Source organism: Lentzea sp. NPDC051838 (genome assembly GCF_040681245.1).
Lineage (GTDB): Bacteria > Actinomycetota > Actinomycetes > Mycobacteriales > Pseudonocardiaceae > Lentzea.
Map to the genome: position 1 here is coordinate 57672 of NZ_JBFAYI010000003.1, position 112442 is coordinate 170113.

Sequence of the window (112442 nt, forward strand, 5' to 3'; positions counted from 1 at the left end):
CTGGCGGGCCGAGGTCACCGCGACGGAGCTGAGCGACCTGCTGCGCGAGTACGAGGTGGACGTGCTGTTCAACCCCGGTGGGCCGGCGTCGATCAGGCTGATCGGCGGCGTCTTCACCGAGAACGTGCGGGTGTGACCGCGGCGATCGACCGAGTCGGGGGCGGGAGTTCCCGAACCGGCCGATCACCGGGTGTCACGTGCCGGGTGAGCTCACCACGGCGGTGGCGGCGGATTCTCGTTCACGCCGAACCTCCACACGTTGTTTGGAATTGCTCTCACGTTAGCCGGGAGTTGTTGCGGCCCAACGCAATTCGGCCGTGTCAAGGTGCGATGGTGCAAACGCGGTGCACTATTCGCTCGCGATGACGCCCTCGGGCACCATGTGCGCCATCCACCGCAGCGATCCCGCCTGGTCGGCGAGCTCACCGACTCGCCGGAAGAGCGCCTCGCACGCCGTGTACCACTCGCGACCGGGTTTCTCGGTGGCGATCAACGCGTCCAGGTCGGGCCGAAGCGCGCTGAGCTCGGCGGTCAGTTCCTGCCGAAGTCCTTGCAGCAGCTCACGTTGCGTCGTCTCGGCCCGCGCGTGCTCACCCGCGCCCAACAGCAAGCTGATCAGCTCGATCAGTTCGAACGCCATCAGGTCGCGCAGGCTGATCGAGAGGCCGGGATCGTCGGTCTTGGAGAGGATCGCGATCCTGTCCTCCTTGTACTTGATCGCGGTCTGGTGCTCGCCGAGCTTGGCGTGGGCGAACGCGAGCACGTCCAGCACGTCGATCAGATCCGACTTGCGGCCGAGCTCCTCGTTGCGCAGACGCGCGATCTGGCCCGCCTCGACCGCCTCCTCGACTCGGCCCGCCTGCCACAGGATCCGGGCGGCGGGAGTGAGCAACGCGGCCTCGAGATCGAACCGGTCCGCGGCGCGCAGCAGTGCCCGCGCCTGTTCCAACCGGGTGAAAGCGGCGTCGTACTGGCCGACGTCCGGGCGGTAGTCGATCAGCATGCCGATGGCCTGGCGGTGCACGTAGGCCTGTGCCACGAGGTCTCCGGCGGCGGTGAACGCGGCGAGTGCCTGGTCCAGATGCCGTTCGGCGGCCGCGTCGTCGCCGCGGAACCTGGCCGCGAACGAGAGCGCCCGGTGCGCGTACCCCGCGCCGCGCTGGTCGCCCACCTGAACAGCGGCTCGCAGCGCGATCTCGTTGCACGTGGCGAGGTCCTCGATGCGGCTGGTCCAGCCGAGATAGCGGCGCACGTACCACGCCAGGCACCAGGTGTACGGCTCGAACCCGTCGGCTGCCCGTCGGATCAACGCGAAGACCGCCGGGAACTCGACCGCGTACATCGCCCGTGCGGAGTGGTCGTCGAACTCCGGCGCCGGCTGTACTCCGTCGGCGATGTCGAGCGGTGGCGGCTGGTCTTCGTTGTTGGGGTCCATCGCGGCCTGCGCGGCGCGGGTGAGGACGACGTAGTGGTCGAGCAGCCGGCGCTGAGCCGCGGGGATCTCGGGTTGCTCCAGCAGTTCACCCGCGTAGTCGCGCAACAGGTCGTGCCAGCTGTACCGGCCGCGCTGCGGGGTGACCAGGCACGCCTCGGTCAGCTCGCGCATCGCGGCAAGCGTTTGCCGCAACGGCAAACCGGTGAGGCTGGCCGCGGCCTCGGGCGTGAACTCCGGCTCGGGCATCAGCGCGAGCAGCCGGAACATCCGCGCGGCGGGCGGCGTCAGCGCGCGGTAGGACCACGACAGCAACGAACGCAGGTCCGCCGACGGATCCGCGACTTCCAAGGTGTCCAGGCGGCTCTGATGGACCAGGTCGTGCGCGGTCTCGGCGAGCGTGCGTCGCTGGTCACCGGCGATCCGGGCGCACACCACCGCGAGCGCCAGCGGCAGCCGGGCACAGGCGGCCGCGATCTCCCGCACGGCCTCGGGTTCGGCGGCGACGCGGTCCCGGCCGAGCCGCAGGGCCATGAGGTCGGCGGACTCCTGGTCGTCGAGCAGGCCCAACCGGACCGTGTGAGCGCCGGTGGCGACGACGACGCCGGTCAGTTCGAGCCGACTCGTGACGAGCGTGAGGCTGTCCGTGCCGCCGGGCAGCAGTGGGAGCACCTGGGTGTCGCCGCGCGCGTTGTCGAGCACGACGAGCATCCGACGTCCGGCGAGCGTGCTGCGATAGCGAGCGGCCAGCGCGTCCAGGCCCGTCGGCTGCTCCGCGACGGGAACGCCGAGCGCGTCGAGCAGTTCGCTCAGCACCTCTTCCGGAGGCCTCGCCACGCCTCCCGCCTCGAAGCCGCGGAGGTTCACGTACAGTTGACCGTCCGGATAGGACGGTGCGGCCGCGGTTGCCCAGTGCACCGCGAAAGTCGTCTTTCCCACGCCCGCGGTTCCGTGCACCACCACTACGTTCGGCGCGGGTTCGGTGCCCAGCCGGGTCGTGAGGTCGTCGAGCTCGGTCTGCCTGCCGCTGAACACGGGCAGTGCGGCGGGCAGCTGCGCCGGGCGGACCGCGGTGGGAGTGGGAGACGGGAGCAATGCGGCGTCGGCGCGCAGGATCTGCTGGTGCAGCTCGCGCAGCGCGGGCCCGGGGTCGACACCGAGCTCGTCGCGCAACGTGGCGCGGATCAGTTCGAACGTGGTGAGCGCCTCGGCGGGGCGCCCGGATCTGTAGAGCGCCAGCATCAGCAGCTCGTGGACGTGTTCGCGCAACGGTTCCGCTTCCGCGAGCGTCGCCAGCCGTTCGACGAGATCCGCCCTGTCACCCAGCTCGAACTCCAGCTCCAGCTCGGCGAGCGACTCCGCGGTCTGGAAACCGAGGTGCCGCAGCCGTTGCCGCTCCGCCGCCGCCCACTCGCCGGGCAGCCCGGCCAGCGCCTCGTCGGTCCATTCGCCGATCGCCTCGCGCAGCAACCGGCCTGCCTGCTGAGCGTCGCCGACGGACCGGGCCTGACCTGCGGCGTTGCGGGCAGCGGTGAACCTGTCGAGGTCGAGCTAGCCCTCCTCGACGCGCAGCTGGTAGCCGTTGCCGACCGAGCGCAACGGCCCGTCGTCGTCTCCGAGCACCCGGCGCAACCGATGTACGTAGGTCCGCACCGTGCCGCGCGCCGACGGCGGTTCCTCGTCCGCCCACAGCGCCGAGATGATCTCCGACGCCTGCACCACCCGGCTCCGCGCGAGCACCAGCACGGCCAGCGTGAGTCGCTGCTGCGGCGAACCGAGGTTCAGCTCCTCGCCGTCCCGCCACGCCCGCACCGGCCCGAGCACCGCGAACTCCAGGCCCGGCGCACCCGACGCCTGTCGTTCACCCGGCCCGGACAGCAGGAAGGCGACCATGCGCGCAGCCTACGCGCGCCAGGACGCCGTCAGCTGGATTCAGCCTTCCTGCGGCGAACGATCACGAACGCGGTCACGCCGGCGCCGAGCAGCACGAGACACGCCAGCAACGTCCACAGTGGAGACACGCCGGTCTGAGCGGGCGGCACCTCCAGGCCGACGAGCACGGAGTCCACCTCGGTCGCGCTCGGGACCGACGAGCTCGTCGCCGAAGAGGTCGTCGTGGTGGTAGTGGGTACTGGAGGAACAGCAGTGGTCTTCGGGGCGACAGGTTTGACCGGCGGAGTGGTGGCCGTAGCGCACCGGGCCACTTTGACGTTCCGGACGAACGACCAGCCGTGTGCGCCGGAAGGGTCGTCCGACGCCCTCACCATGATCGTGAACGCGTGGTCGGCCGAGCCGTCGAAGTCGCGCTTGAACCGGTACTCGTTGCCGAACGTGGTTCCGGCGACCGTGGCACCGTCCGCGCTGACGAGGATCGAGTTCTCGCCCGCGTAGTTCGTGATCTGGACGGAAAGCGCTGTCCGTCCGGCGGCGCAGGTCCCGGTGATGCTCGACGAGTGCGCGAACGCGGTGCCAGGAGTGCCGACGACGCTCAGCGCGACCAGTCCGGCCACGGCTGCCCACCTGGTCTTCATGGCGGCGAACCTATCGCTCCGCGGGACCCGAGCCGTCCACATTGGAGCCGCAGTGTTCCGCAAGTGCACAACTTGCTGCCCTTGCGCTACACAGTTCGCCCCGAACCGCTGACCGGAGCAGGTGAACCGGTCCAGGCTGATGTGCGACTCAGCGGCTCGATTCGCTGCGTCATGGGGGAAGTTCCAGGAGGGCGCGGGATGATGGCCGCAGGTACCGGCGAGGACGTGGTCTCGGCGGCGCGACGGGTGCTGCAGGTGGAACGCGCGTTTCTCACGCAGGCGGTCGGGTTCATGCTCGACCGGGGGATCAGGCAGTTCCTGGACCTCGGCTGCGGGAAGCCGGGTGTGGGCAGCCCGCACGACATGGGCAGGCTCACCGGGCCCGCGGTCAGGGTGGTCCACGTCGACCACGACCCCGAGGTGATCGAACGGGCGCGCCTCGTCACCGCGGGCACCGAACACCGCTACCTGTTGTGCCGCAGCGTGACCGACGTCGCCGACCTGATCGGCACCAGCCAGGCCGCCGGCATGCTCGACCCGCGCCGTCCCATCGGCGTCGTGGCGGTCGGGCTGCTGCACCTCGTCCCCGGCGCGGACGACCTGCTGACCCGCTACAGCGCGGTGCTGGCGCCCGACAGCGTCTTCGCGGCCTCGCACCTGACCCGGTCGTTCGGTGCGGCCGAGCTCATCGGCGACCCGGTGCATCCACGGCGGCCGGAGGAGTTCGCCGCGATGTTCGACGGTCTGGCCCTCGTGAAACCGGGGATCGTGGCGTTGCCGCACGAGTGGGGAACGCCCGCGCGGCCCATCGAGGGCGCACCCGTGGTCGCGGGAATCGCCGTCAAGCAGTGACCCCTCAGATGGCGCCGACGCGCATCGCGTAGGAGACGGCGTGCGCGCGGTTGTGCAGGTTCAGGCGCACCAGCATGTCCTGGAGGATCTTCTTGATCGTCCGCTCCGAGTAGCTCAGCTTGGTGGCCACCTCGGCGGTCTCGTCGCCCTGCGCGATGTACCGCAGCACCTCGACCTCACGGGTGGTGAGCCCGCCGGGCGCGAGGTCCTGGGACGCGAGCAGGTCCTGCTGCACGAACCGGATCTCGTCGAGCAGCCAGCGGGTGAGCTGCGCGGGCAGCATCGCCTGACCGTGGTGGCACGCGTAGATGGCACGGGAGACGCGGCGCGGCGTGGCGTCGTGGTGGGTGAGCACGCAGACGACGCCCGCCCGGAACACGCGGGGCAGGTGGCGGCGCTGCAACGGCCCGCTGACGAGCACGATCCGCTGTTCGGGGTTCGTGGCCTGCTCGGACGCCTCGACGAGGGCGTCGACAAACACGTCGTCGACGGCACCCGCGATGGCGAGCACGACGTCGCAGCCGGGCCGTTCCTGCTCGCCGAGGATCCTCAGGTCCGGTGACGCCTGGAGCGCGTGCAGCAGCGGGCCCGCCGTGTCCGGAGCGTCGGCGAGCCAACCGAGGGAGATCTGGCCCTCGGTCGCGCCCGGCCTGGCCTCGACGATCTTGGGAATGGTCATGGTGCCTCCGGTCTGGTCGCGGGCAGTACAACAGCGCTCTGTCAACGTCCTGTCGACATGGCATCGACAGAGGCCCGTTTCCGTCTCAGTTCGCGGGGGATGCGCTACGCTTCGTTTAAGTGGATCGTCTATCCGTTTGGGGGCTCGGGTGATCTGGACAGCGGAGCAGATCCCGGATCAGGCAGGCCGGACCGCGGTCGTGACCGGCGCGGGCAGCGGACTCGGCCTGGTCGTCGCGGGTGAGCTCGCCCGGCACGGCGCCAGGGTGATCATGGCGGTGCGGGACGTCGAACGGGGCGAGGCCGCGCGGGCCGGGCTCGAAGGCGACCTGGTGGTGCGCAGGTTGGACCTGCTCGACCTCGATTCGGTGCGGGCCTTCGCGGACGGCGTGGACACCGTCGACCTGCTGGTCAACAACGCCGGGGTGGCGGGTCAGCCGGAAGTGCTGTCGCCGCAGGGGTACGAGGGGCATTTCGCGACCAACCACCTGGGGCACTTCGCTCTCACCAGCCTGCTGCTGGACCGGTTGACCGGCGCTGACCCTCGGGTGGTGACGGTGTCGTCGTACATGTACCGGTACGGCCAGTTCGGCACCACGAGGGCGCGGTACTCGCACACGCGCGCTTATTCGGACTCCAAGCTGGCCAACGTTCTCTTCGCGCTGGAGTTGCAGCGCCGTCTCGAGGTGACGGGTTCGCCGGTGCGCAGTTTTCTGGCTCATCCCGGGATGGCGCGCACCGGGATGCAGGGCAAGAACAGCTCCCGGTTGCAGGCGGTGCTGGGCACCGCGGTCACCCGGCTCGTCGGGCTGCCGGCGAGTCTCGGCGCGTTGCCGCTGCTCTACGCGGCCACAGCACCGGATGCGCCGCCCGCGACGATGATCGGGCCTGGTCGCCGGGGTGCTCCGGTCGTCGAGCGGTTGCGTTCGGTGGCGGCTGACAGGGAAGCCGCCGACTCGTTGTGGGCGTTGTCCGAACGCTTTCTAAGCCAGGCGGGCGCGCAGTGAGGCCATCAGCTCGGCCCGTCCGCCCACCGCCAGCTTCTGCCTGATCTTCGCCACGTGCTGTTCGACCGTCTTCGGCGAGATGTAGAGGCGGGCGCCGATCTCCTTGTGGGTCAGGCCTTCCAGCAGCAGCTCGCCGACCGCGCGTTCCCGCTTCGACAGTCCGTCGGTCGGACCGCTCTCCTCGGTGCCGATGCGGGCTCGCAGGGCGCGGCCCGTGCTCAGCAGTTCGCGGGCTTCCGCGGGGTTGCTCATGCGGGCGGCCGCGGCGCCGCACAACGCCATCGCGTCCCACGGGTGGCCCGCGGTCGCCAGGCGGTCGGCGGTCGCCGTCACCGCTACGGGATCCACGTTGCCGCTGAGGATATCGGCCCACATGCGGGCCGCGGAGGCTCGTGGTTCGACGGTCAGTTCGACCACCAACACTGTCTTCTCACCGGCGACCACGGCCCGTTGGACGCGCCACCAGTTGTCCGTCTCCGTGCACCACTTGGCGTTGACGCGCGTGACCGCGGCGGTCATCGCGTCGACGATCGTGTCGCGTTCGAACGCGCTGCCCGCACCGGCGGACAGCTCGCCCCACGCGTCGAGCAGCAGCGGTTCGAGGTCCACGCCCGCCACCACGGGTGCGACTCGGCGCCAGGTCGCGCGCAACGACTCCTCGTCGCCGGTTCGGCGGGCCAGGCCGATCGTGACGGCGGCGGCCAGCAGGGCGTCGCGGCGCAGCACCGGGGTGGTGCAGGCGGCGATCTCGGTGCGGGCGGCGGCGAGGCGGCCCGCGCGCAGGTGCAGCCACGCGGTGAGCAGGTGGCGGCGCGGGGTCGGGTGGTCCGCGAAGATCTCCAGGAGTTCGACGGCCGTGGAGTCGTGCCCGCCCGCGATGAGTGCCGTCACGGCGAGGTCGCCCCACTGCTCGGCGGCCATCGGGTCGGCGGGCACGGTCGCGGCGGACAGTCCGGCCAGCTTGCGGACGGCCGGGCCGACCTCGCCGCGCACCGCCTGCAGTGCCGCGTCCACGCCGTCGAGGAGCACGGTCAGGCCTCGTGGTGCGGCCCCGGACAGCTTGGAGCGCGCGCCCGCGAGGTCTTCGGTGGCCGTGGCCAGGTCGCCGGCGAGGCAGGCGGCCAGCGCGGCACGGGCGGCCGCGGCGACCGCGGGTGCACCGGTCAAGGACGTCGCGATGACGCGCCAACGTGCGGCGGCGTCGAACAGGGCTCCGTCGGCGGCCGCGGCGGCTGCGGCGACTCCGGCGGCCAGGCAGTCCTGGTCGGTGCCCTCGGTGAGAATCCGGTCCGCGGTCGCGATCGCCGACGCGGTGTCACCCTCGCGCCACGCCAGTTCCGCTGAAAGCGCGGTCATCTTCGCCTCCCCGCGAAGAAGGCGTTCGACGCGGGCAGGAACATCAGCACGCCCGCACCGACCACCACTGCACCCACCACCAGCGGCATTTGAGATACCAATGCGCCGGTGACTCCCAGCACCACCAACAAGATCCGCGCCCAGTTGCGGCCCGCGCGGAACGGCAGCAGCACTCCGAGCTGGGCCAGTGCCACGAGCACCGCAGGTCCGAGCAGGACGCCCAGACCGGCCAGCACGATCTTGTCCTGAGTGGACTGATCGACACCGCGCTTCGCGACCTCTGTGGTCAGTTCGGCGCGCACATCACTGAACGCTATGGCGGTCACGACCAGTTCGACGACGACTACGAGCAGCCATAGGTAAACCGACACGGTGGTCAGCTTCGGCCGTGTCACCTGAACCAGTTGGAACTTCGACTGGCTGGGTCTGGGAGGCAACGCGGTCACGGGGCACCCGCCTTCGTACTCGCCTTGGTGCTCACCGAGGGAACGGGAACGCTGACCGACTTGCTCACGCTCGGTGCCGAGCTCGACGGCCATGTCGTCGTGGTCGTGGTGCGCTTCGTCGGCGGGGGAGGAGGCGGCGGTGCAACCGTTTTCTGCGTCTGCACAGGGGCTTCCGTGGTCGTGGTCACCGCGACTGTCGTCTCCGTTGTGGTCGGTGCGGTCGTCGTGGTGGTCGTGTTGTCCGTGGTGGCGTTGCCCGCGAAGTAAGTGTTCATCGCGAGGCCACCGCCGACCGCCGCCGCGAGCACCGCGGCCGTGATGTAAGGCGTGAGCTTCTTTCGCTTTTGCGCCAACACAGGCGCGGGAGGCTTCGGCGGTCGCGACCACATCACGGTCGCCACCTCCGGCGCGGGTTCGCGCACACGGGCGGACAAAGCGGCACCGACTGCCACCATTCCCTCGAACGCCGGAGTCACCGAACGGCCCAGCAACGCGGAAACTTCCTGCGTCACCAATGGAATCCGGGCCGAACCACCGACCAGCAACACGGCCGCGAGCTCGTTGGAACCCACCCCGGCGTTCTGCAAAGCTCGCACCAGGGCGGCCGTCGTCTCGGCCAGAGCGGGCCGGATCATCTCCTCGAACTCGGCACGGGTCAGCCGCACCTCGCGCACGGAGATCCCCGGCACGGCAACGGGAATCCGCACCTCGGTGTCCGACGAGAGCTGTTCCTTGGCCTGCGTGCAGGCGCGCCGGAGATCGGCAACCGCTGCCAGCACAACGGGATTCTCCGCGTCGAGCGAGTCCCACTCCAACGACTCGGTCACGTGCGCGAAGACCACCTCGTCGAAGTCCAGCCCACCGACCTCGGCCTCCTCGGGCCGGCCGGCGAGCGTCCACGAGTCGGCGAGCTTGCGCACCACCGCGGCCTCGAAACCGCCCCCGCCGAGGTCGTAGACGGCGACGACGGAACCCGGTTGCAGCCGGGCCCGCTCGTCGTACGCCACGGCCGCGGCCTGCGGTGCGGGCACGAACAGCACGTCCGGAAGTCCTGCTCGCCGCAGGGATTCCATGCGATGTGGACCCCACGAGGCGGGATGTGCGACGGCCACGCGGCCGTCGTAAGGCGCGAGCAGCTGTGTGACGAAACGCGCTGTGAGCACGTCGGCACTCAGCGAGACTCCGCCCAGTCGCAAGGGCGTCGGGTCACCCACGCGACGAAGGAACCGGCGGGCAACCCGGCTCGGATCGGCGGACGCGCGGCGCTCCGCCTCCTCCCCGATGACCAAAGTGCCATCAGGATTCGCGAACACCACGGTGGGCGTCACCGTCTCGAGCCGCGGTACCTCGCGGCACGTGGCTGTTGCTGTGCGGGTGGATCCGAGATCCAGCCCGATCTGGTAGTGCATCGGACACCCCCTGTAGCGGCGGACTAGGTGGGACGTCAGTACACGTGCGTCTCATATGGAGTGGTTCACTCTTTGCGAAATACAGGGGTGAATCCCCTATTACTTCGGCGATCCCTGTGTGCACGGTTCGTCACCAACCGGGAGTTGCCTTGATGGCAGGACGTCTAAGTCTCCCTAACGTTGTTGGCAGCCGGTCGAAAAGTCGTCCGGCGGACCAGACACCTAGGAGCCCGTCATGAGCAACCCCATCGACCTCAACGCCTTCCTCGCCGACCTGACCGCCGACCTGGACGCGGACGGTGACCAGGCGAACGAGCAGCAGCTGCAGACGGCCCAGGTCGCGCCGCAGTCGTCCGACCAGACGGCGAAGCAGGACCAGGACACCACCACCGCCACGAACACCGAGGGTGGCGACGGCGGCAACGGTGGCATCGCGGTGGCCGGCGACGGTGGCAGCGCGGACGGCGGCAACGGCCTCGGCATCGGTGGCGCCGGCGGCGACATCGACCAGGACGGCCTCGTCAACGTCAACTTCGGCAGCACCTCGGGCGGCAGCGGTGTCGGCCTCGGCGGCAACGGCGGCAACGCGGGCGACGGCGGCAACGCCAACGCCGGTGGTGGCGACGGTGGCGACGCGCGGTCCGACGTGGACGTCGACGCCGACCAGGACGCCGACCTCGACTCGACCCAGCTGTCCGAGCAGGACGCCGACCTGACCGCGGACTCCGACCAGGACCAGGACTTCGACCTCGACGTCGACACGCAGATCGACAACGTCATCGAGGACCTCGACCTGCCCATCTGACGCCGGACCGGCCCCGCCGCCTCGGGGCCGGTCTCCTCGGTGAGGAGACACCACCATGCTGGAAAAGCTCATCGACTTCCTGATGAACATGATGAAGGACCCGAAGGCCCAGCAGGCGTTCGACGAGAACCCGCAGAAGGAACTGTCGAAGGCCGGCCTGTCCGGGGCGACGGAAGCCGACGTCCGGGACGCGAAGATGATCATGGCCGACCGGTCCGCGCAGGTTCGGGAGGTGCACCACACCGAGGTCGTGCACGACCGTCCGGTCCAGCACATCGACCAGACGTTCAACATCGACGACCGCGATGTCACGATCATCGACGACTCGTTCAACTCGGACGACGACACCGAGGTCAACTCCGTCGCCATCCAGGACAACGACACCGAGACCAACGTCGTGCAGGTGAAGGACTCGTTCAACGAGACCGACATCGACGTCGACAAGGTGGACGGGCCCGACAAGCCCGTCGCCGAGGACGGGCCCGCGGTGAAGACCGCTGTCGAGCCGGAGCTGGAGACCGCGGTCGAGCCCGACCTGGAGTTCGCCGCCGAGCCCGAGCCGGAGCCCGTCCTGCTGGACGAGCCGGTCGACGAGCCCGAGCTCGATCCCGTCGACACGGTCGCAGGGTGAGCCCGGTGGCGACCACACCGCAGCAGGCAGTCGAGCTCGCACTGGCCGCCATCAAGCGCTACGAGCGTCCTGACCTGGAGCAACGCCTGCACCAGGCCAAGGCACGGCTCGCCGACGACCAGGTCCGCCTGCTGGTCGTCGGCGAGTTCAAGCAGGGCAAGAGCATGCTGGTCAACGGCCTCGTCGGGGCACCGGTCTGCCCGGTGTCCGACGACGTCGCCACCGCCGTTCCCACGGTCGTGAGGCACGCCGAGGCGCCGGTGGTGACCGTGGTGCGGGCAGAGGGCCGCACCGAGGTGCCGCTGGAGGACCTGCCGAAGTTCGCGTCGGAGGAAGGCAACCCGGGCAACCGCGAACGCGTCCAACACGTCGAGGTCGGCCTGCCGCGGCCGTTGCTGGCCGATGGGCTGGTGCTCGTCGACACGCCCGGTGTCGGCGGCCTCAGCTCCGTCCACGGCGCCGCGACGATGGCCGCGCTGCCGTCGGCCGACGCGGTGCTGCTGGTCTCCGACTGCTCGCAGGAGTACACGGCGCCGGAGATCGAGTTTTTGAAGCAGGCCATGGCGGTGTGCCCGAACGTGGCCTGCGTGCTCACCAAGACCGACCTGTACCCGGAGTGGCGGTCGATCGCCGAGCGCGACCGGCAGCACCTGGTGGACGCGGGCATCAAGGCCGAGGTGTTCACCGTGTCGTCGACGTTGCGGTGGCACGCCCTGCAGACCGGCGACCAGGAGGTCAACACCGAGTCCGGCTACCCGCCGCTCGTGACCTACCTGCGCAAGAAGGTCGTGGCCCAGGCTGATCTGCTGGCCCGGCGGTCGACGCTGCACGACGTGCTGACCGTGATCAAGCAGATCGTGGACAGCCTGCGCGCGGAGCAGACCGCGCAGGAGAACCCCGAATCGGTGCAGCAGCTGATTCGCGAGCTGACCGAGGCCGAACAACGCGCGGCGGGCCTGAAGGAGCGGTCCGCACGCTGGCAGCAGACGTTGAGCGACGGCGTGGCCGACCTCAACGCCGACGTCGACTACGACCTGCGCGACAGGATGCGCGAGATCGTCCGCGAGGCCGAGGACGCGTTGCTGGCAGGGGATCCGCAGAAGATCTGGGACCAGTTCTCGGTGTGGGCGCAGCAGGCCGTGACGTCCGCGGTGTCGGCGAACTCGGTCTGGGCCACCCAACGGGCGCGCTGGCTCGCCAAGAAGGTCGCCGAGCACTTCGACTCGGACCGCGAGCAGATGCTGCCGGCGTTGCGCGTGGGTACCTCCGACCCGATGCGGTCGGTGCCAGAACTCTCGGTGCGCGAGTCGGACAAGTTCGGCATCGGCAGCCGGCTGCTCACCGGTCTGCGGGGCGGTTACGGCGGCCTGCTGATGTTCGGCCTGATCGGCTCGGTGATCGGCCTGACCTTGATCAACCCGATCTCGGTCGGCGCGGCGTTGCTGCTGGGCGGCAAGGGAATCGTGGACGAACGCAAGCGGCTCACCACGAAACGCCAGAACGACTGCAAGGTGGCGCTGCGCAAGTACGTGGACGACGTGTCGTTCCACGCGGGCAAGGACTCCCGCGACATGCTGCGCGGCCTGCAACGCGATCTGCGCGACCACTTCACGACCCTGGCCGAGCAGCTGAAGCGTTCGTTGCAGGAGTCGATCCAGGCGGCGCAGAAGTCCGTGAAGGCCTCGCAGGGTGACCGCGACGCGCGGCTCGCCGAGATCAAGACCGAGCTGGCGGCGCTGGAACGCGTGGTGAAGGAGGTGCGGGCATGATCACCGACGAGGTGCGGCGGGTGCTGCTGACCGCCATCGACCTGTACCCGCAGGCCTCCGAAGTGTTGCGGCGTCAGCTGATCCGGCTCGACGAACCGTTGCGCGTGGCGATCGCGGGCAAGGTCAAGGCGGGCAAGTCGACGTTGCTCAACGCGCTGGTCGGCGAGGAGATCGCGCCGACCGACGCGGGGGAGTGCACGAAGGTCGTCACCTGGTACCGCGACGGGCCGACGCCGCGCATCGTCCAGTTCCCCCAAGGAAAATCCCTGCCGGTGGTGCGCCGCGACGGGGCGTTGGAGATCGCTCTGGACGGTCCCGCCGACCGGCTGGTGGTCGACTGGCCGTCGCAGTCACTGCGGTCGACGACGTTGATCGACACACCGGGCATCGCGTCGCTCACGACCGCGAACTCCTTGCGCACAACCCACTTCCTGTCGCCGGAGGACTCCCCGAGCGAGGCGGACGCGGTCATCTACCTGATGCGGCACCTGCACTCGACCGACGCGAACTTCCTGGAGTCGTTCCGCGACCAGGGCGTCGCGCGGGCGACGGCGATCAACACGGTCGCGGTGATCTCGCGCGCGGACGAGATCGGCGGCGGCCGGGTGGACGCGATGATCTCGGCACGGGGCATCGCGGCGCGCTACCGCTCGGACGCCTCGCTGCGCGGCCTGTGCCAGAACGTCGTCGCGGTCGCCGGCTTGCTGGCCTTCTCCGGGCGTTCGTTGCGGCAGAACGACTTCACGGCCTTGTCCGCGCTGGCCGCCTTGTCCCGTGAGGAGCTGGATTCCTTGCTGCTGTCCGCCGACCGGTTCGCGGACGGGTCGGTGGAACGGCGCGGGTTGCTCACCCGGTTCGGCGTGTTCGGCATCCGCCTGGCGGTGACGTTGATCAGGCAGGGAGTGAACGAACCCTCCGCGCTGGCCTCGGAACTGGTGGCGCGCAGCGGTTTGCTCGAACTGCAGAAGGTGCTGCACACCCAGTTCAGCGAACGCCGCCACCTGCTGAAGGCCCGTTCGGCGTTGCTGGCACTGGACGGCGTGCTGCGCTCGGTCGGCGACTCGCGGCTGACCGGCGCGGTCGAGCGAATCCTGGCGGGCACGCACGAGTTCGCCGAGCTGCGGTTGCTGAGCGCGTTGCGGTCGGGCGCGGTGAAGGTGCCCGACGCGGAGCTGGCCTCCCGTCTGCTGGGCGACGAGGGCGCGCATCCGTTGGCACGCCTGGGTCTGCCCCGGGGCGCCGGTCCTCAAGAGGTGGGCCAGGCCGCGTTCGCCGCGCTGCAACGGTGGCAGCGGCACGCGGAGAACCCGATGCTGACTCGCCGTTCCGCTGACGCCTGCCGGGTTCTGGTGCGCACGTGCGAGGGTTTGCTGCCCCGTCGCTAGCGGCTCCAAGGCTTCACCCGGTCGTGGGGAACTGTCCCAAAGCAGCACGAGCAGAACTCAGATGTGCTGAACTGATCTCATGGGCCCGGTTCGCCTCGTCGCACTCCTCACCGCCTGCACTGTCCTCACCGCCTGCACCGCACCGCCGGAGCCGCCGCTGAGCTCACCCGCGCCGAAGCTGGACCCGCAAGCGATTGCCTACGACAACCTCGACTTCAACCTGTCGCGGAAGTCGGTCTTCGACAGCACCTGCGAGACGCTGCCGTCCAACCTGCAGTCGTTGCTGGGGGCGAAGGAGCAGCCGAGGACGGGGATGGGCGGGCGCTGCATCGCCGAGATGGAGTGGGGTGACCTGTCGATCTCGCTGCTCGGTCCTGGCGCGGGCAGGAAGTCGAACGCCCGGCACTTCGTGGACGTGTGGAACGGCGATCGCGGGGCCGGGAACTACTTCCAGCGGTCGATCGTGCTGGACCGATACTACGCGACGACGGTGATCAGCGGTGAGGTGAACGAGCACTGCACCGTCACCGTGGACACCGGGTCCGAGCTGCCGTTCGAGGTCGAGGCGTCGATGGACTTCAACGAGAGCATCAAGCTCAAGGACCTGGACGTCGACCAGCCGCTCGACCGGGCGTTCAAGGAGTTCTGCCCGGCGGCGACGCAGGCGGTGGAGAAGCTGTTGCCGCTGATCGACGAGAACGGCGGCAGCCGCGCCCGTTAGCCCGCGTCGCGGCGCTGCAGGCGGAACAACGAGATTCCGAGCAGCGCGAACCAGATGACCAGCGAGCAGATCGTCTGCGCCCAGCCGATGCCCAGGCCCGCCAGGTGCCAGGCGGCTTCGAGCGGGTAGATCAGGCCGAACACCTCCGGCAGCGCCATCCGCGCGATCATCAGGATCGGCACCACGATGAAGAACACCGTCAGCGACCCGCCCGTGTTCGGCACCAGCAGCGAGATGATCAACGCGGTGAGCAGCACCAGTGCGGTGGCGAGCATGGTCACGCCGAGCACCCAGCCCGGTCGCATGCCCAGCAGGTAGTTGTGGTTCAGGCCGGTCGCGGTGCTCTTGATCAGCACCGGGAACAGGATGAACGTGACCAGCGTGCACACCAGCCACACGCCGGCGAGAACCGTGCCCTGCGCCAGGAAGTAGCGCATGCGGGAGGGCTGCACCAGCAACGTCGGCTGCACGCTCTTGTACTGCCACTCGCCCGCGACGAGCTTGATCACCGTCGCGAAGACCAGCAGCAGTCCGATTTGGACGACGATCAGCAGCGGCCCGATCTGCTTGCCCGCGCTCGCGAGGTTCGTCTGCGTCAAAGTGAACAGCAGCATCATGCCGACCAGGAAGATCGGCGCGAACGCCAGCACCAGCTTGTCCGAGCGCGTGCCGACGAGCTTGCGCGCCTCGACCGCGACCAGCCGCCAGAACGGGGACCGGCCCGCCGCGCGCTGGACCGGGGGAGCGAACACCTGCGTCATGCCCTTGCTCCTGACGTGAGGCGGAAGAACAGGTCCTCCAGGCTCATCTGTTCTTCGCGCAGACCCAGCAACGGCACACCTGCGGCGAACGTGACGTCCGAGACCCGCTCGACCGGCGCGTGCGCGGCGATGAAACCGTCCGGCGCGGGCTGAATGGCGATGCCACCGCGTTGCAGGGACTCGGCGAGCCGCTGCATGTCCTTGGCGCGCACCAGCGAACGGGAGGACGTCGTCAGGGTGGCCAGCGGACCGTCGGCGACGATGCGGCCGCTGCCGATCACGAGCACCCGGTCGGCGGTCTGGTCCACTTCGGACAGCACGTGGCTGGACAGCAGCACTGTGCCGCCCCTCGAAGCGTGGCCCCGCAACAGGGTGCGCACCGCACGGATGCCCTCGGGGTCGAGGCCGTTGATGGGCTCGTCGAGCACGAGCAGCGGCGGGTTGGTCAGCAGGGCGTGCGCGATGCCGAGGCGCTGGCGCATGCCGAGGCTGTACTTGCCGATCTTGCGCGTGGCCGCGTCGGCCAGGCCCAGCATCTCCAGCACCTCGTCCGCCCGGCGGCCCGGCACACCGGCCAGCGTGGCGGCCATGCGCAGGTGGCCGCGCCCGCTCCGGCCAGGATGGACAGCCGCCGCGTCGAGCAGCACACCGGCCACGTGGGACGGGTTCGGCCACGCCGTGAACGGGCGGCCCGCGACCATCGCCTGGCCGTGGTCGGGCCTGGTCAGACCGGTGATCATCCGCAACGTCGTCGACTTGCCCGCGCCGTTCGGGCCGAGGAAGGCCGTCACGGTTCCCGGTTGGAGCTCGAACCCCACCTGATCGACGACCCGGCGTCCCTCGTACGCCTTCGTCAGCCCCCACGCTGTCAGCACGCACTCACCGTAGCGGCCGTGACTGTCCGTCGCGGGCCGAATCGGCCAGGTACACCCGCAATGGTGGTGTCACACGGGTCGTGGAGCCGCGAGGTGTGGGCCGCGCACGTGGTGCGGACCAGTTACCCGCTCCTAGCCTCGTCGGTGTCCTGCCTGCAATGACGGAGGCGAGCGCATGCTGAGGAAAGCGTTGCTGGGACTCGCGATGGCCACCGGTGTGGCCGCGACCTCCCTGTCGATCTCGACGGCCGCGGTCCCGGCGCCCCAGCCGGGAAGCCTTGCCCGGTACGACATCACCGGCACGTACGTCAGCGGGGTGTCGTCCGGCGGCTATCTGGCCAACCAGCTCCACGTCGCGTACTCGAGCGTGTTCCAGGGCGCGGGCATCTTCTCCGCCGGTGCCTACGACTGCGCCCAGAACAACGTGAACACCGCCCTGCTCGCCTGCATGGACACCGTCCAACCGCGCAAGACGCCCGCTCAGCTGGAGGAGCTGACCCGCGGCCGGGCAACCCAGGGCACAGTTGACCCGCCGCAGAACCTGTCGGGTGATCCGGTGTGGCTGTTCCACGGCACGAACGACCAGACGGTTGACGCCGCGGTGAACGACGACCTCGCCACCTACTACCGCGACTTCGGCGCCCGCGTGGTCTACAACAGTTCGAGTGCGGCCGGGCACGCCTGGGTCAGCCCGATCGGCCCGAACAGCTGCTCGTCCACGTCGTCGCCGTACATCAACAACTGCGGGACCGCCGATCCGGTGAAGGAGATGCTCGGCCACCTGTTCGGTCAGGTGAACGCGGCCGCCTCGACGTTGTCCGGCAAGCTCGTCCAGTTCGACCAGAACTCCTACGTGCCCGGCGGCAACGCGGCGGCGGTCAGCATGGGCCGGGAGGGGTTCGCGTACGTGCCAAAAGCGTGCGAGACCGGCCCGTGCAAGCTCATGGTGACGTTGCACGGCTGCTACCAGTACTTCGGTCTCATCGGCAACGCGTTGATGGACAAGGCTTATCTCAACGAGTACGCCGACACGAACAACTTCATCGTGCTGTACCCGCAGGCCACCACGATGACCGGGAACCCGCGCGGCTGCTGGGACTGGTGGGGCTACCAGTCCGCCCAGTACTCGCTCAAGACGGGCCCGCAGATGACGGCTGTCGTGAACATGGTCAAGGCGTTGAGCAGCGGTCAACCGACCACGCCCCCAACGACGACCCCACCAGCTCCTGAGTGCGTGACCGCGAGCAACTACGCGCACACCACAGCGGGCCGCGCGTACGTCCTCTACGGACAGACCTACGCGCTGGGCTCCAACCAGCTGCTCGGCCTGTGGAACACGTTCACCAGCAGCAGCATCCGCCAGACCTCACCGAACTACTGGGTGAAGTGCTAGTCGCGCCGAGACCTGACAGACCCCCACGCGACGAGGTTCACGAACAGCGCGCCGAGGGCCACGACGCCCAGGATGATGCCCCAGACCAGGAGGGCCTCGTCGTTGTCGGCCAGCGCGGCTTCGGCCACGCGACCGTTCTCCAGGTCGTAGCGGACCGTCACGTGCTCACCGGGCTCGCGCGCCGGGCCGTTCTCGGACAGCGTCGCGGTCTGCTTCGTGCCGTCCGGGAGTCCGAACTCGACTTTGACCGACACGCTCTTGCCCGACTTGAGCCGCTCCTGCACCACACCCTCGGTGCTCGCCCAGGACCGCTGCTCCACGGAGGACTGGATGACCACCACCAGGCCGATGATCGCGCCCACCAGCACGATCGCGGCCATCGTCCGGCCGAGCCCCGACTTCTTCTTCGCCACCACGCCCTCCTTCGGTGATCACATCGCTGCATCGGCCGCAAATGTGACAAGCCGGGGACTGGACTCGCGGCCGGGGCCCCGGCCAGGCTGTGTCGATGTTCAACGGCAAGCACGTGATCATCACCGGCGGGTCCAGCGGCATCGGGCTGGAGACCGCACGTCTCCTGGCGGCTCGCGGAGCACGACTGTCGTTGCTGGCCAGGGGCAGGTACCGGCTGGAGACCGCGGCGGAGGAGCTGCGCGCCACCGGGGCCCAGGTCGACTTCCGGGCGGTCGACGTGACGGACGTCGTGGGGCTCGGGAAGGCGCTGGCCGAGCTGGGACCGTGCGACGTGCTGGTCAGCTGCGCGGGGGTGGCCCGGCCTGGTCGGTTCCTGGAGCTGCCGGACGAGACGTTCCGGGAGATGATCGAGGTCGACTACTTCGGCACGCTCAACGTCGTGCGGGCGGTGGTGCCGGGGATGGTGGCGCGCCGTGCGGGCAGCGTGGTGGCGGTGTCGTCGGCGACGGCGCTGCTCGGGATCTACGGGTACAGCGCGTACGGGCCGGCGAAGTTCGCGGTGCGCGGGCTGATGGAGTCGTTGCGGGCGGAGCTGCGGCCGCACGGGGTCCACGTGGGCGTGGTGTTTCCGCCGGACGTGGACACGCCTCAGCTGGCCGAGGAGAACCGCTGGAAGCCCGCCGAGACGTTCGCCATCAGCGGGACGGTCAAGCCGCTGCCGCCCGCGGTGGTGGCCCAGGCGATCGTGACGGGCATCGAGAAGCGGCGGTTCCTCATCTGCCCTGACCTGAGCATGAAGCTGCTGGCGCGGTTCGGTTCGCTGCTGGCGCCGCTGCTGAACCGCTACTTCGACGGCAAGATCGCCCGGAGCCGGTCCGCGGCTGCCTGAGCGTCGGCGACCACGCGGTCGGTGTCGCCCACGAGCCTGCCGTCCTTCTTCAGCGCCACGCCGTTGACGAACACCCACCGCACGTTCACCGGCTGCGTGTTGAAGACGAGCTGGCTGACCCAGTCGACCTTGGGCGCGAAGTTGAGCGCCTGAGCGTCGACGACCTGCAGATCCGCCTTCTTGCCGGGGGTCAGCGAGCCGATCTCCTTCTCCAGCCCCAACGCCTCCGCGCCGCCGAGCGTCGCCATCCGCAGCACGTCCGCGGGCGTCGGGTAGCGGGACGGGTCCGTGGACTGCGCGCGTTGCAAGCCCACTGCGGCGCGCATGTTGTTGAACATGTCGGACGTGTCGTTCGTGCCGCCGTCGAGACCGAGGCCGACCTTCAGGTTGCGCGCCTTCATGCTCGGCACCGGCGCGATGCCGGAAGCCAGACGCATGTTGGAAAGCGGGTTGTGCGCGATGCGAACGTCGTGTGCCGCCAACTCGTCCAGCTCCGCGTCCGTCGCGTGCACCACGTGGTTCGCGAGCAGTCCGGGCTTGAGTGCGCCCGCGCGGCGCAGCACGCCCATCTGGTCGGTCGCGGGGTCCGCTTTGGACTCCAGCAGGTGCACGTTCAACGGCACACCCAGCTCGTCGGCGAGCTTCTGCGACGCCTCGACGCCCGCCACGTTCCAGCTCGCCGGGTGCGTGCCGATCTGCAGGTGCGCCAACGGGGTGCGGTCGATCACGTCCTTCTTGATCCGCCGGACCTCCGGGGCGATCCACGAGTCGGTGCCCGCCATGAACGCGAACACGAACCGCTGCTTCGAGTCCGTCAGCGCCTTGAGGTTGCCGCGCGCGAAGTCCGCGTTGAAGGCGTGGGACCAGTCCGTCACGGTCGTCACGCCGGTGGAGATGGCGTCCAGAGTGGACAGTCGTGCGCCCGCGTAGGCGTCGGCGCCGCTCACCGACGAGCCCTGCAACGGCAGCACGCAGCCGCCGAGCCAGCCGTTGAGCTCCTTGTCCGTCGCGCAACCGCGGATCAGCGACTGCCACAGGTGCGTGTGCAGGTCGACGAAGCCCGGCAGGACGATCTTGCCGCGCCCGTCGACCACTCCCGCGCCCCGTGCGGACAGCCCGCGGCCGACCGCGGCGATGTGATCGCCGTCGATCAGCACGTCGGCGTCCTCCAGCGTGCCCAGCGCCGGGTCCATCGTGAGCACCATGGAGGCGTTGCGGATCAGCGTCTTCCCGCCCGCCGAACCAGCTTCCTGCCTGATGGGGCTCACCAGGAACGCCACCCCGAGGACCAGTGCCAGCGTCAGCGCGAACAGTCGTTTCTCCACGCGCGGACGGTATCGGCAACCGCGCGTGGAGCTCCAGCTTCGTTCCGTTCTCAGACGTAGCCGGGGAACGGCTGCGCGCCCATCAGAACCGCTCCCGCGCCGTCGTAGACGCCCTCCGTCAGCAGGGCGTGGTGCGGCACTACCGAGGCGTCCCGCAGGTGCCGCTGCAGGGGATGGCCGTTGCTGATCGCCGTGATGTCCGCGAGGCCGTAGGCGGTGCGCACGACGTCGAAGCCGACCGCGGCCGCGTGCGCGGCGGCCAGCCGGATGGCGCTGCGGTCGTGGGGTGTCGCCGGGGTGCCGGACGAGTACACCTCCTCGGTGACCTCGTAGAAGTAGGCGCGCGCCGAGCGCAGTGCGGCTTCGGCCTTGCCGACCGCGATGCGGGCGTAGGGCCGGTCGGCGAGCCGGGACACGCCGGTGAGGCCGCTGCGGTCCGCGCCGACGTGGATCACGTGGTCGAGCGCGGCCCTGGCGATTCCCAGGTTGACCGCCGCGAGCGCCTGGGCCGCGTAGGGGACGGCGGGGTAGCGGAAGACCGGCTCGTCCACGTTCGGGCGGCCGCCGCGTTCGAAGGTCCACTCCTCGGGCACGACGACACCGTCCACCCGCAGGTCGTGGCTTCCGGTGCCCTCCATGCCGAGGACGTCCCAGTTGTCGACGATCTCGGCGTCCCCGGTGGGCAGCACGGCCAGCCGCGGCCTGCCGCCGTCGCCGGGATCGATGCCGACGGCGAGGACGTCCGCGCTGGTGCAGCCGCTGGCGTAGCGCCACTGGCCGGTGACCTTGAAGCCGCCCGGTACGCGTTCGGCCGGCTGCACCGGGAAGAGCGCGCCCGCGAACACGACGTCGGGACCGGCCGAGTACAGCTTCGCCTGGATCTCCAGCGGCAGCGCGGTCAGGTAGATCTTGGCGACCTCGATGCTCGCCATCCAGCCGGCGGACCCGTCCACCTCGGCGAACCGCTCGACCATGCGCAGGAAGTCTTTTGGCGGCAACGCGTCGCCGCCGAACATCGCCGGTGTCGCGGCGCGGTAGACCCCGGCTTTCCGGAACGCCTCCATCACGTCGCGCGGCATGTCGCGCAGCGCGGTGAACTCGGCGCGCCGGTCCGCGACGAGGGTGAGTGCGTCGTCGAGCGTCATGCGGGAACTCCTTCGATGATGGTGGCGGCGGGAGACACGGGAATCACGCTGGAGACGGTGAAACCCGCCTCGTTCAGCAATGCCTCGTACTCGGGCAGGGTGCGTTCTTTGCCGTGCAGCAGACTCATCATCAGGATGTCGATGGTCTTGCCGGGGTGCGGTTCGTTGCCTGGAGGGATGACGCCGTTGATCACCAGGATCCGGCCGTGTGCGGGAATCGCCTTGCGGCAGGCGGCGAGCAGGCGCAGGCAGTCGGTGTCCGGCCAGCTCGCGAAGACGTGCTTGAGGACGTAGACATCGCCTTTCTCCGGCACCGACTCGAAGAAGTCGCCGCTCTCCACCCGCCAGCGTCCGGCGAGGTCCGGTTCGTCGAGGACGTGGTGGTCGACGACGCCGGGCAGGTCGAACAGGACACCGGTGAGGTGCTCGTGCTTGCGCAGAACCGTGCGCAGCAGCCCGCCTCGGCCGCCGCCGACGTCGACGATCGTGGCGCCGGCGGGGAACTCGTAGGTGCTGGTGACGTCGTTGCTGACCAGTTGGGAGAACGCCGCCATGCCCTCGTTGAACGCGGAGCCGGTCACCTCGGGGTGCTGGTAGAACGGCGCCCCGAAGATCTGCTCGAACGCGGGCAGTCCGGAGTGGACTGTGTCGTGGAGGTGTGCGGCCGGGTCTCGGAAGATCTGCTCGCCGAGGACGAGGATGAAGTCCCGCAACGACTTCGGTGAGTCCGCGCGCAGCGGTTCGGCCAGCTCGGTCAGGTGGAACTGTCCTTCCTGCTCGCGGAAAACACCGCGTGTGGCCAGGAAGCGCAGCAACCGGTACAGGTGCGGACTGCTTGCCCCGGTGGTAGCGGCGAGTTCGTCGGCTGTGCGGGGACCGTCGTGGAGATGGTCGGCGATCTTGAGGCGGGCGGCCGTGTTCAACGCCGAGGAGTACAGGTAGCCGAGCGCGTGTTCCACCAGCAGGTTCATGGTCGTTCCTCCGGGACGAGCACGAGGGCGGAGTTCTCCATGGGCAGGGCGACGGTGTCCTTGATCGCGAACCCGGACCGGGCGGCGAGGTCGACGTAGGTGCGGTACTCGCGCTGGGTGCCGCCGTTGACGACGAACAGGTGCAGATCCCACAACGGCGCGAGCAGATCCGGCCCGTCGTGCACGACCCGTTCGATGATCAGCAGACGTGCTTCGGGCGGCATGGCGCGGCGGACGTTGTGCAGCAGCCGCACGCAGTCGTCGTCGGACCAGTCACCGAGAACCCTGGACAGCACATAGGTGTCGGCTTCGGGCAGCGTGCCGGTGAACATGTCGAGCGCGACCAGGTCGACCCTTTCGGTTCCTATCGTCGCGGCGAAGTGCTCGCGCGCCACCGGAAGCATGTGCTCCAGGTCGACGTACGTGCCTCGGGCGTGCGGGGTTGCTCGGAGAACGGTGGACAGCAACTGTCCGCTACCACCGCCGATGTCGACCACTCTCGCACCGAAGTCGATCAGGTCCGGTACGGCGTCGAAGAAGAAGCTGCTGGCGCGCAAGCCCTTCTGGAATCGGGTTGCCGCGTCGGGTGTGTGCTTCAGGTGATCCGTCAGGGTGGCTTTGAAGGCGAGTTCGAAACCGGGGATGCCGGTGCGGAACGACTCGGCCGCGTGGCCCCAGGCTTGGTGGAACTCCTCGCCGTAGAGCAGGCACGTGTCGCGCAACGACCCCGGCCGGTCCTGGAGCTGCTCGCCGAGCGCGGTGACGGTGTACCCGTCGGTGTCATCGCCTTCGAACAGGCCGAGCAGTGCCAGCACACGCAACAGCCTGCGGAGCGTTGAAGCGTCGACCCCGGTCGGTGTGGCGAGCTCGGTGCTGGTTCGATGTCCGGCCGCGACGAGATCCGGCAGTTGCAGTACGGCCGCGGTGTGCACGACCTGGGCTCGCCACGCCGCCGTGACGAGGTCGAGCGCCGCACGGGAAGCGTCCATGGTCACTCCTGCTCCGCGGGGATGAAGTCGCGCTTGATGCGCGGGGTCTCGATGCCGAGCGCGCGCATGTGCTCGAGCGGGTTCGTGTACTCCCTGCTGTGTGCGATGAGCCCGTCGACGACGGTGAACCCGTGCACGAAGTGGTTGCGGTAGTGGCCTTCCGGGTAGTCCGGGAACCGGATCGTGCCCTCGCCGTCGCACTCCACCCAGATGGTGCCGGGCGTCTCGTGGATCTCGATGTCGTACCACCGCCAGTCAGGCAGCACCTGCAGCGAGAGTTCGTTGTGGCGCTTCAGGTTCTCCCGGCCTTTGACCATGATTGGCCTGCCGATGTCGGTGTTGACCAGCGAAGCCGTGCCGTCCTCGGTGTAGAGCAGGTAGCGGCGGAGACGTGCCTCGGGTTCGGTGCGCAGGTACTGCTCGACCGCGTGCCTGTTGCGGTTCATGGTTGCAGCCTCCTGAAGTGCCAGCCGGTGTCGTCGCGGTCGTAGCGGAGTCGTTCGTGCAGCCGGTCGGTGCCGTTCGCCCAGAACTCGATCACTGCTGGGTGTAGCGCGTAGCCGACGTAGTTCTCGGGGCGCGGTAGTGGTTCGGTGCCGAGCTTGCGGGCTTTGTGGCGCAGGGCTTCGATGTCCGGCAACGGGTGGCTTTGCCGGGACGCCGTGGTCATGGCGTGGGTGAACGGTGGCCTTTTCGCCCACATCGCGTCGGCCTCGGCGTCGGGCAGCCGGTGGGTGGGGCCGGCGACGGTGATCTGCTGGCTGGTTTCGCGCCAGTACAGAACCCCGGACGCCCACGGGTTCGCCGTGAGCTCGCGGCCCTTTTGACTGTCGTGGTGGGTGGCGAACACCAGGCCGGACTCGGTGATCCGGCTCAGCACGACGATCCGGGACGAGGTGCGTCCGCGTGCGTCGGCAGTGGCGAGGGCGAGGGCTTTCGGCTCGCGCACGCCGTTGGCTTCGGCGGTGGCCAGCCAGGAGGTGAGGAGGTCGAACGGATCGGCGGGAGGACCGAGGTACTCGGGGAAGGAGACTGAGATGTCGCCGGTCAACGACTCGGACCTAGACATGGAGAACTCCCTCGGCCACGACCACTGCGTGCCCGCCGACTTCCACTGACACGACCTGCTCGGCTTCGAGTCCGATCCTGGCCCGCATCAACGCGTGCCGTCCGATCTCCACCCCCTGCTCGATGTCCACCCACACCCCGTGCGGCGCCCCAGCATGCCGAGCCACGTGGATCGCGATCGGCCCCGCCGCCGACCCGGTAGCGGCGTCCTCCACCACCCCGTAGGCAGGCGAGAACATCCTGTTGCGCCAACGCGTCCCCGCCCCCGCGATGCAGTTGACCGCCAGATCCTCGAACCGAGCGAGTGCCCGATGATCCGGATCCACTTTGGACAAGGCGTCCAAGCTCTCCAGCCCGACCAGCACGTGCCGAGGCCCGTTGTGGTAGATCTCCACGGGAAACGGCGGCTCGGGCACTCCGAGCGCGTCGAGCAGCGCGCCAGTCCGCGAGAACGGCTGCCAGGTCGGCACGGGCTGGCGCATCGTGGCGTACCCGGCGTCCACCGAGAACGGGATGACGCCCATCGCGGTCTCCAGCCGCAACGAGCCGTGTCCGAGCACGACCGCGGTGCCGAGCAACGGATGCCCGGCGAACGGCAGCTCGTTGACCGGCGTGAAGATCCGCACGTGAAAGTCACCGCCCTGCTTGGGGCGCAACACGAACGTGGTCTCGGAGAGGTTCATCTCACGCGCGATGCGTTGCATCTGGCCAGAATCGAGATCGTCGGCGTCGAGGAACACCGCGACCGGATTGCCGTGCAAGGGTTGGGAGGCGAACGCGTCCGCCACGACGTAGTGGTGCACCAGAAACCTCCCTAGGCGGCGACGGCGGCGGGACAGCCCAGCAGCCTCAAAAGCGCGGCGCCGGCCAGCCGGGGGCCGTCGACCGTCAGCACGGACTCGGGGTGGAACTGCACGGAGGCGAAACGGGATCCGCGCAGCGCGTGCACCTCGCCGGTGTCCGGGTCACGGCTGACCTCGACCCGGCCGACACCGTCCACTGTGTACTCATCAAGCGGGGACACCGCGGCGAAGGAGTTGTAGAAACCGACCTGGGCGGGCGTGCCGAAGAGGTCGATCTTGGCCTGCACACCCTGGTTCGGCCGGCCGCGGCGGCGCAGGTCGAGCCCGAGCCGCAGGCAGAGCACCTGGTGGCTCAGGCACACCGCGAGGAACGGCCGCGACTCGGCGAGGAACCGCGCGATCCGGTCGTGCAGGAAGCGGATCCGGGGGTGCGCGAGATCGCTGGGGTCACCGGGACCAGGGCCGAGCACCACCACGTCGTAACCGGTGTCGTCGGGATCCGAAACGTGACCGCGCACCGTCACTCGCAGACCGAGCGACCTCAGCTGATGGCCGATCATGGCGGTGAAGTCGTCCTCGACGTCGATCACCAGCACCTCCCGGCCCTCCAGCCCCGCCAGCGGATCGGCACGCGCAGAAGTGTCGGCGAGCCAGAAGTCCGCGATGGTGTCGTTGCGGCGGGCCAGCGCTGACCGGACGCCCGGATGAGCGCCGAGCCGGACGTCCGATTCCAGCGCCCCCACCAGCGCGGACGCTTTGGCGCGGGTCTCGGCGGCCTCCGCGGCGGGGTCGGAGTGCCGCACGATCGTGGCGCCGACGTCGATGCGCACGCGGCCGGACGGGGAGATGTCCGCCGTGCGGATGACGATCGCCGAGTCCAGCGTCGTCCCGCCTGAGCCGATCAACGCCACCGCGCCGCTGTAGTAGCCGCGGCCGACGGGCTCGTGGTCGCGGATGGCGCGGCAGGCGCTCTCCAGCGGGCTGCCGGTCACCGTGGGCGCGAACATCGTCTCGCGCAGGATCTCCCGCACGTCCCGGGAGCTGCGGCCCTCGATGAGGTACTCGGTGTGCGCGACTCGCGCCATCTCCTTGAGCCGCGGGCCGATCACGCGTCCGCCGTGCTCGCAGACGCGGGCCATCATCTTCAGTTCCTCGTCGAGGACCATGTAGAGCTCGTCGGTCTCCTTGCGGTCCTCCAGGAACTCCAGCACCCCGCGCAGGGTCGGGCCGCCCGGCGGGTAGCGGTAGGTGCCGCTGATCGGGTTCATCACGACCGTGCCGTCCCGAAGGCTGACATGCCGTTCCGGTGACGCGCCGACGAGCGTCCGTGAGCCGGTGTGCACCAGGAACGTCCAGTAGGCGCCCTTCTCCGCGGTGAGCAGCCGGCGGAACAACGTGGGCGCGCTGCCGGGGCCGTAGTCGCCGATGTCCGCGGTGAAAGACCGCTTCAGCACGAAGTTCGCGCCGTCGCCGGTACCGATGTTCTGCTCGATCACGCGACGCACGACAGCCGCGTACGCCTCGTCGTCCAGGTCGAACCGCCCGCCCGAGATCGGCGTCGGCACGTCCGGGATCAACGCGAGCGCTTCGGTGAGCGACAACCTGGAAGTGTTCTCGACGGTGAGCGCGACGAGCGGGGTTCCGTCGTCGTGGCAGGCGAACCCGCGTTCCGCGAGCTGCCGGTACGGGACGAGGACCAGCACGTCACCCTGAACGGGCAGATCGCCGAGCGAGGAGTGTTCGGTCACCGGGCCGGTCAGCACCTCGACGACGTCCGGGTTCGTCTCCGGCCGGTACAGCAACGCGAACGGGCCCGCGTCGAACAACGTCATGTGAACAGCTCCTTCGCTGTGGTGACCACCGCGCACCGGCCGGCCGCGTACTCGAGCGCCATCAGGTGGTGGCCCTCGGTGAAGTCGGCGGTCGCGTCGGCGACGAAGAACGGCTGGATGTCGTTGCTGTAGGCGTCGATCGCCGTCGCCAGCACACCGACGTGCGCGTAGACGCCGCACAGCACCAGCTGGTCGCGCCCGGCCGCGCGGCACCGGTCGAGCAGGTCGGTCCGCACGAACGCGCTGTACCGCCACTTCGTGAGCAGCCAGTCGCCGTCGGCAGGCGCGAGCTCGGGCACGATCTCGCGGTCCTGCGGGGTGGCGCGCATGCCGGGACCCCAGATGTCCTTGAGCAGACCGCGTTGCTCGTCGGTCATGCTGCCGGGCTGCGCGGTGTAGGCGACCTGCACTCCCAGTTCCCGGCACTCGCGCAACAACGTGGTGGCGGCCGCGACCAGTTCGTCCCGCATCGGCTGGGGCAAAGGCGCGAGGAAGAACCGTTGCATGTCGTGCACCAGCAGCACGGCGCGTGCCGGATCCGCGGTCCACTGTGGAATCGACGACGGCAGGTCTGCGCTGGAAGGCAGGGGATAGCCGACGATCGGAGGGATGCCGGGCATGGAGGCTCCTAGGTGGGAATGCCTTCGCGGCGGATCTCGGGCACGGGCACGCCGAGCGCGCGCAGCTGCTGGAACGGGTTCATGAACTCGCGCTGGCGCACGATCATGCCGTCGGAGAGCTCGAACGAGTGCAGGAAGTGGTTCTCGTAGAACCCTTCCGGGTAGCCGGGAAAGAGGATCTTGCCGTGGCCGTCGCACTCCGCCCAGAAGTAGTTCGGGTCCTGCGTCTCGAAGATCCGGACGTCGTACCACTCCCAGTCGGGGAAGCACTCCAGCGACCACTTGGCGTGCTCGCCCAGGCGGTCGCGGCCGACCGTCTCGATCGGCTCCAGCCGGTCGCTCGTCCACAGGCCGCCGCGGCCGTGCTCGACGAACAGCTCGTGCCTGCGCAGCCGGTCCTGGCCCTTGGTGCGCAGGTACTTCTCGACGGTGGCCCGGTTGCGGGCGCGCAGGTCCTTGTCGTCAGAGAACATGTGCGGCCATCACCTCTCGCAGCGCTGTCACGACGGTGTCCACATCGGACTCGGTCAGTGCCTGGTGGATAGGCAGGTTGAGCGTGCACTCGGCGGCTTGTTCGGCCTTGGGCAGCGACACGTCCGAGCCATAGGCCTTGACCTGGTGCAACGGCGTGTACCGGTAGGTCGTGTAGATGCTGCGCGCGTACAGCTCCTTGGCCACCTGGTCGCGGAGGCCCACCGGCAGCTGGATCCAGTAGAAGTAGTACGAGTTCTCGTGCCCCGGCGGTGGCGGCGGCGGGGTCACGACGCCGGGAACGTCGGCCAGCAGCGCGTTGTAGCGTTCGGTGACGAGCTTGCGGTGCGCCACGAACGACGGTAGCTTGCCCAGCTGCACGTGGCCGACGGCCGCGTGCACGTCGTTCATGATCGTGCGCCGGCCGAACGAGCCGACCTCGATGTCCCACCAGCGGTTCGCGTGCCGTTCGGCCTGGGAGGAGTTGCTCTCCTGCTCCAGCCCGAAGAACGAGATCCTGCGGGCGCGTTCGATCAGTGCGGGGTCGCGGGCGTAGATCATGCCGCCGTCCACCGCCACGACCATCTTGGCGTAGTCGAAGCTCCACGCGCCGATGTCGCCGAACGTCCCGCAGGCCTGACCGTCCACACGGGAGGCGACGGAGTTCGCGCTGTCCTCGATGAGGTAGATGCCCCTGGCGCGGCAGAACTCGGCGATCTCCCGCACTTCACCGGGAAGTCCGCCGAAGTGCAGCACCATCACGGCTTTGGTGCGCGGGGTGAGGGCCGCCTTGACGTCGTCCAGCGTCGGGTTCTGCGTGCGCGGGTCGACGTCGCAGAACACCGGGCGGGCGCCGTGGGCCGCGATGGCGTTGGCCTGGGCCACGAAGCTCAGCGTGGGGAGCACGACGTCGTCGCCCGGCCCGATGCCGAGCAGTTGCATCGACAGGAACAACGCCTCGGTGCACGAGTTGAGCGTGGCGACGTTCTCGCTGCCGACGCCGATGTGCTCGGCGAACGCGGCCTCGAACGCGTCCACCCGCGCGCCCTTGCCGATCCAGTTGCTCGCGAAGACTTCCTGCACGGCGGCGAGTTCCTCGAAACCCAGCGACGGTTGCGACACGTTGATCATGCGGTCAGCCCTTCGAGCCGGGACACCATGGACGCGGGACTGGGCATGGCGGCGATCTCCGCCTTCACCTCGTCCGCGGCCGCGCGCATCGACGGGTCGAACAGCACCGTGCGGATCATGTCGGCGGTCACTTCTTCGGGAGCGCCGGCCTCCACGCCCAGGCCGCGCTTGATGATCTGCTCGGAGACCTGCCACGAGTCCGCGCTAATGGGCATCGTGAGGTGCGTGACGCCCGTGCTGAGCCCGGTCAGCGAGGTACCGCCGCCGACGTGGTGGATCATCGAGCTGCAGGTCTGCAGCAGCGCGTGCAACGGCACCCAGCCCGCCGCCCGGACGTTGCCCGGCAGCGCGCCGAACCCGGAGATGTCCGCGTCTCCGGTGGCGAGCACGAACTCCGCGTCCACCTGAGCGGCCGCGTCGATGACGTTTCGGAAGGCGCCCAGATCCATGAAACCGGGAGTGGTGGTGCCGAGCGTGACCGCGACCCGTGGCCGGGCTGGCGGTTCGAGCAGCCAGTCGGGCAGGACGCTGGATCCGCTGTACGGCACCAGCCGCATCGACCAGCCGTCGAAGTCCTGCTGTCGCATACTGGGCGGCCGGGTGTCGAGCAGTACTGATTTCGAAGGCGCGCCAACGACTCCGTGCCGGTCGTACGCCTCGTCGAGGTGCTGGCGCATGCCGTCGCGGATCTCCCGGTAGCCGCAGACGCTGAGAATCTGCTCGACCGCGGGCACGCCGAACATGCTCGCGACTAATGGGCCGGCGGGCTGCAGTTCGTCGTACAGGACGAGATCAGGACGCCAGTTCCGCGCCACCGCGACGGTCCGGTCGATCGTCACCTCGCCGAGTCGGGCCAGCAGCTCGCCGCCCATCTCGACTTCCTTCGCGTACTCGTCGCGGCTGATCTCGAACCCGAGCCCGTACTTGGCCAGCACCGTCTGGATGATCTCCATCGGGTTCACGCCGGGAGCGGGGTCGAACGCGGACAGCCCGGCCTTCGCGACCAGCTCCGGTTGCGGGGTGGCCCAGAGCACCTCGTGGCCGGCGGCGCGCAGGGCGTGCGCGATCGAGACCAGCGGGAAGATGTGCCCGACCAGTCCGACCGTGGTGACCAGTACTCGCATGTCTACAGTCCCTTCAGGACTTCGCGAACCGCGCTGATGACCTTGTCCTGCAGGCCTTCCGGCAGCGACGCGTACATGGGCAGTGAGAAGATCTCGTGCGCCAGCCGTTCGGTGACGGGCAGCGATCCCGGTTCGTAGCCGAGGTGGGCGAAGCCGGTCATCGTGTGCACCGGCCAGCGGTAGCTGACGTTCAGCTCGATGTCGTACGCCTTCAGGCGTTCCAGGATCTCGTCGCGTTCCGGGTGGCGGGCGACGTAGAGGTAGTGGACGTGGTCGTTGCCCTCGGCGAGTTCCGGCAGCACCAGCCCGGTGTCGCCGAGCCCGTCCCGGTACCGCTGGGCGACGGCGCGGCGGGCGGCGAGGTAGCCGTCGAACCGCTTGAGCTTGGTGCGCAGGATCTCCGCGTGCACCTCGTCGAGCCTGCTGTTGTGGCCGGGCGTCTGGACGACGTAGTACTGCTTCTCCATGCCGTAGTAGCGCAGCCGGCGCAGGTTCGTGGCGACCTGGTCGTCGTTGGTGAGCACCGCGCCACCGTCGCCGTACGCGCCGAAGACCTTGGTGGGGTAGAAGGAGAACGCGGCCGCGTCCCCGGTCGTCCCGGCGAGCACCCCGTTGTGCCGTGCGCCATGTGCCTGCGCGCAGTCTTCGAGGATCTTGAGTCCGTGTTCGTCGGCTATGCGCCGCAACGGTTCCAAGTCGACGCACTGGCCGTACAGGTGCACGGGCAGCAGACATTTGGTCTGCGCGGTGACCTTCTCCGCCACCTGGCTCGTGTCCATCAGGTAGGTCGCGGGGTCGATGTCGACGAACACCGGGGTGGCGCCGACCTGGTCGATCGCGATCACCGTGGGAGCCGCGGTGTTCGACACCGTGATCACCTCGTCGCCCGGCCCGACTCCCAGGGCGCGCAGGGCGAGCACGAGCGCGTTCGTTCCGTTGTCGCAGCTGACGCAGTGCTCGATACCGTGGTAGTCCGCGTACTCCCGTTCGAAGGCGTGCACCCGTTCGCCCATGATGAGCGTGCCGGACCGGAACACGCGGTCGACCGCCGCGAGGATGTCGTCGCGCTCGTTCTCGTACTCTGCCAGGTAGTCCCACACTCGAGTGGTCATCAGCGTCCTTCGGATGGCTGGAAGATGAGGCACGCCAACAGGTTTCGCGCCTCGACGTTGACGTGGTTGCCGTAGCGGGCGATCTCGGCGAGCTGGGGCAGGGTCATCCAGGTGAAGTCGGGGCCGGCGTCGTCGAGGAGCTCGCCCGAATCCACGACGACGTAACGGTTCTCGGCGTGGTAGAACCGGCCGCCCTCCTCGGAGTGCACGGTGTCGAAGAGAATCCGTTCCCTCGGCGCGGCCAGCACGTGCTCGACGAACGCGGGCGGCTCGCTGTGGTTGCCGAGCGCACATTGGACGGTCGGCCCGATCTCGACGATGTCGTGCGTGCCGGCCTGCGTCAGCGCGCGCATCAGCACCTGGAGCTGCCCGTCGACCCGGCGGGTCAGCAACGCCACCAGCCCGCGGTGCCTGGGCGCGAGCAACGGCTGCGACCAGCCGGTGACCTCCCGGTTGCCGGCCACGACGTCGACGCCGATCACCGAGAAGAACCTGTCGTCCTCGTGCCGGATGCTCTCCGGCGACCAGACCCACTTCTTGACCGCGTTGAGCGGGATGCGCCTGCGGTCGAGCCGGTAGCGCGACTTGGCCTCGGTGAACCAGCTCAGCAGGCTCGCGGTGTCGTTGTGCGTGCCCGCGCTGGTACCCGGCAGCGGGTAGCCCGCGAGCACGGTCCGCGAGTCCATGTTGACGAGGTTGTCGACGGCGAACAGCTCGGACAGCTGCTCGCGGCTCAGCCAGCAGAAGTCGTCGAGCACCTCGACGTCGTCCACCTCGATGATCATGTTCCGGTTGCGCTTGTGCAGGAACCACGCGCCCTGCTCGGACTGCAGGACGTCGGACAGGATCCGCCCCCGCCGCGGGGCCAGGAAATGCTTCAGATAGGGCACCGCCTTGCCCTGGTGAACTCGGCTGTAGTTGCTCTTCGTGGCCTGCACGGTGGGGGAGAGCTGGACGACGCCGACATTTCCCGGCTCCGCCTTCGCCTGCATGAGGAAGTAGGGAACCCCGCGCACGCGCTTCACCAGAATTCCGAGTATTCCCGCTTCCGGCTGGTCGATGATCGGTTGCGACCATTCCTCGGCAATGGCGTGGTCGGTGCTGACCTCAAGCCCTTCCACGGAGAAGAACCGGCCGCTGTGGTGGCGGATCGTGCCGGTCTCCCGGTCCGCTGACCAGCCGTTGAGCCGATCGAGCGGCACCTGGGTGACGTGGAAAGGATGAGCCTGTTTCCGGAAACTCCACCAATCGTGGAACTCCGCGATGTGTTGGAACACCGCACCTCCCGGGGACGAGGATTCGGAGTTTGTCACGCGACTCGCGGAGAAATCCATCATTTAGGTTCGTCTCGGTTGGATGTAAACGTTTCATCGTCTCAGCACGTAGACGAAAGCACACCTCAATGCCCGATGGATTCGTTGACGGTAATGCCGGCGGTAGTGAAAAGGTGGTGGAGACACCGTTCCGGGACCGATCTGCGACGACGGTCTCACCTCAGTGGTCAAATGACCCCGCGAAGTGCGGCCGGCAGCGGTAGCCTCGCCCCCACCCAAGGGACCGACGAGGTAGGGGCGCGATGCCGAGCGTTGAGGAAAACCACGACCGCTGGGCCAACTACGACTGGGCCGACAAGGGCGACGAGTGGTCCGTCGGGTTCGGCGGCACCGAAGCCATGTGGGCCTGGTTCCTGCAACCGAGAATCAGCCCGTTCCTGCCGTCGGAGCACACGCTGGAGATCGCGCCGGGCTTCGGCCGCGCGACGCAGTTCCTGGTGCCGTCCAGCAAGAAGCTCACGCTGGTCGACCTCACCCAGCCGTGCATCGACGCGTGCAAGGAACGGTTCAAGGACTTCGACCACATCGACTACCACGTCAACGACGGCAAGTCGCTCGACATGATCGAGGACGGCTCGATCGACTTCGTGTTCAGCTGGGACTCGCTGGTCCACGCCGAACACGACGTGCTGCAGTCGTACCTGGCGCAGCTCGGTCGCAAGCTCCGGCCGGGCGGCACCGGCGTGTTCCACCACTCCAACATCGACTCCTACCGCGACCCCAAGACCGGCGAGCTCACCGTCGGCAACGAGCACTGGCGCGCCCCGACCATGTCCGCGGCCAAGTTCCGCCAGTACGCGGAGGCGGGCGGCCTGAGGATCGTGGCCCAGGAGCTCATCCCGTGGGGCGGCACCGACTTCTCCGACTGCCTCTCGGTGTTCCGCCGCGACGTGCGCCGGCCGCTGCTCAAGCGCCCCAAGCTGGTGCGGAACTCCCGTTTCTTCGACCAGATCCAGCAGCGCCTGGCCGGTGAGGTCCGCGAGATCACCGAGGTCTACCGGAGCAGCTGAGAGGCAGTCAGTAATCTCCACGCCAGAGCTCACCTATGAGAGGGTTCAGGCGATGCCTGGCGTGTTCGTCAACTACCGCACCGGAGACGGTGAATGGGCTGCTGCCCTGGTCAAGCGGGAGTTGAGCGCGCGCTTCGGGGCTGACCAGGTCTTCTACGCGAGCCAGTCGATCAGGCTGGGCGAGGACTTCTCCCGCGAGATCCTCAGCGGCCTGCGCCGGTGCGAGGTGCTGCTGGCGCTCATCGGCCCCCGCTGGTCCGGCGCCGTGGACCGCGAGGGCGTCCGCAGGCTCGAGAAGACCGACGACTGGGTGCGCCGCGAGATCACCGAGGCCTTCCAATGCGGCCTGCGCGTGATCCCGGTGCTGATGGACGGCATCTCACCGCTCACCGAGGACGACCTGCCGGACGCCCTGAAGCGTCTCGCCCGCTGCCAGTACCTGCGCATTCACCACCGCAGCGACGACCTGGACCTGCCCAGGCTGGTCGACGAACTCGTCGAGCTGGTGCCGGAGCTGGTGGCCCCGCGTCCCGCTCCGGCACCGCGCTCGGACCGCCCGGCGGAAGGCGAGCTGCGCAGCCCGGTCACCGAGTTCCGCCAGGCCCTGGCCGAGCCGGTGGGCCAGACCGTGACCGACCGCGTCACGTCCGCCGCCTCGTCCGTCCTCGACCTGCTGACCGAGTCGCGCTACCCGACCACCGGCCGCCTCGACGACCACGAACTGCCCTCCGAGCTGGAAAAACGGCTCACCGGCTACGAACACGACCTGGCTCCGTTGCTGCGCCTGGTCGCCATCGGAGTTCGTTCGGGCGACCGCCGCCACGACGACCTGTGGGTCACCCTGGTCGAACGTTTCCTGCGTCCCGTGCCTCGTGACCGCAGCGCCCAGGACGTGTGGGTCAACGCGGCGCTGTACCCGGCGTTGCTGCTGGTCTACGTCATCGGCGTGGCAGCCGTCGCGTCCGGCCGCGAAGACCTGGTCCACCGCCTGCTCTGCCGCACCACGGACGGCCGCGTCGTGGCGTTGCGCGCCCTGGCCCTGCGAGGAGTGGTCGACCCGCGCCACGCCGCGGCCCTCCCGTCGTGGGACGGCATGCCCCCGCACCAGGCCCTGAGCGTGCAACTGCGGCAGGTGCTGAGCCGCGTCTTCTTCAACGTCGTCGACGGCAGCGGGTTCGAGTGGGCGTTCGCGGACTACGAGTTCCTGCGCAGCCTGCTGGAGCTGCACGACGGCGCCTTCTCGTCGCTCGGCGAGTTCGCGGTGCGCCTCGACCAGGCCGGTGACGTGATCTACGAACGCAACCTCGCCCGCCTCAACGTCGACTCGCCGTTGTTGCGCGCGGGCGCGTTCGACGGCGAGCCGGACAAGGTGAGCACGGCCTGGCGCGAGCTGCGTCAGGCCACCCATGCCCGCTACTCCTGATCGTCAACCGGCATCGTCCACCACGGCCAGGCTGTAGCCCGGGCCGGCGGCGACGGTCGTCACGCTTCGGTCGTACTCGGCCGGTAGGGACGTTTCGCCCGCGAGGTCGGCACCCCAGCCGAGCACGGAGCCGTCCGCCTTCAGGGCCAGGACGTGGTGGGAGCTGAGGTCGATCGAGACAACGCCGTTTCGCGCCGCGGGCGGCATCGGTCGCTCGGATTCCCAGATCATCCCCCACTCGATGATGGAACCGTCCGCCTTCACCGCCAGGGAACGGTCGTCGCCCGCGGCGATGGCGACCACGCCGCTCTTGGCCGCGTCCGGTACCTCCAGGTTCGTCCAGGAGCTGTAGCCCCAGTTGATAACGGAGCCGTCCGACTTCAACGCCAGGGCGTGGTTGATGCCGGCGGCGATCGCGATGACACCGCTCGTGGCGGCGTCGGGAACGGTCGTCGTGCCCGCCAGGTCGTCGCCCCAGGCGACGACCCTGCCGTCCGATCTCAAGGCCAGGCTGAACAGACTTCCGCCCGCGATCGCGACGACGTCGTGCTTGGCCGCTTCGGGAACGATCTGCAGATCATCGAGTTGGGCACCCCAGGTGATGACGGAACCGTCCGACTTCAGAGCCAGACTGTGGGCACCACCAGCGGCGATGGCGACCACTCCGCTGAGCGCGTTCGACGGCACCGTTGCCCGCCCGTCGTCTGGGGCGCCCCAGGAGACAACCCGGCCGTCGGACCTCAGCGCCACGCAGTGCTGGGCGGTGGCATCGATCGCGACGACCCCGCTCGAGGCCTCCTCGGGGACATCGTCCAGGTTGAACTCGTCGGCGTCGCCCCAGATCTTGACTGCGCCCCGCGAGACGGTGAGCTGCGTGGAGGAGTGCGCTGTCTGGCCGTTGCCCGCGGTGGTGGTGAGCGAGACGGTGTAGGTGCCAGGGGTGGTGAACGCGTGGACGAACCCGGGGGTCTGCGCGGTGACGGCGGCGATCGGGTTCCCCGGTGCGGTGATGCTCCAGGCCCACTTCTCCGCGCTGCCAGTGGTGTCGGCGGTGAAGCGCACCTGCTGCCCGATCACCGGCTTGGCGGGCCGGACGTTCAGCGCCGCGATCCGTGGCGGAGCCTGCGCCGGGTCCACGGTGACCGCGGTCTCGGCACGCACCTGCTTTCCGCCGGAGAGGGAAGCGGTGGCACGAACGGTGAAGACCCCCGGCTCCCGCCAGCTGTGGCGGACCGTGGTGCCGGTGGCCTCAGATCCGTCGCCGAACGACCACCGCGCGGTGGTGTCACCGGGCGACTGGAGTTTCATCGTCAGTTCGAACACGTCCCCGACCACGCCGTGGTTGCCCGGTTTGACGACGATGGACGCCGCGGGAACCGGGGCCGGAGGGTTCGGCTGGAAGGGCAGGTCGTTCGGTGTGGGGAGGCCGAGGCCGGGTTTGTGCTGCCCGGTCTTCGCCACCTGGTCGGTCTTCGTGGATCGGTCCGGCACGGGTGCGGTGCCGTCCTCGGCCCGCGTGTGCTTGGTGATCGTCCTGGTGTCACCGGACAGGTCCAGGACCCCGGCCGCGTTGCCGCGGGGGTCGTTGAAGAAGACGATGCCGTCGCGGGTGATCAGCTCGAACCGGGTCGGCTTGTCGAACAGTTGCCGCTGGGCGACCACACGCGAGGTCGCGAGGTCGACGATCGTGACCTGACCGGTGGAGTAGTCGGGCACGACGGCGTGGTTGTCGACCTCGACCGGTGTCCCGAGCGCTGCGCCGGCGGAACCGACCAGCACGGGCGCGGTGCACCCGGAGTCGAACGCGCACGAGCTCAGCTCGCCCTGGCTGGTCGCGATGAGCACTCTCGCCTGATCTGCCGATCCTCCGACCGCGACCGCGTCGCCGGGCAGGTCGAGCCGCACCGATCGCGCGACGTTGCCGGTTTCGGGGTTGAGCAGTTCGGCCGTGCCGGTTTCGGCGTCCACCAGCGCGGGCTTGCCGTCGGTGACCGCCAGCCGGACGCCCTTGCCCGCGGTGCCGCGCTTACCTCGTTCACCGTTGTTCAACCACACCAGGTCGCCGGTGGCGTCGTCGACCGCCCACACCGTGCCGCGGCCGTCCACCACGACGTTCTCCGGCTTGAACGCGTCCGCCAGCCGCTCCGGCTCGTGCCGCGTGGTCAGCGAGGTGGGGTCGACGGACGCGACTTGTCCGTTGTGGACATCTGCTACGTACAACGCGTCCTGGCCGGGCAGCACGATCAGGCCCTCACTCGCCGGAAGAACGTTCACCGGTGGGGAGACCCGCTCAGTAGCGCTGTCGACGTTGCTCAGCTCTCCGGTCTCCAGGTTGAGCACGACGGCCGTGTTGCCCCGCTGAACGACGCTCAGCCCCCTGTTCGCCGCGGAGACCTTGACGTGTGCCCTCACCTCGGCGGAGGCGCCGTCCACAAGGGTGGCCTCGCCGGTCTGGCTCGACGCGAGCCACACCGTGCCGGTCCGCATCTGCACTTGAGCGGCCTCGTAGCCAGGGCCCGTCACCAGAACGGCCGCGGCGAGCGCGCCAACGCAGGCGAGGGCGGTCAGAAGTCGTTTGCGTGTCAGGAATCTCATTCCGTCACCACAATGCTGTAGTTGATGCCGGCGGCAATCGCCAGTACGCCGGTGCTGTAGATGCGCGGCACCGTGATCTCGTCGAAGTGGTTGTTGCCTCCGAAGCCGAACGCGGTGCCGTCCTCCTTCAGCACCAGGGCGTGGTCCATGGTGTAGGCCATCGCGACGACGCCGTGCTTCGCCTCATCTGGAATCGGCGGCACGATGATGGACGAACCCCATCCGACGATCGAGCCGTCGTTCTTCAGCGCCAGGCAGTACACGCTCCCCGCTGCGAGAGCACGCACGCCACTGGTCGCCTCCGGTGGGATGTCCGCCTGACGACCGTTGATCCTGCCCCACGTGACGATGGAACCGTCGGCCTTCAACGCCTGACTCATGTAGCGTCCAGCGGTGATCGCCACCACGCCGCTGCGTGCGTTGGGAGGCACGTCCGCCTTGTCCTCGCCAGGCCTGCCGCCCCAGCCGATCACGGTGCCGTCCGACTTCAACGCCAGGCTGTGCCAGTTCCCGGCAGCGATCGCGACGACATCGTGAAGAGCTGCTTCCGGTACCTTCGCCTGCTCGTACGTGTTGTCGCCCCAGGCGATCACGGAGCCGTTGGCCTTCAGCGCGAGACTGTGGTCCCCCATGGCGGCGATCGCGATGACATCGCTGGACACGTCCGTTGGAGGCTGCCAGTACTTGCGGAAAGAGTCCGAACCCCAGCCGATCACCGAGCCGTTCGCCATCAACGCCAGCACGTGACGGTTCGCCGCCTGGACCGCGACGACGCCGCCCCAGGCCGTCTGCGGGATCTCCAGTCGCTTGTGCTGTGGGTTGCCCCACGCCCTTGGCCAGCCGCGACCCACCTTGAGCTGGCGGGATGACTGCACGGTGTGTGCGCCCGTGGTGATGGTGAGCGAGACGGTGTAGGTGCCCGCGCTGGGGAACCTGTGGTCGAACTCGGCTGCCTGCGAGGTCGCCTCGGGCGTGGGCTCGCCGGGTTTGGTGACCGTCCACTCCCACCTGTCGGGCTTGCGGGTGGTCTCGGCGTTGAAGTGCACGGACTCGCCCATCACCGGTTTCGGCCGCCGGAAGGTCAGCGCGGTGATGCTCGGCGGCGCCTCGGGCGGGTCCACGGTCACCGTCGTCGTCGTCTCGATTCGGGCTCCCGTGTCGAACGTGACGGCCGCACGGACGGTGTAGACGCCCTGCTGCTGCCAGCTGTGCCGCACAGAGGTGCCGGAAGCCTCGATGCCGTCGCCGAACGCCCACTGAGCGGTGGCCTTGCCTGCAGTGGCGAGCATCAGCTCGAACTCGGCACCGACCACACCGCGATGGCCCGGCTTGACCACGATGGACGCCACGGGGTTCGGCGTGGTGTTCACCGAGGCGGACGGGTCGGTGTCGCCAGGCAGGCTCAGTCCGATCGCGGGCTTGGCGGGGTCGGTCTTCGTCGCCTGGTCGGCTCGCGCGGGCTGGTCGGGTGTCGGAGGGATCTTGTCCGGGACCTGGTCCTCGGTGTACTTGGTGATCGTCCGGACGTCTCCCGACAGGTCCAGCACTCCGGCGGTGCTGCCGGACGGGTCGTTGAAGAACACGATGCCGTCTTGGGAGATCAGCTCGAATCGGGTCGGCGCGTCGAACAGCTGCCGCTGGGCCAGCACCCGTGAGCCGGCGAGGTCGACGATCGTCGCCTGCCCGGTGGTGTGGTCGGGCACCACCGCGTGGTTGCCGACCTCGACCGGAGCGCCCAGGTCCGCGTCAGCCGAGCTGATCTTGACCGGCGTCGCGCAGCCGGTGTCGAACGCGCAGGTGACCAGCTCGCCGTCGGCCGCGATCAGCAGCCGGGACCGGTCGGCCGAGCCGCTGACGGCCACCCTGCCGCTCGCACGTGGCTCGAGCCGGACGGACCTCGCGACGTTGCCGGTCGCAGGGTTCAGCAGTTCGGCGGTGCCGTGTTCGACGTCCACGAGCGCGGGCTTGCCATCGGTGATCGTCAGTCGACCGTTCTTCGCCGCGATGGCGCGGGCCCGGCGTTCGCCGTTGGTCAGCCAGACCAGCTCGCCAGAGGCGTCGTCCACCGTCCACAACGTGCTGCGGGCGTCCACGACGACGTTGTACGGCCGGATCTCCTCCGCGAGCTTCTCCGGCTCGCCCCGCGTGGTCATCGTGGCAGGGTCGAACTCGGCGACAAGTCCACTGTGGACGTCGATCGCGTACAGGGCGCCCGGCGCGGACAGCACGGCAAGGCCGTCGCTCGCGGGAAGAACGGCGGTCGGCGGGGAGGCCCGTTCCGTGGCGCTGTCGACGCGGCTCAGCCCGCCGGTCTTCGTGTTCAGGACGTAGGCGGAACCGTCCTGCCGGGCCACGGACAGCGCGGCGCCCGCCTCCGCGATTGGCACGTGGGCCTTGACCTCGGCAGCGGAGCCGTCGACCAGCGTCACCTCTCCAGCCCGGCCCGACGCGAGCCAGGCCGTGCCGGAGTGCATCCGCACCTGCGAGGTCTCGTACCCCGGCCCGACCACCAGAACGGCCGCGGCGACGGCAGCGGCAGAAGCGAGCGCGGCCGCGGCTCGGTGGTGCCTTCGCTTCACCGGTACCGCCCCGTTTCCAGGCTCTCGCCGGCCTGCCGCCGCTGACGCGCGACGCTCCACGTCGTCCACAGTGGACGCGGGTCGAACGCCGCGAGCAGTCGTGCCGCGGACACCCGTCCTGGGTAGAGTCCGGACTTCAGCTGTGCCACCAGTTCCCAGGCCCGAACGGACGCGGCTCGGTCGAGATGCCCAGGTGCGTAGATCGCCGTGGTCGCCAGCTCCGCGGTCTCCTCGACCGGGTTCGCCACCTCACCGAGGACCGCCCGCACGTGCTCGGCAACCTCGAGGAACGTGAGTGAGACCGATGGCGAGATACCGCGTTCTGCGAGTCGGTCCAGCTGTTCGTGCCACGCTCCGAGCACCTGCGCCGCATGGTCGGCTGCGTGGCGCCGGCGCCTGCGGCGATGAACCTTGAAGAGCACCACGAACCCAGTCGCGAATGCTCCGAGCAGAGCGGCGGCAGGCGCGAGCACCACGTTGCCGTTCAGAACGTTGTCCCAGCTGAAACCCTGTTCATCAGCCGCGTCGGCGGGCTGCGACGCGGCCGGAGGGGCTGCCTGCGGAGCGGCGGTCGGCGGCGCGGGTTGCGGCGGAACCACGAGAGGTGCCTCCGGCGGCGGGTTCCGCTTGCTCGTGTCGTCGGGGTTGGTGGGGTCGAACACGACCCAGCCGTAGCCCGAGAAGTGCACCTCGGACCACGCGTGGGCGTCTGCGGTGGTGACCTGGAACACGCCGCCCTGGTAGTGGCGCAGGCGATACCCGACCGCGACCCTGGCCGGGAGTCCCCACATCCTGGCGATCACGGTGAACGCCGCGGCGTTCTGCTCCGAGTATCCGTTCGTCGCGTCCTCAGCCGACAGGAGACGGGCGATGGTGGCGTAGGAGTGCCCCGGCGGCCGGTTGAGCTGGTAGCTCTTGGCGCGCAGGAAGGTTTCGAGCTGGACGAGCCGATCGAAGTGAGCGCCGTCGAACCACTTGCTGGCGTTGTCGAGCGCTTCCGGCACGCCGCCCGGAAGCGGCGGCAGGTTGTTCTCCAACGGGGTGGCCCACGACAGTCCCTTGTCCCGGACTCCGACCTCACCTGTCACGTCGTAGCTGAGTCCTCGCGAGGTGGGGCCGTTGCTCACCACCACGCCTGAGTCCGGGTTGAAGCCGAAGCGGCCTCGGCTCTCGCCCGTCGCCGCCAGCTTGGACGGCCAGCCGACGACCGGCAGGTACGGGCCGGTGAGCTCCTTCAGCTCGATGTGAGCGGACACCGGTTTGCTGTGCTGCAGCTCCGGGTCGGTGGTGAGGCTGCCGCCGGCCACGCGGTAGGTGTCGGAGGAGGTCCACGTGGTGCCGTCGAACGTGTCGAGGGCGGCAGTGCGCACGCGGTCGATTCGGGTCGATTCGGAGTCCGTGCGCACCGTGAAGAGAGTGCGGGGTGGCGACTCGTTGAGCTGCTTCTTCAGCTGTGACAACGGGGTGAGAGTGTCGGTGCGGACGATCGGCGGCGCGAGGACGTCACGCGGGTCGAAACGGTGCTCGCCGGAGGCAAGGGATGAGAACTGGCCGCCTGCCACGCCGAACAACGCGCTGGCGGCGACCACAGAGCCGACGACGACGAGTGCTGCGACAGGGCTGGTGGACTGCCGTTCGACGCGAACCGTGCCGCGGGTGTGGCCGCGGTGGGTGCGGAGAGCGATCAGGACCAGAGCGGAGACCAGGAAGACGATAGTGGCTACCTGGTGGCTGCCTGCCTGGTTGCCCGCGACGAAGAGGGCGAACACGAAGCCTGCCAACGGAGGCAGGAGGGGCGCTAGTGCGCTTCGCGTGAGCAGTACGAGGAGGACCGACGAGAACGCCGCCGCCCAGACCACCAGGGCAGGTGCGGCCAGCAGTTCGCCCCACGTGTCGGCCGGTGCGGTGACGGTGAGCAGACGGTTCCAGCTGCCGCGCACGCCGCCGAGGACTGCTGAGGCCACGCCGTCGAACACGCCGTAGACCATGACTGTGGCCAGCCCCAGGACACCGAGCGCGAGGGTCGTCCACACGCGACGGTGGCCCAGGGCGGCCGAGAGTCCGCCTGCCACCAACGCCAGTGCTAGCACCGGGAGGTAGCCGGTGGTGAAGAACCGGTGGTAGACCAGGGGGCCCGCCGCGCAGGCCATCAGCGTCAGGACCACCTCGGCCAGTGCGCCGCCTGGCACGAGCTTCCGCCAGTTCATCGCAGCACCAGCCGGTTCCAGCGCGTGGCGAACTGCTCGCTGCTCGGCGCGGCTACCGCGAGCACGCCGCGCGGGCGCGCCGGCAGGGTGAAGTCCGCTGAGACCAGCTGGGCGAGGTTGACGGAGAGGAACCTGGAGCGCAACGACATCAGCAGCTGGGCGGCTTCGGCGTCCACGCGGCCGGTGACGATGGTCAGCGCCACGCCCTGGCTGTCCGACACCACGTCCCGCACGAGGTCGGTCAACCCGACGAGCCCGCGATCGGAACGCTCCACAGTGGACAGGAACTCGAGGGCGGTGCCGCTGGACTCTCGTTCCACGCCGGCGGTGGTGCGCAGCTGGAGGGGCAGGCTGGAGCGTTCGGCCGCGACGCAGAACGACGCGGCGACGCGGACCGCCTCCTCGAAGAACTGCGTGGTGGGATAAGGGGTGGAGCCGGTGTCCAGCACGATCAGCTGGCGCGGCTCGTCGGGCACCACCACGTGGCGGGTCATCACCGTGCCGGTCCGGGCCGTGGCGCCCCAGTGGATGCGGCGCCAGTCGTCTCCCGGCGCGTACTCCCGCAGGCTGTGGAACGCGACGCCGCCGAGTGGGGCGCTGCTGGTCGTCTGGCCTTCCGCGTCCTGGGGGCCGCCGGCGGTGATCGACGCCAGCAGGTGCACGCGCGGGTAGACGTGGACGACGAGCTCGCCGCCGGACGCGCGGCCGCGGTGCAGCAGCCGCAACGGGTCGGAGTGGCCCAGCTCGACGGGAGGGATCAGGTACCGGCCTCGGCGCGCGACCGGCAGCGGGTAGCTGACGGTGCACCTGTGGCCGGCGGTCAGCGCGGGCACCGTGACGGTGGTGCGGTCGCCGCCGACCGTTTCGGTGACCATCAGCGGGGGACTGTCGCGCTTGCCCACGTTCGTCACGGTCAGCGTGGCCTGGGCGGCGCTGCCCTCGAACACGCGCCGGGGCCGGACTTCGCGCACGACCGTCAGCTTGGGGGAGACGACGAGCCACGCGGCCGCCAGCAGGAGGGCGCCGGCGGCGGCGAGGCCGAGCGTCACGAGCTCCGGGTAGTCCGCCCACACGCCCAGCGCCACCAGACCCGTGGCGGCGGCGGTCATCCCGGCCCCGGATCTGGTCAGCACACCACTCACCGGCCTGCCGGGACGGGCGCGGCGGCCAGCACCTCGGACAGCACGGCTTCGGGGGTTCGCTGCTGGATCCGGGCTTCCGGGGTCAGCAGCAGGCGGTGGTTGAGCACCGGGATGGCCACGGCCTTCACGTCGTCGGCCGTCACGAACGGACGACCGGCGGCCAGCGCGTAGGCCTGCGAGGCGGTGATCAGGGCGATGCCGCCGCGCGGGCTCACCCCGAGCTCGACGTCCGGGTGGACGCGGGTGGCGCGCACGAGCCGTGCGACGTACTCGCGCAGGTTGTCGGCCACGCCCTGTTCGCGGACCGCGCGGATCATCAGCCTGAGGTCGTCGAGCTCCATCACGGACTTCAGCTCGTCCGGACGGCGGCGGGTGACGCCGTAGGACAGGATGCTGACCTCGTCGGCCAGGTCCTCGGGGTAGCCGATGCTGATCCGCATCATGAACCTGTCGAGCTGCGCCTCGGGCAGGGCGTAGGTGCCCTGGTGCTCGACCGGGTTCTGGGTCGCGATGCACAGGAACGGGTACGGCACGGCGATCGGATGGCCGTCGACGGTCACCTGCCCCTCGGCCATGACTTCCAGAAGCGCCGACTGGGTTTTGGGCGAGGCTCGGTTGATCTCGTCGCCCAGCAGGATGTTCGTGAAGACCGGGCCCTGGCGGAACTCGAAGCGCGAGCGGCCCTGGTCGTACACCTGCACGCCGGTCACGTCGGACGGCAGCAGGTCGGGGGTGAACTGGATGCGCTTGACCTCGGCGCCCGCGACGGAGCGGGCGATGGCCTTGGCGAGCGAGGTCTTGGCGACGCCCGGCACGTCCTCGATCAGCAGGTGACCCTCGGCGAGCAGGCAGACCAGCGCGAGCCTGACCACCTCGGGCTTGCCCCGGATGAAGTCCTCGACGTTCGCGGCCAGCGCCTCGAACCTGCGCTGGAAGATCGCGGCATCGGACACTTCAGTTCCCCCAGAAACTCGACAAAACTAGTGGATCGGACTGCGCAACGCCGCGTTGAGCCGCGGGTACACGTCGCGCACCGACGGATGTTCGCGCTCGCGGCCGAGCAGCCGGGCGAGGCGCTTCAGGTCCTGCCGGACGGTAGCCGAGTCGACGAGCTCCGCGGCGTCGAGGACCTTCGAAGCCAGCGCGCCGGCGTGGTCGATGTCGCCTGCGGCGGCGTAGGCGAGGGCTCGGCGGGCGCCGAAACGGGCGTGCGTGCGGTGGGCGTTGTCCGGCACCAGCGACAGCTGGCGGTCCATCACGTCGGCTGCCTCGCGGGAACGGCCCAGGTCGTGCAGGCACCAGGCCGTGACCAGCTGGTTCAGGTCGGCGCCGCTGACCGAGGCCGAGCCGATCGTCATGCCGCTCGCGGTGTCGGCCTTGTCGAGCAACGCCGCGGCGCGGTCGAGAGCGCGGTGGCAGGCGTCGTAGTCGCAGGCCAGGGCGTGTCCCTGGGCTTCGCGCAACGCGGCGAGGCCCTGCACGCGCGGGGACGTGCCGGGCGCGGCCTGCGCCTGCTGGGCCAGGTCGATCGTGCCCACGGCGTCGTCGCGGTACAGGGTGATCAGTGCCTGCCTGATCAGCGAGTACGTGGCCAGCTCGGTGTCGCCGGCGGCGGCGCCCATCTCGACGGCGTTGCGGGTCCACCACATCGCGGCCCTGTCGTCGCCCGCCTCCTGGGCCATCCACCCGGCGTACTCGCTGTAGCGCGCGGCGAGGCCCAGCAGCTGCTCGCGCACGGGCGTCGGCGCGCCGTTGGCCATGCCCCGCAACGTGTGGGTGTGCACCGTCACCATCGGCAGCACCACCGACGGGCTCGTGGTCTGTCCCAGCTGCCTGACCTGCGCGAACAACGACCGGAACGCCGTCAGCGTCCCGTCGTGCGCCGCGGCCGCCGAAGCGCTGCGCGGCGTTCCCAGCGTCAGTCCCAGCAACGAGGCCGCGCCTGCCGCGATCGCCTCACGCCGGGGCATCGGGACCATCCAGCTCGATCCGTCCGGAGCCATGCTCATCACCCACACTTCGCCGTCGGCCTCGACAGCTGCCGGCGGGCTCGCGGGAGCGGGCTGGTCCACGAGGGAGGCCAGACGTCCACCGGCTCCAAGAACCGCGTCACAGCGCCGGGCCAGATCAACACCTGGTTGCTTCATGCCAGTTTCGATCTTGCCCAGATAGCCCTTGCTGTAGTGGACCTGCTGCGCCAGCGACGACAGCGACAAGCCCGCCGCCGTCCTCAGACGCCGCAACTCCACACCAAAGACATCCGACTGTTCAGCCATGAGGCCCCCAGACCGCGAATAGACCATCGCAGACTAACGAACCCCCACGTCGGAGGCACAGACCCGACCCTTCGGCAAGGCTGACCCCTGGCTGCACGAACACGAGTCTGATCGGCCGTCCTGCCGATTCCCAGGCGTCTCCCGTCGCCTGCACGAGCGGGAGACGGGAGACCCCTGCCTTTCCGCCTCGTGTGGAGTGATGCTTGGTGCACGGCAGCGACGGGTGACATCGCGGCCGGCCTGGGGGGTGGCGGCAGGGCTGGGCTGGGGGCCAGGTCCTGCCGCCACAGCAAAACGTGTGAGGGGGAGGGAACATGAACAGGGACTGGACGGGCGCGCCCTCCTGAAAGATTCAGGGCTGGAACGCGCACTGCAGCGCGTTGAGCAGCCAGCCGTGGCGGGTGGCGAAGCGGCGCTCTTCCTCGGTCATCCTGGATCTGGCGCTGTTGAGCGACCACGATCCCAAGCGGGAGAACTTCAGCCACTCGCGGACGTGCCCGCCGAGCTCGCTGTCCTGGGCGACCACCACGGGTTCGCCCCGACGAGCGGCCGCCAGTGCTTCGGCCAGGCCCGGAGTGTCGCTGAGGCCCAGTTCCGCGGCGATCGACACAGCCTCGCCGAGAGGGTCGCTCTCGGTCCGGTACGGCCGGGGGCGGGCGAACCAGCTGTCGAAGTGCATGCTCGGCAACGGCTCGGTGAGCTGCTCGAGGTCCGGCAGCACGCCGGTGAGCAGGAACGCGAGCCGCAGCGCCCTGGCGATGGGGTGGTCGATCTGAGCGTTCTCGTCCTCGTCGTCGAACGGGTAGAAGCCCGCTCGGCGCAGCAGCGGCAGCATGCGTTCGGGATCGGCGACGCTGGGCGCGTACGGGTAGCTGGGGTCGAGGGACGTGACGATCCTGCCGTCCACGGCGTGCGTGAAGCTCGGCGACGCGTAGTCGTGCCGCGTCACGGACACCGCCTCGGTGCGCCGTGACAGCGCGTCGGCCAGGTGTCCCACCTCCCAGCTGTTGGGCTGGAGCAGGACGGTCCACTCGCCGAGCCCCAGCACCGAGGCGACCGACGGATAGCCGTGGTCGAAGTCGAACAGGTCGACGATGTCCTCCGGCGTGCGCTCGGCGAGCGTGTCCGGGTGTCCGCCGATCCGCCGCAGCGCGTCGAGCGGCTCGACGCCCCGCACGAACGCGATCGAGAAGATGTCGTTCAGGAACGGGTCGGTGTGCAGCGAGTCGGCCCAGGACAGATCAATCCGCATGTGTTCCCCCAGATGCGAGTCTGGGGGACGACACTACTGCTGCGGGGCCAGAACGACGTCGAACCGGACGCGCGTCGATCCGTCCGGCTGGTCCTCGAACTTCTTGACGAGCGACTCCTTCACGCCGAACACCGAGTCGCCGATCTCCAGCTGCGGGTCGCCCTCGACGAAGATGTGCGTGACGAGCGTGCGGAACCCCGCCGCGGACACCATGAAGTGCAGGTGCGCGGCACGCATGGGGGAGCGGTTCGAGGCCTTGAGCAGCGCGCCCACCGGGCCGTCGTCCGGGATCGGGTACGGCGTCGGCTTCACGCCCCGGAACGAGAAGCTGCCGTCGGGCTCGGAGAACAGGTGACCCCGGCCGGTGACGCGGTCGTCGCCGTACTGCACGTCGTAGAAGCCGTCCTCGTCGGCTTCCCAGACCTCGATCCTGGCGCCGGGAACGGGGTTTCCGTCGGTGTCGCGCACCGATCCCTCGACCAGGCACGGGGTTCCGGACGCGTTGATGTCACCGCCGTTGCCCACCAACGGCGACTCCTCCACGAAGAACGGGCCGAACACCGTGGCCTCGGTGGCGTTCCCGTACGCCTCGTTGTTCACCGCGATCGTCTGCATCGAGGCGCCCAGCACGTCGGACAGCAGGATGAACTCCTGCCGCTTGTCGTCGGTGATGTGCCCGGTCGCGGTGAGGAACTCGACGGCCTTCGTCCACTCGTCCTCGGTCAGCCGCACCTCGCGGATGAACGCGTGCAGGTGCCGGGTGAGCGCCTGCAGCAGCTCACGAGTGCGCGGGTCCGGGGTGTTGGCGAACGAGGCGACGACCTCGTCGGTGAGGCGCTGTTCGATGTCCTGCTGGGTGGTCATGCTCGGCTCCACTCAAGCTGGCCCGCCGAGGCAGCGGCGAGCAGTGCGGTGAGGTCGTCCTCGGTGACGGGACGCGGGTTCGACGGAGGTGCGGACGGCATGATCAGCTTGGCCGCTTCTACGACGTCGGGCACGCCGTGCAGCACGTGCGAGGCGCCGATCTCGCCGTAGAGGGTGATCAGGTCGCCTCCCAACGCCTCGGCGATCCTCGTACCGGCTTCAGGAGCCGCGGGAGTGTTGAACGCCAGCACGTACGGCAGGATCGCGGTGTGCGTCTGGGCGTGCGGGAGGTTGTACGCGCCGCCCAGGACGTGGCAGATCTTGTGGTGCAGCCCGGATCCGGCGGAGGCGAACGCCACGGCGGACAGGTAGGCGCCGTACAGGGTCTGCTCGCGGCCCTCCACGCTGCCGATCCGGCGCAACCCACCGCGCAACGCCCGAATGCCTTCCACCGCAAGCGCTTGGTTGATCGGGTCGGCACGCGGAGCCCACATCGAGTCGACGCAGTGGGCCAAAGCGTTGCAACCAGAGGCGATCGCGAGCTCGTCGGGCAGCGACGCGGTGAGGGCGGCGTCGTAGATGACGGTCGTGGGCAGTACGCGGTCGTCGCTGCCGGTCGTCTTGCGCGAAGCCTCGGTCAGACCCCAGACGTTGGTCGCCTCCGAGCCTGCGTACGTGGTGGGCACAGCGATGATCGGCAATCCGGTGGTCAGCGCGATCGCCTTGGCCAGCCCGGTCGTCGACCCGCCGCCGACGCTCACCAGCAGGTCGACGTCCTCGGCCTGCTTCCGGGCGCGTTCGGCGATCTCGACCGGCACGTGCGGCGCGACGTCGGTCCAGCGCACCGCCACCTCGATCTCCGACGCGACGTCCGGCGCGGTCTCTTCGGCGATCAGCATGACCCGTTGCGCACCAAGGCGTTCGACTTCGTCAGCGAGGTGAGAAGCGGCCTGGCCGGTGCCGAACCGCACCCGCTGGCCGAGCGTGACGTGCTCCCAGCTCATGCGCTCTCCCTGCTCAGAACGGCGGTCAGCACGGACATCAGCTCGCCCTCGGGATCGGCCGGCAGCGCGGTGCTCCGCCAGGCGACGTGCTTGTCCGGTCGCACCAGCACGGCGCCGTCTTCGTCCACACCGGACAGTCGCGACCAGTCGAAGTACAGGTCGGTCACCTCACGCCCAGGCCCGATCACGACGGTCCGCACCGGCACGCCGAGGCGGTCGGCTGCCTTCTGCGCGGCGTCGGTCCACGCGTCGCCGTTGACACCGGTCAGCAGCGTGAACTGCCCGTACGGCACCAGATCGTGGGTGGAGAGCTTGCGCTTGCTGTCGCCCACCCACACATGCGGCAAACGGACCCCGGGAAACGTCGAAGGCTCGTAGTACAGCTCCGGATCGCGGGCAGGCTCAGGAGGTGTCGTGCCATCAGGGACGACAGCCGTCGACGAGTACGACTGACCCATCTCCACGCCGTGAGCGTTGAACTCGTAGTTCTTCAGCTCCATGGCCTCCCGCACAGCGGCCCGCTTGGCAGCACCGGCCACACCGATGTCCTTGCGCTCCTCGATCTGTGCGTGCATCTGCTCCGCGGACTCGGCCGCGTCGAGCCCGAGCGCCTCGAACAACGCCCCGAACTCACGGGCGGACTTGTTGGCCCGCAACACGATCTGCTTCGCCACGGGAGCACGTTCAGCGGTGTAGGTGTCGAGCAACGACGAGCCGGCCTGCCCGTTCAGCACCAAGGCGAGCTTCCACGCCAGGTTGTACGAGTCCTGGATCGACGTGTTGGAGCCGAGTCCGTTCGACGGCGGATGCTTGTGCACGGCGTCCCCGGCGCAGAACACCCGGCCGCGCTGCAACGTAGTCGCGTACTGCTCGTTGTTGCCCCACAACGAGATCCCGGTGATCTCCGCGTCCAAAGCCGGGTCGCCGACGAGGTTGCGCACGATCTGCAGCGCGTCGTCCTCGGTCACCTCGGGCACGCCCTGTGCGAGGTCGAAGCCCCACACGATGAGCCACTCGTTCCACGGCCGGACCATCCGCACGAGCCCCGCGCCGATGCCGCCGACGTTCGCGCCGGGCTGGATCACCCAGTACAGCACCGAAGGCCGGTGCCGGCAGAGTTCGGTGAGGTCGGCCTTGAACGTGATGTTCATGGACCCGGCGACGTCCATCTGCCCTTCATACGGCAGATCCAGGTCGGCGGCCACCGCGGACCGGGCGCCGTCCGCCCCGATCAGGTACTTCGCCCGGATCGTGTACTCCGAGCCCGTCAGCCGGTTCAGCACGCGCACGGTCACGCCGTCCGCATCCTGCGTGTGCCCCAGGTACTCGGTGCTGAACTGGGTCTGCGTGCCGCGCGCGGTCGCGTTGCGGACGAGGATCGGCTCCAGGTACGTCTGCGGGATGTCGCAGTTGTGCGACGGCGACGCGAGCTCGTGGTCGGCGTGCCGCGCCGGGTGGTTGCCCCAGGTGAGGATGCGGCCGATCTCCTCGCCGGTGATCGAGGTGCAGAACACCGTGTCGCCGATCAGGTGGTGCGGGGTGGCGTCGGCGAGCACCTGGTCCTCGATGCCGACGTCGCGGAAGATCTCCATCGTGCGCTGGTTGGTGATGTGCGCACGCGGCGTGTTGGCCGTCCACCGGTACTTGGTGATCATGATGTTCGGGACGCCCAGGGTGGACAGGAACAGCGCGGCAGAAGCCCCTGCCGGACCGGATCCCACGATCAGCACGTCGGTCTCGACCGCGGTGTGCGTCGGTGGGGCGGTGTCGGCGAGGCCGTCGTGGAAGGTCACCATGCAGAGAACGGTGACGTGTCAACCAGGGCCGTGAAGGCTCAGCTCGCAGTTGTGGCGGAAACAGGCAAAAACTCGCGGCGGCCTTCCCTGGGAGTCACCCCGAACCGGGCCTTGTAGGTGCGCGAGAAGTGCGCCTGCGACACGAACCCGTTCCGCGCCGCCACCTCTGCCAGCGAGATCGGCTGGGCCAGCATCGCCCGTGCCGCGTCCAGCCGGGTGTTCAACACAGCCTGCGGCACGCTCTGCCCGGACTTCGAGAACAGCCGGGAGAGGTGCCGCTCGGAGTACCCGATGGCGGCCGCGATCCGGCCCGCCGACAGGTCCTGGTCGGCCAGATGCGCGACGATGAACGCCCGCGCGGCAGCGAGATCCGCAGCGGCCGAGCACCCTCCGCCCAGCAACGTGCCGAGCAGATCCGTCGCCACGGTCTCCAGCCCGTCCCAGTCAGCCGGTCCGCCGCGCAACGCGCCGGTCAGCGCCGTCACCAACGCCCGTGCGTGCGCGTCGTTCTGGAAGCTGAACACGTGCGGCTTCACGGACCCGGGCCGGATCTCGCGCAGCAACGACCGCGGTGCTTTCACCACCAGCTCGGTGAGGCCGCGCGGGAACGTCCGCCGGAACCGCTGGTCCCCGTCCACCACGAGTCCCTGGCCGGGCACGATCAACGAGGTGCCGCCCCGGTGCGAGAACTGGTTCTCCCCGGACAGCGCGAAGTAGACGACCACGCCGTCGGCCGGGTGCTCGGCGATCTGCCGGACGTCCCGGTCGACGGCGTGCGGTGTGCCGGTCACCCGCGCCACCTGCAGGCGGGGCAGCGTCAGGTTGATCTCGGTGCCGTCGAACGAGTCGCCGAACGGCTGCACGTCGAGGCCCACCAGGGCACGGGCGTTGTGCTCCTCCCACCCGGCGAGCCTGCGCGAGCCCGGGAGGTCGTGCGTGCGAAACCTGGTCAGGCCGTGCACGGTCGCCATCCCACCAAGATAACCCCAGCTCACACACGGGCGATGAACTTGATCTCGATGAGCTGCTCGGGCAGCGCCAGGCCGGGTGTGCCGACGAGAGTGCTCGCGACCTGCGGATCCGGCCGTCCGTACGCCTCCTTGCGCACCGGGCCCGCCGCCGCGAACGCAGCCGGGATGTCGAGCACGTACAGGACCTCCTCGACGACGTTGTCCAGCGTTGCGCCGAACCGTGAGAGCAGTTCGGCCGCGTTGACGTACGTCTGCCGCATCTGGGCTTCCATGGCGGAGAAGTCCGTGACGCGACCGTCCACGACAGGAGCCGGGGCCACGAAGTCGGCGCCGTCGTGCGACAGCTGGCCGGAGAGGTAGATCGTGTCGCCGTGCTTGACGGCCTGCTGGTAGCCGTAGATCTCTTCCCACGGCACACCGAAGTTCTGGGTTTCCATGACACCGAGCGTCGCGAACCCGGCGTCGTGGCTCCACCGCCAGCGGTGCCGCATACCGCAAGGATCGTGACAACCGGCGTACTGTCCGAGAGGTGCTGACCGTCGCGATCCTGGCGTTGCCGAACGTGATCCCGCTCGACCTCAGCATCCCGGCGCACGTGCTCGGCGCGCAGGACGGCTACGACGTGAGCGTCTGCACCGAGGACCTCACGGGACTGACGAAAGCGGACATCGTCGTCGTGCCCGGCTACGACCAGCCGGAGATCCCGCCTGATGACCGCTACCTCGAAGCAATCCAGGAGGCTGCCGACCGAGGGGCGCGAATGGTGGCCATTTGTACAGGCACCTTTGCCCTCGCGGCCACAGGTCTGCTGGACGGCCGCGACGCCACCACGCACTGGAAGTACCTGGACAGCCTCAAAACACTGCACCCGCGCGTGAAAGTGCTGGAGAACCGGCTGTTCGTCGAGGACGGCAAGGTGCTCACGTCCGCGGGAGCCGGCGCGGGCATCGACGCGTGCCTGCACCTGATCCGCACGGATTTCGGCGTGGTGGCAGCACACGAGGCCGGCAAGGACGTCGTCGCCTCACCGGCGCGGGACGGCGCGCAGCCGCAGTACGTCGACGTGCTGAGCCCGGTGCGGGCGGACCTGTCGCCGATCCGCGAGTGGGTCATGGCGCACCTCGGCGACGCGATCACGGTGGACGAGCTGGCCGAGCGCAGCCACCTGGGCCGACGCACGTTCATCAGGCACTTCGAACGGGAGACGGGCCTGGCGCCCATGCGCTGGGTGACGCTGCAACGGATCCTGAGCGCGCGCCGGTTGCTGGAGACCTCCGACTGGCCGATCGACCGCATCGCCGCAGTTGCGGGCTTCGGAACGGGTTCGAACTTCCGCTCGGTGTTCCGGCGCGAGGTCGGCACCACCCCGACGGCCTACCGCAAGTCGAATTCGTCGAATAACGATTGGTGACGGAAAGCGACCGTCGGTTGCACTGCGTTTCCTCTTAGAATACTTCACGTGGAATGTCAAGTTGCGACAATAACCACTGCGTTTGTGGTGTTCAGCCGAAGAAAGCCCAGTCGGGTTCGGCGTGCCCGTAAGACGTATCGGTGACCGTTCTACCTGCGGGAGCGCGTTCACGCACCACAACACATCTTCATCTCAACCGCCGGAACCTGCGGGAGGGGGTGTTGCGATGGTCAACCGAGTGAGTAGTCTCTACGCCGCCCCCAAGATCATCGCCGGTTGATCGTGTTGATCACGCGATGCTATCTTTCCGTCGCCAATTCGGGTGCTCGTGGAGCGTTGTGAAGCTGAAGAACGTGCCTGAGACGAATTACAAGACAATTCGTTCCCGGCTCACTGGTGTCGTGGTGGTTCCCAGCATCGTCCTCCTGGCCATGTGGGCGTTGTTCTCGTCCTACACGGTGTTCGACGGTCTGTATCTCCAGCTGGTGGCCTCCGGGGTGAGAGACGCGTCGATCCCCGCGGTGCAGTCGTTCGCGTCGCTGCAGAAGGAACGCGAGCTCAGCATGACCAGCCTGAGCAAGCCCGGTTCCAACACCTCCGCGCTGGTCAAGCAGCAGCAGGTGACGGACGGCGACCTGGTCAAGATGAAGGCGGCGTTCACCGAGCTCGCCTCGCAGGCGCCGCAGGAGATCGTCGACGGCATCGGCAAGCTCAACGGCCTGCTGGACCAGCTGCCGCAGCAGCGTGCCGCCCTGGAGGCCGGTACCGCGTCCAAGCCCGAGGTCTACCGCTACTACAACAGCGTGCTCGACGCCGGTGCCTCGCTGTTCAACACGCAGGCCCGCGTCGTGCCGGACGCCGAGACGGTCCAGGGCGCGCTCGCCGCCGTGCAGTACTTCCAGGCCGCCGACTCGATGTCACGGGCCGGTTCGGTCGCCGCCGGTGCGCTCACGGCCGGCAAGTTCACGCCGGAGGAGCACCGCGAGTTCGTCTACCTCGTGGGCGCGTACCGGTCGTCGTTGAACTCTCTCGAGCCCAACGCGCTGCAGAACGTGCGCGACCACTTCAAGACGGTCACCGGCAGCGCCCAGTGGCAGCAGCTGGTGACGTTGGAGAACCGCCTGCTGCAGAACGCGGAACGGCCGATCGGCACGTCCGTCACGTTGTCCGACTGGGAGACGTCGAGCCGTGCGGTGTCGACCGAGCTGACGACGATGGTGCAGGAGCAGTCGGCCGGCGCGGTGAACGTGGCACTGGCCAACGGTGAGAACAAGTTCACCACCGTGCTGATCGGCAGCCTCATCGCCCTCGTCGCGGTGATCGTCGGAATCTTCCTCGCGGTCCGCATCTCGAGCCGCCTGGTCAACAAGGCGTTGATCGTCCGGCTGACGTCGCTGAAGAGCGACTCGCTCAAGCTCGCGCACGAGAAGCTGCCGGACATCGTCGAGCGGTTGCGCGACGGCAAGCACATCGACATCGACGCCGAGGTGCCGCCGCTCGACTACGGCAACGACGAGATCGGTCAGGTGGCCGACGCGTTCAACGCCGCGCAGTACACCGCCGTCGCCGCGGCAGTGAAGGAGTCGCAGACCCGTGAAGGCGTCAACCGGGTCTTCCTCGACATCGCCCGCCGCAACCAGGGTCTGGTGCACCGCCAGCTGAAGATCCTCGACAAGCTGGAGCGCGAGGAGGAGAACCCCGACCACCTCGACGCGTTCTTCCAGCTCGACCACCTCGCGACGCGTGCGCGCCGCAACGCCGAGAACCTGATCATCCTCACCGGTGAGCAGCCGGGCCGGCAGTGGCGCAAGCCCGTGCGCATGCTCGACGTCGTGCGCGCGGCCGTCGCGGAGACCGAGCAGTACGCGCGGGTCAAGGTGAACCCGGTGCCCGAGGTCGCGCTGGCCGGTGCCGCCGTCGCCGACGTGATCCACCTGATCGCCGAGCTCGTCGACAACGCGACGTCGTTCTCGTCGCCGCGCTCGCAGGTCGAGGTGCACAGCAGCGAGGTGCCGCAGGGTCTCGTGATCGAGATCGAGGACCACGGTCTCGGCATCAAGCCGGAGGACCGCGAGCAGCACAACAAGATGCTGACCGCGCCGCCGGACTTCGAGGCCATGCGCCTGCGCGGTGAGTCCCGCCTGGGCCTGTTCGTCGTCGCGCGGCTGGCGGCTCGTCGTGGCATCCACGTGGAGCTGCGCGACTGCCCGTCCGGCGGCACGATCGCGCTGGTGCTCCTGCCGGCCGACCTGATCGTCGGCGAGGCGGGCGTGGCCGATCCCGCGGACTCCCCGCAGATGGTGCCGAAGCCGACGTTCCGGCAGCAGTCCCTGGCGCAGGCCGCCCTTCCCGTCGCCGAGGACGTCGTGCTCGACGCGCGGCCCAGCTCCGAGCTCAACGAGTTCTGGGCAGGGGGAGGAGTGGGAAACGACCACGGCTCCCGTTCGATCGTCACGGAAAGGGACGAGGACAGCGGGAGCATCGTCGGTGTGCTGCCGGCGCAAGACCAGCCGGCCGCTCAGTGGCCTGCCGAAGACCCCCGGGACGGTGACGACTCGCGTCAGGACACCCGGCCAGAGCTGCCACGGCGCCGCAAACAGCAGCACCTCGTGCCGCAGCTGGCCAACGACGACCTCAGGCCCGACCTCGAGCTCACCGAGGCGCACACCGAGGAACGGGCCGAACGCACTCGCGACGGCATGTCGGCCTTCCAGCGGGGCACCCGAAGCGCCCGCCAGACCGACGACCCCGTCGAACCGTGACGACCCCTACGACTGAAAGGTTCTTTTCGTGGACGACGACCTGACCGGCGGGCATCCCGAGCTCAACTGGCTGCTGGACGATCTCGTCGCCAGAGTGGTGGGTGCCAGGCACGCGGTGGTGCTCTCCGCGGACGGTCTGCTGCTCGCCCGCTCTCCCGAACTGTCCAAGGACGACTCCGACCACCTGTCCGCGATGGCGTCGGCGTTCCAGTCGCTCGCCCGCGGCACGGGACGGCACTTCGGCGGTGGGCAGGTCCGGCAGACCATCGTGGAGATGGAGCGCGCGCACCTGTTCGTCACCGCCGCTGGGCAGGGCGCCTGCCTCGCCGTCGTCGGTGACGAGGAGGCGGACATGGGCATGATCGCGTACGAGATGAACATGCTCGTGAAGCGCGTCGGCTCCTACCTCTCGTCGGCGCCGCGCACACTCGCGTCGCCTCGAGTGCCGGGGCTCTCGTGAGTCCCCGGTCGTCGGACTGGTGGTACGACGAGGCCGCCGGTCCGATCGTTCGCCCCTACGCCCTGGTGAGCGGTCGTACGCGGCCGACGTGGGGCCGGTTGAACCTCGCGACCCAGGTGCGGGCGATCCGCACCACGTCCGACACCAGCGCGCTCTCCGTCGAGCACCTGGAAATCATGAAGATGTGCCGCAAACCGTTGTCCGTGGCGGAAGTCGCCGCGTACCTGCACGCTCCGCTCGTCGTGGCCAAAGTGCTGTTGAGCGACCTGATCCAGCGCGGCGACGTCATCACCAGTGACGCGTCGCGGATGGCGGTCGCGCCGGACCGGAACCTACTCCAGAAGGTGCTTGATGGCGTCCGCGCAATCTGAGGAACTGACCGTTCCCTCGTCGGTCAAGATCGTGGTGGCAGGCGGTTTCGGTGTCGGCAAGACGACACTGGTCGGCGCGGTCAGCGAGATCACGCCGCTGCGCACGGAGGAACTGCTCACCGAGGCCGGCACGCAGATCGACGACCTGGCCGGCGTCGAGGGCAAGACCACGACGACGGTGGCGCTGGACTTCGGCCGCATCACGATCAACCCCGAGGTCGTGCTGTACCTGTTCGGCACGCCGGGCCAGGACCGGTTCTGGTTCATGTGGGACGAGCTCGCGTACGGGGCGATCGGCGCTGTCGTGCTGGTCGACACCCGGCGGCTCGACGGCGGGTTCGGGGCGATCGACTTCTTCGAGCGCCGCGCGATTCCGTTCGTGGTCGCGGTGAACGTGTTCGAGGGCAGCCACTCCTACACCGCGGACGAGCTGCGCTCCGCTCTGGACGTGGGCGACAACGTGCCGTTGGTGCTGTGCGACGCCCGCGACCGCGAGTCCTGCAAGACGGTGCTGGCCCGCGTGATCGAGCATGCGATGAGCAAGCTCGATCCCGCGATGGCCTAGCGGTTACCTGATTTTCTCCAAGCGACAGCGGAACGGCCGCAACATGACAGGTGCCTCGGTGAGTTTGTAGCCGGGCACCTGTTCCGGGTTCTTGGCGATGCCCGCGAGCGTCTCGGCCACGTACTCCAGGTGGCTGCGGGTGTAGACGCGGCGCGGGATCGCCAGGCGCACCAGCTCGAACGGCGCGGGCGTGATCAGCTCGCCCTGTTCGGTGATCTCGCCGAGGTAGAGCGAACCCAGTTCGGCACAACGGATTCCGCCCGCGAGGTACAGCTCCGACGCGAGCGCGTGACCGGTGAACTGGTGCGGCGGGATGTGCGGGAGCAGCCTGCCCGCGTTGAGGTACACCGCGTGCACGCCCGTCGGCTGCACACTGTCCACACCGGCCTGTCGCGCGCATTCGGCCAGATATGCCGTGGCCTCAGCGCGTTCCCTGAGGTACAGCGGGTCGGTGACCTCCTGCAAACCCTGCGCGCACATGTCGAGGTCGCGACCGCTGAGTCCGCCGTAGGTGCGGAAACCCTCGGTGGCGATCAGCAGGAGCTCGCACTGCTTGGCCAGCTTGGTGTCGTTGAGGGCGAGCAACCCTCCGATGTGGACGATGCCGTCCTTCTTCAGGCTGGCGACGCAGCCGTCGGCGAGCCGGAACGCCTTCTTCGCGACGTCGCGCGGGCTGTGGCCGCGGTACTTCTCTTCTCGTTGCGTGACGAGCCAGGCGTTCTCCGCGAACCGGGCCGCGTCGAGGATGAACGGCACGCCGTGCTTGCGGCACAGCTTGCTCGCCTTCTTGATGTTCGACATCGACACCGGCTGCCCGCCGCCGCCGTTGTTGGTGATCGTCATCAGCACCAGGCCGACGTCGTCAGGGCCTTCGAGCGCTTCCTCGAGGGCGACGAGGTCGATGTTGCCCTTGAACGGGGCGTCGCTGTCGAGGTCCTTCGCTTCCGGGCAAGGAAGGTCCCGGACCACGCCGCCGGCGATCTCCACGTTCGCGCGGGTGGTGTCGAAGTGCGTGTTGCTGATGGAGATCTGGCCGGGCTTGAGCAACGCCGTGAACAGGATCCGTTCCGCGGCACGGCCTTGGTGCACCGGGAAGATGTGCTCGTAGCCGGTCAGTTCCTCGGCGACGTCGCGGAACCGTTGCCACGACCGCGCACCCGCGTAGGTCTCGTCGCCGCGCATGCCCGCCGCCTGCTGTTCGGCACTCAGTGCGCCGGTGCCGGAGTCGCTCAGCAGGTCGATCGTGACGTCGTCCGCGGTGAGGTTGAACTGGTTGCAGCCACCCTCGGCGTAGCGGCGCTCGCGGTACTCGCGGGTGGTGATGGGGATCGGCTCGACGACCTTGATGCGGTAGGGCTCCACCGGACTTGCCTTTCTCAGAGCGACATTGCTGTTGTGCGCGCGGGTGTTACGTCGTACGCCTCGGAGGACAGATATACCGTGACCCCGGGGCGTGGCCTGCCCAACCGCAGTGACACATGCGCGATCAGGCCCACGCCGTCCGCGAGCGGTCTGCGGACCATGCTCGCCAGCGCCATCACGAACGGCGCGGTGTCGAGCCCGCACCTCGCCATGATCGCGAGAACGCGCTCGCACGCCTCCAGGTCGTCCCGCACGTAGTCCCGGATCGGGATGTACAGCGAGTAGCCGCTCGGGCGGTCCGTGTCGCCGGACAGGAAGGTGTAGCTGGACATCAGCGGCCTGCGGGTGAACGGGCCGGTGCCGCAGGCGAGCGTGATCACGTCGGCGAGCAGCTCGGGATCGACGTCCGGTGCCGCGGCGGCGGCGACCACCACGTCCGGGATCTCGGCGGCCTCGTGCGCCACGTAGGTCTTCACGCGGGCCTGATCGGAGTCCATCAGGTCGAGGGCGAAGAACGAGAACCGGTCCCGGTCGTCGCGTCGCAGGGCGTGACCGGCCACGGTCTCGTACGCCGGGCCGAGACCGAGTCTGGTGAGTGCCTCGCGCACCAACGAGGTCGCGCTCTCCCTGCCCCGCACCTCGGGGTTGAGGTAGACCTTGATCGCGGGCGCGCTGTCCGGCCCGACGATCAGCGAGTACCAGAACGCGAACTGGCCCTGCGGGTTCTCCGGGAGGAACAGGTCGCGCACGGCGTCGAGCTGTCTCACGTCCAGCTGGTGCTCGTGAGCGAGCTCGTCGAGCACGCCGAGCGCGGCGTCGGCGTTGGCCCTCAGGCCGGGCTGCTCGGCGAGCGGCTCGACGATCATGCGCACGACGGGTGGTTCGTGCTGGGCCAGTGCCACCGAGAATTCGACCGGGGTGTGGTCGTCGGCGACGTGGGAGGGCCAATGCGGAACTGCCGCGAGTGGCTGCTCGCAGCCCGGGCCGAGTGCCTCAGCCAGCAGTTTCATCGCTCTTTCCGCTGAATCCGCTAATCCGACGGCACGGAGGAGGATCTGCAGCTGGGCAACGGCGAAATCGCGTAATGAGACGTCAGGCACGCTCAAGACAGGGCTCTCCTGATCGGCCGGGGAATCAGGGCGGGGTGCAATCCGGTCGGGGTGGAATCGCGGAGTGAATTCTCTCAACCACCTACATGGCCTGGTCAAGGGCTAGAGGGGTGGCACGGGGCGTTCGGGGCTGTGATCAGAATTGCACTGCACGGCCTATTGACTGTTCCTGAATTCGATGATGAGCGCGGCATTCCGGGAGTGTGAATGGTCCAATACGTCGCCGAATTGCAATGACCGCCGTACATGTGCTATGCGGAGTCGCTTGGATTCGAATGAATGGAGTTTGTGCCGCTAATCGTTTCGTGCTAGCGGGGATGAATTCGACAGTCGTTCGACATGTTTCCCGGTCGAAGTCCCGGTAACGCTGCGACGTCCTTTGGGGACGAACGAGGCCGGAACCCGATGCATCGCAAATTTATGAGAAATCCTCGCTAACGCGGGGCCGCGGCGGGCGACTGATGGGCGTACATGATCCACTCACTAGGAGTGTCAATGCGTTTCCCTGCTGCGGTGACGGCTGCCCTCGTGCTGGCCGCACTGCCCGCACCGGCTCAGGCGGCCGGCTGCGTCTGGACCGCCTCCGGTCTGCCCACCCACCCCGGTGTGCGGGACGAGCGCGTCACCGGGATGTCCCCGGACGGCTCGATCACGATCGGTGACGCGTTCAACGTCGACTTCGACGTGCTGAACGGCATCCTCTGGTTCGGCACCACGCCGTCGCTCATGGCCGAGGTGCTCGCCGGTCCCGGCGTCGAGAACTCCCCGTCGGACGTGAACAACGCGGGCATCGTCGCCGGCTACACCTACGACGAGAACACCGGCCTGACCGCGTCGTACCGCTACAACGCCCACGACGGCACCTACGAGTGGTTGCAGGCGCCGAACAACAACGGCGCGGCGACCGACATCAACGAGCGCGGTGACGTCGTCGGCTGGATCAACGAGGGCGTCGTCGTCAAAACCGTGCTCTGGCCCGCCGGATCGACGCAGTACCAGGTGATCGGGAACGGCACGCCCGCCGGGCTCGACGAGGAGGGGCACGTCGTCACCAGCAAGGGCGAGATCTGGTCTCCTGACGGCACCGTCGTGAAGATCACGGACACGCAGGGCGCGTACCCGCGCGCCTACGCCGGCGGTCACGCGGTCGGCGTGGGCACCGGGGGCAACATCGTCGAGTGGGATCTCTCCGGGACGGTCACCCGGACCATCCCCGGAGCGGTCACGGTCGAGGCGGTCAACGCGAGTGGCGTGATCGCGGGGCTGCACGAGCTCGGCGACACGCGGCGCTGGGCGATCTGGAGCGACGGCGGAGTGCAGGACCTGGAGGACTCGTACGTCGAGGGCATCACCGACGCCGGTGTCGCGTACGGCCGCCAGGGCTGGGACGCGGCGATCTTCCGCTGCAGCTGATCTCGCGGAAAGTGCTGCCCGGCCTGGGTTTCCGCCCAGGCCGGGCGGTTTCGGTTGACGGTCGCGCGTTGGCCGTGGCACCATCGTTCTCGTGATCTACTGACACCCCCACTCCGCACGCGCCTTTTTCGCGCTGTGCGCTCCGTTTCCGAACTTCCTTCGGCGGTTGGGTGTCCCTCTTGTCGAACATTCCCTTTTCGCATGCCCAAATCTGCTGAAGTCCTACGGCGCTCGCCGTGTGCTGGACAGGCTTGGACTGTCCGATGTGGATGGTTCGCGTCGCCTGAAAGGGGGTTTTCATGTCAGGTCAGCTCACTCTTCGGTCGGTCAGCAAGTCCTTTGCTCACCGCCGTGTGCTCGACGCCGTCTCGTTGACGGTCCGGTCGGGCGAAAAGCTCGGTGTGGTAGGAGAAAACGGGTCAGGCAAGTCGACTCTGCTGCGGTTGATCGCGGGAGTCGAGTCGCCCGACGACGGCACGGTCACCGTGGTGGCGGAAGGAGGTGTCGGGCACCTCGGTCAGGTGCTCGCGTTGCCTTCGTCAGCTACGGTCGGCGATGCCGTCGATGCCGCTCTGGTCGAGATTCGCCTGCTGGAGCAGCAGATCGCGGCTGCGGCGGAGTCGCAGGATCTGGCTGCCTACGGTGAGTTGCTCACCGCGTTCGAGTTGCGCGACGGGTACTCGGCGGATGCTCGGGTCGAGGCCGCGATGTCCGCTCTGGGCATCGGTTCTCTCGGTCGTGAACGGACGCTCGGCACGTTGTCCGGTGGTCAGCGGGCTCGGCTGGCGTTGGCCGGTGTGTTGTCGGCTGAGCCGGAGTTGCTGTTGCTCGACGAGCCCACCAACCACCTCGACGCGGCGGCGCTGGCGTGGCTGGAGGCTCGGCTGCGGGCGCATCGCGGCACGCTCGTGGTGGTGACGCACGACCGGCTCCTGCTGGAGTCCGTGGCCACGGCGATCGTCGAGGTCGACGAGCGTTCGCTTTCCCGTTACGGCAACGGATACGCCGGTTACGTGGCCGAGAAGCGGGCGGCTCGGCAGCGCTGGGAGCAGGCGTACGCGGAGTGGGTGGGCGAGATCGCGCACTGGACCGAGTGGCGTGGCACGACTGCTTACAACGTGGCGCCGGGCCGGGCGATCAAGGACCACAACAAGTGCAAGTACAACGGGGATGGACGGCGGGTGCAGGCGTCGATCTCGACTCGGGTGCGGAGTGCTTCCGGGCGGTTGGAGCGGTTGCGTGCTGATCCGGTTGCGCGGCCGCCGGATCCGTTGCGCCTCAACGCGCCTCTGGATGCTCTGGTGCGGGAGGGTGCAGTTCTTGAGGTGCGGGACGCGGCAGTCGGTCAGCGGCTCGCCGTGGACTCGCTCGTCGTGTCGGCGGGGGAGCGGGTGCTGGTGACCGGGCCGAACGGGGCGGGCAAGTCGACGTTGCTCGACCTGCTGGCCGGGGTGCTTCAGCCCTCGTCCGGAACCGTTGAGCGGCACGGTGTTGTCGGGTATCTGCCGCAGGAGACCGCAGTGGTTCACCCTCGCCGGACCGTGCTGGCGGCGTTCGCCGACGGCGTGCCCGGCGAAGACCACGCGGAGTCGCTGATGTCGCTGGGTCTGTTCCGCTCCGCCGACTTCGCCACACCCGTCGGCGCGTTGTCCGTGGGGCAGCGGCGGCGGCTCGCGCTGGCCCGGTTGTTGCGGCAGGAGTCGGACGTGCTGCTGCTCGACGAGCCGACCAACCACCTGTCGCTCGCGCTCGTGGAGGAGCTGGAAGGGGCGCTCGCCGGCTATCCCGGTGCCGTCGTCGTGGTGTCGCACGACCGGCTGTTGCGGCAGCGGTGGAGTGGGGGAGAGCTGGAGCTGAACGAAGGCAGGGTGCTCGTACCGGCTTGAGTAAAGGTGGTTGACACTAGCGAGTCAACCGGCTTTACTTGGATGAGTAAAGCAACTTGACATGGGGGATGAAATGCAACTTGTCACCGAGACCGAAGAGCGGACGACCCGGACCCCGGCCGGCCTGATGGCGGCGCTGGCCGGTCCGAGTCAGGGCAGTGAGCAGGTCAGCACGTGGCGCGTCGAGATGGCGCAGGACGTCGACTCGCCGCTGCACCTGATCGACGCGGACCAGATCTGGATGCCGATCGCGGGCACCTGGGAGTTCACGGTCGGGGGCGAGGTCGTGAAGGCCTCCGCGGGCCAGGCGGTGGTGTTGCACGCCGACGAACCGCGGCAGTTCCGCGCTGTCGGCGGCCCGGCGCAGGCGCTGGTCGCGATGGTGTCGAGCGGGAAGGCCGGTGCTCCCGGCAGCGAGGCGCGGCAGAGTCTGCCTTGGGCGTTGTAGTGCAGAATCGTCCGGTGCAGCCCGATGACCCCCTGGCTCGAACCGAGCTGACGTTCGTCCTGGGAATGGCCTTCCAGTTGGTGGTGGCCGAGTTCGTGCAACGGCTCGACGCCGAGGGCTACGCCGATCTGAGACCTGCTCACGGGGCGGTGTTCCAGGCGCTGCGCGGGGGCGGCGCGACGAGCACGGAGCTGGCCGAGCGGCTCGGGGTGACGAAGCAGGCGGCCGGGCAGATGGTGGCGGACCTGGAGGAGCGCGGCTATCTGCGGCGGGTGGAGCATCCGGACGGTGGCCGGCGTCGGCTGGTCGTGCTGACGGGCAAGGCCGACGAGCACATGGCCGTGGCTGGGCGGGTGCTGCACAAGCTGGAGGCGGAGCTGGCTTCGCAGCTGGGGGAGGGGAAGCTGCAGGAGCTGCGGGCGGGCTTGTCGCAGCTGATCCGCGAGCTGGCCGGGGCTGAGCTGCCGCCGCTGCGCCCGGCCTGGTAGATCCCCGTGGTGGGGCCTGCACCAGCACGCCCGCTGGGGCAGGCCTGATGGCCGGGCGCACACGGGCGCGGCAGGGTGGGTGATCATGAAGTCACTCGTGACAGCGGCTGTGATCGCGCTCGTGCCCCCGCTCAACCCGGACGCGCTGCAGGCGGCGATCTCCGACCTGGAACACCCGGTCGTGACGTCGGCGCAGCTGCGCGTGTCCGGGTCGGCGGGGAGCTGGTACGGGAAGGCCGGCGCGGTGGCCAGGCAGGACGACCGGTTCCGGATCGGCAGTGTCACCAAGGTTTTCGTGGCGACGGTGGTCCTGCAGCTCGTGGCGGAGCGCAAGGTCGACCTCGGCACGCCGATCCAGCACTACCTGCCCGGCCTGCTGCCGCCGAGCCTCGAACCGGTGACGGTCGGCCAACTCCTCAACCACACCAGCGGGATTCCGTTCGAGGTGGGCTTTCCCGACCTGAGCACGCCGGACAAGGTCGTCGCGCACCGCTACGACCGGTGGACGCCCGAGCAGAGGGTGCGCCTGGTGCCCGACACGAAGGCGAAGTTCCCGCCCGGCACCGCACAGGAGTACCGCGGCATCAACTACGTCCTCGCCGCGCTGCTGATCGAGAAGGTCACCGGCCACGCGTACGGGCACGAGGTCGAGGCAAGAATCCTGTGTCCCCTGGGCCTCACCAGGACCTACGTTCCAGGCCTGAACGAGACCAGGATCCGCGGCTCGCACGTGCGCGGCTACCTCGACGTGCCGGGCCGGGGCCTGGTCGATGTCAGCGACTACAACACGTCCATGTCGTACGGCGAGGGCGACATGATCTCCACGACCGGCGACCTCACTCGTTTCACGTCGGCGCTGTTCGGCGGCGAGTTGCTGCCCCCGAACCTGTTGTCGCACCTGTTCACGGTACCGGCGGTGTCCATGGTGGACGGTGGTCCGGCCCGTTACTCGGCCGGCCTGCAGACGGCCACGATCAACGGCGTGACCGTCTGGGGCAAGACGGGGGAGCAGTACGGCTACAACGCGGGCATGTTCTCGACGCGGGACCAGCAGCGCCGCATCGCCTACTCGTTCACGCCGACGGTCAGCGACGGCACGCAGCAGCAGATGACGCTGAGGATCGTGAACGCCGTCACGCGTTGACCCAGCAGGCCTCATGGCGGTGCGCCGGTTGGCGGAGCGGGACGTCCGAGGGCGTCCGAGAGCGTCCGACTCTTCTTCCGGTTGCCGGGTTCGCAGGACAGCGTGGGGGTGTTCTGTTGATCAACTGGGAGGAGCGGATCGTGAAGCGTTTCGCACAGCTGGCCGGGGAGAAGCTCGTCGGACTGGTGCTGCCGAAGATCGATGCCGGTGCCTGCGTGCCCGAGCACGGGCAGTGTTGCAAGAAGGGCTACCGCTTCAACTGCAACGGCATCTGCTCTTCGGTGAGCAGCAGCTGCCGCTGACGCGCTGAGTCGGGGCGTCGGCGAGGGCCGATCTCGCCGGCGCCCTTCTCTGGGGAGGCCGGACGTGCTCGACTTGGTGGCTCGTGTGCTGCTCGCCGGTGTGTTTCTCGCGGCGGTGGTGGGGAAAGTTCGTACGCGGCAGGGGTTTGCGGAGTTCCGCGACTCGATTGCCGCTCTGGTGCCGTGGTTGCCTGCGCGAGCCGTGGCGGTGGCGGTGCTCTGCGGTGAGGCTGTGGCTGTTGTGCTGCTGGCGGTTCCTGGCACTGCGCTCGGGTACGCGGTGGCTGTCGCGTTGCTCGTGGCGTTCTGCGGGGCGATCGCTGGTTCGGTGTACGGCAGGAAAGCTGTGCGCTGCAAGTGTTTCGGCGCGGCTGGGGATGTGCTCGGGCCTCGACATCTGGTGCGCAACGGGGTGCTGATCGGTGTTGGTCTGGTGGGCGCGTTCGTGACGCCACCCGCTTCCTGGGAGGAACCGTTGACCCTGCTCACGATTGCCGTGGTGTTGCTCGCGGTGGTGGTCGCCGTGCACGTGCTGTTCACGTACGGACTGGTGGCGCGGGTGCGCGAGCTGCAGGAGCGGTCCGTGCCGGTGCGGGAGACGAACCTGCCGCAGCCCGGCAAGGTGATCCCGTCGTTCTCGGTTCTCGACACCGCCGGCTCGCTGTTCACGTCGAATGATCTCGAGGGTCCGGTGCAGGTCGGGTTCTTCTCGGTCGGGTGCGGGCCGTGCCGCTCGTTGACGGACGCGTTGCTGGCTGATCCGCCCGCGGCTCGGTTCGTGTCCGTTGTGGACGGTGATGTGACCGATCCCGAGGCCACGGCTCGTCTGGTGGAGAAGGTGTCCGCGCTGGGGCGGGTTGTGGTCGTTGGGACTGATGACCCTGTGCTGTCGGCATTTGACGTCATGGCGTTCCCGACGTTGATCTACACGCACGGCGGGGTGGTGACTGCGTCCGGTATCAAGCTGAGCGACTTCGTGGAGGTGCCGGCGCCGGTGGCGTGATCCGGAACGCGCTGGCAGCGCTGGCGCTGCCGTTCCGCGCCACGCCTCTCGTGGCCGGCGTGACGCTGGTGCTCACGGTGTTCGCCGGTGCGGCACCGGCTGCCGGTGCCTGGTTGACGAAGTCGCTGGTCGACTCGCTGACCTCGGGGACTTCGCCCGGCAGAGCGGCGTTCCTGGCCGTGGCGGCGGCGCTCGTCGGCGGGCTGGCGATCGCGTTGCTCTACGTCGGCGGGCATCTGGGTGAGGTGGTGCAGCAGCGGGTCGCGGTGACCGTGGAGAGCCGGTTGTTCCAGCGGATCGCGACGTTGCCGGGGTTGCGGTGGATCGAGGATCCCGCGTTCCACGACCGGCTGCGCCTCGCCGAGCAGGCCGCACAGGAGGCTCCCGGCACGATTTCCCAGTTCACGCAGGAAGTCGTGCGTTCGGTGGTGTTGCTGGCGAGCTTCACCGGGGCGTTGCTGGTGGTGTGGCCGCCGATGACGTTGCTGCTGCTCGCTTCGGTCGTGACGGCGGTGTTCGCCCGGCTGGCGACGGCCCGGCGTGAGGCGGCCACGGAAGAAGCGTGGGTGGCGACGGATCGGCGGCGTCTCTTCTACCGGGCGTTGCTGACGGATGTGCGGGCGGCCAAGGAGATTCGGCTGTTCGGGCTCGGCGAACTGTTGCACACCAGGATGGTCTCGTCGTTGCGGACGGTGTCGGGCGCGCGGCTCGCCGCGGCCCGGCGGGGAACGTTGGTGCAGAGCGGTTTGGCGCTGCTCGGAGCGGTCGTGGCGGGTGCGGGCACGGTCGTGGTGGCGGTTCAGGTGGTGTCCGGCCGGTCGTCCGTCGGCGATCTCGTGCTGTTCCTGGGCGCGGTCGCCGGGGTCCAGAGCGGGCTGTCCGGCGTGGTGCTGCAGCTGGGTGAGGCCGGGCGCGCGGTGCGGCTGTTCGGCCACTACCTCGACGTTCTCGGCACCGAGGACGACCTGGTGGCGGGTGGCTCATTGCCTGCTGTGGCCGCGATCGAGCTGCGGGACGTGTGGTTCCGCTACTCCGAAGACGGTCCGTGGGTGCTGCGCGGCGTGAACCTGACGATCCCGGCGGGTGCCGCGGTCGGGCTGGTCGGTGTCAACGGCGCGGGCAAGAGCACGCTGGTGAAGCTGCTGTGCCGGTTCTACGACCCGCAGCGCGGCACGATCACGTGGGGCGGCGAGGACATCCGCTCGCTGGACCTGCCCTCGTTGCGGCGGCGGATCGGCGTGGTGTTCCAGGAGTTCATGGCCTACGACCTGACCGCGGCGGAGAACATCGGCATAGGCCAGGTCTCGTCGCTCGGCGATCGGGCGCGGATCGTTGCGGCAGCGGAGGTTGCGGAGATTTCGCATGCTTTGGAGTCGTTGCCCGACGGCTACGACACCGTGCTGTCCCGGACACACGCCGACGACGAACGCGCGGGCGTGACGTTGTCCGGCGGGCAGTGGCAACGTGTCGCGCTGGCCCGCTGCCTGATGCGGACCGATGCGTCGTTGATGATCCTCGACGAGCCCACGTCCGGTTTGGACGCGGAAGGCGAACACCGCGTGCACGACATCCTTCGCCGCCACGCGTCGGGCCGGACGCGTTTGCTGATCTCGCACCGCCTGTCGGCACTGCGCGGCGCGGATCTCATCGTCACGTTGGTGTCCGGTCAGGTTTCCGAACACGGCAGCCACGACGAACTGATGGACGCCGATGGCGAGTACGCCCGCCTCTTCCGGCTGCAGGCAGGCGGTTACCAGGATGCGAGGGTCGGCTGATGTGGATCAGGGTCACCGTGCGCGGCAACAGCATGTCGCCGACCTTCTTCGACGGTCAGGAACTCCTGGCGCGCAGGCTCCTGCTGCGGAGCCCGCGCCGCCGTGAGGTGATCGTGTTCCGAGTGCCCGATGCCGAGCTGCCACACCGGATCAAACGCGTGGCCGCCATCGCCGGCGACCCGGTGCCTTCCTGGCTGGCGCCGTCGTTGGCCGTCGACCGTGTGCCACCCGGTTTCGTGGCCGTGGCAGGCGACAACGCGCGCTCACAGGACTCCCGTCAACTGGGCCTGGTCTCCTGCCGCGACATCGTCGGCACAGTTCGCTGACATCGGCTGGCCGCGACCCAGCGTTGCCGCCAGCTCATCATGTCCCCGCCGCACGCCCTGGCGATCGCCAGAACCGTGTCCAGCTTGGGAAAACGACGCCCGGTCAACGCATCGTGCAACGTGCTGCGCGCACACCCGGTGCGCCGCGCCAGCTCCCGATAGGACAAGCCGCCCAGCAACCGCAGCTCGTCCAGGTCGACACCCAGCTCAACCCCAGTGCTCATCCAGACTCCTCGGTCGTCGGTCCTCCGTTCCTCTCCTCTTGAAGCCCACCGCATGGTTACCCGAGCGCGATCGAGTTCGCCACAATGACAGTCAACAGGCTTGGCGGAAGGCCAGGTGGAGCCTGGCCGAGAGCTCGTTCGCGGCCGCCCGCGCCTGGTCGAGCACCGAGGGGATCGACATCGCCTCCTCGGACCGCACCCTGATGTGAGGCGCCGTGCAGTAGCCGTTGGCGCGGCTGCTCTCGGCGAGCCCCGCGGCCGGCTCCAGCCCGGCGGCCAGGACGATCGCGGCCGGTGGCGGAAGGCTTCCGAGCGCGGCGAGCCCGCGCAGCGACCGTTCGATCTGCTCGCTCAGCGCGTCGCGGTCGAGCAGCGACCCGCGGGCGTCGTGGGGGAGTGGTGACCACATCGTGCGCTGGCCGGTGGTGTAGACGGCGAGTCCGCTGTGGCCGTCCGGGCTCGGTGCCGACCGCACCCAGGCGGCGTCGCTCGTGACCCCGCCGGGCAGGCGCTCGGTGCCGGTGAACAACCCGTGCTCCCTGCCGTGGTCGGCGAGGAGGGCGGGCACCCGGCTCAGCTTGTGCGCTTCCAGCTTCCCGAAGTCGTCCAGCGGAACGAGGTGGACCTCGACGGCGCAGCGTTCGACCGCGGATCTGGTGTCGGTGAGGCCGGCCCTCCACTGGACGTCCACAGGCCTCGTCCACCGGCGCGGTGAGCGTGCCTGGGGGATCAACCGAGGGGGTGCCGTGGCGAGCAGCTCGGCGGCGACCGCGATGGTGACGGCGGCGGCGTTGCGGGCCGCGATCGGTTGCCAGCCGTCGCCGTCGGTCTCGTACTTGTTCCCGTCGGCTTTGTCGCTGATCCCGCGCACCGCGAGGAACGGCGCCCGGTTCAGCTGCGCGGCTCTCGCCGTGCCCGCGCTCTCCTGCTCGATGGCGGCCGCGTCGTCGTAGTTGCGCCGCAGCTGACGGGCCAGCGGGGTGTCGCGCGAGTTGAGCACGACCTCGCCGGCCGCGATCGGCCGGAAGTGGATCGCGGGAATCGCGGAAAGCCTGGGGCGCCACGCCTTCTCGCGGCTCAGGTGGCGCGCGATCTGTTCGAGCTCGTGATCCGCCTCCCACGCCTGCGGGCGGGACCGGAAACCTTCGCGATCCTCGAAACCGCCGTGGTAGCCGTAAACCTTGGTGGCGACGACAACGCTGCCGAGCTCCAGATCGTCGTGCAGCGCGCCCGCGATCCCGGTGAACAGCACGGCGCGCGGCCGGAACTCGGTGATCGCCCGCTCGGCCAGCACGGCGGCGGACCCGTTGCCCGCTCCCACCACCGCGAGCACCACCCGCCCCGTGCCCGCCCGGACGCGCCCGACCTCGAACCGGGTGCCGGCGGCGTGCCGATGCACCGCGGGGTCCTCGAGGAGGTCCCGCACCGCGGCGTATTCGGACTCCAAGGCCGTCAGCACGACGACGGTGTCGGTAGCTTCGGTGGTCACCTGATCCCGTTCTGACAGTGCGCTCCTGCCCCGAAAAGCTACCTTCTGGTCCGCGCTTTTCCTTGGCCTGTCAGGTTTTTGTCAATGAACAGGGATCAAGCCGCAGCGCAGGAACACAGTCGTCAACGCCTCGAGCTCGCGACGCGTGTAGCCGAGGAACAGCACCTTGCGCAGCGACGTGCCGGGATGATCGGCGAGGTGGTCGACCGTCGCCGCGACCATCGCCTCGGCAGTGCTCGCCACATCAGCCTTGGCAGCCCCCGTCCCCAGCAACGGGAACAGCACGCTTCCCGCCTCCAGCTCTTCCACCGCAACGAGAACGTTGCGCACACAGCCCCCGACGTCACCCACCTGGCGGTAGCCCGCGCCGGGTTCTCCGTGCACCGCGGCCACGTGGACCACATGCCGAACGTTGTGCGTGCGCTCCAGCTCACCGCTTCTCGTGACGACCACACTGCCCGGCGCGACCGGCCGTTGGACGATCCTGGCCTCCAGTTCGGCGGAGATCGGATCGTCGACCATCCGCCCAGCCTGATCCCGTTCGGCTCCCCAGAACCGGATGATGCCCGACACGCTGAAATCCGTCGGCCGGGCCATGTACATCTCGGTGTTCTCGCTGTTGACCCACACCTCCGCCGCCGTACAGCGGAGAATGTCCCCAGGCACGATCACGAACTCCGGCCCCTGCTCCGGAAACCGGAAGGACCTCAGCGCCCCGGACGCCCGCGTCTCGTCCGCCGGCCGCGGCAGGAATCCGCGCAGCTCCTGCACCAGATGCGCCATGTCGTGGGCGATCGTGTAGTGCCGCAACCGCAGATGCTGGCACCGCGCCAACGCCCTGATGCCCTCAGGAAGCTCCTCCGGCACCTCGGCGTCCTCGACGAGCACCGGAATGACCCTCATTCCACGGGAGAACGCATCAGCGATCTCCCGCTGCACCCAGTCCTGCTCCGGCTCGCCGAGCAGCCCCGCCCACTTCTCCCCGATGACGGCGATCAACACCCGGCACTGCCGCAACGTGCCGAAGACCTGGTCCACGAAGTCGTCGCCGAGCCGGATCGACCTCGAGGCCAGGAACACCTCGTCCGCCCCGAGCTCCCCGGCCAGCGCCTGGTGGACCAGCGTCGCGTATCCGGGCTGGTCCTGCACGCGGTAGTTCACGAACACCGAGGCCACGCCACCAGGATATCGATCCTTCGACCGTCCACTGAGGACTGATCGGCCGATCGGGTGGATCACCCGGCGCGGTTCGGTACTGTGGGGGCCGAGGTGGCATGCGCGACTTGACCATCAGACCAGCGCTACCCGACGACCTCGCGTCGCTGACCCGGCGACTCGGGCAGGACGGGTATTTTGCCGACCGCCTCGACCGCCAGTCGGAGAACCGAGGCGTCCTCCTGACGGCCTGGCACGCCGACGTGGTGATCGGCGACGTCTACCTGTGGCTCGAACCCGCCGAGGAACCCGAGATCCGCGAACACCTGCCCGGCACGCCGCTCGTCACCCACCTGGAGATTCACTCGGAGCACCGGCGCAGGGGCCTCGGCACCCGTCTCATCGGCGCGGCGGAGGAACTGCTGACCGCCAGGGGATACGACGAGGTGGCGTTAGCCGTGGAGCTGACCAACCGGGCTGCGGCGAAGCTCTACGACCGGCTGGGCTACCGGGAGTGGCCGCACCCGCCCGTCAAGTGCTACGCGCTCGGTGATCACAACGGGCATCGGCGCGCGGAGATCTGCAACGTGATGGTCAAACCGCTCGCCTGACAGGTACCTGCTGTGCATCGCCAGGCCGAGGTGGACCACGACCTTCTCGAGGTCGCCCTTGCAGTAGTTCTGCTTCCGGCTCGGCAGCAACCGTTCGACGTGCTGCCGCCAGATCCTCCGGTCGGAGCGCCAAGCCCGGATGTAGGTCTCACACCACTCGGGCCGGATGTACTGGCATCTGCCCAGCGCCGCGTTCAACGAGTCCAGCATTCTGGCCTTCTGCACGGGCGCTTCGCCGCCGCGTTTCACCATGTCGGTCACCTGGTGGATGAAACTCATCCGCTTCGTCAGGTACTTCTGCCAGTAGGCGGTGTTCGCGTCTCGCAGCGATATGCCCTCGTCCAGGAGCCAGTACAGACCCTCCGCGAGAACGTCGCCGAACTCCTCCAACCGGGCTCGCTTGGGGATGTCGAACGGGTCGTACGGCTTCTGAACAGCGATCCCGGTGACGGCGGTCGGGCGCAGCTTGTCGCCGTTGAGCAGGAAGAACCAGTCCTCGTTGTAGATGTTGGGGAAGAACGAGGACGTCGATCTCGTGTGCACCGCCAGTGCGCCACCACCCACGAACACGTCCTGCGCTCCGCCGACCTCGCGGTAGGCGTGACACACCACGGAGTTGTCGGGGAACCCGTGGATGTTCAGGCCCGCTCCGGCGAAGTCGTCGGTCAGTGCCGCCGCCCTGCCCAGGTCCTGCGGTTCGGGAATCACGATGTCGTCGTCCAGGAAGACGATCCGCGCCCACCCCGCCGCGCGGGCGATCAACAGCCCGAGGTTGCGCTTGAGGCTGATGTCGCTGCGCCGTTCGAGCCTGGTGCCCTTCAACTGGGCACACGTCCTGAACTCCGGCAGCAGCCCACCAGGAAGGCCGTCCACGTCGACCGCGAGCACCTCCACGCCGGCCGTGGCCGCCAGGGCGACGACAGACCGGGCCGAGGTGTACCTGCCGCTGCACAACGCGACCAGGGAGCAGCCGAGAACCGCGGCCAGGCGGAGAGCGTGCGTCAGCGCCTGAGGATTGCGGATGGTGGGGACGATGATCGCGTCCACCTGCTCCGTGCGCCCGGCTTTCGGCGCGGTGAAGAGCAACCCCCGGTGTGAACCGTGGTGGTGCTCGGAGTGGATCAGGGCGCTCTTCGGCAAGTGGTCACGCGGTCCATTCGTGCAGAAGTTGGTCGGACTTGGTCCAGTCCGGGGTGGCGACCTGCCCCTTCAGCAGGACCTCCACCCGGCTGAGGATGCTCAACGTGTCGTGAGTGGCGAGCCGGCTCTGCACATGTGCGTTGTTGCGATCGCGGAACCGCACGTCGGTGAGGGCCCGGACCGCTCCGAGAACTCCGCGCGAGTGCGTGCCGTTGCACATGGTGACGGTGCGCTTGCGGTTGAAGGGGTTGCGCGAGCGGTAGAAGTGCGCGACGTCCACGTCGAGCACCTGCCGCTCGTCGACGGTGCGCAGCTCGGGCCGGAACGTCTTGATCACCTTCCCCTTCTCGACCACCTCGAACCCGCCCTCGTCCGCGTCCTCGGCACGTGCCACCTGCCGTATCGGCAGCTCGATGCGCCGCAGAACCTCGTCCGTGACCTGGTTCCAGTCCACGCCGCCCAGCAACACGAGGTGGCTCGAGTACTCGTCCGGCGTGAGAGTGCTTGAACCTGGACGTACGTGCACGTTGTTGCCAGGGTTCATCGCACGGATGTGGCCGTGCAGTTCGAGCAGCGAGTCAAGATCCGAGTACTGGTAGAGCTCCACGTAGTCGGGATCCTCCGGGTCCGCGCCTGGGAGCAGGTCGAGCCGCCGTTTCGGCAGCTCCGAGCAGACGATCGTGATGTCCTCGTCCAGCGGGAACCGCCACAGGTTGTCCGTGAGCGCGGTGGTGCTCCCGGCCGCGGGTCCGTCCACCGCGTTGTCCCGCAGTTCGATGAGCTCGGCGAGCAGGGAGTCCCTCTCCTCCTGCTCGTCTTCGGTCAGGTGGGACAGCAGTTGGAACTGCTGGTCGTCGACGGACCGGCTGGTGGCGAAGAAGGTGGCGTAGGCCTCCAGCCGATGCGGGGGAGGCACGACGGGATCGGTCTTCCGTTCCCACGACGAGATCAACGGAACGCTGACGTCGAACGCCTGGCCCAGCTGCTCCTGCGTGATGCGGACGCCAGGCCAGCGCTGTGTGCGCAGTGAGCGCAGTCGCCGCGCCAGCTGCAGCGCGGGGTCCTTGGCAGAGGTCACGCCATCACGTCCTTCAGCTGAACTTCAGTGCAAGGGTATGGCAACACCGTTCATCGCTGAGCGCCGGGTCATCATTACAGCCGAGTTCAGTCACCCGTTGGTGTGTATGTGGCAATCAGCTTGGCTATTGCTCGAACTTCAGCGGAGCCTTACCCTCAACTATAGACCTACAGCTCGGTAAAACTGAAGTTAACTGAAGTTCACTCGCTCGTCCGGGTGAGCGCCGTCAGTGCCCGATCCTCCGAGGGGAGGCGGGGAGCCATGAGTGCCCTGTCGATACAACCGCGTCAGCGCATCATCCTCGCAGTGGGCATGGTGCCACCGAAGGCCTGCAGCAACCTGGTGATGGGGGTGCTGCGCGGCGCCATGATCGAACTGGTCGACCGGGCGCTGGTCGAAACCGGGGTCACGCCGGACTTCCGCGACCGGCCCGTCGATCGCGGCGACTGGCTGATCGTGCTGATCCACCCCACGGACCGGATCCCGAAGCCGTCGTTGCTCACGGAGCTCGTGCCGCGGCTGCGCGAGCTGGTCGCGGAACGCAACGTGGGGCAGTACTACCCCTTGCGGCTCCGGGTCGTCATCCACCCCGGCGACGTGACCTGCGACGAGCTCGGCTGGTTCGGCGAGGACATCAACATCGCCACGGAACTGCTCACGGCTCCCGCGCTCGAAGACCGGCTCCAGCGGACCTCGGACCCCCTCGTGCTGGTGGTGTCGGACCAGATCCACCGTTCGGTGATCAGGCACGGGTACGACGGGATCGACGAACGGGCCTTCATCCCGCTGCCCCGGGTCGAGGTGGCCGGCGAGGAGTGCAAGGGGTGGGTGCACGTGCCGGGCGAGTCCTAGGGCTTCGTGGCCTGGCGCGCGGTTTCGTTCTGGGCCTTGCGCTCGTTCGGCCGGCGCGTGAGCACCAACGGCCCGTCCTCGGTGATCGCGACCGTGTGCTCGCTGTGTGCCGTGCGCGACCCATCGGCTGACCGCAGCGTCCAGCCGTCGTCGTCGAAGATGATGCGGTCGGTCGTCGCGGCCAGCCACGGCTCGATGGCGATGGTCAGGCCGGGACGCAGCTTCATGCCGTGGCCGCGCCTGCCGTTGTTCGACACGTGCGGTGCCTCGTGCATCGTGCGCCCGATGCCGTGGCCGCCGAACTCGAGGTTCGGCGTGTACCCGAACTGCTGGGCGACCTCGCCGATCGACGCCTCGATGTCGCCCATGCGGTTGCCGGGCTGGGCCGCCTCGATCGCGGCCTCGAGCGCTACCTCGGTGGCGCGGATGATGTGCAGGTCTTCCTCGCGCGGCGTGCCGACGATGACCGACACCGCGGAGTCCGCCACCCAGCCGTCGATGCCGACCGCGATGTCGAGGGTCAGCAGGTCGCCGTCCTGCAGCACGTAGTCCTTCGGCAGGCCGTGCAGCACCGCGTCGTTGACCGACAGGCAGATCACGTTGCGGAACGGGCCGCGGCCGAACGACGGTGAGTAGTCCCAGTAGCAGGACTCGGCACCGCGCTCCTGGATGAGGCGGCGGGCGTGCAGTTCGAGGTCGAGCAGGTTCACGCCGATTGCGGCTGCTGCCGACACCTCTTCGAGCAGGGAGCCGACGAACTGGCCGGTGACGTGCATGCGCTCGATCTCGGCAGGCGACTTGAGTTCGATCAACGTGGTCCTCCGTTTGGCTTGTACCGGTATAACTATACCGGGTCCGTCGCGGATAACGCCTCCGCAGGGTGGCCCGATCTCCTGGGTGTCCGCATCTGCAGGGAGGCGTCGTGGGCATCGACATGATCGAGGCGTTGTCGGGGCTGGCGGGTCAGCGGCCGATCTTCCACTCGGAGGCCGACTTCCAGCACGCGCTGGCGTGGCGGCTGCACGAGATGTACCCGAGTGCGCGGATCAGGCTGGAGACGCGTCCGGTCCGCGACATCAGGCTGGATCTGCTCGTCCAGGTCGACGGCGCGAGGGTCGCGGTCGAGCTGAAGCACCTCACCTCCGGGTTCAGCGGGGTGGTGGACGGGGAGAGTTTCGAACTGCCGAGCCAGGCCGCGCAGGACATCAGCAGGCACGACGTGATCAAGGACGTCGTGCGGCTGGAGCGGCTGGTGGCGGGCGGACATGCCGATGTGGGCTGGTCGGTGACACTCACCAACGACGCCGGCTACTGGTCGCCAGGCCGAAAGCTCGATCCGATCGACGCGGCCTTCCGTCTGCACGAGGGTCGGTCGCTGTCCGGCACGCTCAGCTGGGCGACGAACGCCGGCGCGGGCACGACTCGCACGCGCGATGTACCGCTGGTGCTCGCCGGAACCTATGCCTGTCAATGGCGGCCTTACTCGGAGGTCGTGGACTCTCGTGGACGCCTGAAGCCGTTCCGGTACCTCTGCGTCGTTGTCACGGCGACACCGTGACGAGATGGTCACCGAGGTCCGGCGTGACGGACGCTTGGCTGACAGCACCGTGCGCACCCACGTCGCCAACTCCATGTGCGTCAACTCGCCCGGCGACTCCTCGAGCGGGTCGACCGCGGGCGCTATCGCCTCACACGGTCGAGCTAGCTCGGTCACCTGGGTGGGCGACGCGGTTTGCGCGAAGGCACGCCGCATCTCCACAGTGCCGGGCATGAAGCAGGTGCTGCAGCACAGGATCGACTCGACGTTCGCCCACTACGACGTCGACCGCAACGGCGTCATCGAGCTGGCCGACATCTACGCGCTGGCCAACCGGCTGCTGCAGGCGTTCGGCGAGCCGGCGTCGTCTGAGCGCGGGAGTGAGTTGGTGGACGCCTACGACCGGTTCTGGGAGATGCTGGTCGACCACTGCGATGCCGACCGGGACGGCAAGATCGGGCCCGAGGAGTACCGGGACGCCATGATCGAGGCCTTTGTGGACCACGGGCCGTTCGACGCTGATTTCCTGGAGATCGTGCAGTCGTTGCTGGACATCGCGGATGTCAACGGCGACGGGCGGGTCGACGCCGACGAGTTCCAGGTGCTCCTCAAAGCGAGGGGCCTGACTGAAGAAGAGTGCGGGTTGGCCTTCGCGCACCTCGACACGGATGGCGACGGGGCCATCAGCGTGCAGGAATACGTTGCGGCGGTGCGGGACTACTACACGAACCCCGCGGAGGACACGCCCGGCAGCTGGCTCTACCCCAAGGCCCTCCAGCGCACCTAGGAACGGCGGTAGCGCGCGGGTGAGGTGCCCAGGGCTGAGCGGAAGGCTTGGGAGAACGCCGATTCCGAGCGGTAGCCGACCTCGCGGGCGACCCGCGCCACGGAATGCGTGGTGCGGGTCAGCGTGGCTGCAGATCACCCAGCCCGCCGGGTGGCGCGTGCTCACGGGCGTTCTCGTGGCCGCGCTGACTGTGTTCATCGGCACCGTCGGCGTCCGGTCGCTCCGGTAGATTTAGTCACTAATGATGACTATCATCTACTTGTGACTACTTCAGTGGAACTGACCCGCTTCCGGGTCCTGCCCGAGAAGGTCGACCAGCTGCTGGCCGCGCGGCCGGGCATGATCGCCGACTTCCAGGCCGATCGTGAAGGCTTCCTGGGCGCACGGCTCGTGCGGCTGGCCAACGACGAGTGGCTCGACATCGTCGAGTGGCGTTCGTCGGAGGACTACGCAGCTTCGAGTGCGAAGGGCGCGAACCTGCCCGGTATCAAGGCGTTCTTCGGCGCCATCGACTCGCTCGTCAGCGCTGAGGAGGGCCAGGCGATGGGCGCGCCGCTCGTGCGCGCCCATCGACCGACTTCCTAGGCGCAGCGGTAGCTCGACGCCACCTTCGGGTCGCCACCGCGGTACCGCGACACCTGAGGCAGCGGGCACAGGTCGCGAGTGCCGTCGGCTGACGCTCCCGCCAGCACGGCCGGGGCCTTGCCGTGCTCGACCCAGTCGACCAGCGCGCCGAGCGGGTTGACCGGCGCGGCACCGTTGCCACCGGCGCAGTGGTCGACGCCGGGTGCGAGGAACAGGCGGTAGAAGTCGTTGACGTGGCCCATCCTGCGCTCGACGTCCGCGCGGTACTTCAGGGTGCCGCCGGGCGGGATCAGCTGGTCGTTGGTGCCCACGAACGTGATCAGCTTGCCGCCGGAGCGCCGGAACGCCGAGAGATCCGGGTTCGACGTGCCGATGACGGAGTCGAACTCGCGCACCGACTGCCGGAACAGGTCCCGGTACTGCTGGTAGGTGAGCTTGGAGGTGTCGAAACTGGGCTGCTTCAGCAGGAAGCTCGCCACCCAGGCGGACGCGACCGGGAAACCGGGGCCGGGGAAACCGGGAATCGTGCCCGCGAGCCAGATCGGGTCGGCGCCCTTCGGCAGACCGGACCACAGCGAGCGGCCGCGCTCGTCGGTCAGGCCGTTCCAGATCTTGCGCATGACGTCGGCGTCGGCCGACGACACCGTGATCTCCTTGCCGTCGCAGACGACGACAGTCCCGACGAGCCTGCGCGGGTCGTAGCTGCAGCGGTCCGGGCGGTCGACGATCTGGTTCCGCACACCGTCGTTCACGTCGCAAGCCTCGATCGCGGCCTTGCGGAACTCGTTCAGCACACAGTTGCTGACGACGTGACCGTCCTGGTTCTGCACGATCTGCGGCCACAAGGTGGCCACGGCGAACTGGGTCCAGTTCACGGCCGGCGCGTTGGCGAGGACGCCGTCGTAGTCGTCCGGGAAGTTCTGCGCCTCGGAGTAGCCCTGACGGCCGCCGGTCGAGCAGCCGTTCCAGTAGGAGTAGGAGATCGAGCGCCCGTAGTGCAAGCGCGCGACGTCCTTGGCGATCACCGACGACTCGTGCACCGAGCGCGTGGCGAAGTTGGTCAGCAGCGTCTTGTCGAGCCGGCCGTCGCGCACCGCCCAGCTGGTGTCGAGGCCGCTCAGCACGCCGGCGTCGGTGGTGACCGCGGTGTAGCCGTCTTTCACGGCCTGCACGAACGGCGCTCCCGTGTCACCGGCGGCGTAAGCGCTGCCACCGATGCCCTGCAGGCGACCGGACCAGCCGGTCTCGGGGAGCGCGACCACGACCTTCGCGTGGTCGGAGCCGTGGGTGAGCGTCACGGTCAGCTCGCAGTACGCGGGCACGTCGTGGATCTCGGACGGCGGGGTGAAAGGGGTCTGCGGGAACGTGACGGTCCCGCCGGGGCGGCGCACGGCGTCCACGGACTCGATCCGGGCGCCGGCCGGGGCGGTGACCGCGACCGCCGCGCACGAGGTGCTGCTCGCCGACGCCGGCGCGAGTGGCGCCAGGCCGGTCAGGAGCAGGGTTGTAGCCAACAGCTTTGTCAGTCTCACACCGCGTGACGCTAAGCAACGGCGGTCATCGCTCGCGCCCGTCAGATGACGCTGTGTTCGTACGTCATGGCCGGTTCACCGGTCCGGGTGAGGGCTTGAGAAACTTCCCGCCATGCGCGAGGTGGGCAACAGACGCTACCGGCTGGTCCGCGAGCTGGGGCGGGGCGGCATGGGGGCCGTGTGGCTCGGCCAGGACACGGTGCTCGGCCGGGAGGTCGCGGTCAAGGAGCTCCTGCTGCCGGGCAACGTGCCCGACCACGAGAAGGCGGTCTACCAGGAACGCGTGCTGCGCGAGGCCAGGATCGCGAGCCAGCTGCAGGATCCGGCCGTCGTCACCGTGTACGACCTCATCTCCGAGGACGGCCAGACGTTCATCGTGATGGAGCTGATCAAGGCTCCGACGCTGGACGACCTGGTGGAGCGCGACGGCCCGCTCGACGTGAAGGCGGCTGCCACGCTCGCGATGCAGTTGCTGAACGCGTTGGAGGCGGCGCACTCGTCCGGCGTCGTGCACCGGGACGTCAAGCCGGGCAACGTGATGGTGCCGGGCAAGGGCACCGCGAAGCTCACCGACTTCGGCATCGCGCAGTCCATCGACGACCCGCGGCTGACCGCGACCGGCACGCTGATCGGCTCGCCCGCGTACATGTCGCCGGAACGTCTCGCGGGCGGTGAGGCGATGCCCGCGTGGGACCTGTGGGCGTTGGGCGCCACGCTTTTCTACGCCACCGAAGGAAAAGGCGCGTTCGAACGGGCGACGACCTCGGCAACGATCCTCGCGGTGATGAACGAACGCCCGCGGCCGCGCGCGACCGGGCCGCTGGGCGAGCTGATCACCGGGTTGCTGGAGCCGGATCCTGCGCGCCGGCTGGGGACGGCGGGCGCTCATCGCCTGATCGAACGGGCGTTGCACTCCACCGCGAGCGAGCTGACCCAGCAGATCAAGCCCGTCGAGCCCGCGCCCGCTCCGGTGATCTCCAGGCCCATGACCGTGAACTCGATGGTCATGGCTCCACCGGTGATCCTCCCGCCGGCTCCCCGCAAACGCCGCCCGATCGCCCTGATCTTCTCGGCGACGCTGATCCCGTTGTTGCTCGTGGGCGCGCTGGTTCTGTTGTACATCACGGTGTTCAAGCCGATGTTCGACAACCTGGGCCTGACCGGTCCCGAGAGCAGCCCCGCGATGGAACCCGTGCTCACCCTCGGACCGGGCGGCGACCTCCCGTACGACGGGCTGAGGGCGTTCCAGAAGGACTGCCTGACCTGGACGCCGGCCAAAGGCGTGCGAGACATCAAGTCCGAGGACGAGGTCGGCTGCTACAAGGAGCACGACACCGAGGTGCTCGACACGTTCCCCGCGAACTTCGACACCGAGAAGGACGTGCCGTACCCCGGCACCGCGGAGCTGACGAAGATCGGCGGAACCGGGTGCACGCGCGTGTTCCTGTCGTCGAAGGTGATCGGCCAGGACAAGGAGAAGACGCTGCGGTACTGGGTGATCATCCCGACCGAGGCGGCGTGGAAGGTGCGGGAGGAGAACGGCTACCGGCGGTCGAGCCGGATCGTGCACTGCTTCGTCGGTCGCAAGGACGGCAGCAAGCTCGTCGAACCCCTGATGCAGAGCTGACATTTCCGCCGGTTGGTTCGTCTTCTTAGGTGAGGAAGCCACGAGAGGACGGTCGGCATGTCATATCCGGAGAAGGTCTACTTCGGCGAAAGCGGCGAGGTCAGCACGGTCATCCGTCCCGAGAACACCCCGCCTGAGCTGGGCGAGCGCGGTGACGGTATCCACTACCTGGCGACCACCCAGGTCACCAGGGGTGAGTTCGGGTTGTACCGGGTCATGATGAAACCCGGGGCGAGCGGGCCCGGCACGCACTTCCACCGCACGATCTCCGAGTCGTTCTACATCCTCGGCGGCACGGTGCGGTTCTACGACGGCGAGAAGTGGGTCGACGCCGAGCAGGGCGACTTCCTCTACGTGCCGCAGGGCGGGTTGCACGCGTTCCACAACGGCTCGGACGCCCCGGCGGAGATGTTGCTGTTGTTCACCCCCGGTGCGCCGCGCGAGGAGTACTTCGAGCGGGTCGCTCACGTCACGGCGGAGGAGCGTCCCGCGTTCCTCGACGAGCACGACTCGTACTTCCTCTGAGAAGGGTGTGTGTGCCGCGACGAACCTCACGGTGGGAGCGCTGGCGACGGTCGCCACGGTTCCTACCGCACGGCGAGGACGTCACGCATCGCTTCAGTCCTCGCCGCACGTAGAGCTCAGTCCTCGACGAGGATCGCCGACGCCGGGCACACCGCCGCCGCGTGCCTGACGTCAGCCGACCGATCAGCAGGCGGGTTCGCGTCCAGCAGGTCCACCAGCCCGTCGTCGTCCCGCTGGTCGAAGACGTCGTCCGCGGCCAGCACGCACTGGCCCGCCCCGACGCACTTTCCCTGATCCACCACGACCTTCACGACTGCCTCCACGTCACGGGCAGCTCCGCGACCCCACCGGTCAAGGTGGCTCGCACCTCGAGCTGGTCGAGCTCCTTGGCCAGCCGCAAACCGGGCACGCGACGAGCCAGCGCCGCGAACACCACCCGCAGTTCGGTGCGGGCGAGCGAGGCGCCGATGCAGAAGTGCGCGCCGTGCCCGAACCCGAGGTGTGTCCTTTCCGGACGGTCCGGGTTGAACGACTCGGCGTCCGAGTACACCGAGGCGTCGCGGTTGGCCGAGTTGACCGAGATCACCACCGCGTCGCCGCGCTGGATCGTCACGCCGGAGATCTCCACGTCCTCGTGCGCGTAGCGCAGCAACCCGAGGTCGCCGGGCGCGCCGAGTCGCATGATCTCCTCGACCACGGCGTCGACTCGGCCGTCCGGGTCGGCGACCAGGTTCTCCCATCGCGAGCGTTCGGTGAGCAGGAACAACGTGCCGAGACCGATGCGGTTGACGGTCGTCTCGTGGCCCGCGAACAGCAGGCCGACGCACAGCCGGACCATCTGCTCGTAGTCGAACGACGGGTCCTCGCTCTGGGCGCGCACGAGGTCGGAGATCACGTCCTCGCCGAGATCCGACCGCTTGGTCTCGACCAGCCCGACCATGTAGCGGAAGAACTCCTCGCGCGCCTGGTGGGCTTCCTCGCCGATGGTCAGGTTCGCCATCCGCTCGGACAGCCGCGCGAACAGCTCGTGGTCCGACTCCGGCACGCCGAGCAGCAGGCAGATCATCGCGACCGGCAACGGGTAGGCGAGCCCGGCGTGCAGGTCGACGACGTCGTCGGCGGACGACTCCAGCGAGTCCAGGTAGCCCTCGACCAACCGTCCCATGTGGTCGGACAGCATCCGCATGCGCTTGGCGGAGAACGCCGGCGTGAGCAGGCGCCGCATGCGGGCGTGGTCGGCCTCCTCGGTCTCGTAGGTGCCGGTCGGGCCGTCCTGCACGGCGGCGGTCGAGATGCGCGAGGCCTGCTCGGGGTTCGGGTGGGAGCGTCCGAAGCGCTTGTCGCCCAGCAGGAGGCGGACCTCCTCGTACCGGGTCACGAGCCAGGCGGGGTCACCGGCCGGCGTGGTGACCGGCGCGATCGGGGCCTCGCGGCGCAGCACCTCGTAGAGCGGGGCGAGGTCGAGGACGTTCGGCCTGGGCAGTGGGAGTCGCAGTCGTTCGGTGGCAGTGCTCATACCTCGACCGTAGCGATTAATGGCACTCTCTGCCACTAAATGAACCGGCTGGGTGACGTGGTTGAATCGGCTGATGACGGACGTTGTGGCAGAAAAGCCTCGCCGGGGGAGACCGCCGGTGAGCGACGAGCAACGTCAGCAGCAGCGGCTGGACATCTCGCGCCACGCGGTCAGGCTCTTCGCCGAGCAGGGCGTGGCGGCGACGTCCGGTGAGCAGATCGCCCAGGCCGCGGGCGTCTCGGAGCGGTCGTTCTGGCGCTACTTCCCGCACAAGGAGAGCTGCGTCGAACCGCTGCTCACCAAGATGGTCGACGCGTTCTGCCAGGTGGTGCGCGGATGGCCGGGCGATCTGGAGTTGATCGACCACCTGCGTCGGGCGTACACCCCGTTGATCGACGGGGCGTCCGACGAGGACATCGAAGCGGTGCTGGAAGTCGTGCGGCTGACGCAGAGCGAGCGCGCGCTCAGAGCCGCGTATCTCATGCTGCGCGAACGGGCCGAGCACGCGCTGGCCGAGGCGCTCGCCGAACGCACCGGCCTGCCGGAGGACGCCATCGAGATCCGGGTGCAGGCCGCCGCGATGAGCGCGGTGCTCAAGGTCGCGACCGACGACATCGCCAGGACCACGAGCAAGGGCGTCACGCGCGACACCCTGGTGCAGCACCGCGAGGAGATCGCCGACGCACTGCGAGCGTTGTCGCGGTTGCGGTAGTCAAGCGGTCGCAGATCTTCGAGGCGCCCGCGCACCTCGGACTACGTGCACGTCGGCGGCATGGTCGTCGGCACGCTGGTCGCGATGGTCTTCCGGTTCTGGGCGTTCCGCCGGTGGGTGTTCCCGGTGGCCGTCGAACGGGCGCCGCAGCCCGTTGAGCAGCACGGCACCGAACTGGGCGAAGCCGCCTGGCTAGAGCGAGTTCGAGAGCGACCAGTAGATCGCCACCATGAGCGCGAGGAAGACGCCCAGTCCCGCCACGCCTGCCGTCACCAGGCCGGACCAGGCTGAACGCCACGGCGCCGGTGCCGCCACCCTGACGACGGCGCCCGTGAGCGCCGAGCCGAGCGCGATGTAGAAGAACACGACGACGTACGAGCCGTCCTGCCACCCGAAGTTGCTCAGGAGGGCGACCACCGTCAGCACGAGCAGAGCGGCCGGGACGAGGAAACCGGCCATCGCGGCACCACGGGCGCGATCGATTTCGGTCATGTCGTCGAGAGTGCTCGCGCGGCGCGATCGACTGCATCAGTACAACTACGCAACGGTTAGAAGTCGGGCATCATCTTTCTGGGGTATCCTGCGGGCGTGGGAAGGTCTTCGCGTGCCGATGCGGCACTGCACCGCGAGCAGATCGTGACGGCCACCGCGCAGCTGTTGCGGGAGCGCGGAAGTGCCGGGATCAGCGTGCAGGACGTCATGGGCGCCGCCGGGCTGAGCCACGGCGGGTTCTACAAGCACTTCGCCTCCAAGGACGAGCTGCTCGGCATCGCGACCGCGGCCGCGTTCCAGTCGGTGCTGGCCCAGATCACGGACCTCGTCGAGCGCGAGGACGCCTGGGACGCGTTCGTGACCGAGTACCTGTCCGTCGAGCACCGCGACGCGCTCGGTGAAGGCTGCGCGAACACCGCCCTCGCCGCGGAGTCGGCAAGGGCCGAGCCCGACGCGCCGTTGCGGATCGCGTACTCGGCCGGGCTGGCGAGGATGATCGAGTTCCTGGTCGGCCTCCAGGACCTGCCGGTGGACCAGCTGGAAGCGCGCCGCCGGGCCGTGGTCGACCTGTCCACATTGGTCGGTGCTCTCACGATGGCCCGCGCCACCGGAAAAGCCCCGCTGTCCAAGGAAATCCTGGACACCGTGCGGAACGAGCTCACGACCCGGCGCAAGTCCTAACCGGACAGTCCGGCCTTCACCGAGCGGGTGAAGTCGTCGCCGATGATCTCCGTCAGCCCGGCGGTCAGCCCGTCCAGCGCGATCTTCGCGACCTGGGCCGGATCGGTCTTGTTCTCCGCCGCCACGTAGTCGGCCATCTCGGTGTCCATGTACCCGACGTGCAACCCGCTGACCAGGATGTTCTTGCCTTCCAGCTCGGCGCGGACGGCGTTGGTCAGCGCCCACTCCGCCGCCTTGGCCGCCGAGTAGGCCCCGTAGTTGAGCGGGTGCACCCACGACAGCACCGACAGCACGTTCAGGATTCCGCCACCGCCGTTGCCCGCGATGACAGGCGCGAACTCGCGAATCGTGCCGAGCGGCCCGAAGTAGTGCGTGTCCATCTCGAGCTTGATCGTGTCGAGGTCGCCGGTGGTGAGGTGCGTGTGCGTCGAGACGCCGGCGTTGTTGACCAGCAACGTGGCGTCCGAGGCCGTTCGAGCGGCTTCGATGATCGACTCGGGCTTCGTGACGTCCAGGTACAGCGGCGCCACCCCCGGCAGGTCGACGGTCTCGGGCCGGCGTGCGGCCGCGTAGACCTTCGCGCCCCGTTCGAGCAGCTGGGCAGCGAGGACGCGGCCGAAACCGCGGTTGGCGCCGGTGATCACGGCGACGGCGTTGGTGAGTTCCACGGTTTTAGATTACAGCCATCATCTATTTGTGCAACCTCAGACCTGCGGGTGGTTCGCGGCGTAGACCTGGTCTGCCAGCTGGACGACCAGCTCAGGGTGGATCTTCACCAGGCCCGGCAACACCGGCACCCACGACGACGTCGCGAGCACCTCTGCCAGCAAGCGATCGGCGTCGGGCTGCCCCACGGCCTCGGCGAGCTTGGTCAGCGCCTGCGCCCGTTCGTCGCCGTTCGCGAGGCCACGGGCCATCTTCTCGGCCTGGGCGCGTGCTCCGGCGGCGGCCAGCACCACTGCCAGCTCCGTCAGCGGTGCCGCGTGCCGACGGTCGTCGAAGATGCCGCCGATGGCCAGTTCGGCGTCGGCCACGAGGCGCGCCGCCTCCGCCTGCTCGCCTGTCGCGAACATCGCCTTGGCCAGCGTCGTCAGGGCTCGCGCCAGCGGTTCCGCATCGGTGCTCGCACGGAGTGACGGCTCGGACTCGGCCACCAGCCGCCGCGCGTCGGCATGCCGTCCTGCCGCGGCCACCGCGCAGGACAACTCCGCCATGATCTGCGCCCGCTGGTGCGGAAGCCCGATGTCCCGCGCGATCCGCTCGGCCTCGTCGTGAGCGCCCGCGGCCATCAACGTCCTGGCGAGGCCGACCAGCGTCAGCGCCCGCTGGTACGGCATGGGGATGGTCCGAGCCACCCTCTCCGCGCCGGCGTGCTCACCGCAGGCCGTCAACGACAGGGCGAGCTCCATCCGCGCCCATGTCTGGGAGTCGCGGTTGTGGATGGCTTGCAGGACTTCCTCGGCACGATCGGTCTCGCCGGCTCCCGCCAGCGCGCCGGCCACCTCGGCTTGCGCGCGAAGCAGCTGCTGCGGGTCCGTCACCGCCACCATGGCCGACTCGGCGTCGATGGCCAGTCGTCGTGCCGTGACCCGGTCTCCGGTCGCGACCACCGCCAGCGCGACGCGGGTGAGTGCCCGCACCTGGTGCTCCGGAAAGGTGATCTCACGGGCGATCCGCTCAGCGACCTCGTGCCGGCCACTGTGAGCCAACGTGCTGGTGACCTCGGCCCACGCCCAGTCCCGCTGGTACGGGCGCGCGATGTGGCTGGTGACCCGCTCGGCCTGGGCCGGCTCGCCGGCGGAGGCGAGCGCCCGCGCGACGCTGGTCAGTGCCTGCACCCGGTTGTCGGTGGCGGCGATGTCGAGGGCGATCCGCTCCGCCCGGTCGTGCTCGCCGATCGCGGCCAGCGCCTGCGCGAGGCTCGTCAGCGACTGCACCTGCAGGTAGTCGCGGGTGATCTCCCTGGCCGCCTGCTCGGTCTCGGCGGCCAGTCGTTTCGCCCAGGCCACGTCGATCGCCGCCGACGCCTCCGCGAGCTCCATCAACGCCCGAACCCGCTGGTCCGCGTCGGCGAAGCCGCGGGCGATGCGCTCGGCGCGCTCGGCCTGACCGATCGAGGCCAGCTCCGGCACCAGGCCGACGAGAGGCTGTTCGTACCTGGCGGAACGGGCGATCTGCTCGGCCTCGTTCGCCAATCGCTCCGCCCTGTCCGGGTCGCCTGTGCTCCCGGCCAACCTGACCAACGCGATCGCGCGCCGCGCCGGGTCGAAGAGGCTCCTAGCGAGCTGCTCGGAGTCGCCGGGTCGCTCCAGCGCGGCTTCCAGATCGGCCAGCTTCTGCTGTTCCGAGATCATGAAGTCGCTCGAGCTGTAGTCCCCGTACTCGTCGGTGAGCATCTCGAGCTGGCGCCTGGCTTTGCGCACGATGCTCCGGGCGCGGTCGTGCTCGCCCGCCAGAGCCGCCTCCCTGGCGGCGTCCAGCATCCTGTCCCCGCCGTAGTGCGGATAGCCCGCGTCATCGGTGAGTTGTACGGCCTCCTCGTACTCGCCGGCTTCGACCCGGTCTCGCAGCAGTCCAAGACTGTTGGCGATCCGTTCGGCGCGCTCGCGCTCGCCTGCCGCGACCAGCGCTCGCAGGAGCACGAGCAGCTTCTCCCACTGGGAAGAGTCGCTGCCGAGGCTGGAGTCGAGGCGGTGGACGACGATTTGGGCGTTGTCGAACTCGCCGAGCGCGATCAGCGCGCGCCCCAGACAGATCAGGGCGTCCTGACTGTTTCCCGGAGAGGTGTTGTCCAGGCTGGTCCGCGACGCTTCGGCGGTCAGCTGCACGGCACCTTCGTGATCACCGGCCGCGTGCAACGCCGTGGCGAGCCCGGCCAGCGCCATCACGCGGCGGTGCGGCCGGGTGAGCTCACGGGCGATCTGCTCGGCTCGGTCGAGGTCGCCCGTCCTCGTCAACACCTGCGCGATGCACAGGAGTGCCTGTTCCTGCCGGTCCGGATCGGGGATGCCGCGCGCGAGGGCGTCGGCGCGGACGGGCTGCCCGAGCGCGACCCAGAGGCCCGGCAACTCGGTGGGGATGTTGGCGTTGCGCGATTCCAGCTTGTTGCGGTGCACGCACAAACGGGTCAGCGCGGACAGATCCGGGGAGGCGAGGAAGAGGTCCTGGCAGGTCTTGATCTCGATCAGGGCTGCGGCATCTCCGCCGCTGAGGTCGAGCATCCGGTCGTGGCGGTCCATGTCGCTGGTCAGCGCGAGGAGACGATCGCCGTCTCCTTCGGTGATCAGCATTCGCGGGTAGCCGGTCAGCAGGTACTCAGGTGTGTCCGGGGGCCAGGCTTTCCGGCCATCGCCCGCGACCCGGTAGGTGTCGGCCCAGTCGTGCAAGGTCGCGCGGTAGGCGGCCAGCGCGGCCGTGCCGAGGTAGTGGCAGGAGGCCTTGTGCAGTTCCTCGTGGCCGAGCAGGTAGACCTCCAGGTCGGCGTCGTGGGTCCACTGCCCGGCCCGCCGCGTGAAAGTGCGTCCGACGACGGTGTGCAGCACGTCCTCGATCTCGACCAGGCTCGCCCCGGTCAGCTCGTTCAGGTCGTGACCGGACAGGCCGCCACGGGCCGCGGTGAGCAACCCGAGCAGGCTGCGCTCGGCAGGACTTCCCTTGAGCAGCCGCTTGAGCTCGGACTGGCCCATGCGTTGCAGGTCGCGTGCGTGCGGGGAGTCGGCGAGCAGCCGGATGACGCCGGGGTCGCACAGCGGGTGCCAGCTCGGCACGTCGTCGGGAATCGGCGGGTTCGGCCGCCCGGCGACGATGACCCGCATCCCCGACGGCGGGTTGCCGGGCAGCAGTCCGGCGATGCTGTGCGCGTCAGGCCCCACGGTCACGCTGCGGTCCTCGTCGAGTCCGTCGACGACGAGCACCAGCCGTCCGCCGGCTGCCTGGCACGCCGCCGCGGCTTGCGAGAGGAGATCCAGGAAGATCGACTCCTGGGCCTCTTCCCCAGCCCCGGTGGGAAGTTCCTGGCCCAGCAGCTCGCACAGCTGCTCGGTGACCATCGCGGTGAACGCGGTCCTCGTGTCCTGCGCGGCGAGACGTGCGGTGATGAAGAACGACACCAGCCACACGTGCCCGGCCAGCTGGGGAGGCGGGTTCAGCACGAACGTGGACATCAGCGCGGACTTGCCCGCCCACGGCCCTGCCCGCCACCACGCGTACGAGCCGCGATGCGCCTGCAGGCAGAACGCCGCCAGCTCAGCCAGGTCGGCCTCCCGGTCGAGCAGCCGCGGAGGGGCGATGCGCGCCACCTGGCGCAGGTAGGTCGACCGCACCGGCCGGGCGGGCGGAGTTCCTTGGTAGACGGTGACGTTTCCCGCGTAGCCGACGCCTATTCCGCCGAGCTCACCACGCCCGACTGCCCGCGACGGTGCCGCGGAACCGGTGGTGCCACGAGAAAAGCCGGGTGCGGTCGGTGGCGCTACCGGCCCGGCGCGGAAGGGTCGGAGCCGTGCCCGAGGTGCACGTTTCCGCCGACCTGGCCGAACGCGACCCCGCCCTGGCTCGCTTCGGCGTGCGCGTCTCCGGTGAACACGGTGGATCCGGCACCGGCCACCACCGATCCACCCGAGGCGGCCTCGGCCTCCCGCAACCGGGCGACCAGCTCCGTCACCGCGGTGCCGAAGTCGTCGTCCTTGCGCGCTCCGGCCGTGATCGCCAGCTCCAGTTGCTGGCGGGTCAGCTCGCTGACTTCCTCGTTCTCGGAGGCCGCTTCCTCCTCCAGGTCGTCCAGCGCCGGATGGCCGCCGAGCTTGGCGGCGACGACCTCGTGCAGCCTGTCCATCCCGGTGTCGAGCGCGGTGTCCACCTCGGCGTCCAGCCGTCCCGCGACTCTGCGCGCCTTGCGCACAGCCCACGCGATCACGTACCCGGCCACCAACCCGGCTTCGATCACCATCAGCCCACCCGCTTCAGACGTCCACCTGTTGCCGCCGACGCCATTTCATATCTGCCCAAACCGGTGAGGCGTTACCGTGCGGCACAAGATCGGACCGTGGTCCGATCTCACCGGACGCGCGACGAGCCAACATCGATCGGCATGAGGGTTCTCGCGTTGGTGGCAGGTCCGGTGGTGTGGCTCGCCGCGTTGGTCGTGCGGCATCTAGCGGTGGAAACGGCCGGGTTCACGGAGGCGGAACGGGCGGCGTTCGACGCCGAGCCGTTCAAGGCGCACGAGCAGCTGGCCGCGTACGCGCGCAGTCCGGAGCTGGTCACAGCCGGGTACTCGTTGTACACGCTGGCGTCGATCCTGTTGTGCGCCACGGTGTTCGTGTTCGCGAAGGAGATCGGCGGACGGCTCGCGGTCGTCGGCGGGGCTCTGTTCGTGGCGTCGCTGTTCTCGCGGCTGCACGGCACCGGAATCGACCTGACGGCGTTCGAGATGGTCGACAGCATGGGCGTGGAGGCGGCCACGCAGTTCGTTCTTGGGTCCTATGTGGACCTTTCGTACGGGTTCTGGCGCGTCACGGTGACGGCGTCGGCGGGTGCGATCCTGGGCGTGATCGTGCTGGCGATCGCGGGCTGGCGCGCCGGGAAGCTCGGCTTGGTGCCGTGTGCGCTGTTGCTGTCCTTCGGCTGGATGTTCCTGGGCATCCTGAAGGAGGCCTCGCTCGAAGCGATCATCCACAGTGGAGTCGTGGGCGTGGTGCTGTTCGGGTGGTGGGCGGTCGGCGGACGCTCTCTCGTCTGGGGGTTGAGAGAGCGTCCGCACCACTAGCTCACCACCAGCCGGAGCAGCGTCCGCTCAGGCTGTCGCACAGGCGGAACGCGATCTTCTTGACGTTCGAGTAGCTGCCCGAGTAGCTCGAGTTGCGCACCGAGCCGTCCTCGGAGCGCTGCAGGTACGTGTGGGACGGCAGCGACGACGGGCCGTTGGTCCACCACTTGCCGTCGTAGTCGTTGCCGTCCCAGATCCACGACTTGCACAGCGGCAGCGTGCCGCCTTCGGGGCCGCGCAGGTCGCCGCACTGCTGGGCGGCGGAGGCGGGGGAGACGGTGAGCAGGGTGGCGCCGGCGGCCATCACGGCGGCGACGGCGAGTCTCTTGGCAGCGGAAATCATTGTGTTACCCCAGTTTCTGAAGATCAGGCGTCGATGATGCGCGCGTCGAAGTACCAGCCCTGCTCGCCGCCGCCGTTGGCCGACCACTGCACGACCTTGGCGCCGTTCGCGGTGCTGCCGCCGCCGGAGACCGACGCGACCTTGCCGCTCTTGGCGTTGACCAGGTAGCCGTTGGAGAGGTGGTCCCAGGACTGCTCGGACTCGCCGGTGCAGCTCCACTGGATCAGCTCGGCGCCGTTGGCCGTGCTGCCGCCGCCCGCGACCGAGAGGCACTTGCCGCTCTTGCGGTTCCTGAGCTGGCTGCCGGACCAGTACCAGAGCTGCTCACCGCCGTCGTTGCAGCTCCACTGGATGACGTTGGCGCCGTTGGAGGTGCTGCCGCCGCCCTCGACGGACATGCACTTGCCGCTCTTGAAGTTCACGAGGTTGTAGTAGGTCGCCGCGCCGGCCTGCGGAGCCACCGCCATGACCAGTCCGAACGTCGTGAGAGCGGCGAAAACCGTTCTGCGAAAACGCAAATCGCACCCCAGTGTGATCAGGCGGGCCGAGTGGCCCGCCCTCTCACGCTACGAACGGCCCGGTTGTGGGCGCAAAGACCGAGTGATCAAGTTCGTGTGGACTTCACCTCCGCGTCATCTGCGTGACGCGTTCGAGCAGCGCGTGGGCGACCGAGTCGAAGCCCTTCTTGACGTAGTCGCCCTGCGCCTCGAAGACCTTGTCCGCGTACTTGCCGGTGAAGGTCTCGAACGTCCGGTAGCTGCAGCGTTCCGGACCCAGTGGCGTGATCAGCTGGTCGCGCGTGCCGAGCAGGCCGGGGAACGTGTCGCCGGTGTCGTAGCGCAGCAACCGCGGTGGCTCGACGATGCGGATGTACTCGCGACTCACCCAGGTTCCTTCGCTGCCGTCCGGCTTGGGCAGCGTGAGGTCGATCGGCGAGTCCACGGCCAACGTCGTGGACACGGCCAGCGTGTAAGGATTCCACTGTGGATAGTTGGGGTAGTCGAGCAGCACCGACCACACGAACGCGGCAGGTGCGTCGATCTCCACCGTCACGGACTCGATGAGATTGGTCATGCCGGCATGTACTCCCCACCGTTGACGTCCAAAGTCGCGCCCGTCACCTCGGACGACAGGCGGGACAACAGGAACAGGACCGCGCCGGCGCACGCTTCGTCGGTCGGGATGCGGCCGAGCGGGTTGCGGGACGCGATCTCGTCGTACACCTCCTGCTCGCTGACACCGCGCGCATCGGCGGTCATCTTGAGGTAGAAGCGCACGCCCGGCCCGTCGAGCCAGCCCATCACGGCCTGGTTCACGCGAATACCGGACGATCCCAGCTCCAGCGCCAGGAACTGGGTCGCGGTGGCCATCGCCGCCTTCGCCACCGCGTAACCCGCCTCGCCGCGCATCGGCTTGCGAGTGGTCATGGTGCCGATGTTGACGATCGACCCGCGCCCGGCGGCCTTCATGTGCGGCACGACCGAGCGCGTCACGTTCAAAGCGCCGTACAGGATGATGTCCATCGACCGCCGGATCGCCTTCTCCGGGGTGTCCAGCAGGTCGAAGAAGCCTGGGTGCCCGAACGCGGAGTTGACCAGGCCGGTCACCGTGCCGAACCGGTCGACCGCCGTGGACACCAGGGCGTCGACGTCCTCCGCGCGCCGAACGTCGCACTGCACGCCCACTGCTTCGCCGCCAGCCGCCAGGACGTCCTTCTCCACCTGCTTCATCACGTCGGCGGAGCGCGCGGCCATCACGACCTTGGCGCCCTCCGCGGCCGCACGCAGGGCCAGCTTCGAGCCCATGCCGGGGCCGACGCCGGTGATGATCACGACCTCGTCTTGCAGAATCACAGGTAGACCTCCGAGTAGAAGGCGAAGTCACGGCGCAGCTGGTCTTCGGAGAGACCGAAGTCCGTTGGTGTGTAGGAGTGCGAGCCGTGCCGTTCGGTGCGGTTCTGGGTCAGATAGGCGTCGAACGCCGCGTCGTCCGCGGGTCCGGCGGGCAGACCCAGCGCGTCGAGCACTTCACGGGCCACTTCCAGAGGCTTGCTGACGGTGTCGGCGAACCGGACATCGACGAACCGGTCTGGGCGTGCGGCCCGTGCCGTCGCGAAGTCGTTCAGCGTCATGGCGAACCGGCGGGACCAGTACCGTCCGATTTGGACCGGATCGACGTTCTCGCTGTACTGCGAGGACATCGCGCGCACCATCGAGGCGTAGGACGGGACGGCGTTGACCGGCGAGCGGTGCGTCATGACGATCTTGCAGCCGGGGAACTCGGACAGCACCGTGTCGACGGCGGTCAGGTGGTGCGGTGACTTCAACACCCAGGGCAGGTCGCGAGAGGGCTGCTGCCACTGCAGAACCTGGAGCCACTCCCGCAGTTCGCGGTAGGCAGGGGACTGGTCGGCCGAGCGCAGCCAGTCGCCGTAGGTGGGCACCCAGTAGAACGAGTCGTAGCTCATCGACACGAACGTGCGGTCCAGCAGCAGAACGTCCTCTTCCGGGCCGTCCCACACGACCGTGTGCAGGTCGCCGAAGTCGGGGGAGAGCTGCGCGAACATCTGCATGCGTTCCTGTGCACGGCGTTTGCGGTCCGGTGCGTCCGGCCCCTCGCCGGGGAACGGGATCGGATACGCGACCTCCCACGACAGCGTGGAGGTGACCTGAGGTGACGCGGACAGCAAGCGGTGCAGCAACGTCGATCCGGTGCGGGGCAGGCCGCAGATCTCGGCTGCCACCCGCACTTCGACGTCCAGCACCTCCGGGTTCGAACGCTGCAGCGCGCGGAGACGCAGCCGGTCCGCCAACAGCGCCGTCAGCCGGTGCTTGGTCAGCTCGAAGCCCAGGGGAGACAGCGCGGCTTCGGTGTTGAGGCTGCGCACGAGCACGTCGAGCGGCTCGCGGAACCAGTCGTCGCCGAAGTCGGTGAGCCCCGTCTTCGCCGAAGCCTTCTCCAGCAGCTCCACGACGTTCAGCTCGGTCGTCACCGTCATCGCATCTCCTCCAGGGGAACCACGCGGCACTTCGGGATCGGGTGGGTGGAGGCGCCGAGCCAGCGCAGCAACGCGGTGCCGGACAGATGGCCGCACGTGTCGATCCAGTTGCCCACACCGGGATCCTCGGCCGCCACCACGATCGTCAGCCGGCCGTCCGCGTCCAACGAGGCCGTGTGCTTGTTGACCGTGATGCGGCGGCGGTGGTCCAGCGACTCCATCCACCAGTTGTCGAGCTGGAAGTTCCAGTACGGGCAGTCCGGCACGTCGGTCTCGATCACCCACGCCTCACCGGGCCGCAACGACCAGTAGCCGTGCAGGTAGAAGATCTCCGGATCGCCGCCCGCCCGCTGGAACATCTCCTGACCGAAGTCCGGGAGCTCGTTGGGACGGGCCGCGAACGTCCGCGTCCAGTGCGCGAACGTCGCCGCGGTGCCGTGCACGGACAAAGCCGCCCGCTGCAACGCCTTCGCCAGGAACTCCGGTGTCAGCGCACCGGGTTCGGAAGGCCCGCCGATCTGCTCGATGTGCCACGTGCCGGGCACTTCGGCAGACCGGTCGAGATAGGTCTGGCGCACCACGAGACCGGTCGAGTCAGGAGCCAACGGCAACCAGTTCGCGCCCTGCTCGGACGCACTCGCGATGATCTCCACCGAGCCGTCGGGAGCGATGGTCAGGTCGGCGTCGGACAGCTCGCCGGTCGACGCCATCGTGCCGTCCTTGGCGTACCGGTTGGCCTTCGAGCCGATGCTGAAGTACGAGATCGTGCCGCGCGTACCGGTGATCCGGTAGGTGCGGTCGCCGCGGATGTTCGCCGACAGGTAGACGTTGTCCGGGTTGTCCGCGCCGATCTTCACCAGGTCGAGCTCGTGGAAGCGCGGGAAGTCGGGATCCGCGTTGTCCAGGCAGGAGTACAGCATCTCGCGCGTCAGCCGGGCGAGATAGCGGTAGCCCTCCGCCTGGTCCAGCGGGCCGGAGGGGCCGGAGGCGATCACCTCGCCGGCCTTCTCCAACGCCTGGCAGAACTGCGACCACGCCTGATCCGGCACGGGACCCTCCCCGAATTTAGAACGTGTTCTAGCGGAACATACCCGATTCTGGACAACGTTCAACAGACGCCGAGCGCACGCAGCCGGGCCACCACGGCCTCGGCTGCCTCCGCCGGGCTCAACGCGGTGGTGTCGAGCCTGATCTCGGGGTTCTCCGGTGGTTCGTAGGGGGACGAGATGCCGGTGAAGTTCGGCAGCTCACCCCGCCTGGCCCGCGCGTACAGACCTTTGGGGTCGCGCTGTTCGGCCACGTCCAGAGGGGTGTCGACGAAGACCTCGCAGAACTCGTTCTCGGCCACCAGCTCGCGGGCCAGCGCCCGTTCGGCGCGGAACGGCGAGATGAACGAGACCAGCACGATCAGCCCCGCGTCGACCATCAGGGAGGCCACCTCGGCGATGCGGCGGATGTTCTCGACGCGGTCGGCGTCGGAGAACCCGAGGTCCTTGTTCAGCCCGTGCCGCACGTTGTCGCCGTCCAGCAGGAACGTGTGCCGGCCGGCCGCGTGCAGCGACTTCTCGACCAGGTCGGCGATCGTGGACTTGCCCGCGCCGGACAGCCCGGTCAGCCACACCACGCACGGCCGGTGCCCGTTGCGCTCGATCCGCGCCTGCTTGTCGACGGTCAGCGCTTGCCAGCGGAGGTTCGCCGGCCGCAGCGCGTGGTCGATCATCCCGGCGCCGACCGTGGCGTTGGTCAGCCGGTCGAGCACCACGAACGAGCCCAGGTCGCGGTTCACGCGGTAGCTCTCGAACGGCACGGGTGCCTCGAAGTGCACGCTGTCGGTGCCGATCTCGTTGAGCTGCAACGGCTTGGTCGCCGTGAACCCGACGGTTCGCGCACCGATCTTGGCCAGGTACTGGCGGCCGGGCAGCAAGCCGTTCTCGTTCAGCCAGACGAGATCGGCCTGGAACGCATCGGCCACACCTGGCGGTTCCGTTGCCGCCGCCAGCACGTCGCCACGACTCGCGTCCACGTCGTCGGCGAGCACCACGGTGACGGACGATCCCTTTGGTGCTTCAGTCAAATCGCCGTCCATGGTGACGATCCGCTCCACAGTGGAGGATCGACCGCCGACGCACACCTCGTCGCCCTGGCGCAGAACACCGCGCAGCACCCGTCCGGAGAAGCCGCGGAACGACGCGTCCGGCCGGTTCACCCACTGCACGAGGAACCGCGACGGGCCGTCGACCTCGGAAGAGACGACCACGGACTCCAGCCACTGCAGCAGGGTCGGTCCGTCGTACCAAGGCGTGAGTTCGCTTCGGCCGACCACGTTGACGCCTTCGGTCGCCGACATCGGTATGCACGTGCCGTCGGGGAACTCGGCTTGGATCTTCTCGAACGCCTCTCGCGAGTACCCCAGGAGATCGAGCTTGTTCACCGCGACAGCGACGTGCCGAATCCCCAGCAACGACACGATCCGCGCATGCCGTCGCGTCTGGCTGAGCACACCCTTGCGCGCATCGAGCAGAAGCACCGCCGCGTCAGCCGTGGACGCCCCGGTCACCATGTTGCGCGTGTACTGCTCGTGCCCCGGAGTGTCCGCGACGATGAACCGCCGCGCCTCCGTGGCGAAGTACCGATAAGCCACATCGATGGTGATGCCCTGCTCGCGCTCGGCGGCCAATCCGTCCACCAGCAGGGCGAAGTCGAGGTCACCACCCCGAGTGCCGACCCGCCTGGAATCGGCCTCCAGCGCAGCCAGATGGTCCGCGTACAACAACTTCGACTCGTACAGCAGGCGTCCGATCAGCGTGCTCTTGCCGTCGTCCACGCTGCCGCAGGTGATGAACCGCAGTAAGGATTCCTGGAGCTCCATCAGAAGTACCCCTCCTGCTTCTTGCGCTCCATCGAGCCGCTCTGGTCGTGGTCGATCAGCCGCCCCTGCCGCTCGGACGTGGTCGCGGCCCGCATCTCCTCGACGATCTCCGAGACCGTTCGCGCCTCGCTGCGCACCGCCCCGGTCAGCGGATAGCACCCCAGCGTCCGGAACCGGACGAGTTCGGAACGTGGTGGCGACGACAACGGCATGCGGTCGTCGTCCACCATGATCAGCAGGCCGTCGCGGTCCACCACCGGCCGTTGCGCCGCGAAGTACAGCGGCACAACGGGAATCTGTTCGCGTTCGACGTACCGCCACACGTCGAGCTCGGTCCAGTTCGACAGCGGGAACACCCGGATGCTCTCGCCGGGCGCGACCCGTGTGTTGTAGAGCCGCCACAGCTCCGGCCGCTGGTTCTTCGGATCCCACCGGTGCTGCGCGGTGCGGAACGAGAACACCCTTTCCTTGGCACGAGAGGCTTCCTCGTCCCGCCGTGCCCCGCCGAACGCGAGGTCGAACCGGCCCTCGTCCAACGCCTGCCGCAACCCCTGGGTCTTCCAGAGGTCGGTGTGCCGCGCCGAACCGTGGTCGAACGGGTTGATGCCGAGCGCCACGCACTCCGGGTTGCGGTGGACGATCAGCTCCAGCCCGAGAGAAGCAGCCGTCGCGTCCCGGAAAGCGATCATCTCCCGGAACTTCCACGTGGTGTCCACGTGCAGCAACGGGAACGGCGGCTTGGAGGGGTAGAAGGCCTTGCGCGCCAGGTGGAGCAGGACCGAGCTGTCCTTGCCGATCGAGTACAGCAGGACCGGTCGTTCACTCTCCGCCACGGCCTCGCGGAAGATGTCGATGCTGTCGGCTTCCAACGTGTCCAGGTGGTCCACGCACCGAAGGTAGCAACAGAACTGAACAACGTTCAATAGTGTTTTGAACGTTGTTCAACGTAGGATCTGGAACCGTGAGCACAGAGCAGACGGCGTGGGGTGACGCGGAAGGCCGCAGGCGGGACATCCTGCAGTCGGCCGAACAGATCCTCGAGGAGCAGGGCTACGCGGGCCTGACCATGCGCGCCATCGCGGTCGGCGCCGGCGTCAGCTCCGGCACCGTGTACCAGTACTTCTCCGGCAAGGAGGACGTCTTCGCGGCCCTGATGGAACGCCGCCTCGACGAGCTGCAGCACACGCTGGACACCGTGGATCGCGGCCTCGGCATCGCGAGTGTGCTCAAGGAGATCGAGCCCCTGGTCACCGAGCTCTGGCGCCGGTTCGGCCGGTCAGCGGCACAGTGGGAGGCGAAGGTGCTCTCCGGCGGCCGCAGGGGCAAGGAGGTCGCCGGATCCGCGCAGGACTACCGCAAGACCATCAAGGCGCTCGCCAAAGCGTTGAACGAGACCGCCGAAGCGTCCGGTCAGACCCTCCTCGACGACCCGGCGCTGCCGCACTGGGTGTGGGACTCGCTGATCGGGCTCGCCGACGACCTGTTGCTCCAGGGCGCGCGGACCAACAGGGTCAAGCCCGCGCACCTCATCGAGTTCGCCACCGGCGCGATCGAGCGGGGCGTCATTTCCCGCCGATGAGCGAGTCCACCGTGGCCGTGCCGTTGTCCCCGCAGGCACGGCGGGAGGTGGCGAGCGTGGCCGGGTCGTCCGTCTCCTCCGGCTGCCCTGCCTGCCAGAAGAGCCGTTTCAGCAGGTCGATCTGGGCGTCCACACCTGCCGAGAGGAAGTCGTCGCAGGTCGAGTTGGTGCTGAGCTGGTCGTTCTCGGACTCGAACAGCGGCGCGAACGCCAGCAGCAGCGAGATGATCAGCACCAGGCTGAGCGCGAAGAACCCCAGCCCCGGTCCGCTCGTGGTCGGCCGCAGCCAGGCCTCCGCCTCCTCGCGGAAGGGCTTGACCGGGGTCTCCTCGGTGTCGACCCAGAACTCGAAGCTGTCGTCGTTCGTCACCTCGAACTGCACGTGACCGGCGACGATCAGAATGCTCGTCACCCGGTCCTTCGCGTACGAGCCGACCCAGTACGGGTCGGGCCGCACCAGCACCATCCTCTTGGGCAGCAGGAACACCACATCGCGCTCGCCCCTGGCGAGACGCTCGGTCTGGCCGGGCTGGATGACCACTCCGGCCAGCCAGGCCCGCACCTCTGGGCGTTCGTGCTCTTCGAGGGCCTCCAAGGCGATCGCCCACAGGTCGGGATGTTCCACGTCGGTGCTATCGCTGCGGTCGTGTGCCTGGGTTACCTCAGGATGCGGAAATTGCTCCAAATGGCACCCAGTTCGCAATCTTCGATCACTTGACCGGGAGGTCGTACCGCCGCCGGATGCTGGTGCCGAGCACGCCGATGTCCGCGCCGTAGACGTGAATCGAGATCGCGACCGCGCTGGAGTTGTTGCACACCTTGTGAATGTCGCCCGGCGGCACCAGGTACGACGCCACACCTTGCGGAGTGCGATTGAACCGCAACGGAACGAGGTGATCACCCGCGAGCCGGTACGTCGTCTCTTCTTCTTCGCCCACGTACGTGCCGACGACGCACCATGACACGTGGTCGTGAATACAAGTCTCCTGACCTGGCAACCACACCAGCGCGACGACGGAGAAACTGCCGTCGGGTTCGACGTGCAGGACGTGCTGGCGGTACGCGGTGGGGTCGGGTTCGCGGTGCTCGGCGTCCAGCAGCGACGGATCCGCGAGGTGGCGGGTGAGTGCCTTGGAGACCCTGCGAGCGACGGCGGCGTCGTCACCGCCCGCGGTCACGGCGGTGCGGATCGCGCCGACGAGCAGCGCGGCGGTGGGGGAGAGCAAGCGAGGCATGGTGGCTCCTCTACATGATCACAAAGGCTCCGATCAGTGCCACGACGCTGATGAGGACGGTGGACAGCAGGCCCAGCGTCAGCGCGGGAAGTCCGGAGCGGACGAGAGAACGCAGGTTCACGGCCGTGCCGAGGGCGAACATGCCCGCGGCCAGCAGCAGGTTGTCCACGAACGTCGCCGTGGACAGCAAGGTCTGAGGCAGGAGTTCGGTGGCGCGCAAGGCGGCGGCCAAGAGGAACCCCACGACGAACAACGGCACGATCGGCGGACGCTTGCCCGCAGCGGGGAACTTGCGGCGCTCGGCGATGCTCACCGCGGCGAGCATCGGCGCCAGCAACACGACCCTGGTCAGCTTCACGGCGACCGCGATCGCCAGCGCGCCGGTGACGGGTCCGGCGGCGGCGACGACCTGGGCGACCTCGTGCACGCTTCCGCCCGCCCACACGCCGTAAGCAGCGGGGGACAGTCCGGTGAACGGGTGCAGCGCGGGCAGCGCGAACATCGCGACCGTGCCGAACAACGTGACCAGGCCGAGCGCCTTGGCGACGTCCTGCTCGTCCTGTTCACGCACGCCGTTCATCGCCGCCACGGCCGAGGCACCGCAGATCGAGAACCCGGTCGCGATCAGCAACGACAGTCCCTCGCCGACGCCGAGCACGCGGCCGAGCCAGCGCGTCACGACGAACGTGACCACCACGGCGACAGCCGCCAGCACCAGCACCTCGTAGCCGAGCGCGAGCACGTCGCGGAACACGAGCTTCAGCCCGAGCAGCACGATCCCGAGGCGCAGCAGCCGTCGTCCGGCCAGCTTGATGCCGGGACCGAACGCCACGGGGAGCTTCACCACGTTGGCCACGACCGCGCCGAGCAGCACCGCCGCCGTCAGCGCGCTGACCGAGGGCAGCAGCCACGTCACGACCATCGCGACCGCGACACCGGCCGCGACCAGCACGAGGCCGGGTACCGGTGAGTCGACGCGCGCGGTGGTCTTGACGCTGCCCATGTGAGCAACCATCACTCTTGCGAGCTATGCGCAGAAGATGGTGGTTGCTTGGGGGCGTATAAGCCTGCGTTATGCCCTCGAGGCTGCGGTCACCATCGCGTCGACCGTCGCGCGCATCAGCGGGAGGCGGATCAGGTCGGGCCACGTGTACAGCGCGGTCTCGCGTTCGGCCTGGGACTCCACCTCGACGGCGGTCAGGCCGGGGTGTTTCAGGTACGAGAGCAGCAGCCTGGGCACGAGCGCGACGCCGAGCCCCGCGGTGACCAGGCTCTGGATCGCGAGGTTGTCGTCGGTCGAGCAGGTGACGTCCGGCGTGAACCCGGCCTCGGCGCAGGCCCGTTGGAGAGCACCCTGGCAGCGGGGGCAGCCGGCGATCCACCGCTCGTCCGAGACCTCGGCCAGCGAGACCTTCTCCCGTCCGGCGAGGCGATGGCCTGCGGGCAGGAGCAACGCGAGCGGCTCCTTCAGCAACGGCACCCGCAGCATGCCCGCGATCGCCGCTTCGTCCAGGGGTTCGCCGCGGTAGTTGAAGCTGATCACCATGTCGACCGTGCCCCTGCGCAACAGCGCGAACGAGTCCGGCGGTTCCTTCTCGACCAGCTCGAGCCGCAGCTGGGGACGTTCCTTGGCGAGGATCGCGGCCGCGTAGGGCACGACGGAGACGTTGGCGCTGGGGAAGGCGCAGATGCGGATCGTGCCGATGTCGTGGTTGGCGATCGCGCTGACCTGCTGGTGGGTCGCGGCGAGCTGATCGAGCAGCTCGGAGCCGCGTTCGGCGAGGATGCGACCGGCTTCGGTGAGGTTCAGGCCACGGCCTGTGCGGACGAACAAGGGGCCGCCGACCTGGCGTTCCAGCGCGCGCATCTGCTGGCTGATCGCCGGCTGGGTGCAGTGCAGCTCCCGGGCGGCCGCGCTGAACGAGCCGGTCCTGGCGACGGTCGCGAACACCTCTAGCTGACGGGTATCGAGCACTTTCGCACGATAAGCCCGATCAGCGGCCCCGGCGAAGGGGCCGCTGATCGGATGTTTCCTAGAAGGTCAGCTTCCAGGAGTTGATGTAGCCGACGTCCTGGGCCGCCACGTCCTGGACACGCAGCTTCCAGACGCCGTTCGCGACCTCGCTGGAGGCGTTGACGGTGAAGGTCTGCTGGATGTTGTCCGCGCTGCCGCCCGACTTGTTGCTCAGCGAGTACACCGAGCCGTCCGGGGCGACCAGGTCGACGACCAGGTCACCGCGGTAGGTGTGGATGATGTCGACCGCGACCTTGAGCGTGGCCGGGGCGTTGCCCGTGACGCCGGAGACCGTGATCGAGCTGGTCACCGCCGCGCCGTTGTCCGGGATGTTCACGTCGGCGGCGTTCTCGAACGACGTGCCGGGCGGGGGCTCGCTGCCGACCGCCGCGAGAGCGTCGACGCGGCCCTCGCCGAAGAAGTTGTTCTTCGCCGTGGTGCCGGAGCAACGGGTGTCGGTGCAGCTCAGGTCGTCGGCCTGGGTGGCCAGCAGCTGACGCAGCTGGGCAGGGGTGGCCGTGGGGTTGGTCGACTTGAGCAGCGCGGCGACGCCCGCGACGTGCGGGGAGGCCATCGACGTGCCCTGGAAGTCGTCGTACTTGCCACCGGGGATGGTCGACCACACAGCGTCGCCAGGGGCTGCGACGCTGATCTTGTCGGTGCCGTAGTTGGAGTACGACGACTTGCGGTTGGCGGTGGTGATCGCCGAGACGGTGACGATGCCCGGCAGCTCGGTGGGCAGGCTCAGGCAGGCGTTGGTGACGTTGCGCTGCACCGGAGTCGAGTCGTTGGGGCTCGTGGTGTCCCGGGTCTTGTTCGCGAGGTTGTAGTTCTCGTTGCCTGCCGCGGCGACGTTCAACACACCCTTGCCCTCGGCGTAGGCCACGGCCCGCTTGACACCCTCCAGGATCGCGTCCTGGTCGGCGTTGTCGGGGCAGGCGAACAGCCACGGATCGGTGTAGTAGCTGTTGTTGGTCACCGCGAACCCGCGGTCGCCGGCGAAGACCATGGCGCAGATGGTGTTCTCGGCGAAGAAGAGCGACTTCCCGGGCTCGGCGACGCGCACCGCGGCGATCTTCACGCCAGGCGCCACACCGACCACGCCCGTGTTGTTCTTGGCGGCCGCGACCGTGCCCGCGACGTGCGTGCCGTGCTGGTCGACATCCCGCCACGCGCCGGCACGGGTGTCGAGCTTGCCGTAGGCACAGGACGCGGAGTTGGCGGCGTCGAAGTTCGCCTTGAGGTCCTGGTGCAGGTCGTCGACGCCGGTGTCCAGGATGCCGACCGTGACGTTCGGCGAGCCCTGGTTGATCGCCCACGCCTTGTCGGCGCCGATCTGGGCCATGTCCGCCTGTACGGACTCGGTCATCGTCTGCGGAGTCTGCGTCGCCGGAGACGGGATCGCCGGGTTGGCCGCCTCAGCCGGAACGTCCGACGTGCGCGTCGCGCCCACCTTCTGCACACCGCTGACAGTCCGCATCTTGCTCGCGAAGTCGGTGGCGGCCGAGTGGGCGACGACGACACCGATCGCGTCGAAGCTGTTGAACACCGTGCCCGCGTTGCTCGCGATGGCCGTCTTGGCGCCTGCGGTGTCGTTCGGCGCGGTGATGACCAGATAAGCGCGCGTGCCGGCGGCCACGGCAGGGGTCGCCGCCGTCAGCACTCCGGCGCCGACGGCCGCGACGATGACCGCGGCGCGCAGGCGTGATCGTGAACCCAGGAACACGATTCCTCCAACTCCTTAGCGGGCGATGCCCGCGCACGTCGCGCGGGTGCAGGGGCCCGTCGTGGCTTTAGAGGAGGTCAGGACGCATTCGGGACGCGCGGTTTCAGAAATGCTCTGTTCGGCTCACGTCGAACGTCGCACGTCAGGCGTGTGGTGATCCTGTCTGCCCCAAATGACATTCCGGTGTCGTTCGGGCCTGCGTAGAACCGGCTGACATGACTGTTGTGACGTCTCTGGTTCTGTTGGCTCAGCTGGCCGTGCCTTGTTCAGGCGAAGTAGTGATCAAGAGTGCTGCGGTGGACGCGGTGATCGAGGTGTCTTCTTCTCACCTGGGGGTGGCGGCGCCGTCGGGTGCTCGTGCGCAGCGGTGGGCGCGTGACGGGGCGTTGCTGCGGAACGTCCAAACCGGACAGTGCATGTCGGGCGCGGGGAACTACGCGCTGCTGCGCGCGTGCGATTCTGCGGATCCTTCGCAGCGCTGGAAGTTCGTGCCGGCGTCCGGTGGGGTCATGCTCACGACCGAAGCCGCTGCTCCCGGTGCCGTGCTGACCGGCAGCCGGGCCGTGCCGAACTCGTTGTACGGCCTGTTCGAGCCTTCTGACGACCCGATCTACCGCTGGACCGTCACGCCTGCTTGAGGTACTCCGCCAGTGCGCGCAGGGCGGCCGTCGCGTTGTCGAGGAGGTCGGCGGGGATCGCGGACAGCACCTCGTCGTGCGCCTTGCTGTTCGCGATCACGACCTCTTCGGCGAGGGTGGTGCCGGTGTCGGTGAGGCGCACGTAGGTGCTGCGGCCGTCGGTCTGGTCCGGCTCCCGCTCGACCAGGCCGCGGCTGACCAGGCGATTCACCACGTTGCTCGTGCCGCCGGTGGAGAGCAGCAGCGACCGGCTGAGCTCGTTGGCCTTGAGGCGGTAGGGCGTGCCGCTGCGGCGCAGGGCGGCCAGGACGTCGAAGTCGGCGCCGGTCAGGTCGAAGCGGGTCACGGTGGCGCGCGTGGCCTCGCCCAGCAGGCCGGACAGGACCATCACGCGCTTGCTGAGCTCGGAACTCTTGACGAGGGCCTCCGGGAGCTCCGCGCGCCACACCGTCAGCAGTTGTTCCACGCGATCCGTCACAGGTCAGAGCCTATTGCACACCGTGATAGCTTTTAAGAAAGCTTTCAGGTGAGGGGAATCTGATGGACTTCGTGTTGCGCAACGCCCTGGTGATCGACACCGACCCGATGGCAGTGCTGCCGGGAGCCGACGTGCTGGTGCGGGACGGGCTCGTTGCCGGCGTGGGGAAGGGGTTGCGGGCTCCTCGGGTGATCGACTGCACGGACCGGATCGTGCTGCCGGGGTTCGTGGACACGCATAGGCACCTGTGGCAGATGTTGTTGCGGTCGTTCAGTGCCGACATGTCGTTGGGCGAGTACCTGGAGAAGGTGTTGCGGCCGTTGCAGTCCGTGGTGACGCCGGACGAGCTGCGGATCGGCACTGTGGCGGGTGCGTTGGAGTGCCTGGCTTCCGGGATCACGACCGTGCAGGACTACTCGTTCGCGCCGACGTTCTCGCACGCCGTTGCTGCAGTGCAGGGGCTGCGGGAGTCGGGCGTGCGGGCGATGTTCGGGTACGGGCAGGCGGTCTTCGGCCCCGCGTGCTCGCCGGACGACGTGCGGCGCGGTGTCTCGTTGGGCGGCGGGCTCGTCTCGGTCGCCTTGGCGCCGCTCGGACCGTCCTTTTCGGATGTTGGTGTGGTGGAGAGCGACTGGTTGTTGGCTCGTGAGCTCGGGTTGCGGGTGTTCACCCACGTTGCCGGTGCCGAGAACCCGATCTCGTTGCTGCACGACCGGGGACTGCTCGACGCGAACACGACCTTCGTGCACGGCAACGCACTCAGCGACAGCGAGCTGAAGCTGATCGCGGAAGCCGGTGCGGGCGTGTCGATCGCGCCTGGGCTGGAAGCGGAGATGGGCCACGGCGCGCCGATGATTCGACGTACTCGTGCGTTGGGTGTCGCGACCGGGCTCGGCGTCGACTCGGTGACGGTGGTGGCCGGGGACATGTTCTCGCTCATGCGGGCCGCGCTGATGTCCGCGCACGTCAGCGAAGGCGTGCACGTCACGCCCGCCGATGTGCTGCGGATGGCCACGATCGAGGGCGCTTCGGCGATCGGAATGGCGGACCGGGTCGGGTCGCTCGGCGTCGGCAAGTACGCGGATCTGGTGGTGTTGCGGGCTGATGACCTCAACCTGCTCGGTGCCGCCGATCCTGTTGCTGCGGTGGTGACGGCTGCTCATCCTGGGAACGTCGAGCGCGTGTTCGTTGCCGGGGTGGAGGCGGAGAAGCCTGATGTGGCACAGGACGTGCGGACCGTGGCTGCGCGTCTTCGGGGGCGCTGACGCGCCGTGCGTCGTCTCACCTTGCGTAGGTGGGCGCGCGGGCAACCTTACGGGCTTTGGTTTCGTCATCGCCGCTGGCGCGTCGATTGCGATTGGGGCTTGACTTCGGGTCCCTTGCGAGGCGCTGTGTCGGGCGGAAAAGGTCGGATGCTCCGCACCCGCCCGATCCGAAAGGGTAGCACCTCGCACCCAAAGTCAAGCCCCAATCGCTTCGCGTGCGTGGTCCCGTTGGGTTGTTCGGGCTGCGGTTATTACCGGTTTCCCGCGTTGTTGTGCTCTCATTCGGCTCGGCTTCGCCATCGCCGCTTGCCTTCGGCTTCGCGGGGTGTGTTTCTTGGTGCGGTTCACTCGATGGTGTTTTGTTTTTGGCGTTATCTGGTCGTGATCTTGTAGTAGAGTCGAACATGTGAGCGAAACTCCCGTCCAACTCCTCTCGACTGACGCGCTGCTGGTCAGTGTCGTCGGCCGGGAGAAGAGGATGCGGGCTGAGTTGTTTCTGCAGTTGCAGGAAATCGCCGAGTTGGAGCGGCGCGGGGCCGGTCCCGAGCTTGGCTACAAAGATGTGGCGTATGTGTTGCAGCATGCGATTCGCTGCGACCGCACCACCGCCAGGCAGATGGTCGCGAATGCCGCGTTGTTGAGCAGCACGATCACGCCGACCGGCAGTGAACTGGCTCCTGAGCTTCCCGAGACCGCCGAGGCTGCGGCCGAGGGTGCGTTGTCGATCGCGCATGTCGCGGAGATCGCCAAGGCGATGAAGCACCTGCCCGCCGAGGCCGAGAACCTCGTGGTGGAGTTCGCCCGTGAGCACGAGCCTTTTGCCGTGCGTGACTTCGGCAAGGGCCTGGCCTACGGCCTCTACCAGGACGATCCCGAGCCCGCCGCGCCCCAGCCGGAGCGCCAGGTCAACCAGCACCACAAGCGCTGGCGCAAAGACGGCATGCTGGAGATCCGCGCCCTGCTGGACAAGGTGATCGGCGCGGCCTACGAGGCCGCCCTGTCCCCGCTGGCCAAGCCCCGCCCGGACACCGGCGAAGGCCCGGACCAGCGCGACCGTTCCGAACGTGAGGGCGAGGCCTTCGCGGAGCTGGTCAATCTGATGGTGCGCGCCGACCAGTTGCCGGAGCACGGTGGCGAGCCGGTAACCCTGACTCTCACGATGAGCTACGACGACCTGGCCAACCAGACCGGCCAGGCCCTGTTGGACAACGGTGAGCGGATCCCGGCCGACCAGGTCCGCCAGCTCGCCTGCAACGCCGGGGTGATCCCGCTGGTGCTGGGCGGCCAGTCGCGGCCGATGGACATCGGCCGCAAGACCCGGACCTTCCCAGCGGGAATCCGCCGAATCCTGGTCGCGAGGGACCGAGGCTGCGCCTTCCCGGGCTGCTCGAGACCACCCCGGCATTGCGATGCCCACCACATCCAGTACTGGGCCAACGGCGGCGACACCTCGGTCGACAACGCAGTCCTGCTCTGCCGACACCACCACACGCTGATCCATCAAAGCGAGTGGGAAGTGAAGCTCGTCCACGGCATCCCGACGTTCTATCCGCCGCCATGGCTGGACCCAGAACGAAAACCCAGACGCAACCAGCTCCACACCGCCGCCTAAACGGCCAGGCGAGCGGCAACTGCAGGCCGGGCTATTGAGAGCCGGGTGATTGAGAGTCGGTGGATTGAGGGCCGGTGGATTGAAGTCGGGTGATTGGGATCGGGCCGTTGCGGGGCGGGCCGTTGGGGGCTGGGCTATTGAGAATCGGGCCATTGCGAGGCGGGCCATTGGGAGCCTGGCGATTGTCGGCTGCCTCGTTGTGTGGCGAGCCGTTGTGCGCCGTGCCGGGAGCGAGCCACGAGCGGACAACGTCCCGCGCGGCACGCGCGGCACTCCCGCAAAGCCGAAGGCAAGCGGCGATGGCGAAGCCGAGCCGAACGAGAGCACAACAACGCGCAACACCGGTAATAACCGCCGCCCGAACCACAAAACGCAACCACGCACGCAAAGCGATTGGGGCTTGACTTTGGGTGCGAGGTGCTACCCTTTCGGATCGGGCGGGTGCGGAGCATCCGACCTTTTCCGCCCGACAAAGCGCCTCGCAAGGGACCCGAAGTCAAGCCCCAATCGCAATCGACGCGCCAGCGGCGATGACGAAACCAAAGCCCGTCAGGTCTTTTGACCCACGCGCCCACCTACGCAAGGCGACCCAACCACAAAACGCGACCAACCCCGCTGGAACCGAACCCACCCAACACAAGCAACCACCGCACGGCACGTCAGTGCCCCGAAAACTCAGCGCCGCATGATCAGCCCGACGAAGTGGTTCATGTCCGCCTGCACGCAAGGCTCCTCAGCGTGCTTCCCGGTGCACCCAACCGCCCACCCACCACCAGATCCGTAGTCAGAAAAGTGGAACGGAATCCCAGCAGCGGTCAGATGGGACGCGGTCACCAGCGCGGTCTCCCGAGCCCGGTTCTCCAGCACAGCCTGCACGGGGTTCACAGTCAGGTCACCGCCATCACCGACGTACAGCGCAACCCCCATCCCCCGCAGCGACGAAACATGCTGAGCAGGGCTCTGCGCGTTCCACACCCCGTCGAACGGCCAAACAGGCGGCCCGAAGATCGCGTCCACCCCCACCGCAGGAGTACCGGACCCGGGGTTCACCTCAGTAGCGACCACCGCGGCGCGCACCTCGGAGTTCTGCAGGTCGAGGCCGCCGGAGAAGCTGCCGACGTAGCTGAACAGGTCCGGCCGGTGCTCGGCGTAGTGGAAGGCGCCGAATCCGCCCATCGAGTGGCCGACGATCGAACGGCCCTCCCGCGTGGCGATCGTCGACAGGTTGGCGTCCACGAACGGGATCACCTGCTCCAGGTGGAAGGTCTCCCAGTTCTGCGGGCCTGCGGCGCCGGGGTTGACCCAGTTCGAGTACCAGCCGCGGCCGCTGCCGTTGGGTTGCACGGTGATCAGCGGGACGTCGCGGGTCGCGTTCTCGACGACGCGCTGGTTCCACGCGGCGTCGGGGCGGTCGGGGTGGCCGTGCAGGTAGTACTGGACCGGGTAGCGCCGAGAAGGGTCGTAGGACGAGGGCAGGGTGACGACGATCGCGTGCTGACCTGGTGCCTGGCCCTCCAGCAGGGTCGGTGTGGGTACCTGGCCGGTGGAGACGCTGAAGACGAACGTCCGCAAGCCCGAGTCGACCCACCGCGGCTGGCTCGTCACCACCAGGCCAAAGAGGTCAGTGAAAACCGGCGGCGAGACGGCGGCGCGGGCGTGCGGGCTCGACAACGAGAGTGCGGCCACCAGTGCGGCTACCAGGCAGGCGCCGCGTTTTCGGGCCGTGCGGAATCGGATCGACATGAGATCCCCCCTCGGGATGATGATCGTCCGATCATGATGCTGGGCCGCCGCGCAGGACAGGCCAGCGACCGGCCATTGGTGGCCGGGTGCCGTCCGCGCTGGTCAGCTCGGCGGCGAACAGGCGCAGGAGGCCGGGCAGGCGGTAGGTGTCGCCGTCGCGCCACTCAGCGAGACCCAGGTCGACCAGCTCGTCCAGGGCGGCTTCGGTGTCCAGCAGGTCAGTGCCCAGCGCACGAGCGGCGGTGACGGCGTCGCACTCCTGGTGGCGGCCGAGGAGGCGGAACGCACTGGCTGCCAACGGGTCCGCGATGGTGTTGAACGCGGTGGCGCAGGCTGTGCGGACCGACTCGCCGCCGAAGCTGAGCTCGGCCAACCGGCGCCGTTCCGGGGTCAGGCGGCGGACCAGCCTGGCCACCGAGGACGGGCGATGAGCGAGCAGAGCGCCCGCGATGTGCAGGGCCAGCGGCATTCCACCGCACAACGACACGATCTGGGCCGCGGCCGAGGGTTCAGCGGCCGCCCGAGGTGCCAGCCGGGTCAGCAACGCCAGTCCGTCCACATCGGACAGCGGACCGACAGCGAGGTGCAGAGCGCCGTCGAGCAGGAGCGGCGAGCGGCTCGTGATCAGCACCGCGCACGGGCCGGTGGCGGGCAGCAGGAACCTCAGCGGAGCGGGATCCGTCGCGCCGTCGAGCACCACGAGCACCGCGCGGTCGGCCAGCCGGGAGCGCAGCAACGCCGTGGCCTCGTCCTCCGCCGCGGGCACGTCGGATTCGCCGAGATGCCGCAGCAGCCGGTGCGGGACGCGCGTCGGCTGCCGCAGGTCGACGTAGAGCTGGCCGTCGGGGAACACCGGCGCGACGCGGTGCGCGACCTCCAGCGCCAGGGCGCTCTTGCCGACACCACAAGGCCCGTGCACCACGGCCACGGTCGGGGTGTCCTGGGCGAGCAACGCCTGCAGCCGAGCCACTTCAGAAGATCTGCCCGAAAACGACCGGCACGGCGACGGAAGTTCGCGTGGCACCGAAGACGTTCGCACGGTGACGACCGGCGTCAACGACGGCGAACGGTCCAGCACTGCCTGGTGCAACCGGACGAGCTCCGGAGACGGTTCCAGGCCGAGCCGATCGGCGATCACCGCGCGATAGTCGGTGTACACGGCCAAAGCCCCGGCCAGGTCACCAGCTCGGTACAGCGCGGTCAGCAGATGCGCGCGCGGCCGTTCCCGCAACGGGTGTTCGAACACGAACTCGCGCAACGGTGTGATCAACGAGCGGTGCTCGCCGAGCCCGAGTCGTGCGTCGAAGTGGTCCTCCGCAACGGAAAGCCGCAGCTCCTCGACGGGCGCGATCGACCCGGCCAGCGCGGTGCAGCCGGCCAGGTCTTCGAGCACCGCGCCCCGGCACGCCGACAGCGCCTCGCCGAGATGGCGTGCGGCCGCGGCGTGATCACCGCGGGACAACGCGGCGCGGCCCTCGTCGGCGCGTTCGGTGAACAGGTGCAGGTCCAGCTCGCCCGGCCGGACCGTCAGCTGGTAGCCCGCTTGCCTGCCCGCGAGGCGCTCGGCGCCGTCCGGCAGCACCTGACGCAGCCGGTTGGCGTACGTGCGCAGGTTCGCCACCGCGGACATCGGCGGCTCGTCCGCCCACAGCGCGCGGACCAGCCTGCGGATCGGCACCGGGCGGCCCGGGTTGAGCAGCAGCGTGGCCAGCAGGAGGCGTTGTTTGAGCGAGCCCAGCGCGACTGTCGTGCCGCGGGCGCGCACCTCGATCCTCCCCAGAACCCTGAACTCGACTGACACGCCGGTGATCCTGACCGTGACCGCTGACACACCGCCGACACGGCATACACGCGGCCGTGTATCCGCGCTGGGCGTCCGCGTGTACGTCGCTTTCCTACGTTGGCGCCACCGACGCCACCCGGCGCGGAGGAAGGGAGCGCGACACATGCGCAAGACGTTGGAGTCGCTCAGCGACAAGCTGCTCGGCGTGTTCGTGGCCAAGGTCGACGTGGGCGCTGGTTGCCCGCCGGACCCGTACTACAAGCACTGCTACTGCCGCGAGCGCAGTGACTTCCGCCGGCGCTGCTCGCAGAACGGCGCGTGCAAGGAGTTCTGCGGTCCCTGCGTGGTCTTCCGGACCTGCGGCGCGTGACCAGACGCCGTGGGTGGCGACGCGTTTCGCCACCCACGGCCCCTTCTAGCTTCGGAGACTTGCCATGTCAATGCTCACCGCCGCGGTCGTGGTCGTCGGAGTCCTGTGCCTGCTGGACCTTCTGCTGAGCTTCGGCATCATCCGGCGGCTGCGTCAGCAGAACGAGACGTTGCGGGACCTGCGGGAGAAGCAGTCGGCGGAGGAGCCGCCCATCATGTTCACCGCCGGCGCGCACGTCGAACTGTCCGATGTGGACGTC

At 68.8% G+C, this 112442-nt stretch carries 109 protein-coding genes and 1 pseudogene (2 of these 110 cut by a window edge); 42 read left to right on the forward strand and 68 right to left on the reverse strand.

Annotated features, from left to right (window positions below; genetic code table 11):
- Positions 1–136: the end of a type VII secretion system-associated protein gene (locus tag AB0M24_RS09165; protein ID WP_363763146.1), read on the forward strand. The gene continues 380 nt to the left of window position 1, outside the view; 136 of the gene's 516 nt are visible here — the last part of the coding sequence; its start codon lies beyond the left edge, outside the window; it ends in the stop codon at positions 134–136.
- A 213-nt stretch (positions 137–349) separates the two neighbouring features.
- On the opposite strand, the gene AB0M24_RS09170 is transcribed toward AB0M24_RS09165, so the two are convergent.
- The 4 genes and pseudogenes from AB0M24_RS09170 to AB0M24_RS09185 form a co-directional block, all read right to left on the reverse strand.
- On the reverse strand, positions 350–2467 hold the full coding sequence (locus AB0M24_RS09170) for an NB-ARC domain-containing protein (protein ID WP_363764305.1): 2118 nt from the start codon (positions 2465–2467) through the stop codon (positions 350–352).
- An 87-nt stretch (positions 2468–2554) separates the two neighbouring features.
- Positions 2555–2971, reverse strand: a pseudogene (locus tag AB0M24_RS09175) (AfsR/SARP family transcriptional regulator); the annotation flags it as partial.
- 12 nt (positions 2972–2983) lie between these two features.
- Positions 2984–3325 (reverse strand): winged helix-turn-helix domain-containing protein, encoded by a 342-nt coding sequence (locus AB0M24_RS09180; RefSeq protein ID WP_363763149.1) that lies wholly within the window; start codon positions 3323–3325, stop codon positions 2984–2986.
- A gap of 29 nt (positions 3326–3354) precedes the next feature.
- Complete coding sequence (locus AB0M24_RS09185) at positions 3355–3963, reverse strand: hypothetical protein (protein WP_363763152.1); 609 nt, start codon at positions 3961–3963, stop codon at positions 3355–3357.
- Between the two features lie 198 nt (positions 3964–4161).
- Here AB0M24_RS09185 and AB0M24_RS09190 point away from each other — a divergent pair, with 198 nt between their 5' ends.
- Positions 4162–4815, forward strand: a complete 654-nt coding sequence (locus AB0M24_RS09190; RefSeq protein ID WP_363763155.1) for an SAM-dependent methyltransferase — start codon at positions 4162–4164, stop codon at positions 4813–4815.
- Positions 4816–4819: 4 nt separating this feature from the next.
- On the opposite strand, the gene AB0M24_RS09195 is transcribed toward AB0M24_RS09190, so the two are convergent.
- Positions 4820–5494 (reverse strand): response regulator transcription factor, encoded by a 675-nt coding sequence (locus AB0M24_RS09195; RefSeq protein ID WP_363763158.1) that lies wholly within the window; start codon positions 5492–5494, stop codon positions 4820–4822.
- A gap of 148 nt (positions 5495–5642) precedes the next feature.
- Between AB0M24_RS09195 and AB0M24_RS09200 the strand changes: the two genes are divergently transcribed.
- Positions 5643–6500, forward strand: a complete 858-nt coding sequence (locus AB0M24_RS09200; protein WP_363763161.1) for an SDR family NAD(P)-dependent oxidoreductase — start codon at positions 5643–5645, stop codon at positions 6498–6500.
- On the opposite strand, the gene AB0M24_RS09205 is transcribed toward AB0M24_RS09200, so the two are convergent.
- The 3 genes from AB0M24_RS09205 to AB0M24_RS09215 form a co-directional block, all read right to left on the reverse strand.
- The gene (locus tag AB0M24_RS09205; RefSeq protein WP_363763164.1) at positions 6477–7856 is read right to left on the reverse strand and encodes a helix-turn-helix transcriptional regulator; all 1380 of its coding nucleotides are present in this window, start codon (positions 7854–7856) and stop codon (positions 6477–6479) included. The genes AB0M24_RS09200 and AB0M24_RS09205 overlap by 24 nt on opposite strands.
- A complete protein-coding gene (locus AB0M24_RS09210) occupies positions 7853–8227 on the reverse strand; it encodes a hypothetical protein (RefSeq protein ID WP_363763167.1) in 375 nt (124 codons plus the stop codon). Before AB0M24_RS09210 ends, AB0M24_RS09205 begins: the two co-directional genes overlap by 4 nt.
- Before the next feature lie 71 nt (positions 8228–8298).
- Positions 8299–9711: an Hsp70 family protein gene (locus AB0M24_RS09215; RefSeq protein ID WP_363763170.1), complete on the reverse strand. Its 1413-nt coding sequence runs from the start codon at positions 9709–9711 to the stop codon at positions 8299–8301.
- Positions 9712–9946: 235 nt separating this feature from the next.
- Between AB0M24_RS09215 and AB0M24_RS09220 the strand changes: the two genes are divergently transcribed.
- The 5 genes from AB0M24_RS09220 to AB0M24_RS09240 all read left to right on the forward strand — a co-directional run bounded on the left by AB0M24_RS09220 (position 9947) and on the right by AB0M24_RS09240 (position 15022).
- Positions 9947–10516, forward strand: coding sequence for a hypothetical protein (locus AB0M24_RS09220; RefSeq protein ID WP_363763173.1), 570 nt, complete (start codon positions 9947–9949; stop codon positions 10514–10516).
- Between the two features lie 55 nt (positions 10517–10571).
- Positions 10572–11147 (forward strand): IniB N-terminal domain-containing protein, encoded by a 576-nt coding sequence (locus AB0M24_RS09225; protein ID WP_363763176.1) that lies wholly within the window; start codon positions 10572–10574, stop codon positions 11145–11147.
- A gap of 5 nt (positions 11148–11152) precedes the next feature.
- Positions 11153–12916 (forward strand): dynamin family protein, encoded by a 1764-nt coding sequence (locus AB0M24_RS09230; protein WP_363763179.1) that lies wholly within the window; start codon positions 11153–11155, stop codon positions 12914–12916.
- A complete protein-coding gene (locus tag AB0M24_RS09235) occupies positions 12913–14301 on the forward strand; it encodes a dynamin family protein (protein ID WP_363763182.1) in 1389 nt (462 codons plus the stop codon). Before AB0M24_RS09230 ends, AB0M24_RS09235 begins: the two co-directional genes overlap by 4 nt.
- A 79-nt stretch (positions 14302–14380) precedes the next feature.
- On the forward strand, positions 14381–15022 hold the full coding sequence (locus AB0M24_RS09240) for a hypothetical protein (protein WP_363763185.1): 642 nt from the start codon (positions 14381–14383) through the stop codon (positions 15020–15022).
- On the opposite strand, the gene AB0M24_RS09245 is transcribed toward AB0M24_RS09240, so the two are convergent.
- Together AB0M24_RS09245 and AB0M24_RS09250 are read right to left on the reverse strand one after the other, a co-directional pair.
- Positions 15019–15783, reverse strand: a complete 765-nt coding sequence (locus AB0M24_RS09245; protein ID WP_363763188.1) for a hypothetical protein — start codon at positions 15781–15783, stop codon at positions 15019–15021. The two genes, AB0M24_RS09240 and AB0M24_RS09245, sit on opposite strands and share 4 nt — an antisense overlap.
- Positions 15780–16658, reverse strand: a complete 879-nt coding sequence (locus tag AB0M24_RS09250) for an ATP-binding cassette domain-containing protein (RefSeq protein ID WP_363763191.1) — start codon at positions 16656–16658, stop codon at positions 15780–15782. The genes AB0M24_RS09245 and AB0M24_RS09250 overlap by 4 nt, the downstream gene beginning before the upstream one ends.
- 175 nt (positions 16659–16833) lie before the next feature.
- Between AB0M24_RS09250 and AB0M24_RS09255 the strand changes: the two genes are divergently transcribed.
- A complete protein-coding gene (locus AB0M24_RS09255) occupies positions 16834–18051 on the forward strand; it encodes a PHB depolymerase family esterase (RefSeq protein WP_363763194.1) in 1218 nt (405 codons plus the stop codon).
- On the opposite strand, the gene AB0M24_RS09260 is transcribed toward AB0M24_RS09255, so the two are convergent.
- A complete protein-coding gene (locus tag AB0M24_RS09260; RefSeq protein WP_363763197.1) occupies positions 18048–18464 on the reverse strand; it encodes a DUF3592 domain-containing protein in 417 nt (138 codons plus the stop codon). The two genes, AB0M24_RS09255 and AB0M24_RS09260, sit on opposite strands and share 4 nt — an antisense overlap.
- A 95-nt stretch (positions 18465–18559) precedes the next feature.
- Here AB0M24_RS09260 and AB0M24_RS09265 point away from each other — a divergent pair, with 95 nt between their 5' ends.
- Positions 18560–19354: an SDR family oxidoreductase gene (locus AB0M24_RS09265; RefSeq protein WP_363763200.1), complete on the forward strand. Its 795-nt coding sequence runs from the start codon at positions 18560–18562 to the stop codon at positions 19352–19354.
- Here the strand turns inward: AB0M24_RS09265 and AB0M24_RS09270 are convergent.
- Genes AB0M24_RS09270 through AB0M24_RS09335 form a run of 14 tightly spaced genes read right to left on the reverse strand, consistent with a single transcriptional unit; the run spans position 19309 to position 33222 of the window.
- Positions 19309–20679, reverse strand: coding sequence for an amidohydrolase family protein (locus tag AB0M24_RS09270; protein WP_363763203.1), 1371 nt, complete (start codon positions 20677–20679; stop codon positions 19309–19311). The two genes, AB0M24_RS09265 and AB0M24_RS09270, sit on opposite strands and share 46 nt — an antisense overlap.
- A gap of 50 nt (positions 20680–20729) precedes the next feature.
- The gene (locus tag AB0M24_RS09275; RefSeq protein WP_363763206.1) at positions 20730–21824 is read right to left on the reverse strand and encodes an acyl-CoA dehydrogenase family protein; all 1095 of its coding nucleotides are present in this window, start codon (positions 21822–21824) and stop codon (positions 20730–20732) included.
- The gene (locus AB0M24_RS09280; protein WP_363763209.1) at positions 21821–22795 is read right to left on the reverse strand and encodes a methyltransferase; all 975 of its coding nucleotides are present in this window, start codon (positions 22793–22795) and stop codon (positions 21821–21823) included. The genes AB0M24_RS09275 and AB0M24_RS09280 overlap by 4 nt, the downstream gene beginning before the upstream one ends.
- Positions 22792–23784 (reverse strand): methyltransferase, encoded by a 993-nt coding sequence (locus AB0M24_RS09285; RefSeq protein WP_363763212.1) that lies wholly within the window; start codon positions 23782–23784, stop codon positions 22792–22794. Before AB0M24_RS09285 ends, AB0M24_RS09280 begins: the two co-directional genes overlap by 4 nt.
- Positions 23785–23786: 2 nt before the next feature.
- Positions 23787–24230, reverse strand: coding sequence for a PhzA/PhzB family protein (locus AB0M24_RS09290; RefSeq protein WP_363763215.1), 444 nt, complete (start codon positions 24228–24230; stop codon positions 23787–23789).
- On the reverse strand, positions 24227–24853 hold the full coding sequence (gene phzG / locus AB0M24_RS09295) for a phenazine biosynthesis FMN-dependent oxidase PhzG (protein ID WP_363763218.1): 627 nt from the start codon (positions 24851–24853) through the stop codon (positions 24227–24229). The genes AB0M24_RS09290 and phzG overlap by 4 nt, the downstream gene beginning before the upstream one ends.
- Positions 24846–25655 (reverse strand): PhzF family phenazine biosynthesis protein, encoded by an 810-nt coding sequence (locus tag AB0M24_RS09300; protein ID WP_363763221.1) that lies wholly within the window; start codon positions 25653–25655, stop codon positions 24846–24848. The genes phzG and AB0M24_RS09300 overlap by 8 nt, the downstream gene beginning before the upstream one ends.
- Before the next feature lie 11 nt (positions 25656–25666).
- On the reverse strand, positions 25667–27487 hold the full coding sequence (locus AB0M24_RS09305) for a chorismate-binding protein (RefSeq protein ID WP_363763224.1): 1821 nt from the start codon (positions 27485–27487) through the stop codon (positions 25667–25669).
- Positions 27484–28107 carry an isochorismatase family protein gene (locus tag AB0M24_RS09310; RefSeq protein WP_363763227.1) on the reverse strand — a complete coding sequence of 208 codons (624 nt, stop codon included), beginning with the start codon at positions 28105–28107 and terminating at the stop codon, positions 27484–27486. The genes AB0M24_RS09305 and AB0M24_RS09310 overlap by 4 nt, the downstream gene beginning before the upstream one ends.
- Positions 28108–28115: 8 nt before the next feature.
- Positions 28116–28580, reverse strand: a complete 465-nt coding sequence (locus tag AB0M24_RS09315; protein ID WP_363763230.1) for a PhzA/PhzB family protein — start codon at positions 28578–28580, stop codon at positions 28116–28118.
- Positions 28570–29709, reverse strand: coding sequence for a DegT/DnrJ/EryC1/StrS family aminotransferase (locus AB0M24_RS09320; RefSeq protein ID WP_363763233.1), 1140 nt, complete (start codon positions 29707–29709; stop codon positions 28570–28572). The genes AB0M24_RS09315 and AB0M24_RS09320 overlap by 11 nt, the downstream gene beginning before the upstream one ends.
- Positions 29706–30833 carry a nucleotide disphospho-sugar-binding domain-containing protein gene (locus tag AB0M24_RS09325; RefSeq protein WP_363763236.1) on the reverse strand — a complete coding sequence of 376 codons (1128 nt, stop codon included), beginning with the start codon at positions 30831–30833 and terminating at the stop codon, positions 29706–29708. The genes AB0M24_RS09320 and AB0M24_RS09325 overlap by 4 nt, the downstream gene beginning before the upstream one ends.
- A 2-nt stretch (positions 30834–30835) precedes the next feature.
- Positions 30836–31945 carry a DegT/DnrJ/EryC1/StrS family aminotransferase gene (locus AB0M24_RS09330; protein WP_363763239.1) on the reverse strand — a complete coding sequence of 370 codons (1110 nt, stop codon included), beginning with the start codon at positions 31943–31945 and terminating at the stop codon, positions 30836–30838.
- A complete protein-coding gene (locus tag AB0M24_RS09335; protein WP_363763242.1) occupies positions 31945–33222 on the reverse strand; it encodes an NDP-hexose 2,3-dehydratase family protein in 1278 nt (425 codons plus the stop codon). Before AB0M24_RS09335 ends, AB0M24_RS09330 begins: the two co-directional genes overlap by 1 nt.
- Positions 33223–33521: 299 nt before the next feature.
- On the opposite strand from AB0M24_RS09335, the gene AB0M24_RS09340 reads away from it, so the two are divergent.
- Both AB0M24_RS09340 and AB0M24_RS09345 read left to right on the forward strand, forming a co-directional pair.
- Positions 33522–34289: a class I SAM-dependent methyltransferase gene (locus tag AB0M24_RS09340; RefSeq protein WP_363763245.1), complete on the forward strand. Its 768-nt coding sequence runs from the start codon at positions 33522–33524 to the stop codon at positions 34287–34289.
- A 52-nt stretch (positions 34290–34341) separates the two neighbouring features.
- Complete coding sequence (locus AB0M24_RS09345; RefSeq protein WP_363763248.1) at positions 34342–35712, forward strand: toll/interleukin-1 receptor domain-containing protein; 1371 nt, start codon at positions 34342–34344, stop codon at positions 35710–35712.
- Between the two features lie 3 nt (positions 35713–35715).
- Here the strand turns inward: AB0M24_RS09345 and AB0M24_RS09350 are convergent, their stop codons facing one another.
- The 12 genes from AB0M24_RS09350 to AB0M24_RS09405 form a co-directional block, all read right to left on the reverse strand.
- Positions 35716–38307, reverse strand: a complete 2592-nt coding sequence (locus AB0M24_RS09350; protein WP_363763251.1) for a PKD domain-containing protein — start codon at positions 38305–38307, stop codon at positions 35716–35718.
- Positions 38304–40886, reverse strand: a complete 2583-nt coding sequence (locus tag AB0M24_RS09355; protein ID WP_363763254.1) for a PKD domain-containing protein — start codon at positions 40884–40886, stop codon at positions 38304–38306. Before AB0M24_RS09355 ends, AB0M24_RS09350 begins: the two co-directional genes overlap by 4 nt.
- Positions 40883–43093: a transglutaminaseTgpA domain-containing protein gene (locus AB0M24_RS09360; protein ID WP_363763257.1), complete on the reverse strand. Its 2211-nt coding sequence runs from the start codon at positions 43091–43093 to the stop codon at positions 40883–40885. Before AB0M24_RS09360 ends, AB0M24_RS09355 begins: the two co-directional genes overlap by 4 nt.
- Positions 43090–44226, reverse strand: coding sequence for a DUF58 domain-containing protein (locus AB0M24_RS09365; RefSeq protein ID WP_363763260.1), 1137 nt, complete (start codon positions 44224–44226; stop codon positions 43090–43092). Before AB0M24_RS09365 ends, AB0M24_RS09360 begins: the two co-directional genes overlap by 4 nt.
- 5 nt (positions 44227–44231) lie before the next feature.
- Entirely contained in the window at positions 44232–45188 is a 957-nt protein-coding gene (locus tag AB0M24_RS09370) for a MoxR family ATPase (RefSeq protein WP_363763263.1), read from the reverse strand.
- Between the two features lie 27 nt (positions 45189–45215).
- Positions 45216–46511: a helix-turn-helix transcriptional regulator gene (locus tag AB0M24_RS09375; RefSeq protein ID WP_363763266.1), complete on the reverse strand. Its 1296-nt coding sequence runs from the start codon at positions 46509–46511 to the stop codon at positions 45216–45218.
- Positions 46512–46863: 352 nt separating this feature from the next.
- On the reverse strand, positions 46864–47763 hold the full coding sequence (locus AB0M24_RS09380) for a DUF6461 domain-containing protein (protein ID WP_363763269.1): 900 nt from the start codon (positions 47761–47763) through the stop codon (positions 46864–46866).
- A gap of 33 nt (positions 47764–47796) precedes the next feature.
- Positions 47797–48627, reverse strand: a complete 831-nt coding sequence (locus tag AB0M24_RS09385; protein WP_363763272.1) for a dioxygenase — start codon at positions 48625–48627, stop codon at positions 47797–47799.
- Positions 48624–49631 (reverse strand): maleylacetate reductase, encoded by a 1008-nt coding sequence (locus AB0M24_RS09390; protein WP_363763275.1) that lies wholly within the window; start codon positions 49629–49631, stop codon positions 48624–48626. The genes AB0M24_RS09385 and AB0M24_RS09390 overlap by 4 nt, the downstream gene beginning before the upstream one ends.
- Positions 49628–51427 (reverse strand): FAD-dependent monooxygenase, encoded by a 1800-nt coding sequence (locus AB0M24_RS09395; RefSeq protein WP_363763278.1) that lies wholly within the window; start codon positions 51425–51427, stop codon positions 49628–49630. The genes AB0M24_RS09390 and AB0M24_RS09395 overlap by 4 nt, the downstream gene beginning before the upstream one ends.
- A 38-nt stretch (positions 51428–51465) precedes the next feature.
- Positions 51466–52398: an AraC family transcriptional regulator gene (locus AB0M24_RS09400; RefSeq protein WP_363763281.1), complete on the reverse strand. Its 933-nt coding sequence runs from the start codon at positions 52396–52398 to the stop codon at positions 51466–51468.
- A gap of 20 nt (positions 52399–52418) precedes the next feature.
- A complete protein-coding gene (locus AB0M24_RS09405; protein WP_363763284.1) occupies positions 52419–52889 on the reverse strand; it encodes a Rid family hydrolase in 471 nt (156 codons plus the stop codon).
- 38 nt (positions 52890–52927) lie between these two features.
- Between AB0M24_RS09405 and AB0M24_RS09410 the strand changes: the two genes are divergently transcribed.
- The 5 genes from AB0M24_RS09410 to AB0M24_RS09430 all read left to right on the forward strand — a co-directional run bounded on the left by AB0M24_RS09410 (position 52928) and on the right by AB0M24_RS09430 (position 57967).
- Entirely contained in the window at positions 52928–53809 is an 882-nt protein-coding gene (locus AB0M24_RS09410) for a helix-turn-helix domain-containing protein (RefSeq protein WP_363763287.1), read from the forward strand.
- 401 nt (positions 53810–54210) lie between these two features.
- Positions 54211–56571: a nitrate- and nitrite sensing domain-containing protein gene (locus tag AB0M24_RS09415; protein WP_363763290.1), complete on the forward strand. Its 2361-nt coding sequence runs from the start codon at positions 54211–54213 to the stop codon at positions 56569–56571.
- Between the two features lie 28 nt (positions 56572–56599).
- Positions 56600–57031 (forward strand): roadblock/LC7 domain-containing protein, encoded by a 432-nt coding sequence (locus AB0M24_RS09420; RefSeq protein WP_363763293.1) that lies wholly within the window; start codon positions 56600–56602, stop codon positions 57029–57031.
- Positions 57028–57402, forward strand: coding sequence for a DUF742 domain-containing protein (locus AB0M24_RS09425; RefSeq protein ID WP_363763296.1), 375 nt, complete (start codon positions 57028–57030; stop codon positions 57400–57402). The genes AB0M24_RS09420 and AB0M24_RS09425 overlap by 4 nt, the downstream gene beginning before the upstream one ends.
- Complete coding sequence (locus tag AB0M24_RS09430) at positions 57383–57967, forward strand: ATP/GTP-binding protein (RefSeq protein WP_363763299.1); 585 nt, start codon at positions 57383–57385, stop codon at positions 57965–57967. The genes AB0M24_RS09425 and AB0M24_RS09430 overlap by 20 nt, the downstream gene beginning before the upstream one ends.
- A gap of 3 nt (positions 57968–57970) precedes the next feature.
- On the opposite strand, the gene AB0M24_RS09435 is transcribed toward AB0M24_RS09430, so the two are convergent.
- Together AB0M24_RS09435 and AB0M24_RS09440 are read right to left on the reverse strand one after the other, a co-directional pair.
- Positions 57971–59329, reverse strand: coding sequence for a tryptophanase (locus tag AB0M24_RS09435; protein WP_363763302.1), 1359 nt, complete (start codon positions 59327–59329; stop codon positions 57971–57973).
- A 14-nt stretch (positions 59330–59343) separates the two neighbouring features.
- On the reverse strand, positions 59344–60339 hold the full coding sequence (locus AB0M24_RS09440) for a tryptophan dimethylallyltransferase family protein (protein ID WP_363763305.1): 996 nt from the start codon (positions 60337–60339) through the stop codon (positions 59344–59346).
- Between the two features lie 594 nt (positions 60340–60933).
- Here AB0M24_RS09440 and AB0M24_RS09445 point away from each other — a divergent pair.
- The 9 genes from AB0M24_RS09445 to AB0M24_RS09485 all read left to right on the forward strand — a co-directional run bounded on the left by AB0M24_RS09445 (position 60934) and on the right by AB0M24_RS09485 (position 69223).
- Positions 60934–61851, forward strand: a complete 918-nt coding sequence (locus tag AB0M24_RS09445) for a hypothetical protein (RefSeq protein WP_363763308.1) — start codon at positions 60934–60936, stop codon at positions 61849–61851.
- Positions 61852–62150: 299 nt separating this feature from the next.
- A complete protein-coding gene (abc-f, locus tag AB0M24_RS09450) occupies positions 62151–63737 on the forward strand; it encodes a ribosomal protection-like ABC-F family protein (protein ID WP_363763311.1) in 1587 nt (528 codons plus the stop codon).
- A 73-nt stretch (positions 63738–63810) separates the two neighbouring features.
- Positions 63811–64185 (forward strand): hypothetical protein, encoded by a 375-nt coding sequence (locus tag AB0M24_RS09455; RefSeq protein ID WP_363763314.1) that lies wholly within the window; start codon positions 63811–63813, stop codon positions 64183–64185.
- A gap of 14 nt (positions 64186–64199) precedes the next feature.
- Positions 64200–64673, forward strand: a complete 474-nt coding sequence (locus AB0M24_RS09460) for a MarR family winged helix-turn-helix transcriptional regulator (RefSeq protein WP_363763317.1) — start codon at positions 64200–64202, stop codon at positions 64671–64673.
- Positions 64674–64758: 85 nt separating this feature from the next.
- On the forward strand, positions 64759–65817 hold the full coding sequence (locus AB0M24_RS09465; RefSeq protein ID WP_363763319.1) for a serine hydrolase domain-containing protein: 1059 nt from the start codon (positions 64759–64761) through the stop codon (positions 65815–65817).
- A gap of 140 nt (positions 65818–65957) precedes the next feature.
- Positions 65958–66119: a hypothetical protein gene (locus tag AB0M24_RS09470; RefSeq protein ID WP_196777915.1), complete on the forward strand. Its 162-nt coding sequence runs from the start codon at positions 65958–65960 to the stop codon at positions 66117–66119.
- A 64-nt stretch (positions 66120–66183) separates the two neighbouring features.
- Entirely contained in the window at positions 66184–67122 is a 939-nt protein-coding gene (locus tag AB0M24_RS09475; protein ID WP_363763322.1) for a MauE/DoxX family redox-associated membrane protein, read from the forward strand.
- Entirely contained in the window at positions 67119–68897 is a 1779-nt protein-coding gene (locus tag AB0M24_RS09480) for an ABC transporter ATP-binding protein (RefSeq protein ID WP_363763325.1), read from the forward strand. Before AB0M24_RS09475 ends, AB0M24_RS09480 begins: the two co-directional genes overlap by 4 nt.
- A complete protein-coding gene (locus AB0M24_RS09485) occupies positions 68897–69223 on the forward strand; it encodes a S26 family signal peptidase (RefSeq protein WP_363763328.1) in 327 nt (108 codons plus the stop codon). Before AB0M24_RS09480 ends, AB0M24_RS09485 begins: the two co-directional genes overlap by 1 nt.
- Here AB0M24_RS09485 and AB0M24_RS09490 read toward each other — a convergent pair.
- The 3 genes from AB0M24_RS09490 to AB0M24_RS09500 all read right to left on the reverse strand — a co-directional run bounded on the left by AB0M24_RS09490 (position 69175) and on the right by AB0M24_RS09500 (position 72112).
- Complete coding sequence (locus AB0M24_RS09490) at positions 69175–69447, reverse strand: helix-turn-helix transcriptional regulator (RefSeq protein WP_363763331.1); 273 nt, start codon at positions 69445–69447, stop codon at positions 69175–69177. The two genes, AB0M24_RS09485 and AB0M24_RS09490, sit on opposite strands and share 49 nt — an antisense overlap.
- Before the next feature lie 91 nt (positions 69448–69538).
- Entirely contained in the window at positions 69539–70936 is a 1398-nt protein-coding gene (locus tag AB0M24_RS09495; RefSeq protein WP_363763335.1) for a 5'-methylthioadenosine/S-adenosylhomocysteine nucleosidase, read from the reverse strand.
- Positions 70937–71017: 81 nt separating this feature from the next.
- A complete protein-coding gene (locus AB0M24_RS09500) occupies positions 71018–72112 on the reverse strand; it encodes a TIR domain-containing protein (protein ID WP_363763338.1) in 1095 nt (364 codons plus the stop codon).
- Positions 72113–72210: 98 nt separating this feature from the next.
- Between AB0M24_RS09500 and AB0M24_RS09505 the strand changes: the two genes are divergently transcribed.
- Entirely contained in the window at positions 72211–72702 is a 492-nt protein-coding gene (locus AB0M24_RS09505) for a GNAT family N-acetyltransferase (RefSeq protein ID WP_363763341.1), read from the forward strand.
- Positions 72703–73846: 1144 nt separating this feature from the next.
- Here the strand turns inward: AB0M24_RS09505 and AB0M24_RS09510 are convergent.
- Entirely contained in the window at positions 73847–74920 is a 1074-nt protein-coding gene (locus AB0M24_RS09510) for a helix-turn-helix transcriptional regulator (RefSeq protein WP_363763344.1), read from the reverse strand.
- 261 nt (positions 74921–75181) lie between these two features.
- Here AB0M24_RS09510 and AB0M24_RS09515 point away from each other — a divergent pair, with 261 nt between their 5' ends.
- Positions 75182–75772, forward strand: a complete 591-nt coding sequence (locus tag AB0M24_RS09515) for a hypothetical protein (protein ID WP_363763347.1) — start codon at positions 75182–75184, stop codon at positions 75770–75772.
- Here AB0M24_RS09515 and map read toward each other — a convergent pair.
- Positions 75769–76584 (reverse strand): type I methionyl aminopeptidase, encoded by an 816-nt coding sequence (map, locus tag AB0M24_RS09520; protein WP_363763350.1) that lies wholly within the window; start codon positions 76582–76584, stop codon positions 75769–75771. The genes AB0M24_RS09515 and map overlap by 4 nt on opposite strands.
- A gap of 110 nt (positions 76585–76694) precedes the next feature.
- Here map and AB0M24_RS09525 point away from each other — a divergent pair, with 110 nt between their 5' ends.
- Together AB0M24_RS09525 and AB0M24_RS09530 are read left to right on the forward strand one after the other, a co-directional pair.
- Positions 76695–77330: a hypothetical protein gene (locus tag AB0M24_RS09525; RefSeq protein WP_363763353.1), complete on the forward strand. Its 636-nt coding sequence runs from the start codon at positions 76695–76697 to the stop codon at positions 77328–77330.
- Positions 77331–77334: 4 nt separating this feature from the next.
- On the forward strand, positions 77335–78096 hold the full coding sequence (locus AB0M24_RS09530; protein ID WP_363763356.1) for an EF-hand domain-containing protein: 762 nt from the start codon (positions 77335–77337) through the stop codon (positions 78094–78096).
- Here AB0M24_RS09530 and AB0M24_RS09535 read toward each other — a convergent pair.
- On the reverse strand, positions 78093–78197 hold the full coding sequence (locus AB0M24_RS09535; RefSeq protein ID WP_363763358.1) for an AraC family transcriptional regulator: 105 nt from the start codon (positions 78195–78197) through the stop codon (positions 78093–78095). The genes AB0M24_RS09530 and AB0M24_RS09535 overlap by 4 nt on opposite strands.
- Before the next feature lie 160 nt (positions 78198–78357).
- Between AB0M24_RS09535 and AB0M24_RS09540 the strand changes: the two genes are divergently transcribed.
- Positions 78358–78681: an antibiotic biosynthesis monooxygenase gene (locus AB0M24_RS09540; protein ID WP_363763361.1), complete on the forward strand. Its 324-nt coding sequence runs from the start codon at positions 78358–78360 to the stop codon at positions 78679–78681.
- Here the strand turns inward: AB0M24_RS09540 and AB0M24_RS09545 are convergent.
- On the reverse strand, positions 78678–80213 hold the full coding sequence (locus AB0M24_RS09545) for a tannase/feruloyl esterase family alpha/beta hydrolase (RefSeq protein ID WP_363763364.1): 1536 nt from the start codon (positions 80211–80213) through the stop codon (positions 78678–78680). The two genes, AB0M24_RS09540 and AB0M24_RS09545, sit on opposite strands and share 4 nt — an antisense overlap.
- Positions 80214–80325: 112 nt before the next feature.
- On the opposite strand from AB0M24_RS09545, the gene AB0M24_RS09550 reads away from it, so the two are divergent.
- Together AB0M24_RS09550 and AB0M24_RS09555 are read left to right on the forward strand one after the other, a co-directional pair.
- The gene (locus tag AB0M24_RS09550) at positions 80326–81840 is read left to right on the forward strand and encodes a protein kinase (RefSeq protein ID WP_363763367.1); all 1515 of its coding nucleotides are present in this window, start codon (positions 80326–80328) and stop codon (positions 81838–81840) included.
- A gap of 57 nt (positions 81841–81897) precedes the next feature.
- A complete protein-coding gene (locus tag AB0M24_RS09555) occupies positions 81898–82365 on the forward strand; it encodes a cupin domain-containing protein (protein ID WP_363763370.1) in 468 nt (155 codons plus the stop codon).
- 116 nt (positions 82366–82481) lie between these two features.
- Here the strand turns inward: AB0M24_RS09555 and AB0M24_RS09560 are convergent, their stop codons facing one another.
- Positions 82482–82676: a ferredoxin gene (locus tag AB0M24_RS09560; protein WP_363763373.1), complete on the reverse strand. Its 195-nt coding sequence runs from the start codon at positions 82674–82676 to the stop codon at positions 82482–82484.
- The gene (locus AB0M24_RS09565) at positions 82673–83881 is read right to left on the reverse strand and encodes a cytochrome P450 (RefSeq protein ID WP_363763376.1); all 1209 of its coding nucleotides are present in this window, start codon (positions 83879–83881) and stop codon (positions 82673–82675) included. The genes AB0M24_RS09560 and AB0M24_RS09565 overlap by 4 nt, the downstream gene beginning before the upstream one ends.
- 118 nt (positions 83882–83999) lie before the next feature.
- Here AB0M24_RS09565 and AB0M24_RS09570 point away from each other — a divergent pair, with 118 nt between their 5' ends.
- Positions 84000–84593: a helix-turn-helix domain-containing protein gene (locus AB0M24_RS09570; protein ID WP_363763379.1), complete on the forward strand. Its 594-nt coding sequence runs from the start codon at positions 84000–84002 to the stop codon at positions 84591–84593.
- A 192-nt stretch (positions 84594–84785) separates the two neighbouring features.
- Here the strand turns inward: AB0M24_RS09570 and AB0M24_RS09575 are convergent, their stop codons facing one another.
- Positions 84786–85085, reverse strand: coding sequence for a hypothetical protein (locus AB0M24_RS09575; RefSeq protein WP_363763382.1), 300 nt, complete (start codon positions 85083–85085; stop codon positions 84786–84788).
- Between the two features lie 96 nt (positions 85086–85181).
- Between AB0M24_RS09575 and AB0M24_RS09580 the strand changes: the two genes are divergently transcribed.
- Entirely contained in the window at positions 85182–85766 is a 585-nt protein-coding gene (locus tag AB0M24_RS09580; protein WP_363763385.1) for a TetR/AcrR family transcriptional regulator, read from the forward strand.
- Here the strand turns inward: AB0M24_RS09580 and AB0M24_RS09585 are convergent.
- The 3 genes from AB0M24_RS09585 to AB0M24_RS09595 form a co-directional block, all read right to left on the reverse strand.
- Positions 85763–86434 (reverse strand): SDR family oxidoreductase, encoded by a 672-nt coding sequence (locus tag AB0M24_RS09585; protein WP_363763388.1) that lies wholly within the window; start codon positions 86432–86434, stop codon positions 85763–85765. The genes AB0M24_RS09580 and AB0M24_RS09585 overlap by 4 nt on opposite strands.
- Before the next feature lie 36 nt (positions 86435–86470).
- Positions 86471–90064, reverse strand: coding sequence for a hypothetical protein (locus AB0M24_RS09590; protein WP_363763391.1), 3594 nt, complete (start codon positions 90062–90064; stop codon positions 86471–86473).
- Positions 90065–90234: 170 nt separating this feature from the next.
- A complete protein-coding gene (locus tag AB0M24_RS09595; RefSeq protein ID WP_363763394.1) occupies positions 90235–90711 on the reverse strand; it encodes a hypothetical protein in 477 nt (158 codons plus the stop codon).
- Between the two features lie 141 nt (positions 90712–90852).
- Between AB0M24_RS09595 and AB0M24_RS09600 the strand changes: the two genes are divergently transcribed.
- Positions 90853–91530, forward strand: coding sequence for a hypothetical protein (locus tag AB0M24_RS09600; protein ID WP_363763397.1), 678 nt, complete (start codon positions 90853–90855; stop codon positions 91528–91530).
- Between the two features lies 1 nt (position 91531).
- On the opposite strand, the gene AB0M24_RS09605 is transcribed toward AB0M24_RS09600, so the two are convergent.
- From AB0M24_RS09605 to cysD, 8 genes are all read right to left on the reverse strand, one after another.
- Positions 91532–91873, reverse strand: coding sequence for a hypothetical protein (locus tag AB0M24_RS09605; protein ID WP_363763400.1), 342 nt, complete (start codon positions 91871–91873; stop codon positions 91532–91534).
- 23 nt (positions 91874–91896) lie between these two features.
- Positions 91897–92391, reverse strand: coding sequence for an RICIN domain-containing protein (locus AB0M24_RS09610; protein ID WP_363763403.1), 495 nt, complete (start codon positions 92389–92391; stop codon positions 91897–91899).
- A 103-nt stretch (positions 92392–92494) separates the two neighbouring features.
- The gene (locus tag AB0M24_RS09615; RefSeq protein WP_363763406.1) at positions 92495–92947 is read right to left on the reverse strand and encodes an SRPBCC domain-containing protein; all 453 of its coding nucleotides are present in this window, start codon (positions 92945–92947) and stop codon (positions 92495–92497) included.
- Positions 92944–93726, reverse strand: a complete 783-nt coding sequence (locus AB0M24_RS09620; RefSeq protein WP_363763409.1) for an SDR family oxidoreductase — start codon at positions 93724–93726, stop codon at positions 92944–92946. Before AB0M24_RS09620 ends, AB0M24_RS09615 begins: the two co-directional genes overlap by 4 nt.
- Entirely contained in the window at positions 93723–94871 is a 1149-nt protein-coding gene (locus tag AB0M24_RS09625; RefSeq protein ID WP_363763411.1) for a sulfotransferase, read from the reverse strand. The genes AB0M24_RS09620 and AB0M24_RS09625 overlap by 4 nt, the downstream gene beginning before the upstream one ends.
- Positions 94868–95920, reverse strand: a complete 1053-nt coding sequence (locus tag AB0M24_RS09630) for a DUF1214 domain-containing protein (protein WP_363763414.1) — start codon at positions 95918–95920, stop codon at positions 94868–94870. The genes AB0M24_RS09625 and AB0M24_RS09630 overlap by 4 nt, the downstream gene beginning before the upstream one ends.
- A gap of 59 nt (positions 95921–95979) precedes the next feature.
- A complete protein-coding gene (gene cysC / locus AB0M24_RS09635; protein ID WP_363763416.1) occupies positions 95980–97740 on the reverse strand; it encodes an adenylyl-sulfate kinase in 1761 nt (586 codons plus the stop codon).
- The gene (gene cysD / locus AB0M24_RS09640) at positions 97740–98627 is read right to left on the reverse strand and encodes a sulfate adenylyltransferase subunit CysD (RefSeq protein WP_363763419.1); all 888 of its coding nucleotides are present in this window, start codon (positions 98625–98627) and stop codon (positions 97740–97742) included. Before cysD ends, cysC begins: the two co-directional genes overlap by 1 nt.
- A gap of 74 nt (positions 98628–98701) precedes the next feature.
- Here cysD and AB0M24_RS09645 point away from each other — a divergent pair, with 74 nt between their 5' ends.
- Positions 98702–99319, forward strand: a complete 618-nt coding sequence (locus AB0M24_RS09645) for a TetR/AcrR family transcriptional regulator (RefSeq protein ID WP_363763422.1) — start codon at positions 98702–98704, stop codon at positions 99317–99319.
- Here AB0M24_RS09645 and AB0M24_RS09650 read toward each other — a convergent pair.
- From AB0M24_RS09650 to AB0M24_RS09670, 5 genes are all read right to left on the reverse strand, one after another.
- A complete protein-coding gene (locus AB0M24_RS09650; protein ID WP_363763425.1) occupies positions 99303–99944 on the reverse strand; it encodes a hypothetical protein in 642 nt (213 codons plus the stop codon). The genes AB0M24_RS09645 and AB0M24_RS09650 overlap by 17 nt on opposite strands.
- Before the next feature lie 85 nt (positions 99945–100029).
- Positions 100030–100554, reverse strand: a complete 525-nt coding sequence (locus AB0M24_RS09655; protein ID WP_363763428.1) for a cysteine dioxygenase family protein — start codon at positions 100552–100554, stop codon at positions 100030–100032.
- Positions 100555–100564: 10 nt separating this feature from the next.
- Entirely contained in the window at positions 100565–101557 is a 993-nt protein-coding gene (locus AB0M24_RS09660) for a putative sulfate exporter family transporter (RefSeq protein WP_363763431.1), read from the reverse strand.
- Between the two features lie 69 nt (positions 101558–101626).
- Positions 101627–102529, reverse strand: coding sequence for a LysR family transcriptional regulator (locus AB0M24_RS09665; RefSeq protein WP_363763434.1), 903 nt, complete (start codon positions 102527–102529; stop codon positions 101627–101629).
- Positions 102530–102587: 58 nt separating this feature from the next.
- Positions 102588–104294, reverse strand: a complete 1707-nt coding sequence (locus AB0M24_RS09670; RefSeq protein ID WP_363763437.1) for a S8 family serine peptidase — start codon at positions 104292–104294, stop codon at positions 102588–102590.
- A gap of 278 nt (positions 104295–104572) precedes the next feature.
- Here AB0M24_RS09670 and AB0M24_RS09675 point away from each other — a divergent pair, with 278 nt between their 5' ends.
- Positions 104573–104932 (forward strand): hypothetical protein, encoded by a 360-nt coding sequence (locus tag AB0M24_RS09675; RefSeq protein ID WP_363763439.1) that lies wholly within the window; start codon positions 104573–104575, stop codon positions 104930–104932.
- Here the strand turns inward: AB0M24_RS09675 and AB0M24_RS09680 are convergent.
- Positions 104919–105410, reverse strand: coding sequence for a MarR family transcriptional regulator (locus tag AB0M24_RS09680; protein ID WP_363763442.1), 492 nt, complete (start codon positions 105408–105410; stop codon positions 104919–104921). The two genes, AB0M24_RS09675 and AB0M24_RS09680, sit on opposite strands and share 14 nt — an antisense overlap.
- Before the next feature lie 62 nt (positions 105411–105472).
- On the opposite strand from AB0M24_RS09680, the gene AB0M24_RS09685 reads away from it, so the two are divergent.
- Positions 105473–106675: an amidohydrolase family protein gene (locus AB0M24_RS09685; protein WP_363763445.1), complete on the forward strand. Its 1203-nt coding sequence runs from the start codon at positions 105473–105475 to the stop codon at positions 106673–106675.
- A 406-nt stretch (positions 106676–107081) separates the two neighbouring features.
- Positions 107082–108287, forward strand: a complete 1206-nt coding sequence (locus AB0M24_RS09690) for a DUF222 domain-containing protein (protein WP_363763447.1) — start codon at positions 107082–107084, stop codon at positions 108285–108287.
- A 675-nt stretch (positions 108288–108962) separates the two neighbouring features.
- Here the strand turns inward: AB0M24_RS09690 and AB0M24_RS09695 are convergent.
- Complete coding sequence (locus AB0M24_RS09695) at positions 108963–110030, reverse strand: alpha/beta hydrolase family protein (RefSeq protein WP_363763450.1); 1068 nt, start codon at positions 110028–110030, stop codon at positions 108963–108965.
- A gap of 31 nt (positions 110031–110061) precedes the next feature.
- Positions 110062–111831, reverse strand: a complete 1770-nt coding sequence (locus AB0M24_RS09700; protein ID WP_363763453.1) for a BTAD domain-containing putative transcriptional regulator — start codon at positions 111829–111831, stop codon at positions 110062–110064.
- A gap of 145 nt (positions 111832–111976) precedes the next feature.
- Here AB0M24_RS09700 and AB0M24_RS09705 point away from each other — a divergent pair, with 145 nt between their 5' ends.
- On the forward strand, positions 111977–112183 hold the full coding sequence (locus AB0M24_RS09705; protein WP_363763456.1) for a hypothetical protein: 207 nt from the start codon (positions 111977–111979) through the stop codon (positions 112181–112183).
- 64 nt (positions 112184–112247) lie between these two features.
- Positions 112248–112442, forward strand: the 5' portion of a protein-coding gene (locus tag AB0M24_RS09710) for a hypothetical protein (protein WP_363763459.1). It continues 312 nt past the right edge of the window; 195 of the gene's 507 nt are visible here — the first part of the coding sequence; it begins with the start codon at positions 112248–112250; its stop codon lies off the right edge, out of view.

Excerpts from the sequence above, each read along its gene's own strand:
- AB0M24_RS09240 (WP_363763185.1), top strand. The coding sequence starts at position 14,381 with ATGGGCCCGGTTCGCCTCGTCGCACTCCTCACCGCCTGCACTGTCCTC.
- AB0M24_RS09505 (WP_363763341.1), top strand. The coding sequence starts at position 72,211 with ATGCGCGACTTGACCATCAGACCAGCGCTACCCGACGACCTCGCGTCG.
- AB0M24_RS09655 (WP_363763428.1), bottom strand. The coding sequence starts at position 100,554 with ATGCCTCGCTTGCTCTCCCCCACCGCCGCGCTGCTCGTCGGCGCGATC.
- AB0M24_RS09255 (WP_363763194.1), top strand. The coding sequence starts at position 16,834 with ATGCTGAGGAAAGCGTTGCTGGGACTCGCGATGGCCACCGGTGTGGCC.
- AB0M24_RS09685 (WP_363763445.1), top strand. The coding sequence starts at position 105,473 with ATGGACTTCGTGTTGCGCAACGCCCTGGTGATCGACACCGACCCGATG.
- AB0M24_RS09395 (WP_363763278.1), bottom strand. The coding sequence starts at position 51,427 with ATGGTGACCTTCCACGACGGCCTCGCCGACACCGCCCCACCGACGCAC.
- AB0M24_RS09345 (WP_363763248.1), top strand. The coding sequence starts at position 34,342 with ATGCCTGGCGTGTTCGTCAACTACCGCACCGGAGACGGTGAATGGGCT.
- AB0M24_RS09315 (WP_363763230.1), bottom strand. The coding sequence starts at position 28,580 with ATGTTCTCTGACGACAAGGACCTGCGCGCCCGCAACCGGGCCACCGTC.
- AB0M24_RS09215 (WP_363763170.1), bottom strand. The coding sequence starts at position 9,711 with ATGCACTACCAGATCGGGCTGGATCTCGGATCCACCCGCACAGCAACA.
- AB0M24_RS09180 (WP_363763149.1), bottom strand. The coding sequence starts at position 3,325 with ATGGTCGCCTTCCTGCTGTCCGGGCCGGGTGAACGACAGGCGTCGGGT.
- AB0M24_RS09285 (WP_363763212.1), bottom strand. The coding sequence starts at position 23,784 with ATGGACGCTTCCCGTGCGGCGCTCGACCTCGTCACGGCGGCGTGGCGA.
- AB0M24_RS09275 (WP_363763206.1), bottom strand. The coding sequence starts at position 21,824 with ATGACGCTCGACGACGCACTCACCCTCGTCGCGGACCGGCGCGCCGAG.
- AB0M24_RS09465 (WP_363763319.1), top strand. The coding sequence starts at position 64,759 with ATGAAGTCACTCGTGACAGCGGCTGTGATCGCGCTCGTGCCCCCGCTC.
- AB0M24_RS09320 (WP_363763233.1), bottom strand. The coding sequence starts at position 29,709 with ATGATCAACGTGTCGCAACCGTCGCTGGGTTTCGAGGAACTCGCCGCC.
- AB0M24_RS09360 (WP_363763257.1), bottom strand. The coding sequence starts at position 43,093 with ATGAACTGGCGGAAGCTCGTGCCAGGCGGCGCACTGGCCGAGGTGGTC.
- AB0M24_RS09550 (WP_363763367.1), top strand. The coding sequence starts at position 80,326 with ATGCGCGAGGTGGGCAACAGACGCTACCGGCTGGTCCGCGAGCTGGGG.
- AB0M24_RS09305 (WP_363763224.1), bottom strand. The coding sequence starts at position 27,487 with ATGACGTTGTTCGACGCGGGCCCGTTCGCGTTGCTGTACCGGCCGGAG.
- AB0M24_RS09600 (WP_363763397.1), top strand. The coding sequence starts at position 90,853 with ATGAGGGTTCTCGCGTTGGTGGCAGGTCCGGTGGTGTGGCTCGCCGCG.
- AB0M24_RS09445 (WP_363763308.1), top strand. The coding sequence starts at position 60,934 with ATGCGTTTCCCTGCTGCGGTGACGGCTGCCCTCGTGCTGGCCGCACTG.
- AB0M24_RS09430 (WP_363763299.1), top strand. The coding sequence starts at position 57,383 with ATGGCGTCCGCGCAATCTGAGGAACTGACCGTTCCCTCGTCGGTCAAG.
- AB0M24_RS09405 (WP_363763284.1), bottom strand. The coding sequence starts at position 52,889 with ATGCGGCACCGCTGGCGGTGGAGCCACGACGCCGGGTTCGCGACGCTC.
- AB0M24_RS09530 (WP_363763356.1), top strand. The coding sequence starts at position 77,335 with ATGGTCACCGAGGTCCGGCGTGACGGACGCTTGGCTGACAGCACCGTG.
- AB0M24_RS09555 (WP_363763370.1), top strand. The coding sequence starts at position 81,898 with ATGTCATATCCGGAGAAGGTCTACTTCGGCGAAAGCGGCGAGGTCAGC.
- AB0M24_RS09325 (WP_363763236.1), bottom strand. The coding sequence starts at position 30,833 with ATGCGAGTACTGGTCACCACGGTCGGACTGGTCGGGCACATCTTCCCG.
- AB0M24_RS09265 (WP_363763200.1), top strand. The coding sequence starts at position 18,560 with ATGTTCAACGGCAAGCACGTGATCATCACCGGCGGGTCCAGCGGCATC.
- AB0M24_RS09490 (WP_363763331.1), bottom strand. The coding sequence starts at position 69,447 with ATGAGCACTGGGGTTGAGCTGGGTGTCGACCTGGACGAGCTGCGGTTG.
- AB0M24_RS09245 (WP_363763188.1), bottom strand. The coding sequence starts at position 15,783 with ATGACGCAGGTGTTCGCTCCCCCGGTCCAGCGCGCGGCGGGCCGGTCC.
- AB0M24_RS09290 (WP_363763215.1), bottom strand. The coding sequence starts at position 24,230 with ATGAACCGCAACAGGCACGCGGTCGAGCAGTACCTGCGCACCGAACCC.
- AB0M24_RS09310 (WP_363763227.1), bottom strand. The coding sequence starts at position 28,107 with ATGCCCGGCATCCCTCCGATCGTCGGCTATCCCCTGCCTTCCAGCGCA.
- phzG (WP_363763218.1), bottom strand. The coding sequence starts at position 24,853 with ATGTCTAGGTCCGAGTCGTTGACCGGCGACATCTCAGTCTCCTTCCCC.
- AB0M24_RS09625 (WP_363763411.1), bottom strand. The coding sequence starts at position 94,871 with ATGACGGTGACGACCGAGCTGAACGTCGTGGAGCTGCTGGAGAAGGCT.
- AB0M24_RS09190 (WP_363763155.1), top strand. The coding sequence starts at position 4,162 with ATGATGGCCGCAGGTACCGGCGAGGACGTGGTCTCGGCGGCGCGACGG.
- AB0M24_RS09375 (WP_363763266.1), bottom strand. The coding sequence starts at position 46,511 with ATGGCTGAACAGTCGGATGTCTTTGGTGTGGAGTTGCGGCGTCTGAGG.
- AB0M24_RS09330 (WP_363763239.1), bottom strand. The coding sequence starts at position 31,945 with ATGACCACTCGAGTGTGGGACTACCTGGCAGAGTACGAGAACGAGCGC.
- AB0M24_RS09185 (WP_363763152.1), bottom strand. The coding sequence starts at position 3,963 with ATGAAGACCAGGTGGGCAGCCGTGGCCGGACTGGTCGCGCTGAGCGTC.
- AB0M24_RS09575 (WP_363763382.1), bottom strand. The coding sequence starts at position 85,085 with ATGACCGAAATCGATCGCGCCCGTGGTGCCGCGATGGCCGGTTTCCTC.
- AB0M24_RS09350 (WP_363763251.1), bottom strand. The coding sequence starts at position 38,307 with ATGAGATTCCTGACACGCAAACGACTTCTGACCGCCCTCGCCTGCGTT.
- AB0M24_RS09400 (WP_363763281.1), bottom strand. The coding sequence starts at position 52,398 with ATGGCGACCGTGCACGGCCTGACCAGGTTTCGCACGCACGACCTCCCG.
- cysC (WP_363763416.1), bottom strand. The coding sequence starts at position 97,740 with ATGGAGCTCCAGGAATCCTTACTGCGGTTCATCACCTGCGGCAGCGTG.
- abc-f (WP_363763311.1), top strand. The coding sequence starts at position 62,151 with ATGTCAGGTCAGCTCACTCTTCGGTCGGTCAGCAAGTCCTTTGCTCAC.
- AB0M24_RS09565 (WP_363763376.1), bottom strand. The coding sequence starts at position 83,881 with ATGAGCACTGCCACCGAACGACTGCGACTCCCACTGCCCAGGCCGAAC.
- AB0M24_RS09705 (WP_363763456.1), top strand. The coding sequence starts at position 111,977 with ATGCGCAAGACGTTGGAGTCGCTCAGCGACAAGCTGCTCGGCGTGTTC.
- AB0M24_RS09695 (WP_363763450.1), bottom strand. The coding sequence starts at position 110,030 with ATGTCGATCCGATTCCGCACGGCCCGAAAACGCGGCGCCTGCCTGGTA.
- AB0M24_RS09595 (WP_363763394.1), bottom strand. The coding sequence starts at position 90,711 with ATGGTGATCGAAGCCGGGTTGGTGGCCGGGTACGTGATCGCGTGGGCT.
- AB0M24_RS09385 (WP_363763272.1), bottom strand. The coding sequence starts at position 48,627 with ATGACCACCCAGCAGGACATCGAACAGCGCCTCACCGACGAGGTCGTC.
- AB0M24_RS09440 (WP_363763305.1), bottom strand. The coding sequence starts at position 60,339 with ATGAAACTGCTGGCTGAGGCACTCGGCCCGGGCTGCGAGCAGCCACTC.
- AB0M24_RS09390 (WP_363763275.1), bottom strand. The coding sequence starts at position 49,631 with ATGAGCTGGGAGCACGTCACGCTCGGCCAGCGGGTGCGGTTCGGCACC.
- AB0M24_RS09220 (WP_363763173.1), top strand. The coding sequence starts at position 9,947 with ATGAGCAACCCCATCGACCTCAACGCCTTCCTCGCCGACCTGACCGCC.
- AB0M24_RS09515 (WP_363763347.1), top strand. The coding sequence starts at position 75,182 with ATGAGTGCCCTGTCGATACAACCGCGTCAGCGCATCATCCTCGCAGTG.
- AB0M24_RS09615 (WP_363763406.1), bottom strand. The coding sequence starts at position 92,947 with ATGACCAATCTCATCGAGTCCGTGACGGTGGAGATCGACGCACCTGCC.
- AB0M24_RS09605 (WP_363763400.1), bottom strand. The coding sequence starts at position 91,873 with ATGATTTCCGCTGCCAAGAGACTCGCCGTCGCCGCCGTGATGGCCGCC.
- AB0M24_RS09195 (WP_363763158.1), bottom strand. The coding sequence starts at position 5,494 with ATGACCATTCCCAAGATCGTCGAGGCCAGGCCGGGCGCGACCGAGGGC.
- AB0M24_RS09340 (WP_363763245.1), top strand. The coding sequence starts at position 33,522 with ATGCCGAGCGTTGAGGAAAACCACGACCGCTGGGCCAACTACGACTGG.
- AB0M24_RS09660 (WP_363763431.1), bottom strand. The coding sequence starts at position 101,557 with ATGGGCAGCGTCAAGACCACCGCGCGCGTCGACTCACCGGTACCCGGC.
- AB0M24_RS09485 (WP_363763328.1), top strand. The coding sequence starts at position 68,897 with ATGTGGATCAGGGTCACCGTGCGCGGCAACAGCATGTCGCCGACCTTC.
- AB0M24_RS09235 (WP_363763182.1), top strand. The coding sequence starts at position 12,913 with ATGATCACCGACGAGGTGCGGCGGGTGCTGCTGACCGCCATCGACCTG.
- AB0M24_RS09225 (WP_363763176.1), top strand. The coding sequence starts at position 10,572 with ATGCTGGAAAAGCTCATCGACTTCCTGATGAACATGATGAAGGACCCG.
- AB0M24_RS09205 (WP_363763164.1), bottom strand. The coding sequence starts at position 7,856 with ATGACCGCGCTTTCAGCGGAACTGGCGTGGCGCGAGGGTGACACCGCG.
- AB0M24_RS09455 (WP_363763314.1), top strand. The coding sequence starts at position 63,811 with ATGCAACTTGTCACCGAGACCGAAGAGCGGACGACCCGGACCCCGGCC.
- AB0M24_RS09380 (WP_363763269.1), bottom strand. The coding sequence starts at position 47,763 with ATGCGGATTGATCTGTCCTGGGCCGACTCGCTGCACACCGACCCGTTC.
- AB0M24_RS09280 (WP_363763209.1), bottom strand. The coding sequence starts at position 22,795 with ATGAACCTGCTGGTGGAACACGCGCTCGGCTACCTGTACTCCTCGGCG.